Annotated in this window: 102 protein-coding genes, 3 tRNA genes and 1 pseudogene (2 of these 106 cut by a window edge); 48 read left to right on the top strand and 58 right to left on the bottom strand. The window is 71.8% G+C overall.

Annotated elements, in window-relative coordinates:
* From ACZ6TD_RS29940 to ACZ6TD_RS29930, 3 genes are all read right to left on the bottom strand, one after another.
* A protein-coding gene (locus ACZ6TD_RS29940; RefSeq protein WP_471343143.1) for an acyl-CoA thioesterase crosses the window boundary here: on the bottom strand, nucleotides 1-607 show its 5' portion. 287 nt of this gene lie to the left of the window's left edge; the window shows 607 of its 894 coding nt (coding positions 1-607); it begins with the start codon at nucleotides 605-607; its stop codon lies off the left edge, out of view.
* A gap of 59 nt (nucleotides 608-666) precedes the next feature.
* Nucleotides 667-1824 (bottom strand): acyl-CoA dehydrogenase family protein, encoded by a 1158-nt coding sequence (locus ACZ6TD_RS29935; RefSeq protein WP_471343142.1) that lies wholly within the window; start codon nucleotides 1822-1824, stop codon nucleotides 667-669.
* 130 nt (nucleotides 1825-1954) lie between these two features.
* Nucleotides 1955-2635, bottom strand: coding sequence for an SACE_7040 family transcriptional regulator (locus tag ACZ6TD_RS29930; RefSeq protein WP_471343140.1), 681 nt, complete (start codon nucleotides 2633-2635; stop codon nucleotides 1955-1957).
* 103 nt (nucleotides 2636-2738) lie between these two features.
* Here ACZ6TD_RS29930 and ACZ6TD_RS29925 point away from each other — a divergent pair, with 103 nt between their 5' ends.
* From ACZ6TD_RS29925 to ACZ6TD_RS29910, 4 genes are read left to right on the top strand one after another with little or no spacing between them, the layout of a single operon-like run.
* Nucleotides 2739-4391 carry a carboxyl transferase domain-containing protein gene (locus tag ACZ6TD_RS29925; RefSeq protein ID WP_471343139.1) on the top strand — a complete coding sequence of 551 codons (1653 nt, stop codon included), beginning with the start codon at nucleotides 2739-2741 and terminating at the stop codon, nucleotides 4389-4391.
* 50 nt (nucleotides 4392-4441) lie between these two features.
* Entirely contained in the window at nucleotides 4442-6574 is a 2133-nt protein-coding gene (locus ACZ6TD_RS29920) for an acetyl/propionyl/methylcrotonyl-CoA carboxylase subunit alpha (protein ID WP_471358152.1), read from the top strand.
* Nucleotides 6574-7506: a hydroxymethylglutaryl-CoA lyase gene (locus ACZ6TD_RS29915; protein ID WP_471343137.1), complete on the top strand. Its 933-nt coding sequence runs from the start codon at nucleotides 6574-6576 to the stop codon at nucleotides 7504-7506. Before ACZ6TD_RS29920 ends, ACZ6TD_RS29915 begins: the two co-directional genes overlap by 1 nt.
* Nucleotides 7507-7509: 3 nt before the next feature.
* On the top strand, nucleotides 7510-8676 hold the full coding sequence (locus ACZ6TD_RS29910) for an acyl-CoA dehydrogenase family protein (RefSeq protein ID WP_471343135.1): 1167 nt from the start codon (nucleotides 7510-7512) through the stop codon (nucleotides 8674-8676).
* Nucleotides 8677-9318: 642 nt separating this feature from the next.
* Here the strand turns inward: ACZ6TD_RS29910 and ACZ6TD_RS29905 are convergent.
* A complete protein-coding gene (locus tag ACZ6TD_RS29905) occupies nucleotides 9319-10974 on the bottom strand; it encodes a beta-N-acetylhexosaminidase (RefSeq protein ID WP_471343134.1) in 1656 nt (551 codons plus the stop codon).
* 103 nt (nucleotides 10975-11077) lie between these two features.
* Between ACZ6TD_RS29905 and ACZ6TD_RS29900 the strand changes: the two genes are divergently transcribed.
* The 3 genes from ACZ6TD_RS29900 (at nucleotide 11078) to glmS (ending at nucleotide 14348) form a co-directional block, all read left to right on the top strand.
* Nucleotides 11078-11989, top strand: coding sequence for a DUF4429 domain-containing protein (locus ACZ6TD_RS29900; protein WP_471343133.1), 912 nt, complete (start codon nucleotides 11078-11080; stop codon nucleotides 11987-11989).
* 144 nt (nucleotides 11990-12133) lie between these two features.
* Complete coding sequence (locus ACZ6TD_RS29895; RefSeq protein WP_471343132.1) at nucleotides 12134-12409, top strand: hypothetical protein; 276 nt, start codon at nucleotides 12134-12136, stop codon at nucleotides 12407-12409.
* A 106-nt stretch (nucleotides 12410-12515) separates the two neighbouring features.
* A complete protein-coding gene (gene glmS, locus ACZ6TD_RS29890) occupies nucleotides 12516-14348 on the top strand; it encodes a glutamine--fructose-6-phosphate transaminase (isomerizing) (protein WP_471343131.1) in 1833 nt (610 codons plus the stop codon).
* Between the two features lie 515 nt (nucleotides 14349-14863).
* On the opposite strand, the gene ACZ6TD_RS29885 is transcribed toward glmS, so the two are convergent.
* Nucleotides 14864-15385 carry a universal stress protein gene (locus tag ACZ6TD_RS29885; protein ID WP_020871124.1) on the bottom strand — a complete coding sequence of 174 codons (522 nt, stop codon included), beginning with the start codon at nucleotides 15383-15385 and terminating at the stop codon, nucleotides 14864-14866.
* Between the two features lie 498 nt (nucleotides 15386-15883).
* On the opposite strand from ACZ6TD_RS29885, the gene ACZ6TD_RS29880 reads away from it, so the two are divergent.
* From ACZ6TD_RS29880 to ACZ6TD_RS29865, 4 genes are all read left to right on the top strand, one after another.
* Nucleotides 15884-16258 carry a hypothetical protein gene (locus ACZ6TD_RS29880; RefSeq protein WP_471343130.1) on the top strand — a complete coding sequence of 125 codons (375 nt, stop codon included), beginning with the start codon at nucleotides 15884-15886 and terminating at the stop codon, nucleotides 16256-16258.
* Between the two features lie 519 nt (nucleotides 16259-16777).
* On the top strand, nucleotides 16778-18100 hold the full coding sequence (locus tag ACZ6TD_RS29875; protein ID WP_471343129.1) for a helix-turn-helix domain-containing protein: 1323 nt from the start codon (nucleotides 16778-16780) through the stop codon (nucleotides 18098-18100).
* Nucleotides 18101-18105: 5 nt separating this feature from the next.
* Entirely contained in the window at nucleotides 18106-18714 is a 609-nt protein-coding gene (orn, locus tag ACZ6TD_RS29870; protein ID WP_137978077.1) for an oligoribonuclease, read from the top strand.
* Nucleotides 18715-18822: 108 nt separating this feature from the next.
* Nucleotides 18823-18895: transfer RNA gene (locus tag ACZ6TD_RS29865), tRNA-His, on the top strand.
* 898 nt (nucleotides 18896-19793) lie between these two features.
* Here the strand turns inward: ACZ6TD_RS29865 and ACZ6TD_RS29860 are convergent.
* Together ACZ6TD_RS29860 and ACZ6TD_RS29855 are read right to left on the bottom strand one after the other, a co-directional pair.
* Nucleotides 19794-20372 (bottom strand): HD domain-containing protein, encoded by a 579-nt coding sequence (locus ACZ6TD_RS29860; RefSeq protein WP_311035850.1) that lies wholly within the window; start codon nucleotides 20370-20372, stop codon nucleotides 19794-19796.
* Nucleotides 20373-20384: 12 nt separating this feature from the next.
* Complete coding sequence (locus ACZ6TD_RS29855; RefSeq protein WP_471343127.1) at nucleotides 20385-21497, bottom strand: helix-turn-helix domain-containing protein; 1113 nt, start codon at nucleotides 21495-21497, stop codon at nucleotides 20385-20387.
* Nucleotides 21498-21660: 163 nt separating this feature from the next.
* Between ACZ6TD_RS29855 and ACZ6TD_RS29850 the strand changes: the two genes are divergently transcribed.
* From ACZ6TD_RS29850 to ACZ6TD_RS29835, 4 genes are all read left to right on the top strand, one after another.
* Nucleotides 21661-22257 (top strand): hypothetical protein, encoded by a 597-nt coding sequence (locus tag ACZ6TD_RS29850; protein ID WP_471343126.1) that lies wholly within the window; start codon nucleotides 21661-21663, stop codon nucleotides 22255-22257.
* A complete protein-coding gene (locus ACZ6TD_RS29845) occupies nucleotides 22254-22496 on the top strand; it encodes a hypothetical protein (protein ID WP_471343125.1) in 243 nt (80 codons plus the stop codon). The genes ACZ6TD_RS29850 and ACZ6TD_RS29845 overlap by 4 nt, the downstream gene beginning before the upstream one ends.
* Nucleotides 22497-22768: 272 nt before the next feature.
* Entirely contained in the window at nucleotides 22769-23356 is a 588-nt protein-coding gene (locus ACZ6TD_RS29840; protein WP_471343124.1) for a hypothetical protein, read from the top strand.
* Between the two features lie 244 nt (nucleotides 23357-23600).
* Nucleotides 23601-24077 (top strand): glycine-rich domain-containing protein, encoded by a 477-nt coding sequence (locus tag ACZ6TD_RS29835; protein WP_471343123.1) that lies wholly within the window; start codon nucleotides 23601-23603, stop codon nucleotides 24075-24077.
* 396 nt (nucleotides 24078-24473) lie between these two features.
* Here the strand turns inward: ACZ6TD_RS29835 and ACZ6TD_RS29830 are convergent, their stop codons facing one another.
* The 3 genes from ACZ6TD_RS29830 to ACZ6TD_RS29820 all read right to left on the bottom strand — a co-directional run bounded on the left by ACZ6TD_RS29830 (nucleotide 24474) and on the right by ACZ6TD_RS29820 (nucleotide 26965).
* Nucleotides 24474-24707 carry a helix-turn-helix transcriptional regulator gene (locus ACZ6TD_RS29830; protein ID WP_471343122.1) on the bottom strand — a complete coding sequence of 78 codons (234 nt, stop codon included), beginning with the start codon at nucleotides 24705-24707 and terminating at the stop codon, nucleotides 24474-24476.
* Nucleotides 24708-25181: 474 nt separating this feature from the next.
* On the bottom strand, nucleotides 25182-25709 hold the full coding sequence (locus tag ACZ6TD_RS29825; protein ID WP_471343120.1) for a GNAT family N-acetyltransferase: 528 nt from the start codon (nucleotides 25707-25709) through the stop codon (nucleotides 25182-25184).
* Nucleotides 25706-26965, bottom strand: coding sequence for an XRE family transcriptional regulator (locus tag ACZ6TD_RS29820; protein WP_471343119.1), 1260 nt, complete (start codon nucleotides 26963-26965; stop codon nucleotides 25706-25708). The genes ACZ6TD_RS29825 and ACZ6TD_RS29820 overlap by 4 nt, the downstream gene beginning before the upstream one ends.
* A gap of 211 nt (nucleotides 26966-27176) precedes the next feature.
* Between ACZ6TD_RS29820 and ACZ6TD_RS29815 the strand changes: the two genes are divergently transcribed.
* On the top strand, nucleotides 27177-27536 hold the full coding sequence (locus tag ACZ6TD_RS29815; RefSeq protein WP_471343118.1) for an ATP-binding protein: 360 nt from the start codon (nucleotides 27177-27179) through the stop codon (nucleotides 27534-27536).
* A 144-nt stretch (nucleotides 27537-27680) separates the two neighbouring features.
* Here ACZ6TD_RS29815 and ACZ6TD_RS29810 read toward each other — a convergent pair whose 3' ends face one another.
* Both ACZ6TD_RS29810 and ACZ6TD_RS29805 read right to left on the bottom strand, forming a co-directional pair.
* Nucleotides 27681-28058 (bottom strand): MerR family transcriptional regulator, encoded by a 378-nt coding sequence (locus ACZ6TD_RS29810; RefSeq protein ID WP_471343117.1) that lies wholly within the window; start codon nucleotides 28056-28058, stop codon nucleotides 27681-27683.
* A gap of 41 nt (nucleotides 28059-28099) precedes the next feature.
* On the bottom strand, nucleotides 28100-28498 hold the full coding sequence (locus tag ACZ6TD_RS29805; protein ID WP_471343115.1) for a helix-turn-helix transcriptional regulator: 399 nt from the start codon (nucleotides 28496-28498) through the stop codon (nucleotides 28100-28102).
* Between the two features lie 109 nt (nucleotides 28499-28607).
* Between ACZ6TD_RS29805 and ACZ6TD_RS29800 the strand changes: the two genes are divergently transcribed.
* Nucleotides 28608-29048 carry an STAS domain-containing protein gene (locus ACZ6TD_RS29800; RefSeq protein WP_471343114.1) on the top strand — a complete coding sequence of 147 codons (441 nt, stop codon included), beginning with the start codon at nucleotides 28608-28610 and terminating at the stop codon, nucleotides 29046-29048.
* On the opposite strand, the gene ACZ6TD_RS29795 is transcribed toward ACZ6TD_RS29800, so the two are convergent.
* The gene (locus ACZ6TD_RS29795; RefSeq protein ID WP_471343113.1) at nucleotides 29026-29775 is read right to left on the bottom strand and encodes a Clp protease N-terminal domain-containing protein; all 750 of its coding nucleotides are present in this window, start codon (nucleotides 29773-29775) and stop codon (nucleotides 29026-29028) included. The genes ACZ6TD_RS29800 and ACZ6TD_RS29795 overlap by 23 nt on opposite strands.
* Before the next feature lie 55 nt (nucleotides 29776-29830).
* Nucleotides 29831-30289, bottom strand: coding sequence for a hypothetical protein (locus tag ACZ6TD_RS29790; protein WP_471343111.1), 459 nt, complete (start codon nucleotides 30287-30289; stop codon nucleotides 29831-29833).
* Here ACZ6TD_RS29790 and ACZ6TD_RS29785 point away from each other — a divergent pair.
* A complete protein-coding gene (locus ACZ6TD_RS29785) occupies nucleotides 30275-31876 on the top strand; it encodes a N,N-dimethylformamidase beta subunit family domain-containing protein (protein WP_471343110.1) in 1602 nt (533 codons plus the stop codon). The two genes, ACZ6TD_RS29790 and ACZ6TD_RS29785, sit on opposite strands and share 15 nt — an antisense overlap.
* 77 nt (nucleotides 31877-31953) lie before the next feature.
* Here ACZ6TD_RS29785 and ACZ6TD_RS29780 read toward each other — a convergent pair whose 3' ends face one another.
* A complete protein-coding gene (locus ACZ6TD_RS29780; RefSeq protein WP_471343109.1) occupies nucleotides 31954-34845 on the bottom strand; it encodes a glycoside hydrolase family 48 protein in 2892 nt (963 codons plus the stop codon).
* A 329-nt stretch (nucleotides 34846-35174) separates the two neighbouring features.
* Here ACZ6TD_RS29780 and ACZ6TD_RS29775 point away from each other — a divergent pair, with 329 nt between their 5' ends.
* Together ACZ6TD_RS29775 and ACZ6TD_RS29770 are read left to right on the top strand one after the other, a co-directional pair.
* Nucleotides 35175-36341, top strand: coding sequence for a glycoside hydrolase family 5 protein (locus ACZ6TD_RS29775; protein WP_471343108.1), 1167 nt, complete (start codon nucleotides 35175-35177; stop codon nucleotides 36339-36341).
* Nucleotides 36342-36391: 50 nt separating this feature from the next.
* Nucleotides 36392-37705, top strand: a complete 1314-nt coding sequence (locus ACZ6TD_RS29770) for a glycoside hydrolase family 6 protein (RefSeq protein WP_471358150.1) — start codon at nucleotides 36392-36394, stop codon at nucleotides 37703-37705.
* 117 nt (nucleotides 37706-37822) lie between these two features.
* Here the strand turns inward: ACZ6TD_RS29770 and ACZ6TD_RS29765 are convergent, their stop codons facing one another.
* On the bottom strand, nucleotides 37823-38869 hold the full coding sequence (locus tag ACZ6TD_RS29765) for a LacI family DNA-binding transcriptional regulator (RefSeq protein WP_471343107.1): 1047 nt from the start codon (nucleotides 38867-38869) through the stop codon (nucleotides 37823-37825).
* A 280-nt stretch (nucleotides 38870-39149) separates the two neighbouring features.
* On the opposite strand from ACZ6TD_RS29765, the gene ACZ6TD_RS29760 reads away from it, so the two are divergent.
* From ACZ6TD_RS29760 to qcrB, 5 genes are all read left to right on the top strand, one after another.
* Nucleotides 39150-40484 carry an ABC transporter substrate-binding protein gene (locus tag ACZ6TD_RS29760; RefSeq protein WP_471343106.1) on the top strand — a complete coding sequence of 445 codons (1335 nt, stop codon included), beginning with the start codon at nucleotides 39150-39152 and terminating at the stop codon, nucleotides 40482-40484.
* A 7-nt stretch (nucleotides 40485-40491) separates the two neighbouring features.
* On the top strand, nucleotides 40492-41517 hold the full coding sequence (locus tag ACZ6TD_RS29755) for a carbohydrate ABC transporter permease (RefSeq protein WP_471343105.1): 1026 nt from the start codon (nucleotides 40492-40494) through the stop codon (nucleotides 41515-41517).
* 17 nt (nucleotides 41518-41534) lie between these two features.
* Nucleotides 41535-42449, top strand: a complete 915-nt coding sequence (locus ACZ6TD_RS29750; RefSeq protein ID WP_471343104.1) for a carbohydrate ABC transporter permease — start codon at nucleotides 41535-41537, stop codon at nucleotides 42447-42449.
* A gap of 74 nt (nucleotides 42450-42523) precedes the next feature.
* Nucleotides 42524-43930 (top strand): GH1 family beta-glucosidase, encoded by a 1407-nt coding sequence (locus ACZ6TD_RS29745; RefSeq protein WP_471343103.1) that lies wholly within the window; start codon nucleotides 42524-42526, stop codon nucleotides 43928-43930.
* Nucleotides 43931-44111: 181 nt separating this feature from the next.
* The gene (gene qcrB / locus ACZ6TD_RS29740) at nucleotides 44112-45794 is read left to right on the top strand and encodes a cytochrome bc1 complex cytochrome b subunit (protein ID WP_471343102.1); all 1683 of its coding nucleotides are present in this window, start codon (nucleotides 44112-44114) and stop codon (nucleotides 45792-45794) included.
* Between the two features lie 445 nt (nucleotides 45795-46239).
* Here the strand turns inward: qcrB and ACZ6TD_RS29735 are convergent, their stop codons facing one another.
* The 3 genes from ACZ6TD_RS29735 to ACZ6TD_RS29725 all read right to left on the bottom strand — a co-directional run bounded on the left by ACZ6TD_RS29735 (nucleotide 46240) and on the right by ACZ6TD_RS29725 (nucleotide 49535).
* Nucleotides 46240-47292 carry a chitinase gene (locus tag ACZ6TD_RS29735; protein WP_471343101.1) on the bottom strand — a complete coding sequence of 351 codons (1053 nt, stop codon included), beginning with the start codon at nucleotides 47290-47292 and terminating at the stop codon, nucleotides 46240-46242.
* 138 nt (nucleotides 47293-47430) lie between these two features.
* Nucleotides 47431-48825, bottom strand: a complete 1395-nt coding sequence (locus ACZ6TD_RS29730; RefSeq protein ID WP_471343100.1) for a sensor histidine kinase — start codon at nucleotides 48823-48825, stop codon at nucleotides 47431-47433.
* A complete protein-coding gene (locus tag ACZ6TD_RS29725) occupies nucleotides 48822-49535 on the bottom strand; it encodes a response regulator transcription factor (RefSeq protein ID WP_471343098.1) in 714 nt (237 codons plus the stop codon). Before ACZ6TD_RS29725 ends, ACZ6TD_RS29730 begins: the two co-directional genes overlap by 4 nt.
* Nucleotides 49536-49577: 42 nt before the next feature.
* On the opposite strand from ACZ6TD_RS29725, the gene ACZ6TD_RS29720 reads away from it, so the two are divergent.
* Nucleotides 49578-50159: a hypothetical protein gene (locus tag ACZ6TD_RS29720; RefSeq protein WP_471343096.1), complete on the top strand. Its 582-nt coding sequence runs from the start codon at nucleotides 49578-49580 to the stop codon at nucleotides 50157-50159.
* A gap of 460 nt (nucleotides 50160-50619) precedes the next feature.
* Here the strand turns inward: ACZ6TD_RS29720 and ACZ6TD_RS29715 are convergent, their stop codons facing one another.
* Both ACZ6TD_RS29715 and ACZ6TD_RS29710 read right to left on the bottom strand, forming a co-directional pair.
* Nucleotides 50620-51510, bottom strand: coding sequence for a spermidine synthase (locus tag ACZ6TD_RS29715; RefSeq protein WP_471343093.1), 891 nt, complete (start codon nucleotides 51508-51510; stop codon nucleotides 50620-50622).
* 39 nt (nucleotides 51511-51549) lie between these two features.
* Nucleotides 51550-52080, bottom strand: coding sequence for a hypothetical protein (locus tag ACZ6TD_RS29710; RefSeq protein ID WP_471343092.1), 531 nt, complete (start codon nucleotides 52078-52080; stop codon nucleotides 51550-51552).
* 186 nt (nucleotides 52081-52266) lie between these two features.
* Between ACZ6TD_RS29710 and ACZ6TD_RS29705 the strand changes: the two genes are divergently transcribed.
* Nucleotides 52267-53691, top strand: coding sequence for a tetratricopeptide repeat protein (locus ACZ6TD_RS29705; RefSeq protein ID WP_471343089.1), 1425 nt, complete (start codon nucleotides 52267-52269; stop codon nucleotides 53689-53691).
* A gap of 57 nt (nucleotides 53692-53748) precedes the next feature.
* Here ACZ6TD_RS29705 and ACZ6TD_RS29700 read toward each other — a convergent pair whose 3' ends face one another.
* Entirely contained in the window at nucleotides 53749-54342 is a 594-nt protein-coding gene (locus tag ACZ6TD_RS29700) for a histidine phosphatase family protein (protein ID WP_471343087.1), read from the bottom strand.
* Nucleotides 54343-54651: 309 nt separating this feature from the next.
* On the opposite strand from ACZ6TD_RS29700, the gene ACZ6TD_RS29695 reads away from it, so the two are divergent.
* The 7 genes from ACZ6TD_RS29695 to ACZ6TD_RS29665 all read left to right on the top strand — a co-directional run bounded on the left by ACZ6TD_RS29695 (nucleotide 54652) and on the right by ACZ6TD_RS29665 (nucleotide 61406).
* Nucleotides 54652-55677 (top strand): phosphatase PAP2 family protein, encoded by a 1026-nt coding sequence (locus ACZ6TD_RS29695; protein WP_471343085.1) that lies wholly within the window; start codon nucleotides 54652-54654, stop codon nucleotides 55675-55677.
* A 31-nt stretch (nucleotides 55678-55708) separates the two neighbouring features.
* The gene (locus ACZ6TD_RS29690) at nucleotides 55709-56848 is read left to right on the top strand and encodes a hypothetical protein (RefSeq protein WP_471343083.1); all 1140 of its coding nucleotides are present in this window, start codon (nucleotides 55709-55711) and stop codon (nucleotides 56846-56848) included.
* Complete coding sequence (locus ACZ6TD_RS29685; RefSeq protein ID WP_471343081.1) at nucleotides 56839-58473, top strand: hypothetical protein; 1635 nt, start codon at nucleotides 56839-56841, stop codon at nucleotides 58471-58473. The genes ACZ6TD_RS29690 and ACZ6TD_RS29685 overlap by 10 nt, the downstream gene beginning before the upstream one ends.
* Nucleotides 58473-59855, top strand: a complete 1383-nt coding sequence (locus tag ACZ6TD_RS29680) for an AAA family ATPase (protein WP_471358147.1) — start codon at nucleotides 58473-58475, stop codon at nucleotides 59853-59855. The genes ACZ6TD_RS29685 and ACZ6TD_RS29680 overlap by 1 nt, the downstream gene beginning before the upstream one ends.
* Nucleotides 59856-60124: 269 nt before the next feature.
* Nucleotides 60125-60490 (top strand): hypothetical protein, encoded by a 366-nt coding sequence (locus ACZ6TD_RS29675; RefSeq protein ID WP_020871076.1) that lies wholly within the window; start codon nucleotides 60125-60127, stop codon nucleotides 60488-60490.
* A gap of 114 nt (nucleotides 60491-60604) precedes the next feature.
* A complete protein-coding gene (locus ACZ6TD_RS29670) occupies nucleotides 60605-61276 on the top strand; it encodes a bifunctional DNA primase/polymerase (protein WP_471343080.1) in 672 nt (223 codons plus the stop codon).
* Nucleotides 61277-61332: 56 nt separating this feature from the next.
* Nucleotides 61333-61406: transfer RNA gene (locus tag ACZ6TD_RS29665), tRNA-Lys, on the top strand.
* Between the two features lie 78 nt (nucleotides 61407-61484).
* On the opposite strand, the gene ACZ6TD_RS29660 is transcribed toward ACZ6TD_RS29665, so the two are convergent.
* The 5 genes from ACZ6TD_RS29660 to ACZ6TD_RS29640 all read right to left on the bottom strand — a co-directional run bounded on the left by ACZ6TD_RS29660 (nucleotide 61485) and on the right by ACZ6TD_RS29640 (nucleotide 67178).
* The gene (locus tag ACZ6TD_RS29660) at nucleotides 61485-62771 is read right to left on the bottom strand and encodes a nucleotide disphospho-sugar-binding domain-containing protein (protein ID WP_471343079.1); all 1287 of its coding nucleotides are present in this window, start codon (nucleotides 62769-62771) and stop codon (nucleotides 61485-61487) included.
* Nucleotides 62772-62862: 91 nt separating this feature from the next.
* A complete protein-coding gene (locus ACZ6TD_RS29655; RefSeq protein ID WP_471343078.1) occupies nucleotides 62863-63627 on the bottom strand; it encodes an SDR family NAD(P)-dependent oxidoreductase in 765 nt (254 codons plus the stop codon).
* A 103-nt stretch (nucleotides 63628-63730) separates the two neighbouring features.
* A complete protein-coding gene (locus ACZ6TD_RS29650) occupies nucleotides 63731-64681 on the bottom strand; it encodes a GlxA family transcriptional regulator (protein WP_471343077.1) in 951 nt (316 codons plus the stop codon).
* Between the two features lie 92 nt (nucleotides 64682-64773).
* On the bottom strand, nucleotides 64774-66009 hold the full coding sequence (locus ACZ6TD_RS29645; RefSeq protein ID WP_471343076.1) for an FAD-dependent monooxygenase: 1236 nt from the start codon (nucleotides 66007-66009) through the stop codon (nucleotides 64774-64776).
* 344 nt (nucleotides 66010-66353) lie between these two features.
* Nucleotides 66354-67178 carry an AfsR/SARP family transcriptional regulator gene (locus tag ACZ6TD_RS29640; RefSeq protein ID WP_037953152.1) on the bottom strand — a complete coding sequence of 275 codons (825 nt, stop codon included), beginning with the start codon at nucleotides 67176-67178 and terminating at the stop codon, nucleotides 66354-66356.
* Nucleotides 67179-67361: 183 nt separating this feature from the next.
* Here ACZ6TD_RS29640 and ACZ6TD_RS29635 point away from each other — a divergent pair, with 183 nt between their 5' ends.
* The 3 genes from ACZ6TD_RS29635 to ACZ6TD_RS29625 all read left to right on the top strand — a co-directional run bounded on the left by ACZ6TD_RS29635 (nucleotide 67362) and on the right by ACZ6TD_RS29625 (nucleotide 71451).
* The gene (locus ACZ6TD_RS29635; RefSeq protein ID WP_471343074.1) at nucleotides 67362-67697 is read left to right on the top strand and encodes a hypothetical protein; all 336 of its coding nucleotides are present in this window, start codon (nucleotides 67362-67364) and stop codon (nucleotides 67695-67697) included.
* Nucleotides 67698-67704: 7 nt separating this feature from the next.
* Nucleotides 67705-70092 (top strand): TOMM precursor leader peptide-binding protein, encoded by a 2388-nt coding sequence (locus ACZ6TD_RS29630; protein WP_471343073.1) that lies wholly within the window; start codon nucleotides 67705-67707, stop codon nucleotides 70090-70092.
* 138 nt (nucleotides 70093-70230) lie between these two features.
* Nucleotides 70231-71451 (top strand): sensor histidine kinase, encoded by a 1221-nt coding sequence (locus tag ACZ6TD_RS29625; RefSeq protein ID WP_471343072.1) that lies wholly within the window; start codon nucleotides 70231-70233, stop codon nucleotides 71449-71451.
* A 47-nt stretch (nucleotides 71452-71498) separates the two neighbouring features.
* Here the strand turns inward: ACZ6TD_RS29625 and ACZ6TD_RS29620 are convergent, their stop codons facing one another.
* The 4 genes and pseudogenes from ACZ6TD_RS29620 to ACZ6TD_RS29605 all read right to left on the bottom strand — a co-directional run bounded on the left by ACZ6TD_RS29620 (nucleotide 71499) and on the right by ACZ6TD_RS29605 (nucleotide 75345).
* Nucleotides 71499-72104, bottom strand: coding sequence for a response regulator transcription factor (locus ACZ6TD_RS29620; protein WP_471343070.1), 606 nt, complete (start codon nucleotides 72102-72104; stop codon nucleotides 71499-71501).
* Between the two features lie 140 nt (nucleotides 72105-72244).
* Nucleotides 72245-72901 (bottom strand): AMP-binding protein, encoded by a 657-nt coding sequence (locus ACZ6TD_RS29615; protein ID WP_471343069.1) that lies wholly within the window; start codon nucleotides 72899-72901, stop codon nucleotides 72245-72247.
* 136 nt (nucleotides 72902-73037) lie between these two features.
* Nucleotides 73038-73889 (bottom strand): annotated as a pseudogene (locus ACZ6TD_RS29610) (AMP-binding protein); the annotation flags it as partial.
* A 190-nt stretch (nucleotides 73890-74079) separates the two neighbouring features.
* Nucleotides 74080-75345 (bottom strand): M6 family metalloprotease domain-containing protein, encoded by a 1266-nt coding sequence (locus tag ACZ6TD_RS29605; protein ID WP_471343068.1) that lies wholly within the window; start codon nucleotides 75343-75345, stop codon nucleotides 74080-74082.
* Nucleotides 75346-75666: 321 nt separating this feature from the next.
* Between ACZ6TD_RS29605 and ACZ6TD_RS29600 the strand changes: the two genes are divergently transcribed.
* A complete protein-coding gene (locus tag ACZ6TD_RS29600) occupies nucleotides 75667-77712 on the top strand; it encodes a putative bifunctional diguanylate cyclase/phosphodiesterase (RefSeq protein WP_471358145.1) in 2046 nt (681 codons plus the stop codon).
* A gap of 2 nt (nucleotides 77713-77714) precedes the next feature.
* On the opposite strand, the gene ACZ6TD_RS29595 is transcribed toward ACZ6TD_RS29600, so the two are convergent.
* The 6 genes from ACZ6TD_RS29595 to ACZ6TD_RS29570 all read right to left on the bottom strand — a co-directional run bounded on the left by ACZ6TD_RS29595 (nucleotide 77715) and on the right by ACZ6TD_RS29570 (nucleotide 85742).
* The gene (locus ACZ6TD_RS29595; RefSeq protein WP_471343067.1) at nucleotides 77715-78842 is read right to left on the bottom strand and encodes an LLM class flavin-dependent oxidoreductase; all 1128 of its coding nucleotides are present in this window, start codon (nucleotides 78840-78842) and stop codon (nucleotides 77715-77717) included.
* Between the two features lie 230 nt (nucleotides 78843-79072).
* A complete protein-coding gene (locus ACZ6TD_RS29590; protein WP_471343066.1) occupies nucleotides 79073-80947 on the bottom strand; it encodes a phospholipase C in 1875 nt (624 codons plus the stop codon).
* Nucleotides 80948-81117: 170 nt separating this feature from the next.
* Nucleotides 81118-82338 (bottom strand): iron uptake transporter deferrochelatase/peroxidase subunit, encoded by a 1221-nt coding sequence (gene efeB / locus ACZ6TD_RS29585; protein WP_471343065.1) that lies wholly within the window; start codon nucleotides 82336-82338, stop codon nucleotides 81118-81120.
* Nucleotides 82335-83582, bottom strand: a complete 1248-nt coding sequence (locus ACZ6TD_RS29580) for an EfeM/EfeO family lipoprotein (protein ID WP_471343064.1) — start codon at nucleotides 83580-83582, stop codon at nucleotides 82335-82337. The genes efeB and ACZ6TD_RS29580 overlap by 4 nt, the downstream gene beginning before the upstream one ends.
* 149 nt (nucleotides 83583-83731) lie before the next feature.
* Nucleotides 83732-84487, bottom strand: a complete 756-nt coding sequence (locus ACZ6TD_RS29575) for a maleate cis-trans isomerase family protein (protein ID WP_471343062.1) — start codon at nucleotides 84485-84487, stop codon at nucleotides 83732-83734.
* Between the two features lie 271 nt (nucleotides 84488-84758).
* Nucleotides 84759-85742 carry a maleate cis-trans isomerase family protein gene (locus tag ACZ6TD_RS29570; protein ID WP_471343060.1) on the bottom strand — a complete coding sequence of 328 codons (984 nt, stop codon included), beginning with the start codon at nucleotides 85740-85742 and terminating at the stop codon, nucleotides 84759-84761.
* A 207-nt stretch (nucleotides 85743-85949) separates the two neighbouring features.
* Here ACZ6TD_RS29570 and ACZ6TD_RS29565 point away from each other — a divergent pair, with 207 nt between their 5' ends.
* Both ACZ6TD_RS29565 and ACZ6TD_RS29560 read left to right on the top strand, forming a co-directional pair.
* A complete protein-coding gene (locus tag ACZ6TD_RS29565) occupies nucleotides 85950-86897 on the top strand; it encodes a D-2-hydroxyacid dehydrogenase (protein ID WP_471343058.1) in 948 nt (315 codons plus the stop codon).
* 25 nt (nucleotides 86898-86922) lie between these two features.
* Entirely contained in the window at nucleotides 86923-88338 is a 1416-nt protein-coding gene (locus ACZ6TD_RS29560; RefSeq protein WP_471343057.1) for an amidase, read from the top strand.
* A gap of 166 nt (nucleotides 88339-88504) precedes the next feature.
* Here the strand turns inward: ACZ6TD_RS29560 and ACZ6TD_RS29555 are convergent, their stop codons facing one another.
* Nucleotides 88505-89014 carry a DUF3830 family protein gene (locus ACZ6TD_RS29555; RefSeq protein WP_471343055.1) on the bottom strand — a complete coding sequence of 170 codons (510 nt, stop codon included), beginning with the start codon at nucleotides 89012-89014 and terminating at the stop codon, nucleotides 88505-88507.
* A gap of 120 nt (nucleotides 89015-89134) precedes the next feature.
* Between ACZ6TD_RS29555 and ehuB the strand changes: the two genes are divergently transcribed.
* From ehuB to ACZ6TD_RS29520, 7 genes are all read left to right on the top strand, one after another.
* Complete coding sequence (ehuB, locus tag ACZ6TD_RS29550) at nucleotides 89135-90058, top strand: ectoine/hydroxyectoine ABC transporter substrate-binding protein EhuB (protein WP_471343054.1); 924 nt, start codon at nucleotides 89135-89137, stop codon at nucleotides 90056-90058.
* Complete coding sequence (gene ehuC / locus ACZ6TD_RS29545; RefSeq protein ID WP_470009388.1) at nucleotides 90055-90807, top strand: ectoine/hydroxyectoine ABC transporter permease subunit EhuC; 753 nt, start codon at nucleotides 90055-90057, stop codon at nucleotides 90805-90807. Before ehuB ends, ehuC begins: the two co-directional genes overlap by 4 nt.
* Nucleotides 90804-91454, top strand: coding sequence for an ectoine/hydroxyectoine ABC transporter permease subunit EhuD (gene ehuD / locus ACZ6TD_RS29540; RefSeq protein ID WP_020871050.1), 651 nt, complete (start codon nucleotides 90804-90806; stop codon nucleotides 91452-91454). Before ehuC ends, ehuD begins: the two co-directional genes overlap by 4 nt.
* Before the next feature lie 22 nt (nucleotides 91455-91476).
* Entirely contained in the window at nucleotides 91477-92247 is a 771-nt protein-coding gene (gene ehuA / locus ACZ6TD_RS29535; protein WP_256652151.1) for an ectoine/hydroxyectoine ABC transporter ATP-binding protein EhuA, read from the top strand.
* Between the two features lie 281 nt (nucleotides 92248-92528).
* A complete protein-coding gene (locus tag ACZ6TD_RS29530; protein ID WP_471343052.1) occupies nucleotides 92529-93290 on the top strand; it encodes an IclR family transcriptional regulator in 762 nt (253 codons plus the stop codon).
* A gap of 61 nt (nucleotides 93291-93351) precedes the next feature.
* Nucleotides 93352-93425: transfer RNA gene (locus ACZ6TD_RS29525), tRNA-Lys, on the top strand.
* Nucleotides 93426-93581: 156 nt separating this feature from the next.
* Nucleotides 93582-94163 (top strand): Uma2 family endonuclease, encoded by a 582-nt coding sequence (locus ACZ6TD_RS29520; RefSeq protein ID WP_471343051.1) that lies wholly within the window; start codon nucleotides 93582-93584, stop codon nucleotides 94161-94163.
* Nucleotides 94164-94227: 64 nt separating this feature from the next.
* On the opposite strand, the gene ACZ6TD_RS29515 is transcribed toward ACZ6TD_RS29520, so the two are convergent.
* Nucleotides 94228-94455 (bottom strand): DUF2277 domain-containing protein, encoded by a 228-nt coding sequence (locus tag ACZ6TD_RS29515; RefSeq protein ID WP_471343050.1) that lies wholly within the window; start codon nucleotides 94453-94455, stop codon nucleotides 94228-94230.
* A gap of 58 nt (nucleotides 94456-94513) precedes the next feature.
* Nucleotides 94514-95347, bottom strand: a complete 834-nt coding sequence (locus ACZ6TD_RS29510) for a 4'-phosphopantetheinyl transferase family protein (RefSeq protein WP_471343049.1) — start codon at nucleotides 95345-95347, stop codon at nucleotides 94514-94516.
* Between the two features lie 277 nt (nucleotides 95348-95624).
* Between ACZ6TD_RS29510 and ACZ6TD_RS29505 the strand changes: the two genes are divergently transcribed.
* A complete protein-coding gene (locus ACZ6TD_RS29505; RefSeq protein WP_471343047.1) occupies nucleotides 95625-96536 on the top strand; it encodes an alpha/beta hydrolase in 912 nt (303 codons plus the stop codon).
* A gap of 66 nt (nucleotides 96537-96602) precedes the next feature.
* On the opposite strand, the gene ACZ6TD_RS29500 is transcribed toward ACZ6TD_RS29505, so the two are convergent.
* From ACZ6TD_RS29500 to ACZ6TD_RS29415, 18 genes are all read right to left on the bottom strand, one after another.
* The gene (locus tag ACZ6TD_RS29500) at nucleotides 96603-98369 is read right to left on the bottom strand and encodes an acetyl/propionyl/methylcrotonyl-CoA carboxylase subunit alpha (protein WP_471343044.1); all 1767 of its coding nucleotides are present in this window, start codon (nucleotides 98367-98369) and stop codon (nucleotides 96603-96605) included.
* Nucleotides 98370-98423: 54 nt separating this feature from the next.
* A complete protein-coding gene (locus tag ACZ6TD_RS29495) occupies nucleotides 98424-99353 on the bottom strand; it encodes an alpha/beta hydrolase (protein WP_471343043.1) in 930 nt (309 codons plus the stop codon).
* A gap of 147 nt (nucleotides 99354-99500) precedes the next feature.
* Nucleotides 99501-100256 carry a DsbA family protein gene (locus ACZ6TD_RS29490; protein WP_471343042.1) on the bottom strand — a complete coding sequence of 252 codons (756 nt, stop codon included), beginning with the start codon at nucleotides 100254-100256 and terminating at the stop codon, nucleotides 99501-99503.
* A 97-nt stretch (nucleotides 100257-100353) separates the two neighbouring features.
* Nucleotides 100354-101175 (bottom strand): 3-oxoacyl-ACP reductase FabG, encoded by an 822-nt coding sequence (gene fabG / locus ACZ6TD_RS29485; RefSeq protein WP_471343041.1) that lies wholly within the window; start codon nucleotides 101173-101175, stop codon nucleotides 100354-100356.
* A 33-nt stretch (nucleotides 101176-101208) separates the two neighbouring features.
* A complete protein-coding gene (locus tag ACZ6TD_RS29480) occupies nucleotides 101209-101760 on the bottom strand; it encodes a 3-hydroxyacyl-ACP dehydratase FabZ family protein (protein ID WP_471343039.1) in 552 nt (183 codons plus the stop codon).
* Nucleotides 101757-102218, bottom strand: coding sequence for a 3-hydroxyacyl-ACP dehydratase FabZ family protein (locus ACZ6TD_RS29475; protein WP_471343037.1), 462 nt, complete (start codon nucleotides 102216-102218; stop codon nucleotides 101757-101759). Before ACZ6TD_RS29475 ends, ACZ6TD_RS29480 begins: the two co-directional genes overlap by 4 nt.
* A 1-nt stretch (nucleotide 102219) precedes the next feature.
* Nucleotides 102220-102474 (bottom strand): acyl carrier protein, encoded by a 255-nt coding sequence (locus ACZ6TD_RS29470; RefSeq protein ID WP_020871038.1) that lies wholly within the window; start codon nucleotides 102472-102474, stop codon nucleotides 102220-102222.
* 33 nt (nucleotides 102475-102507) lie between these two features.
* The gene (locus ACZ6TD_RS29465; RefSeq protein WP_471343036.1) at nucleotides 102508-103485 is read right to left on the bottom strand and encodes an ACP S-malonyltransferase; all 978 of its coding nucleotides are present in this window, start codon (nucleotides 103483-103485) and stop codon (nucleotides 102508-102510) included.
* 38 nt (nucleotides 103486-103523) lie between these two features.
* Nucleotides 103524-104642: a beta-ketoacyl synthase N-terminal-like domain-containing protein gene (locus ACZ6TD_RS29460; protein WP_471343035.1), complete on the bottom strand. Its 1119-nt coding sequence runs from the start codon at nucleotides 104640-104642 to the stop codon at nucleotides 103524-103526.
* A 50-nt stretch (nucleotides 104643-104692) separates the two neighbouring features.
* The gene (locus tag ACZ6TD_RS29455) at nucleotides 104693-105088 is read right to left on the bottom strand and encodes a hypothetical protein (RefSeq protein WP_471343033.1); all 396 of its coding nucleotides are present in this window, start codon (nucleotides 105086-105088) and stop codon (nucleotides 104693-104695) included.
* 3 nt (nucleotides 105089-105091) lie between these two features.
* Nucleotides 105092-105499 (bottom strand): hypothetical protein, encoded by a 408-nt coding sequence (locus ACZ6TD_RS29450; protein ID WP_470010598.1) that lies wholly within the window; start codon nucleotides 105497-105499, stop codon nucleotides 105092-105094.
* Entirely contained in the window at nucleotides 105499-105825 is a 327-nt protein-coding gene (locus ACZ6TD_RS29445) for a hypothetical protein (protein ID WP_471343032.1), read from the bottom strand. The genes ACZ6TD_RS29450 and ACZ6TD_RS29445 overlap by 1 nt, the downstream gene beginning before the upstream one ends.
* Nucleotides 105822-106613 carry an SDR family oxidoreductase gene (locus ACZ6TD_RS29440; RefSeq protein WP_471343031.1) on the bottom strand — a complete coding sequence of 264 codons (792 nt, stop codon included), beginning with the start codon at nucleotides 106611-106613 and terminating at the stop codon, nucleotides 105822-105824. The genes ACZ6TD_RS29445 and ACZ6TD_RS29440 overlap by 4 nt, the downstream gene beginning before the upstream one ends.
* Nucleotides 106610-107692 carry a beta-ketoacyl synthase N-terminal-like domain-containing protein gene (locus ACZ6TD_RS29435; protein WP_471343029.1) on the bottom strand — a complete coding sequence of 361 codons (1083 nt, stop codon included), beginning with the start codon at nucleotides 107690-107692 and terminating at the stop codon, nucleotides 106610-106612. The genes ACZ6TD_RS29440 and ACZ6TD_RS29435 overlap by 4 nt, the downstream gene beginning before the upstream one ends.
* The gene (locus ACZ6TD_RS29430; RefSeq protein ID WP_471343027.1) at nucleotides 107689-108921 is read right to left on the bottom strand and encodes a beta-ketoacyl synthase N-terminal-like domain-containing protein; all 1233 of its coding nucleotides are present in this window, start codon (nucleotides 108919-108921) and stop codon (nucleotides 107689-107691) included. Before ACZ6TD_RS29430 ends, ACZ6TD_RS29435 begins: the two co-directional genes overlap by 4 nt.
* Nucleotides 108921-109907 (bottom strand): acyl-CoA thioesterase family protein, encoded by a 987-nt coding sequence (locus ACZ6TD_RS29425; protein ID WP_471343026.1) that lies wholly within the window; start codon nucleotides 109905-109907, stop codon nucleotides 108921-108923. The genes ACZ6TD_RS29430 and ACZ6TD_RS29425 overlap by 1 nt, the downstream gene beginning before the upstream one ends.
* On the bottom strand, nucleotides 109904-111094 hold the full coding sequence (locus ACZ6TD_RS29420; protein WP_471343025.1) for a beta-ketoacyl synthase N-terminal-like domain-containing protein: 1191 nt from the start codon (nucleotides 111092-111094) through the stop codon (nucleotides 109904-109906). Before ACZ6TD_RS29420 ends, ACZ6TD_RS29425 begins: the two co-directional genes overlap by 4 nt.
* Nucleotides 111091-111436: the 3' end of a beta-ketoacyl-[acyl-carrier-protein] synthase family protein gene (locus tag ACZ6TD_RS29415; protein WP_471343023.1), read on the bottom strand. It continues 800 nt past the right edge of the window; only the last 346 of its 1146 coding nucleotides appear in the window; the start codon falls outside the window, past its right edge; it ends in the stop codon at nucleotides 111091-111093. Before ACZ6TD_RS29415 ends, ACZ6TD_RS29420 begins: the two co-directional genes overlap by 4 nt.

The raw sequence follows: 111436 nt of genomic DNA, 5'->3' as shown, positions 1-111436 counted from the left end.
CGTGGACCAGGGGGTGGTCGGCGGCGCCGTCCAGTTTGCCGTCGGTCCGGAACCAAACCTGCGACTTGGGCTCGCGCGGCCGTCCGACACTGCCGAAGGGTGGCTCGTCCACGTACCGCACATCGACCGCGGCCCGCGCCTGGAGCATCCGCTCGGTCACCCCGGGGCCGAGGAAGAGGTGCTCATAGCGGGGCAGCAGCTCCTCGGCGGTGGGCAGGGAGAGCGGGTCGGGGACGTCCGGCATCCGCTCCTGGTGCTCGAGGCCGTCCTCGTACAGCTGGAAGGAGGCCGAGAGGTGGAAGATCGGCTGTCCGTGCTGGACGGCGACCACCCGGCGGGTGGTGAAGGAGTGGCCGTCCCGGATCCGGTCGACCGTGTAGACGATGGGCGCCCCGGGGTCACCGGGCCGCAGGAAGTACGCGTGCAGCGAATGCGCCGAGCGGTCCGCGGGCACGGTGCGGCCCGCGGCGACCAGCGCCTGGGCGGCGACCTGACCGCCGAAGACCCGCGGTACGAGGGGTGCGGCGTCGCTGGTGCCGCGGAAGATGTCCTCCTCGATCTGCTCGAGGTCGAGCAGATCGAGCAGGCCCTGAAGTGCGTCATTCATGATTCAAGCAGTCTTGCAGACCCGTATTGCGCTCCTGTTGCCGCTGGTCATGACGGTCGTCACAGACCCATGGACTTGGCGACGATGGACCGCATGACCTCGCTGGTGCCGCCGTAGATCCGGTTGACGCGGGTGTCCGCGTACAGCCGGGCGATGGGGTACTCCATCATGTAGCCGTAGCCGCCGTGGAGCTGCAGGCACCTGTCGATCACGACGGCGGCGCGCTCGGTGGTGAAGAGCTTGGCGGAGGCGGCGTCGGCGGCGGTCAGCTCACCGGCGTCGTGCGCGTCCAGGGCCCGGTCCACGACCGCCTGCATCGCGTCCACCTCGGACTTGCAGTCGGCGAGCACGAACTTGGTGTTCTGGAACGACGCCACCGGCTGGCCGAAGACCGTACGGTCCCGGACGTACTCGGTGGCGAACCGTACGGCGGCCGCGGCCTGTGCGTACGCCCCGACGGCGATCCCCAGGCGCTCCTGCGGCAGATTGTGGGCGAGGTAGCCGAACGCCTTGCCCTCCTCGCCCAGCAGGTCCTCCACCGGCACCTTGACGTCGGTGAAGGAGAGCTCGGCGGTGTCGGAGGTCTTCAGGCCCAGCTTCTCCAGCTTGCGGCCGACCGCGTAGCCCTCGCTCTTGGTGTCCACCACGAGGATGGATATGCCGCCGCGGCGGTCCTCGGGGGTGGGCGGGGCGGTGCGCGCGCAGACCAGCACCCGGTCGGCCAGGACGCCGCCGGTGATGAAGGTCTTGGCGCCGTTGAGGACGTAGTGGGTGCCGTCCTCGGAGAGCTTGGCGGTGGTCTTCATGCCCGCCAGGTCGGAGCCGGTGCCGGGCTCGGTCATGGCGATGGCGGTCATCATGTCGCCGGTGACGAAGGAGGGCAGCCAGCGCCGCTTCTGCTCCTGATTGGCGTACTTGAGCAGGTACGGCAGGCACAGCGCGGTGTGGACACTGCTGCCACCGAAGCTGACCCCGGCGCGGGCGGTCTCCTCGGTGATGACGGCGTTGAACTTGAAGCTGGTCTCGCCGGCCCCGCCGTACTCCTCGGGCACCTCGATGCCGAAGACACCGAGCTCACCGAGCTTCTTGTAGAACTCGCGCGGGGCCTGGCCGGCCTCCCGCCACTCGTCGTAGTACGGCACGACCTCGGCCGCGATGAAGTCGCGGATGGTCTCCCGGAACGCCTCGTGGTCCTCGTTGAACACCGTGCGGCGCATATTGGCGTGGCCCTCCTCGCGGCTAAGCCGCCGCCGCTCTCGCGGATCCGCCCGGCCGCCGTCGTGATTCCTCGATGATGTTCTTGGCAACGCTCACCTAAGCGCTTGCTCAGTGAAAGCTACCCGCGAGTTAGCCGGCCTGTCCAGCCTCTATGGGGCTCGCTTCGCCCCCGGCTACCGCCGGGAGGTGCCCCCGCCGGCCCGCGCCATCCACACCATGGGCGCCCGCGAAGGCGCCCAAGGCCAGGCGGTGCAGCAGGGCGGCGGTCGCCGCGCGCGCCGGGAGGGCTCCGGGGCGGCCGAGGTGGGGCGTGGAGTTGAGCAGTCCGAAGACGGCGTGGACACACGCGCGGGCCTCGGCCTCGGCGAGCCGGGGGTAGACCTTCCGCACCACCTCGACCCACAGCTCCACGTACTGCCGCTGGAGGGAGCGCACCAGCTTGCGGTCGGTGTCCCGGAGCCGGTCGAGCTCGCGGTCGTGGAGGATGATCAGCGGGCGGTCGTCGAGGGCGAAGTCGATATGCCCCTCGATCAGCGAGTCCAGCACCTCCGCGGGGGCGAGCCCGGCGCCCTCCCCCTCCGCGGCCCGCCGCTTGCCGCCCGTCAGCAGCCGGCCGCTGATCCCGACGAGCAGCTCGGCCAGCATCGCCTCCTTGCCGGGGAAGTGGCGGTAGAGACCGGGGCCGCTGATGCCGACCGCGGCGCCTATCTCGTCGACGCCGACGCCGTGGAAGCCGCGCTCGGCGAAGAGGCGGGCGGCCTCCTTGAGGATCTGCTCACGGCGGCTCGGGGCGGGTGCTCGCGTGCTCATGGATCCAATTCTAGACAGCGGGGTTAGTGGTCGTTAACCTGGTGGGGAGTAGTTAACGTTCACTAACGGTACCGAGCGGGACCGAGCGAGGGGGCTCGTAGCCATGGAGCAGGCACCGGCGCTGCGCAGCGGCGCCGACCCGGGGTCCGATGCCTGGAAGGCCAATGAGGCCGGGCACCGCGAGCTGGCCGCACGGCTGCGCGAGAAGCTGGCCGTGGCGCGGCTGGGCGGCGGGGAGAAGGCGCGGGCGCGGCACACCGCGCGCGGCAAGCTGCTGCCGCGCGACCGGGTGGACACGCTGCTGGATCCGGGCTCCCCGTTCCTGGAGCTGGCACCGCTCGCGGCCGAGGGGATGTACGAGGGCCAGGCCCCGGCGGCGGGGGTGATCGCCGGGATCGGGCGGGTGTCGGGCCGCGAGGTGGTCGTGGTCGCCAATGACGCCACCGTCAAGGGCGGCACGTACTACCCGATGACGGTGAAGAAGCATCTGCGCGCCCAGGAGGTCGCGCTGGAGAACCACCTGCCGTGCGTCTATCTGGTCGACTCCGGCGGTGCCTTCCTCCCCATGCAGGACGAGGTCTTCCCGGACCGCGACCACTTCGGGCGGATCTTCTACAACCAGGCGCGGCTGTCCGGCTCCGGGATTCCGCAGGTCGCGGCCGTGATGGGGTCCTGCACCGCGGGCGGGGCGTATGTCCCGGCGATGAGCGACGAGGCCGTGATCGTGCGCGGGCAGGGCACGATCTTCCTGGGCGGGCCGCCGCTGGTGAAGGCGGCCACCGGTGAGGTGGTCTCGGCGGAGGAGCTGGGCGGCGGCGAGGTCCACTCCCGGGTCTCGGGCGTGACCGACCACCTGGCCGAGGACGACCCCCACGCGCTGCGGATCGTCCGCTCCATCGTCGCCACCCTGCCGCCGTCCCCGATGCGGCAGGGGTCGCCGCCGTGGCCGCTGGAGCCCTCCGAGGAGCCCGCGGTGGACCCGGCGGGGCTCTACGGGGCGGTCCCGGTCGACTCGCGCACGCCGTACGACGTGCGGGAGGTCATCGCGCGGGTGGTGGACGGCTCGCGGTTCGCCGAGTTCAAGGCCGAGTTCGGCACCACGCTGGTCACGGGCTTCGCCCGGATCATGGGCCACCCGGTGGGCATCGTCGCCAACAACGGCATCCTGTTCTCCGAATCGGCCCAGAAGGGCGCCCATTTCATCGAGCTGTGCGACCAGCGCGGCATCCCCCTGGTCTTCCTGCAGAACATCTCGGGGTTCATGGTGGGCCGCAGCTATGAGGCGGGCGGAATCGCCAAGCACGGCGCCAAGATGGTCACCGCCGTGGCCTGCACCCGCGTCCCCAAGCTCACGGTCGTCATCGGCGGTTCCTACGGGGCGGGCAACTACTCGATGTGCGGCCGGGCCTATTCGCCGCGCTTCCTGTGGATGTGGCCCAACGCCAAGATCTCGGTGATGGGCGGTGAGCAGGCCGCCTCGGTGCTCGCCACCGTCAAGCGGGACCAGATGGAGGCGCGCGGGGAGGAGTGGAGCGCCGAGGAAGAGGAGGCGTTCCGGGCCCCGGTCCGCGAGCAGTACGAGGCGCAGGGAAACGCCTATTACGCCACCGCCCGGCTGTGGGACGACGGTGTGATCGACCCCCTGGAGACCCGCACGGTGCTCGGCCTCGCCCTTACGGCCTGCGCCAACGCACCGCTGCCCGGCCGTACGGCCACCGAGCCCGCGGCGCCCGGCTACGGCGTCTTCCGGATGTGAGGGGGATGCACCCGATGAGTGCCACGAAGGCGACCGGCCCGTCGCCCGCGATGTTCGACACCGTCCTGGTGGCCAACCGCGGCGAGATCGCCGTGCGCGTCATCCGCACCCTGCGGCGGCTCGGGGTGCGCTCGGTCGCCGTCTACAGCGACGCCGACGCGGACGCCCGCCATGTGCGCGAGGCGGACACGGCGGTGCGGATCGGCCCCGCGCCCGCCGCGGAGAGCTATCTGTCCATCGAGCGGCTGCTGGAGGCCGCGGCGCGCACCGGCGCCCAGGCCGTCCACCCCGGCTACGGCTTCCTCGCGGAGAACGGGGCGTTCGCCCGCGCCTGCGCCGACGCCGGGCTCGCCTTCATCGGGCCGCCCGCCGGGGCCATCGAGCTGATGGGCGACAAGATCCGCGCCAAGGAGACCGTGCGCGCGGCCGGGGTGCCGGTGGTGCCGGGCTCCTCGGGCAGCGGGCTGACGGACGAGCAGCTCACCGCCGCCGCCCGGGAGATCGGGATGCCGGTGCTGCTGAAGCCCTCGGCGGGCGGCGGCGGCAAGGGCATGCGGCTGGTCCGCGACGAGGCGCTGCTCGGCGACGAGATCGCGGCCGCCCGGCGGGAGGCGCGCGGCGCCTTCGGCGATGACACGCTGCTGGTGGAGCGCTGGATCGACCGGCCCCGGCACATCGAGATCCAGGTGCTGGCGGACGGTCAGGGGCATGTGGTCCACCTCGGGGAGCGCGAGTGCTCGCTGCAGCGCCGCCACCAAAAGATCATCGAGGAGGCGCCCAGCCCGCTGCTGGACGAGGCCACCCGGGCGCGGATGGGCGAGGCCGCGGTGGCGGCGGCCCGGTCGTGCGGCTATGTGGGCGCGGGCACGGTCGAGTTCATCGTGCCGGGCGACGATCCGTCGGCGTACTGCTTCATGGAGATGAACACCCGGCTCCAGGTGGAACATCCGGTGACCGAGCTGACGGTGTCGGTCGGCGGGCGGCCCGGTCTGGACCTGGTGGAGTGGCAGCTGCGCGTCGCCGCGGGCGAGCCGCTGCCGTTCGGACAGGACGGGATCGCCTTCGCGGGCCATGCGGTGGAGGCCCGTATCTGCGCCGAGACCGCCCGCGCGGCGGCCGACGGCCGGGTGGACTTCCTGCCCTCGGCCGGCACCGTGCTGGCGCTGGACGAGCCGGAGGGCGAGGGGGTGCGGGTCGACTCCGGGCTGAGCCAGGGCACCGAGGTCGGCACGGTCTACGACCCGATGCTCGCCAAGGTCATCACCCACGGCCCCGACCGCCCCACCGCCCTGCGCCGGCTGCGGGCCGCGCTCGGCTCCCTGACCGTCCTCGGCGTGGACACCAACACGGGCTTTCTGCGCCGTCTGGCCGCCCACCCCGCGGTCGCCTCGGGCGAGCTCGACACGGGCCTGGTCGACCGTGCCGCGGCTCGACTGATCCCGGCGGCCATACCGGAGGAGGTCTACGCGACGGCGGCCCTGCTGCGCCAGGTGGCGCTGGAGCCCGTCGCTCCGCGTGGCGGCTCCGCCGCTCCGGCGAGCGTGGCCACCGGGGGCTGGGTCGACCCGTTCTCCGTCCCCACCGGCTGGCGCCTGGGCGGCGACCCCGCCTGGACGGTCCACCGCCTCCGCGTAGCGGGCCATCCCCCGGTGACGGTCCGCGTGCGCGGCCGCGCCCATGACGCGGAGCTCCGCATCGAGCACCCCGACGACGCCGCCACCCCCGCCACCGGCACCAACCCGGGTGCCGCCATACGGGCACGGCTCGTCGCCCTCGACGAGGGCACCGTGCTGCTGGACCTCGGCGGGGTCACCCACCGCTTCCGGCATGCCGCGCACGGTGCGAGCCACTGGCTGGGGCGGGACGGGGACGCCTGGCGCGTGGTCGGGCACGACCCCGTGGAGGAGGCGCTGCGCGGCGGGGCCGCCGCAGCGCACGCCGGGGAGCTGACCGCGCCCATGCCCGGCACCGTCACCGTCGTGAAGGCGGCCGTCGGCGACGAGGTCACCGCCGGTCAGGGCCTGCTGGTGGTCGAGGCGATGAAGATGGAGCACCTCATCTCCGCCCCGCACGACGGCACCGTCACCGAGCTCGAGGTGACCCCCGGCAGCACGGTCGCCATGGATCAGCTGCTGGCGGTCGTCACCCCGCACGAGCCGCACCAGAGCGAGGAGCGTGAGTGATGACCCTCCCCATGACCGTCCCCGCCCCCGGGCTGCCCACCCGGGTCCGGATCCACGAGGTGGGCCCCCGGGACGGGCTGCAGAACGAGAAGGCGCTGGTCCCGGCGGCCATCAAGGCCGAGTTCATCCACCGGCTCGCCGAGGCCGGCCTCACCACCATCGAGGCCACCAGCTTCGTCCACCCCAAGTGGGTGCCCCAACTGGCCGACGCCGAGGAGCTGATGCCGCTCATCGACGACGTGGACGCCCGGCTCCCCGTGCTCGTGCCCAATGAGCGCGGGCTGGACCGCGCCCTGGCGCTGGGCGCGCGCGAGATCGCCGTCTTCGCCAGCGCCACGGAGTCCTTCGCCAAGGCCAACCTCAATCGCACGGTGGACGGCGCGCTGGAGATGTTCGAGCCGGTCGTCACCAAGGCCAAGGACGCGGGCGCGGCCGTGCGCGGCTATCTGTCCATGTGCTTCGGCGACCCGTGGGAGGGCCCGGTCCCGATCTCCCAGACCGTCTCGGTCAGCCGCCGCCTGATGGACATGGGATGCGACGAGATCAGCCTCGGCGACACCATCGGCGTGGCCACCCCGGGCCATGTTCGGGAGCTGCTGGACACGCTCAACGAGGCGGGCGTCACCGATGACCGGCTGGCCGTGCACTTCCACGACACCTACGGCCAGGCGCTCGCCAACACCCTCGCCGCGCTCGAGCACGGCGTGACCACCGTCGACGCCTCCGCCGGCGGCCTCGGCGGCTGCCCGTACGCCAAGAGCGCCACCGGCAATCTCGCCACCGAAGACCTCGTGTGGATGCTCGACGGCCTCGGCATCGAGACCGGGGTCGACATCGGCCGTCTCACCGCCACCAGCGTGTGGATGGCCCGGCACCTGGGCCGCCCCAGCCCGTCCCGCGCCGTCCGCGCCCTCTCCCAGAAGGAGATCTGAGCCATGCCGATCGACCACCGACTCAGCCCCGAACACGAGGAACTGCGCCGCACCGTCGAGGCGTTCGCGCATGATGTGGTCGCCCCCAAGATCGGGGAGTACTGGGAGCACCATGAGTTCCCGTACGAGATCGTCCGCGAGATGGGCCGGATGGGCCTGTTCGGCCTGCCCTTCCCGGAGGAGTACGGCGGTATGGGCGGGGACTACTTCGCGCTCTGCCTCGCCCTGGAGGAGCTGGCCCGGGTGGACTCCTCGGTGGCGATCACCCTGGAGGCGGGGGTCTCGCTCGGCGCGATGCCGATCTTCCTCTACGGCACGGAGGAGCAGAAGCGCACCTGGCTGCCGGGGCTCTGCTCCGGGGAGACCCTGGGCGCGTTCGGCCTGACCGAGCCCGGCGGCGGCTCGGACGCGGGCGCCACCCGCACCACGGCCCGGCTGGACGAGGCCACGGGCGAGTGGGTGATCAACGGCACCAAGTGCTTCATCACCAACTCCGGTACGGACATCACCGCACTGGTCACCGTCACCGCCGTCACCGGCCGCAAGGAGGACGGCCGTCCCAAGATCTCCTCGATCATCGTGCCGTCCGGCACCCCCGGCTTCAGCGTGGCCGCCCCCTACTCCAAGGTGGGGTGGAACGCCTCGGACACCCGCGAGCTGTCCTTCGCCGACTGCCGGGTCCCGGCCGCCAACCTGCTGGGCGCGGAGGGCCGGGGCTACGCCCAGTTCCTGCGGATACTGGACGAGGGCCGGATCGCGATCTCCGCCCTGGCCACCGGGCTCGCCCAGGGCTGTGTGGACGAGTCGGTGGCGTACGCCAGGACCCGCGAGGCGTTCGGCCGTCCCATCGGCGCCAACCAGGCGATCCAGTTCAAGCTGGCCGACATGGAGATGCGCGCCCATATGGCCCGGGTGGCGTGGCGCGACGCGGCGTCCCGGCTGGTGCTCGGCGAGCCGTTCAAGAAGGAGGCGTCGATCGCGAAGCTCTACTCCTCCGAGGTCGCGGTGGACAACGCCCGCGAGGCCACCCAGATCCACGGTGGCTACGGCTTCATGAACGAGTATCCGGTGGCCCGGATGTGGCGGGACTCCAAGATCCTGGAGATCGGCGAGGGCACCAGCGAGGTCCAGCGCACGCTGATCGCCCGAGAGCTGGGCTTCGCGAGCTGAGCACCAATGGGCCCGCCCCTCCCCGTTACCAGGGGCTTCGCCCCTGGTAACGGGCTCTGGGGCGAAGCCCCTGGAAACGGCGTCCGGGCAGCGCCCCCGGTAACGGGGTCACGGGCGGAGCCCCCGGCCCCCCGCCAACGGGGTCCGGGCAGAGCCCCCGGCAACGAGGCCCGGGGCGAAGCCCCCGGTAACGGGGCCCGGGGCAGAACCCCCGGTAACGGGGTCATGGGCGGAGCCCCCGGAAACGAGGTCCGGAGCAGAGCCCCCGGCCCCCCGGCAACGGGGCCCCGGGGCAGAGCCCCGGTAACGGGGCCCGGAGCAGAGCCCCCCGGTAACGGGGCCCGGGGCGGAGCCCCCCCCCGGCAACGAGGCCCGGGCGAAGCCCCCGGAAACGAGACCCGGGGCAGAACCCCCGGCAACGGGGCCCGGGGCAGAACCCCCGGCAACGGGGCCCGGGCGGAGCCCCCGGAAACGAGATCCGGAGCAGAACCCCCGGCCCCCCGGCAACGGGGCCCGGGGCGGAGCCCCTGGGCCCCGGGGTCTGGGGCGGAGCCCCAGTCTCGGGAAGGGGCGGGGAGGGGAGCAGCCCGCCGCAGGCGTCGGGCCCCGGGGCGGAGCCCCGGGCCTCGGCCGAGCGGGGCCTCAGCTCGTGGGCCAGGGGATCTGCGGAGAGTGGTAGTACGCGATGCGCATCGCGTCCCAGCGGGGCCCCTGTGCCGCCACCCGCATCCGGTAGTCGCTCCAGTCGTGCGTGCTCGCGGGCGACCAGCCGAGCTCGGCGATGCCGGGGAGGCGGGGGAAGGCCATGTACTCGATCTGCGGGCTGGTCTGGAGGGTCTCCGACCACAGCGGCGCCTCGACACCGAGCACCGAGGACTCCGGGGCGTCCTTGATGTACGTGCCCGGGTCCCAGTCGTAGGACTGCTTCGCCTCGACATACCCCGCCCAGTCGAGCCCCAGGGGCGTATCGGCGTCGTACTTCATGTCCAGATAGGCGCGGTTGGCCGGGGAGAGGATCAGCCGGGTGCCCGCCTTGGCCGCGTCCGCGACCTCCTTCTCGCTCCCGTCCGTCCCCCAGTACTGGGCGATCGCGCCCTTCGCGGGGTGCGCACCGGTCAGCTGGTGCCAGCCGACCACCGTCTTGCCGTACTTGGCGACCACCGGCTGCACCCGGTCCATGAACTTCACATAGTCCTCATGGCTGGTGGAGTGGGCCTCGTCGCCGCCGATGTGGAGATAGCGGCCGGGGGTGAGCGCGGCCAGCTCGCGGATGACGTCGTCCACGAAGTCGTACGTCACCTCCTTCGGCACGCACAGCGAGCTGAAACCGACCTCGGTGCCGGTGTAGAGCGGCGGGGCGACACCGTCGCAGTTGAGCTCCGCGTAGGAGGCGAGCGCCGCGTTGGTGTGGCCCGGCATGTCGATCTCGGGGACGACGGTCAGCTCACGGCTGGCCGCGTAGCGCACGATCTCGCGGTAGTCGTCCTTGGTGTAGTAGCCGCCGGGCCCGCCCCCGACCTGGGTGGAGCCGCCGTGCCTGGCCAGCTTCGGCCAGGAGTCGATCGCGATCCGCCACCCCTGGTCGTCCGAGAGATGCAGATGCAGCTTGTTGATCTTGTAGAGGGCCAGTTGGTCGATATAGCGCTTGACCTGGTCCACACCGAAGAAGTGCCGGGAGACATCGAGCATCGCGCCCCGCCAGGCGTAGCGCGGCACATCGGTGATGGTGCCGCCGGAGACCCGCCAGGGGCCCGGCTGCCGGGTGGTGCGCTCGATGGACGCGGGCAGTAGCTGCCGCAGCGTCTGGACGCCGTGGAACAGCCCGGCGGAGCCGCGTGCGGTGAGGGTGATCGCGCGGCCGGTGACCTGGAGCCGGTACCCCTCCTCGCCCAGCGTCCGCACCCCGGCCGCCTTGGGCGTCAGCCGCAGCCGGATGCCGTCGTCGCCCGATCGCGTGGTGACGGGCAGCGAAAAGCCGGTGGAGGGGCGCAGCACCTTCGCCAGGTAGTCGCCCACCCGACGCGCCGGGCGCGCCGAGCCGTCGGAGCCGGACACCCGGATGCGGGCGTCCGGGCGGATCGCGTACGAGCCCGCCGCGGGCCGTACGGACGCGGGCGCGGGCACGACCCGGTCCAGCGGGGTCGGGGCGGCCGCGGCGCCGCCCGAATCGGAAGCGGAGGACGAGCGAGAGGACCAGGGGGAAGCCGGAGAAGCGGAGGCGGAGGAGGCCGCGGTCCCCGCCCCGGCCACCACGGTCAGCAGCAGGGAACACAGAAGTCGAGCACGGCGTCGTCTCACAGGGGATCCCTTCAACGAAACGTGGCATCTTGGGTACCGCGAGGGCCAGTTGCGGTCAAGGTGTAGACCAATGTGTCGCTGTGTGCCTGTCAGAATTCACCGCATGGCGGAAATCACCCAGCGCGATGGCGCCTGGAGCTTTGACGGGGAAGCGATCCGGATCGTCCCGGGGCGGGACCGCGGCGTGCACGCCGTACGGCAGGCGCTCGGCGAACTGACCGTCCCCCTGGTGGCCTTGGCCGGGGTGGCCTACGAACCGGGGCGGAAGTCGGGCCGGCTGCGGCTGCGCCTGCGCGAGGGGGCGGACCCGCTGCTCCAGGCCACCGGCGGCAAGTTGCCGGACGCCGCCGATCCGTATCAGCTCTCGGTGGAGCCGGAGCGCAGGGACCTCGCCGAGTATCTGGTCGACGAGGTCCGCCAGGCCCTGACCCTGGAGCAGGTGCCGCCCGGCCCCTGCGACCGCTATGTGCTGCCCGGCCCCTCGGTGCCGATCTCGGCGGCGGCGGGCGACGCCACGGCCTCCTTCGACGGGGAGCGGGTCCGGCTGGACTGGAACTGGAAGACCGAGGAGTCGAAGAAGTCGGGCGGCCCCCGCACGATCCTCCTGCCCGACCTGGAGATGGTGGAGTGGGTCCCGGCCGCCGGGCTGGAGAACGGCTACCTCCGCTTCATCACGGCGAAGGCCACGGCGACGGCCGCGCCCAAGTACGACCCGCATGCCGTGGTGCTGTACGGGTTCAAGAAGGATCCGCTGATGGCGCTGGTCGCGGCGGCCGTCATGGCGCGGATGCCGCATCCGGGCGCCCCGGCGAAGGCGCTCCCCGCCCAGCCGCCCGCCCCCGAGCCGGTGCCCGCGGACGCCCCGCCCGCCGGGGGCGACGAGGGTGAGGTGGATCACGACGTCCTGCTGCGACGGCTGCGCGAACTCGGCGATCTTCACCAGAGCGGAATCCTCACCGAGGAGGAGTTCACCACCGCCAAACGGGCCGTGCTCCGCCGCTTCTCCGACGCCTGAGGGACGGTTTCCCCCGCTGAGCAGCGAGACCGAGGACCGGTTTCCTCGCGACCGAGGGCCGGATTTTCCGTCACCGAGACTCAACCCTGCCCGATATCGGGCAGGAATGTTGCGAAACACCGCGCCGCATCGCAGTATCTACGGATGCTCGACCGCCGTATGTCCCACGATGACCTTATCGACCACCTGGTCCGCAGTACGCCGCTCAGCCGCGGCGAGGCGGGCCGGGTGGTGCTGGACGTCCTGGCGTACTTCGACGAGACGACGGAGGAGTTCGTCCGGCGCCGCCACCGCGAGCTGCAGTCCGGCGGGCTGACCAACGCGGAAATCTTCGAGCGGATCACGGCCGAGCTGCCGTACCGCGCGGTGGCCCCGCCCGAACTCTCGCTGCGCCAACTGCGCCGCATCGTCTACGGCTGACCACGCCGGTACGGCACCGGTACGACGCCGGTCCACGACGGCGGCCGCCACCGCCGGACACGAGCACGAGCATGCACGAGCGATCCAATGGGAGGGCCTGAACACCATGTGCGGAATCGTCGGATACATCGGGAAACGCGATGTGGCACCGCTGCTGCTGGAGGGGCTGCAGCGGCTGGAGTACCGCGGCTATGACTCCGCGGGGCTGGCGATCCAGGGCAAGCCCGCCAAGGGCACCCAGAGCGCCGGGCTGAAGACCGCCAAGGCCAAGGGCCGGGTCCGGGACCTCGAGGCCAAGCTGCCCAAGCGGTTCGCGGGCACCACCGGCATCGCCCACACCCGCTGGGCCACCCATGGCGCGCCCAACGACATCAACGCGCATCCGCATCTGGACGCGGACGGCAAGGTCGCCGTCGTCCACAACGGCATCATCGACAACGCCGCCGATCTGCGCGCCAAGCTGGCCGCCGACGGTGTGGAGCTGGTCTCCGACACCGACTCCGAGGCGCTCGCCCACCTCATCGGCCGCTCCCAGGCGCCCACCCTGGAGGAGAAGGTCCGCCACGCGCTCGCGATGGTCGAGGGCACCTACGGCATCGCCGTGCTGCACGCGGACTTCCCCGACCGCATCGTCGTCGCCCGCAACGGCTCGCCGGTGGTGCTGGGCATCGGCGAGAAGGAGATGTTCGTCGCCTCGGACGTCGCCGCGCTGGTCAGCCACACCCGTCAGGTGGTCACCCTGGACGACGGCGAGATGGCCACCCTCAAGGCCGATGACTACCGCACCTACACCACCGAGGGCAGCCGCACCTCCACCTCCCCCACCACCGTGGAGTGGGAGGTCGAGTCGTACGACATGGGCGGCCACGACACCTATATGCACAAGGAGATCCACGAGCAGGTCGACGCCGTGGACCGGGTGCTGCGCGGCCGGATCGACGACCGCTTCTCCACCGTCCACCTGGGCGGGCTCAACCTGGACGCCCGCGAGGCGCGCGGGGTGCGCCGGGTCAAGATCCTCGGCTGTGGTTCGGCCTACCACACGGGCCTGATCGGCGCCCAGCTGATCGAGGAGCTGGCCCGGATCCCGGCGGACGCGGAGCCCGCGAGCGAGTTCCGCTACCGCAACCCGGTGGTGGACCCGGACACCCTCTACATCGCGGTCAGCCAGTCCGGCGAGACCTACGACACCCTGGCGGCCGTCCAGGAGCTCAAGCGCAAGGGCGCGCGGGTGCTGGGCGTGGTCAACGTCGTGGGCAGCGCGATCGCCCGGGAGACGGACGGCGGGGTGTACGTCCACGCCGGTCCTGAGGTGTGCGTCGTCTCCACCAAGTGCTTCACCAACACCGCCGTCGCCTTCGCGCTGCTCGCCCTCCACCTGGGCCGGATCCGCGATCTCTCGGTCGCCGACGGCAAGCGGATCATCGCCGGGCTGCGCAAGCTCCCCGAGCAGATCGCCGAGGTGCTGCGCGGCGAGGAGGAGATCAAAAAGCTCGCCGCGGAATATGCGAACGCAAAGAGCATGATGTTCGTCGGACGCGTCCGCGGCTACCCGGTGGCGCGCGAGGCGTCCCTGAAGCTGAAGGAGGTCTCCTACGTCCACGCCGAGGCGTACCCGGCCTCCGAGCTCAAGCACGGGCCGCTCGCGCTGATCGAGCCCGAGGTGCCCACCGTGGCGGTCCTGCCGGACGACGACCTGCTGGAGAAGAACCGCGCGACGCTGGAGGAGATCAAGGCCCGCAGCGGCCGGATCCTGGCCGTGGCCCACCGGGAGCAGGAGAAGGCGGACCACACGATCGTGGTTCCCCGCAACGAGGTGGAGCTGGACCCGATCCTGATGGGCATTCCGCTCCAACTGCTCGCCTACCACACGGCGCTGGCACTCGGCCGGGACATCGACAAGCCCCGCAACCTCGCCAAGTCGGTGACGGTCGAATAGGCCCGCACCGCCCTCGACCTCGGCGGATCCTTCGGCGGTCCCCCGCGTGTGCCACCACGCACGCGGGGGCCGCCTCCCCTTCGCCGGCGTCGCCTCTCGTACACCGGCGGCTGGCCGTCGCGCGGGAACCGTCACTTCCCGCGCGACAGCACGATCGAACGGTTTGTACCCCTCACAAACGCACAATCCACCTCTACGCACGGGTAGGTTTGCCCGTTGTCAAGATGGACTTGACGCCATCTCACCTGCGGTCAAAAGGAGTTGAGGGTGTCCGGTTCCAAGCGCCCGCGCCACGTCGGGCCGGCGGCAGAGGTTTTGGAATGAACAACCTCGCTTGACGAGGAGGCACGCCGGGTGCTGTGCGTCCAGAGTCTCAGGAACTCAAGCGAACTCAGAAGGGCCCAAAGGGCCCGGGAAGCAGCCGGCAGGGCACGGAAGGGCGGGCAGGACGCGGCCCGCGAGAAACGGGACCGAGGGCACTGAGGGAATGCTCGGAGGGTGACGACGGGCGGACGTCAGGGGATGACGACGACGGGCCGCTGCGCCCGCCGCGCGAGCCGCCCCGCGACCGAGCCGAAGATCCGCCCCACCAGCCCGTGCGTGGAGCCCACCACGATGGCGTCGGCCGCGTACTCCCGGCCGACCTCCTCCAGTTCATGGCAGATGTCCCCACCCCGCTCGACGAGGATCCAGGGCACCTCGGAGAGATGATCGGCACAGGCCAGCTCGAGCCCCAGCACCTCGGTGCGGTGATCGGGGACGTCGACGAAGACCGGCGGCTCACAGCCCGCCCAGACCGTCGTCGGCAGCCGGTTGGCCACATGGACGATGATCAGCCCTGAGCCGGAGCGCCGGGCCATGCCGATCGCATAGGCGAGGGCGCGCTCGCTCGACATGGAACCGTCGAATCCCACCACAACACCGTGCTGGAACGCTGGATCGCAGGAATGACGTGTTTCTTCCGCCGCTTCGGGGTGCGCCATGTGATCGGCGACCCGCTTGCGGTCCGCGGGTTCGGGGATTTCGTGACCGGCCATCGGTGTCTCGGCGAAGGATGTCCTCGTGCGGAGGGATCGGCGGGGGCTCAGGTAGGGGGTTGTCGGGGGACTTGAGCTCCGCTGGAGCTCGGAGACGGTCTCGAGGGGTCGAAATCCGTCCGGGATTCATCTTTCCAAGCCCTTACCCCCAAGGGTACGGCGGCATTCACCACCTGCCCAGAGGTTGCCACGGGAGCGGAGCCGCCCGAAGCGTTCCCCGGAGCATGCCGGAGGGCGGCCCGTAACGCAATGCCCCAAGTGGTCCCCCGTCTGCCCGGACCCCGGCCCGCGGCCCGGCTCGGCGGGGCCGCCGCGGTACGCCGTGCGGCCGCCCGGCAGTGACCTGGGGGCGGGCCGGGCGTTGTAGTAGCGGCACCGGGCGCGGCGGCCCCGGCCCGCCCCGCTCACCTGCCCCGATCCCCCGCCCGCCGCCCCCTCGCCACCCCGCGCCGAGCCTCCTGCCGACACCTCGCCGGCCGCTCGAGAGGAGCCCTGCCCGTGCCCGTCGCCCCCGAGAACGACGCCCCCGGCTCCACCCCCGGCGGCGGGGCCGGGACACCCGGACGGCCCCACGTTCCGAGCCCCCCTCGAGCCCAGGTCCAGGCCCCCGCTAGCGACGCGGTGAGCGAGGTGATCCGCTGGGCGGCCTTCAGTTGCGCCGTGGTCCCCGTCGTCCTGCTCATGTGCGGATCGCCCTTCGGCGCCGCGCTGGGGGCCGCCGCGGGCCTCGCCGCCGTGACGGCGGCCAGCCACACCCTGCTGCGCCACTCCGAGCGCACCGCGGCCCGGCTGGGCGCGGACGGCGTCAGCCCGCACCGGGGCCGCCACGGCCGTACGGGGATCGGCGCGCACCGGGGCGGCCGCCGCGTCTGAGGGCGGACCGGAAAGGCCCGGAACAGGGAAACGGTACGTAGCGCTCCGCGCACTCAGCGCCGATGGAGCGCCGCTATAGCGCCGCTCGAGCCCGGACGACGGCCGCGTGGACCCTGAAGAAGTACGAGCGGGACGTACGCCGGTCGTATGACCCATCCGTACGTCTGCGCCCGCTTGTTTTCAGCCAACTTCCGGTCCCACTTCTTTCCTTGGCAAACGCCGTGCTCAACACCCGTCCGGCCAGCGTGGAAAGGGGTCCGGAGCGCACGTACCCCCTACGGGAAGTGGGTGTCCGCACAAGGCGTACTTCACAGCGAGGGCTACGAGTGCAACGCTTCGTGATCGAATGCTTCGCGCCAAGTTGTCATGTCGACATAGTGGCGGGTGGTGAACTGGTCACGGCGACCACACGCGACACAGTAGATTCGATCTTGGCCATGACCGGCGGGGGAACCGTTCAGGACCGAGGGGAAACGTGCAGGACCGAGAGGACGCGACCACCGAGGGGGGCTTAGTGCCATGAGCCAGGACTCCACGACCGTACCGGAGACCTCGCGCAAGCTCTCCGGACGCCGGCGACGAGAAATCGTCGCGGTGCTGCTGTTCAGCGGCGGCCCCATCTTCGAAAGCTCCATCCCGCTCTCCGTCTTCGGTATCGACCGGCAGGACGCCGGAGTCCCTCGGTACCGACTTCTGGTGTGCGCGGGCGAAGATGTGCCACTGCGAACGACTGGCGGACTGGAACTGACCGCACCATACGGCCTGGAGGCACTCTCCCGGGCCGGCACCGTCGTCGTACCGGCCTGGCGGTCGATAACCCAGCCGCCACCGGCCGCCGCGCTCGACGCGCTGCGCCGCGCGCACGAGGAGGGCGCGCGGATCGTGGGCCTGTGCACCGGGGCCTTCGTACTGGCCGCCGCCGGGCTGCTGGACGGCCGCCCGGCGACCACCCACTGGATGTACGCGCCGACGCTCGCCAAGCGCTACCCATCCGTCCACGTGGATCCGCGCGAGCTGTTCGTGGACGACGGCGACGTACTGACCTCGGCGGGCACCGCCGCCGGGATCGACCTGTGCCTGCACATCGTGCGCACCGACCACGGCGCGGACGCCGCCGGCGCCCTCGCCAGGCGCCTGGTCGTCCCGCCGCGCCGCAGCGGAGGGCAGGAGCGCTACCTGGACAGGTCGTTACCAGAGGAGATCGGGGCGGATCCGCTCGCCGAGGTGGTGGCGTGGGCGCTCGAGCACCTGCACGAGCAGTTCGACGTCGAGGCCCTGGCCGCCCGCGCCTACATGAGTCGCAGGACCTTCGACCGCAGGTTCCGCTCGCTCACTGGGAGCGCTCCACTCCAGTGGCTGATCACCCAGCGGGTGCTGCAGGCGCAGCGGCTCCTGGAGACCTCCGACTACTCGGTCGACGAGGTCGCGGGGCGCTGTGGCTTCCGCTCGCCGGTCGCGCTGCGCGGGCACTTCCGGCGGCAGCTGGGGTCCTCCCCGGCCGCCTACCGGGCCGCGTACCGCGCCCGCAGGCCCCAGGGCGGGCCCGCGGAGCGCCCGGACCGCCCCGACCGCCTGGAGCGGCTGGAGCGGGCCGACCGGCCCGACCGCGCCGAGGTGATCGAACCCCGCGCCGGCGACCACTCCCTGCCGCTGCGGCGGCCGGGCGCGCCCGGCGCCCCCACCGGCCACTCGGGGCACCCTCCGCACCACCATCACGCTCCGCATCCGGAACCTGGCAAACCGGAGTCGGACGCGTACGCCCCACGCCTGCCCGAACAGGCCGCGGGCCGGGCCCCGGGCCGTCCGTCCCTGCCCGGCCAGCGGGAACGCCCCGTAGGGTGAGACGTATGAACGATCGCATGGTGTGGATCGACTGCGAGATGACCGGGCTCTCGCTGGCGAACGACGCGCTTATCGAGGTGGCCGCGCTGGTCACGGACTCCGAGCTGAACATCCTGGGCGACGGAGTGGACATCGTTGTCCGGCCTCCCGCGGAAGCGCTGGTCACCATGCCCGAGGTGGTGCGCGAGATGCACACCACCTCCGGCCTGCTCGCCGAGCTCGAGGGCGGGACCACGCTCGAGGACGCCCAGGACCAGGTCCTGGCTTACATCCGCGAGCACGTCCCCGAGGCCGGCAAGGCCCCGCTGTGCGGAAACTCGGTCGGCACCGACCGGGGCTTCCTCCTCCGGGACATGCCGACGCTCGAGAGCTACCTCCACTACCGGATCGTCGACGTCTCCTCGATCAAGGAGCTGGCCCGCCGCTGGTATCCGCGGGCCTACTTCAACAGCCCCAAGAAGAACGGCAACCACCGGGCGCTCGCGGACATCCACGAGTCCATCGCCGAGCTGCGCTACTACCGGGAAGCGATCTTCGTGCCCGCTCCCGGCCCGGACTCGGACACGGCGAAGGCCATCGCGACCAAGCACGTCCTGCCCGCCCGGCACGCCTGACCCTGCCGCCATCCCGGTGCTCGCTCCCGACTCCCCGAAAGCCGGGAGCGAGCACCCCTCAAGACCCTGTACACTTTTTCTCGGCCGGTGCGGAAAGCACCGGTCATGGTGGGTATAGCTCAGCTGGTAGAGCACCTGGTTGTGGTCCAGGATGTCGCGGGTTCGAGTCCCGTTACTCACCCTTAATGATCAAGGCCCTGACCTGCGGAAGTGGGTCAGGGCCTTGGTCTGTCCTGAGAATCTGGGAACACGACGGGAACACAACGCCCCTCACCAGCTCTACATTCGGGACATGGCGAGCATCGTGGAGCGTCCCAAGAAGGACGGCACCGCCACCTTCCAGGTGAAGTGGCGCCAAGACGGCTAGTGGCAGTCCGAGAAGTTCGGCGACCCGGACAGCGCCAAACAGTTCAAGGATCTGGTGGAGGCCCACGGCGGGAAGTGGCCGCACGGCTGGGTCCGCGGCGAAGGATTCGTTGAGCAGCCCAAGGTGCCCGGCGACACGTACCGGCGCAGCGGCACGTTCCCCCAGCCTGTTGAGGGCGAGGGCAGTACGCGGCCGAAGTTCCGTGCGGACGAGGTGGCCGCCTTCTTCGAGGCGAACCCGAAGCAGCCGCCCCGGGGCCCCGGGCAAGGCAGGAAGCGATGGGGCACCCGGGAAGCCCGGAGCTACGGGCCAGCCAGGGAGGGACGGCCAGCCGGGGGCGACCGGCGCCCCGGGCCAGGACGGGGCGCCCGGCCGGGACGGAGCGCCTGGAGCTCCGGGTGAGAAGGGGGAGAAGGGCGAACCGGGCCAGCAAGGCGAGCAGGGGCCGCCTGGCCCGTCATGCCCCAGTGAGTACCACCTGGAGACGCCGAGCTGGGACCCGGATGCCCTGGTCTGCCGCAAGGACGGGGCGCCCGCACCATCCGATCCGAGCGGCAGCCCGACGACGCCGGCCGCGCTCGCTCCCGATCGGCGCCGCCTCTGACCCTTAAATCCGGGCGTGAAATCTTCACGGCGTCCGTTAAGGTCTGCCCCCTCTGGCCTCGGGCCGGAGGGGGCGTTTTCGCTTGCCGCCTGAGAGCTCGAAGAGCTGCTATGGCTTCTCGCCCAGCGCCGCACGGAGCCAGTCGAGAGATCCCTGGTTCAGCAGTTCGTCAGCAAGGCGCTTGCCGGTCTCTGTCACCAACCGGCTACGGCTGTTGTCGACCCAGCGCTGAGCGTTTTCGTATCCCTGAGACAGGTATTCGAGCCCCTGTAGCAGACACTCAAGCTTATCTGCGTCGCGAGCGCATACCGCCTCGGGCGATTCCTTCGCTTCGTACTCGCCGACCCATGCCCGTACAGCGGAAGCGAGGCCCTCGGGCATGTCGACGGTCTGGTCAGCGGTCACCGCCTGCGGGTCGGGGCTGGGCGCGTACTTCTTGCCCAGGTAGTTCACGTCGCCAGTACGTGTCTCCTGCGAATCGTGCCAGACGGCCATGAGGGCGGCTCGCGCAGGGTCGGCGCCTTCCAACTGGGCGATGATCGAGGCAATCAGCGAAGTGCGCCAGGCATGCTCGGCGACTGTTTCAGGGTCTCGGACGCCAGCCATCCACCAGCCTGTCCTGCGGTTCTGCTTCAGCGCGCCAGCTTCGAACAGGAAGCGTGCCACCGCATGCAGGTCGTCAGCCACCGTCAACTCCTCTCACGCCTCAGCGAGGCGGATTGCGTACCGGATGCTCTCGAGCTCGCGGCGTGCGGGTGCGGAAATCTCCCGGCTATCCAACATCACTGGCAGTCGTTCCCGGAGGGCGGTTGCGGCATCTCCTGAGCGGAGCAGCTCGGGCCGTGCGGCGAGCAGGGTCCATAGGGTGTGGATATTCAGATCGACGTATCCATGGTGTGGTGCCAGCCCGCGCGCCAAGTGCTGAAGAAGCCGCGTACCTGGCCACGCGCCAAGGTTCCGCGAGGCGATGAACTGGTCCGAGAGTTCGATCTGCTGAGTTTCCCCGATCCAGTACGCCCAGTAGTTGAGATTCGCCGCTTCACTGGCTTCATCGTCTTTGAGCGTATTCCTGACGAAATGCTGCATACGGTCCCGATCGCCCTGGCGCGCCGCGACGGCTGCCACGGAACGTTCGTTGAGCCAGCTGGTCAGCCAGTCCGAAGAAGGTTCGCTGCGTTGCTGCTGCGCAAGCCAGTCACCGTTTTCCGCGCGGTCATAGCCGGACAGATACATCGCCTGGCGCCGTAGCAGAAAGTTCCCCTGCGTCCGCGCTTGTTCGGTCATGCGCCTGAGGTGAACGAAGAAGCGCTTACGGTCTTCGGCCGTCAATTCCGGGGCCGACGGGACAGGTCCTCTCCGCTGTCGCGGCGGGTCGGGCAGCCCTCGGACCGGCCCTGGCGGTTCCCCTGTGAGTGGCCACGCCAGCACTTCAACGAGGTCGCGCTGCATCACCCAGGCGCCAAGCGGACTGTCCTGAGCAGACACCTCACCGTCCAGGGCGCTAGCAAGCAGAACATCCGCTTCCATGCCGCGTTCAAGAGCGAGCAACAGCGTTGGCGAGGCACCCAGATGCATCAGCCGGTGGCGGAGAACGAGCATCTGCCCGGCGGGTACAGCAGTGAGCGGACGACGCCCGGACTCCCAGCCAGCGACGGTGTCCAACGAGACCCGGAACCGTTCGGCCAGCGCCTCTTGGCTGAGGTCCAGATGCTCTCTTATCAGCCGTAGGACGTACCCAGACACCACGCCTCGACGGCCTCTATCGACCCTACCCTGACTGCGGGTCAGGGTAGTTGGCTGACGCTTCGCCATGAGTTCCCCCTGCTCGGTCGTGGGTCCGTCATCATCCCGTACTCGTAGTCGGTTCATGCGCATTGCGCTGATTCGTAACGTCGTGAGCAGGGACATCCGCCGTAGCTCGGCGGAATAACGACCCACCCATGGACGAGGCAATACCCTGCCACGGAGACGCCCGATGATGACCAGAATCCTGCCGTGGACACCACCACCTGCCGTGGACGTCGAGCCGTTACCCGCGGGCAAATGGTGGGACGCCGTCCGCGCAGCCACGACCATCGGCGAGCGCGCCCTGGAGCTGCTCGGCGACGAGACCGGCGCCGTCGTCCAGGACAAGTACGGCACCCTGTACTGGTTCGTCGAAGTGGGCGCCGCCACGAGCTGGCACCTGCGGCAGGTCCGCGTCCTCACTGAGCTCGCCGACGAGAGCACCTATCTCGGCGTGCCCCCGGCCTCCTGGACCGAGGGCCCCAAGACCCACTGGCGCGTGCCCCTCTCGGCCGACCACTACCTGACCGACGCCTGGAAGCTGTGGGGGGCACTGACCGAGGCCGACCGCGCCGAGTACGGCCGCAGGCCGGAAGGCCGTCAACTCTGCTACCGCTGTCAGCTGCCCACCGACGAGCCCATCCCGGTCGAAGTGGAAGATGGCCGCAGCGACGTCGGCAAGGTCACCTATGCCTGCCCTCCGCACGCGCCGCTCTATTCGAAGCGCCGGCCGCGGACCCTCACCAGCGCGACCGCGGTCGAGCACGAGGGGCGGCGGTCCCGATGACGACCTGCCCACAGCCCTCCCTGCTCCCGGGCATCGAGCTGCCGGACCCCGAAACCCTGACCGGCCCCCAACTACGGGGCTGGAACTGCGCCCTGTGCAAGCGGCGGCTGCTCGCCGACCAGCTGCTCGGCACGGTCGAGTGGACTTGCGGGGGCGTCACCCGAGAGGCCGTCGACCTGTACGTCTGTCGGCCGCTGTGCAAGGAGGTCACCGGGCGGGAGGGAGATGGTGCCGGATGAGGCACCGTCGACATTCCGCCGCTGTGCGGGCCGGGCTACTCTGCTACCGCGCCGCCCGCTTGGGCCTTCTGCTCTGCGTGATCCCCGCGCTGCTGGTGCTCGCCGTCTGGCTCTGCTTCGCGAGCACCCCGGCCCCATAGACCGGGCGGTCGCCGAGGTCCGGCCCCCGTACCGGACGACGGCACCGGCAACCGCCCCGCCCGTCTGCCTTCCCATCGCCCCGGGGATGCAGACGGGCACTCAACCACCAACCCTTTGGGAGACCTGTTCCGGTGACCACTACACCGAGCCGACCCGACACGGTGCCGTACATCGAGACCTGGAGCGGTGAGATAGCGCTCAAGCAGCGCGTGGTGCTCGGATCGCTCTACGGCATCGCATATGAGGACGAGACGCCCGCCGACCGTGACGAGCGAGGCGTGCTGTGGACTCGGCGCACATCCGCACAGGGCTCAGGTCGGCCGGAACACGGCTCCGTTCATGCCCATCGTCAGCGGCGCGCGATGGAAGCCCTGCTGTGCCAGGTATGCGGCGGGCCCGCCGACCGGAACCAGCAGGGCACGCTGTGGCTACTGGAGGACAACCGGGCCGACTGGGCAGGGTGGCCGGAGGACGCTCTCACCGTCCACCCGCCCGTGTGCCTGCCCTGCGCACGCGTGGCGGCGCGCAGGTGTCCCCACCTCGCCGGTAAGCATGTCGCCGTACGGGTCGGGGCCACGGACATCTGCGCCGTGTACGGCGTCCCATACCTGCCGACCAAACAGGGCCTGGTGATGGGCGAGCCTGGGATCGTCTCGCTCACATCCACGAGCGTCCGGTGGACCGTCGCAGGCCAACTGGTCCGCGCTCTCAACCGATGACCGGGTGGGTCGCTGGTGTTCCGGGCCCCCGTACCGGACGACGGCGCCGGCGGCCCACCCCCTGAACACCCTGCGGTCGGTGCAGCCAGGCACGGCCGTCGACCGCAGGGCAGGGACTCCGGCCTCGAAATGGGACCGCGGGGCCGGGTCCCCAACCCAGAGAAGCCCCCGCCCCGGGCGCACGCTTGGACGGCCAGCGACCGGGACGAGGACCGTGCACCACCCAACACAGAGAGGCAGGCACATGCGAGACGTTACTGCGTTACTGGACCAGCCACAGCGGGCCGCGGTCGTCGGGACCGTCCTGCGGGACAACCCGGAGCTGAACGAGGCGATGGCGGGCCGGATCGTCGATGAGGCGGTGAAGTACGTCGCTGCGGTCGCGAGTGCGGACCAGCCGCTCTCGCCGTCACGGGTCGTGGACGAGGGCTGGCACGCGCTCATCCTCCACACGAAGGTCTACCGCCAGCTGTGTGACCGGATTGGCACGTTCGTCCACCACGTCCCGCAGGCGCCTGACCCCGAGCGGCGCGACCCCGAAGCGCTGACGAGGACCCAGCAGGCCATCGTCACGGCGGGGTTCACGGTCGACGACGCGCTGTGGCTCGCGCCCACCGACTCGTCCATCCCGGTCGCGGCTCACTGCCAGCACGGTCCTGGTGGACCGGAGGGGAGCTGCACGGGCAGCGGCGAGGGCGACGGTCCGAGCGGCCCGAACTGACGTCTGGCTGACCGGCAGGGCGTCACGCCCGTACGATCGCCACGGGAGGTGGTCATGGCAATACAGTGGGTAAACCCGAAGCGGGCTGGACTGGTCGCGCTCGTTGAGCAACTCCAGAACCCGCAGGTGCAGTCTGAGAACGCCTGCGGATGCGTCCGCCGACGCCGAGGGCCGCGCATGAGAGCGACCGTTGTTGCGGACGGGGGCGTCGCGTATGCCGTGCCGTGCAACCGGTGCGGCGGTACGGGCGTCGCTCCCGGCCGGTAGTTCGAGAGCCCCCGTCCGTGCGTCGCCCCCGTGGCGCGCGGGCGGGGGTCCGGGTCGACCGCTGACGTTTTGCCTTTCGGGTAACGCCGGTAACACCTACGCGCAGGTAGTCGCAGATGCTGACGGCATCTAACTGAATGGGGCAACGATCTCGACGCGGAGTGCACGAGCGATGAGCGCCAAGTGATCGATGGACGTGCCGTACTGAGCCAGCTCAATGCGGTAGATCGTGTGACGGCTCAGGCCAGTCAGCTCGGCCAACCCCTCCTGCGACAGCTCCCGCTCCTCGCGAAGGTCTCGGATGCGATCGCCCACCCGGCGGCGCTGCTGGAGCACCCAGTCGGGGAGCGGATCGATCGGCACCCGATAACGCTTTTTGGGTGGTGATCATTTGTCTGCCGCAGATTTGCGGCAACCACTACTGCCCGGTAGATATCCAGGCGCCAGCCCCTGCGCGTCCATGCCCGCCCGCACGGGTCACCTGATCGGCCCTCCCTCTCATTGCTCCCCAGGCGCGAGGGGAAGGGCCTCGAGCCCCCGGCATCCAGCCGGGGGCTCTCATGGTTGCGGTTGGGCCTTTTTCCACTCACCTCGCGGGAACCTGGATCAACGCCGCGCGGCCTGTTCCCACGGGAACACGGCACCCCATTCCCCCGCTTCAGTCGTCATTGAGCGTCACCGAGCGGCATCGAATCTCGCCCGTATGTCCCGAATTCGGGAATCACCGCAGGTCACAATAGGTTCAAGGATCTGGTGCGAGTCCCGTTACTCACCCTCTTCGAAGAGGCCGCTGACCTGTTCAAACGGGACAGCGGTCTCTTTCGTCCCTCCCCGCAGTCAGGCCAACGGCAGCTCCGCGAGCATGACGGCATACACCGGGGAGTCCGGGAAGGGTTGGCGTTCCCCCACCTTCCGAAAGCCCCAGGTCTCGTACAGGGCCTGGACCCGGGGGTGCGTGACGTCCACAAGGAGGACTGCGAGGTCCTCCTTCCGGCCCTCCAGGAGTGCCCGGGAGAGCAAGTGCGCCACGCCCTTCTTCCGCCACGTCGGGTGAACGGCCAGCTCGGAGTAGGAGAAGGTCACCGACTTCTCCGGAGCCGGGTCGAGATAGTCACGCCACCATTCGCGGCCGGGGCTCCCTGGGGCACCGTAGGCGAATCCCACTGCCCCGTCGCCGTCGAACGCGATCACGCAGGAGAACTCCGGGTGGCCGCCCCAGTGGTCCACGAACCAGGGGAATTTCTTCTTGAACTCGTCGTCCCGGTCGGGGCCCGCCGCTGCGTCGTGCAGGTCGATGATCGTCTGACGGATGTCCGCCAGGTCGTCGTGCCCGAAGTAGCGGATGTCCAGGCCAGCGGCGCTCACAGTCGGCTCCATTCAGTTCGGTATCGGTCGCCCCACTCGCGGGCGATCGAGGCGTCAGGTGCAAGAGTGATCAAGTCCCGGTAGTAGTCACCGAGCAGAGATCGCATCCGTCCGGGGATCGGGTGGCCGGACATCAACGTGAAGACGGTGGAGGCCGTGGCGCACGCCTGTTCTACGTCGCGCTGGTGGAGCTGGGCCAGGGCGAGCCGGGCGGTTGCCATGGCCCGGTTCCTGCGGAACCCCTTCGGGATGGTGGCCAGGGCCTTGTGGGAGGCGGCCTCGGACTCGGCCGCGTCCCCGATGCGATCCCGGACGATGGCTGTCAGAGCCATCAGTTCAGCCGGCCCGTAGAAGGCGATCCACGACGGCGTGGGCTCGTCCATGTCCGCCTTGCCCAGGGCCTCCTGTGCGTGCCCCAAGGAGCGCAGGGCGGCTTGTCGGTCCCCGAGGTTCGCGTGGCCGATGGCCGTCCTGGCGTGGGCCAGTGAGGCGAAGAACGGCTGTCGCCGGGCGATGGCCGTTCCCTGAGCCGCGTAGGCGGCATCTACGGCTTCGGCGTACTCATCCCGGTGGTGCGAGAGCATCGCGTACGAATTCCAGACCCGCATCTCGGCAACGGGATCCTTGGCCATCCCGGCCAGGTAGAGCGCCCGGTCCAGCAAGCCCCGAGCCCGGTCGGTGTGCTTGGCGTCTACGGCGGACCAAGCGGCCATGGACATGTAGTCGGCGGCCACGCTGAACAGCCTCTGGCGGATGCGCTGGGAGGCGCCCAGCTTCTGCTTCTCCAGCGCCTCGGCCGCCCCGGCAAGGGCCGTGCGCTGTAATTCGTCATGACCTCCCCGTGCGGCATCCAGAGCCACCAGGGCGTCCACGCCGGAACGGAGCCGGATCACGTCCGAGGTCCCTACGGAGTGCTGTGCGACGAGAGGGACGGCGACCGCGGCCGTCGTACCGGTGGTGGCGGTCAGGAAGTTCCTGCGCCTCACGGGATCCTCCGGTTCTGTGGCGGGGCAACGTCGGGCCGGTGGGACGAATCCCAGTTCTTCGGCCGTACATCCGAATACTGCCTCTAAGGCTGCCCTCTGCCGAGACTGCGGCCAACGCGTCTTTCCGGTCAGCCAGTTGCGGACCGTCCGGTCGCTGACCGTGCCTTCGTAGCCGTTGCGGTGCAGATGAGTGTTCACCGCGTCCGCCAAGGCGGCCTGAGTGAGCCCGCTCTCGCGCATGGCGCTGATGAGGCTTTCGTTCCCCTCCACGTACCCACCGTAGCCATGCATGCCCCCTCCGTGAGGGGAGTCCGCCGAGAATTTCCGGCTGGGCGGTTTGCACACCCGATGGGTATTTCCTCCCCTCGCGCGGCGGGCCGTCGTTCACTCGGGCAAGGCCGCTCACTTCGCACCCACTGAGGTCCTGATGTCCGTGACCGCTACACCTCGCCCCACGGGGCACCCCGGATACTCCCAGACCATGCGCCGCGTACCGGAGAGCGCGGAGGCCGCCCGCAAGCTGGTACGGACCGCACTGGCCGCCTGGGGGCAGGAGGGCCTGATAGAGGACGCCGCGCTGGTCATCACCGAACTGGTCTCCAACGCCGTGGACCACGCCCGTCTGGAGTCGATCCGCGTCGTCGTCACCCGACCGTCCGAGAAGTTCGTCCGCCTCGGCGTGGTGGACCGCTCCCGCGATATCCCCTACCTGCGGACGGACTCAGGTGGCGACAACACCCGAGGCCGTGGGCTGCTGTTGGTCGACGCCCTCACGGACCGATGGGGGACGGACCGATACCGCTGGGGCAAGCAGGTCTGGGGTGAGATGAAGTGCGATTGATCACCGCAGCGCCGACCGGACCAGGCCGCAGGAGAGCTCCTGATGGCGGGCGGCGAGCAGACCGGAGGCGCCCTGGACGCCGAGGAGGAGTGGCGAGCCGCCATCGAGCACGCTGCGGGCCGACCCACCAGGGGCTGCGTTGGATCAAGCGCTCTGCGAGACGCAGCACACTTCGCCTCCGGCCGTGCCGCTGGCCGCCGCGATGACGGCGTCGAGGCGGTCGCGGGTGGTGGCCAGGTCGGCCATCTGGGCGTTGATGCGGTCGCGTTCGGCGGTCAGGCGGGCGATGTCGGCGGGGGTGGCGACGCTGGTGTACGTGCAGGGGAGGAATTCGCGGAGGGTCTTGCTCGACAGGCCCGCCGCGTAGAGGCACTGGATCCACAGGACGCGGTCGACCGCAGTCTCCGCGTAGTGGCGCTGGCCGCTGGGGCTGCGTTCCGAGGTGAGCAGGCCCTGCTCCTCGTAGTAGCGCAGCGCGCGCACGCTGACGCCGGTCCTGGCGGCGAGTTCGCCGATGCGCACCGTGACTCCTCCTGCCTCTGACGTCAGGGATCGACCTCGGATCAGGGTAGTCGAGGCGCACCGGAGTCGGAGGACGGTTGGGCAGGCGCCTCATCCGCTGCCGGGCTCCCGTCGTCGGGGCCGTCGGCGTGTTTGCGCCGCGCCTCGTCCTCGACGAGCAGGGAGAGGAGCGAGGCCACGGGGAGCCCGGCCTCGGCGGGGTGGCGCAGGACCTTCCCCGGCTCGATGCGGTACGTGTTCGTACGCCCCTCACGGGTGTGGGACAGATATCCGTCCTGCTCCAGGTCACCGATGATCTTTTGGACGGCGCGCTCCGTCAGCCTGCAGTGCGCGGCGATGTCGCGGATCCGTACGTTCGGATCATCGGCGATCGCGGCCAGCACGCGGGCGTGGTTGGTCAAGAACGTCCATCCAGTGTGCGATTCAGGCACTCCTCCCATGGCCTCATGATATTGCCGAAACAATAGCGCATCTGGAAACATGAATCAGACTTCGCGTATAGCGAGTACGTGTGACGCCGGCGAGGCGACCTCGAGGGGAGACAGTCAGGTGCACGCACGAGACGCCTCCGTGCCCGGGCCTGGACATCGCCCGCCGTACAGGCCCGCGATCGGCACGGCACCGAGGACACCGGTCGACTCGACGCCGCCGAGCCTCTCGTCGATCCTCCTCACCGACAGCTACTCGGAGGGGCCCCGGAAGGTTGTCGTGGTCAACGGAGAGGTGGACTACGAGACCGCCCCCGTCATGTCCGCCGCCCTGCGCAACGCCCTCAGCGATTGCGCCGAGGGCGTTGACGTGGACCTGAGCGCGGTGAGGTTCTGGGACTGCTCGGCGCTCAACGCGCTGCTGAGGTTCCGCCGGGAGGCGCTCGCGCACGGCAAGACGGTCATCGCCCGCTCCCCCAGTGACACCGTCAGACGAGTCCTCGGCCTGACCGGCACCGCACGGCTGTTCCGGCCCTCGGCTATCCCTTCCCCTCGTCCCTGACGGCCTCGGCGACGCGGGTCAGCGCCTGGGCGATGGACTCCGCGGAGGCGGCCTTGTCGATGCCGAGGCCGCTCAACAGGCCCGCGCCGTCCTCGTGTTCGAGGAGGGCGAGGAGGATGTGCTCGGTGCCGACGTAGTTGTGGCCCAGCCGCAGGGCCTCGCGGAAGGTGAGCTCGAGGACCTTGCGCGCGTCGGCGTCGAAGGGGACCAGTGCGGGCATGGAGTCGGATGCGGGCGGGAGGGCGGCGGTGGCGGCCTGGCGGACGGCGTCCAGGGGGACGCCCTGGGCGACGATCGCCTTGGCGGCCAGACCCTCGGGCTCGGCCAGGAGGCCGAGGATGAGGTGCTCCGGGCGGATCTCGGCGTTGGCGGCGGCGCGGGCCTCGTTCTGGGAGGCGACCACGACACTCCGGGCGCGCGGCGTGTACCGGCCGAAGCCCTGGCTGGGGTCGAGGTCCGACGGCTCGCCGGACGCCTTGGGAACAAAGCGCTTCTGGGCCGCCTGCCGCGTCACCCCCATGCTCTTGCCGATGTCGGTCCAGGAGGCGCCGGAGCGGCGGGCCTGGTCCACGAAGTGGCCGATGAGGTGGTCGGCCACCTCGCCGAGGTGCTCGGCGGCGATCACCGCGTCGGTGAGCTGGTCGAGGGCGTCGGGGTGGACCTTCTTGATGGCCTCGATCAGATCGTCGAGGCGCACGGGATGGGTGAGTCCAACTGGTTTCGTCATGCGTCAACCATAGGTTGACAGCGACTAAGGCGTCAACGTTGGGTTGACAGTGAAACTAGCCCCGGTGTTCGCGGTGCGGCCGTCTCGGGGGCCAGAACGACGTCCAGGTGAACTTGTCGCCGCCCACCCACCGGACCACATCCGGATCGTCCAGGTCGACGTCGTCCAGGCCGACCTCCCGGGCGATCTCGATGACGTCCAGGACCGAGTGGGCCTTGCCCGCCAGCTCACCGGCGATCTCGACCAGGCGGAACGGGGGATCGTTTTGCTGGACGCCGAGCACCACGATCGGAGGCCGGTGGATGCGCGGGGCCTGGGATTCGGTCATATGTCCCAGGCTGCGCCCGGCGCCCTCCCGTCGCACCTCGGAGGTGCCGGACCGCGCGGCCGGATACTCCGCCGAGCCGCACGGCCGGATACTCCCCCGGACCTCGCGGCCGGATACTCCTTCGGACCGCACCGGCTCGCCCGCGTCCGCGGCGCGGCCCACGATGGTCCGGTGGACGGAGAACATGGCCGCACAGCCGGCGGGCTGGGCCGCCGGGGCTTCCTCGGGGCCGCCGCGGCGGCCGGTGCCGGGGCCGCCGGGGTGGCCGCGACGGGCTGCGACTCCTCGGCCGAGCGGAACGGCCACCCCGCCCGCCCGTCCCGTCGCGCCGACGCCGCGCGCCGGGCGGAGGAGGCGGAGCGGACCCGGCCGGGCAGTGCCGACTGGCGCATCCGCTCGATGGGGCCGCCCGACGCCATCGAGGGCTATACCGACCGGGTGAGCGTGCTGCCCGACGAGGAGGTCGGGCTCCATGTGTCGACCACCGCCCCCGCCTTCCGCGTATCGGCCTACCGGATCGGCTGGTACGGCGGGGCACAGGCGCGGCTGGTGTGGCGGTCGGGCCGGGTGGACGGCAAGAAGCAAGGCGCGCCCCTGTTCCTCGAAGCCACCCGCACGGTGCGGGCCGACTGGGACCGTTCGCTCCGCATACGCGCCCGGAACTGGCCGGAGGGCGCGTATCTGCTGCGGCTGGACGCCTCGAACGGCCATCAGCGCTACGTGCCGCTGATCGTGCGCTCGCGGCAGGCGCGGGGCCGAACCCTGCTGATGCACGCACCGGCCACCTGGCAGGCGTACAACACCTGGGGCGGCTACAGCCTCTACCAGGGCCGGGACGGTGCGTACGGGTCGCGCTCGCTGGCCGTCAGCTTCGACCGGCCGTACGCGAACAGCGGGGCGGAGAAGTTCCTGGTCTACGAGCGGGCCCTGGTGGTCCTCGCCGAACGGCTGGGCCTTCCGCTCGCGTACACCACGGGCGTGGACGTCCATCTGCGACCGGCCGTGCTGAAGGGCGCCTCGGCCGCCCTGTCGCTCGGTCACGACGAGTACTGGACCCCGCAGCAGCGGCAGTACGTGACCCGGGCCCGGGACGACGGCACCAATCTGGCCTTCCTCGGCGCCAACACCTGCTTCCGCCGGATCCGGCTGGAGACCGGCCCCGGCGGTGCCCCCGCGCGCACCGTGGTCTGCTACAAGACCGCCTACCGGGACGACCCGTACCTGGTGAACCACCGCGACCTGGCGACCACCGACTTCCGCCAGCCCCCCGCGCCCGATCCCGAGTCCTCGCTGACCGGCGTCCTCTACGAGGGCTACCCGACCGACGCCCCGTACGTCGTCCTGGACAGCGGCCACTGGCTGTTCGCCGGGACCGGAGTGGACGACGGGGACTCCTTCGACCATCTGGTGGGGGTGGAGTACGACCGGGTCACCCCGGGCGATCCCACCCCGGCGCCGCTGCGGATCATCGCCCACTCCCCCCTGGTCTGCCGGGGGCGGCACAGCCACGCGGACTCCGCGTACTACACCGTGGCGAGCGGGGCGGGGGTCTTCGCCTCGGGGACGATGCGCTGGGTGGAGGCCCTGATGGCGGGGACCCGTGAGAACGGGCGGAACCACGGGATGGACGCGCGCACCGGGGCCTTCGTCACCCGCGTCACGGAGAATCTGCTGCGCGCCTTCGCGGCGGGGCCCTGTGGCAGGGACAAGCCGCGGCCGAAGGACAACGTGCGCGCGGTGTACGGGTCCGGGGCGCCCGCCGAATCCGCGTGAGCGGCGGGGCTCCCGCGCCCGGGAGCCCCGCCTGTCAGGCGCTGGAACCGGCTACTGGAACCGGCTACTGGAACCGGCTATTCGAAGAGGTCCGCGTACGACCCCATCGCCAGCGCGATGTCCGCCTGGGCCCAGAACCGGTGGTACGTGAAGCTGGGCACCGCGCCGCCCTTCAGATACGCCTCGACCTTGGACCAGGCCGGATCGTTCTTGTAGAAGGAGCGGATCGACAGGAAGGTGGAGCTGGAGTCGATCTTGTCACCGTTCGGCATGGTCCCGGTCCAGCCGCTGGGGACGTAGACCGGGTCGTCGAAGCGGTTGTAGTCGGCGCGGGTCTCGGGGACCGCGATGCCGAGGGCGTCCTGGTAGTTGTTCCACATGCCGTCCAGCAGCGCCTTCGCGGTGTCCCTGGCCTTGGTGTCGCCGGACTTGGCGGCGTAGTAGGACAGGGTCTTGGCGTACGCGGCCGCCACGCCGACGTCGTTGGTGTAGTCGGCGACGGTGACGTGCAGGTTCGCGTTGGCACCGGGGCTGGAGGCGTTCCAGGTGTCGGGCTGGCCGGACCACTGGAGGGTGGACGGGATCTGGTACGTGCCATTGGCGTTGACGGTGGTCTTGGACAGCGCCCACTTCACCCACTTGTCCAGGACCGTCTTCGCGGAGGCGTCACCGGTGCGGTTGTAGTACTCCGCGACGCGCTCCATGGACCACGCCTGGAAGCCGAACCACTGGTTGGACGGCGGGTCGTGGTAGACCGGCTTCTCGTCGTAGTACATGCCGTAGAAGGTGGACGTCCCCGACGGCGGCGTGGCGTAGCGGCCCTGCCAGCTATTGGTGGCACCACCCGCGATGGCGCCCTCGCTGGACTGCAGCCAGCGGTAGAACTCCAGCTGGCGCTTGAGGCTGGTGGACCAGTCGCTCGCGCCCGTCGCGGACTTGGGCTTGAGGTCGGCGTACGAGCTCAGGGCCCAGGCCGCCATGGGGTTCTGGTAGCCGCCGTGGGCGTGGCTGGAGCCGATGCGCCAGGACCAGCCCGCGGAGGTGTCGGTGGCGCCGCCCCAGGCGTAGTACCAGGAGAGCAGATAGCTGGAGCTGTTCTTGCCGCTGCCCGCCGGGCAGGCGGTCTCGCCGACGCAGTTGCCGATCTTCTTGAAGTACTTGTCGTACATCGCGTAGCGCAGATAGTCGCCCATCTTGGCGGCCTTGGCGATGTTGCCGGAGATCTGGCCGCCCTTGCCCTGCGCCTTGGCCCACTCCGAGGCCCAGTAGGCGGCCTGGACGACGCGGGCATCGGCGTCGGGGGCGTTGGTGAACTTCCACTGCTTGGAGTACGAGGAGTCGCCGGTGAACAGGTCCAGATAGCCGTTCTTGCCGCCGTACTTGAAGCCGTCGCAGGTGGGCTGGGTCACGGTCTCCCAGACCGACTCCTGCGGACCGCGCTGGAAGGTGTTGACGTAGCTGGGGCCGGTGTCGCTCGGGCCCGCCTCGCACTTGCCGGGCGCGTTGCCGTAGCCGTAGACGTTGTCGACGTCCTGAATCCAGTGCATGCCGTAGATGTCATCGGTGCCGTACGCGCTCTTCAGCTCGCCGGCGATGGGGTCGTTGCCGACCGGGACATTGCCATTGAGCTGCGAGGGGTACTGGGAGGGCTGGTCCCACTCGGGCGCGTAGGTGGCCGGCTTGGAGGCGTTGTAGAAGCTGTTGGTGGGCTGGTCGGCGTGGGTGGGGATCATGTACTTCTCCATGGTGTCCCACGCGCTGTTGAACTTGGACCAGTCGCCCGTGACCTTGCCGTACATCGCCTGCAGCCAGATCAGGTAGCTGTACGCCTCGGAGGTCGTCTCATGGCCGTGGTCGGGGGCCTCGACGATCAGCGTCTCCACCGAGTGGTACGGAACGCCCTCGGGCGAGAAGTAGCCCGCCGAGGGTGCGGTGATCTTGTTGTAGAGGTCCAGGAAGCGGGCGTCGTAGTCCTTCGCGGCGGCCAGCTGGGTGACGGTGACCTCGGCCTTGGTGTGGCCGGCGGCGGTCGCGGTGAAGGTCGCGGCGCCGGTGCCGGAGTTCGCGGCGGCGACGGTCACCTGCTGGGCGGTGTCCCAGTTGGCGGGGGTGAAGGTGAGGGTGGCGCCCGAGGAGATCGTCAGCCCGGTGTTGCCCGAGGTGCGGGCGACGGAGACCGTGACGTCTCCGGACGGCTTGGTGGACAGCTTGACGCCGAACGTCCCGGTCTTGCCCTGCTGCACCCCGAGCTGCCCGGGGCTGGCCACCAGCGCGGGCCCGGCCGCCACATGGATGCCGACGGGGGTGGACTCGGCGGCGGCGCCCTGGCTGTCGTACGCCTTGGCGTAGAGCGAGTAGTCGCCCGCCGGGACGTCCCTGTAGTCGAAGGTGTACGGGGAGGTGGTGTCGGTGCCGAGGAGCTTGGTGTCGCTGTAGAACTCCACCTTGCTGATCGTCGCCCCGTCGGCCGCCGCGGCCGTGGCCGTCATCGGGACGGTGTCGCCGGAGGTGAAGACGGCGCCGGGGGACGGGCTGCTCAGCACCGTAATGGGCGGCTGGTGGGCGCCCCGGCAGGTCACGCCGTTGACGGCGAAGGAGGTGGGGGCGGCGTTGGTGCCGCTGTAGGTGAACTGGGCGCCGGTGGTGACGTTGCCCCCGGCCGCGATCTTCGCGTTGTGCCCGGCGTTGGTGACGGTGACGGTCTTGCCGGACTGCGACCAGGTGCCGTTCCAGCCGTTGGCCAGCTTCTGGTTGCCGGCGTAGTCGTAGGTGAGGGTCCAGCCGTCGATGGCGTCGGTGCCAGGGTTGATGATGGTGAGATCGGCGGTGAAACCGGAGCCCCAGTCATTGGTCTTGTAGTCGACCCCGCACTGGACCGCCGCGGCGTGCGCGGGGGCGGCGCCGCCCGCCGCGGTCATGGCCACGGGGAGCGAGAGGGCGGCGGCCAGGGTGGTCACCAGCCGTCTCATCCGTCGTCGTGCCCCTGATCGTCGTGCCCCTGATAAGGGCGAGCCACGCTGTACGCGCATCTGGGGGACCTCCTCGCGGTTCGTGCGGGTGGTGGGGAGTGTTGCGAACCAGGTGTGCGAACCAGTGGGAGCGCTCCCAAGGTTCGTGTCAGCCTGAAGGAGTGTCAAGTCTTTGAACAACACCCGGTCATCGAACGCCTTCGATCGATGATTCGTGAACGGAGCTGTTGACATGTGCCCGCCGAGCGCTACCTTCACTTCAACCAGTGGGAGCGATTCCAGCAGTCTGCGCCGCGGCGAACGGCGCTTGGACCTCGAGGAGTCGCTCCATGCGAGCACCCCCGCGCCTTTATGCCTTGGTGGCCGCCGCGGTGTTATCAGTGGCGGGCACCGCCTTGGTGCCTGCCACCGCCTCGGCGGCGAGCGGCCCGGCCGTGACCGCTTCGGCCGCGAGCGGCCCAGCAGTGACCGTGCCCAACGCGGCACCGCCCAAGCTCCGCGCCCTCGGCAACAAGCTCGTCGACGAGAACGGGGCCACCCGGCGGCTGCTGGGCGTCAACCGCTCCGGCGGTGAGTTCATGTGCGTCCAGGGGCGTGGCATCTTCGACGGCCCCGTGGACGAGGCGGCCGTCAAGGCAATCGCCGACTGGAAGGTCAACGCGGTCCGGATCCCGCTCAACGAGGAGTGCTGGCTCGGCCTTTCCCACATCAACGCGGCCTACGGAGGGGCCAACTACGTCGCGGCCGTCAAGGCACTCGTCGCCCGGCTGGAGGCCCGTGGCATCACGCCCATCGTCGAACTCCACTGGAGCCACGGCAGATACACCGGCGGGGACAGCCACTGCGCCGACACCGAGTACGCCACCTGCCAGAAGCCGATGCCGGACGCCCAGTACACCCCGGCCTTCTGGACCTCGGTCGCCCAGACCTTCAAGGGCGACCAGGCCGTGGTCTTCGACCTGTTCAACGAGCCGTTCCCGGACCGCGCCACCTCCGACCCGACGGCGGCGTGGAAGTGCTGGCGCGACGGCGGGAGCTGCCCCGGGATCGACTTCCAGGTCGCCGGGATGCAGACCCTGCTGAACGCCGTACGGGCCACCGGCGCCAGGAACCTGGTGCTGATCCCCGGGGTCGCCTACTCCAATGATCTGCGCCAGTGGCTGACGTACAAGCCCAACGACCCGGCGGGCAACCTCGCCGCCGCCTGGCACACGTACAACTTCAACACCTGCGCCAACGAGAGCTGTTTCAACGAACAACTGGCTCCGGTCATCGCCAAGGTCCCGTTCGTGGCGGGCGAGATCGGCGAGAACACCTGCTCCCACGGCTATGTCGACCGGGTCATGGCCTGGCTGGACGCCAAGGGCGCCTCGTATCTGGGGTGGACCTGGAACACCTGGGACTGTTCCTCGGGCCCGTCCCTTATCAGCGATTACAACGGCACGCCGACCAACTACGGCGTGGGACTCCGCGATCATCTGAAGGGAATGCAATGAGCCGCAGAACCCGAATGGCGGGCACCTTGCTCGCCGCCTCCGCGCTGACCATGGGGGCGCTGACCGGCGTGGCGTCCGCCCAGGTGGACAGCGGCAGGGCGGCCGCCGCGAAGGTCGACAACCCGTACGCGGGCGCCAAGGTGTATGTGAACCCCGACTGGTCGGCGAAGGCCGCCGCCGAGCCCGGCGGCAGTAAGGTCTCCAACCAGCCGACCGGCATCTGGCTGGACCGGATCGCCACGATCAACGGCACGGGCGGCGCGAGGGGGCTGCGCGCCCACTTGGACGAGGCGCTGAAGCAGTCCGGCGGCAGCCCGACCGTCGTCCAGCTGGTGATCTACGACCTGCCCGGTCGTGACTGCTCCGCGCTGGCGTCCAACGGCGAGCTGGGCCCGACCGAGATCGACAAGTACAAGACGCAGTTCATCGACCCGATCGCGGCAATCCTCTCCGAGTCCAAGTACGCCAACTCGAATCTGCGGATCGTCAACACGATCGAGGTCGACTCGCTGCCCAACCTGGTCACCAACACCGGCGGCAAGCCCACCGCGACCCCGCAGTGCGACACGATGAAGGCGAACGGCAACTATGTGAAGGGCGTCGGCTACGCCCTGAACAAGCTGGGCTCGATCGGCAACGTCTACAACTACATCGACGCCGGGCACCACGGCTGGATCGGCTGGGACGACAACTTCAACCCCACCGCCCAGGTGATCAAGCAGGCGGCGACGGCCGAGGGCAGCACGGTCGACAAAGTGGCCGGCATCATCACCAACACGGCCAACTACAGCGCGCTGAAGGAGAACAACTTCACCATCAACGACTCGGTCAACGGCACCACCGTGCGCCAGTCGAAGTGGGTGGACTGGAACCGGTACGTGGACGAGCTCTCCTACGCCCAGGCGTTCCGCCAGGAGCTGGTCAACGTCGGCTTCCCGAGCAACATCGGCGCGCTGATCGACACCTCGCGCAACGGCTGGGGCGGCTCGGCCCGGCCCAGCGGCCCCGGCGCGAAGACGGACGTGGACACGTATGTCAACGGCGGGCGCTACGACCGCCGGATCCACGTCGGCAACTGGTGCAACCAGTCCGGCGCCGAGCTCGGTGAGCGGCCCAAGGCGGCACCCGCGCCCGGGATCGACGCGTACGTGTGGATGAAGCCCCCGGGCGAGTCGGACGGGGCCAGCTCCGAGATCCCGAACGACGAGGGCAAGGGCTTCGACCGGATGTGCGACCCGACGTACACCGGCAACCCGCGCAACAACAACAACATGTCGGGTGCGCTGCCGAACGCTCCGCTGTCGGGCCACTGGTTCTCGGCCCAGTTCCAGGAGCTGCTGAAGAACGCCTACCCGGCGCTGTAACCGCACGGCCCGTCCCCTGAAGTGGGGCCGGTGGACGCGTTCCGCGACCACCGGCCCCGTTCTTTTCAGGGCTCGGTTCGCCGGCAGACCTCAGCACCCGGACGCGCGAGCCGTGCCTCAGGAGGACTCTCTCCGCACCAACTGCGTCGGCAGCACCATCTGCGGCCGCTTGGCCGTGCGGTCCGAGCGCCCTCCGATCTCCTCCAGCAGCACCCGCACCATCGCCCGGCCCATCTCCTCCGTACCCTGCCGGACACTCGTGAGCGGAGGGTCCATATGGCGGGCGACGGCCGAGTCCTCGAAGCCGACCAGCGCCACATCGTCCGGGACGCGGCGCCCGTGCTCGCGCAGCACCTGGCGGGCGCCCGCGGCCATCACATCCGAGGCGGCGAAGACCCCGTCCAGGTCCGGGCGCTGGCTCAGCAGCTGCCGCATCGCCCGGCGGCCGCCCTCCTCGGTGAAGTCCGCGGACGCCACCAGCTCCGCCTCCACCTCCCGGCCGGCCGCCCGGACCGCGGCGCTGTAGCCCTCCAGGCGGCACTGCGCGACATACATGTCCAGCGGGCCGGTGATGGTGGCGACCGTCTCGCGGCCGCGGCCGATGAGGTGCTCCACGGCGGACTGGGCGCCGCCGGTGTTGTCCGAGTCGACGTACGGGACCGTTTCATGTGCCGAACGGCGGCCGCTGAGCACCGCGGGCATCTCGATCCGCTCCAGCAGGTCCGGCAGCGGATCGTCCGCGTGGACGGAGACCAGCAGCACCCCGTCGACCCGGTGCGCGGAGAGGTAGTCCGCGAGCCGCTGCCGTTCCTTGGGGGTGCGGATGAGGGTGAGCAGCAGCTGGAGATCGGTGTCGGCGAGTTCGGCGCCGACACCGCGGATGATGTCGGAGAAGTACGGTTCGGCGAAGAGCCGGGTCTCGGGCTCGGGGATGACCAGGGCGACGGCGTCGGCACGGTTGGCGGCGAGGGCGCGGGCCACCCGGTTCGGCACATAGCCGAGTTCGGCGACGGCCTGCTCCACGGCCGTGCGGGTGCGGTCGCTGACCCGGGGCGAACCGTTGATCACCCGGGACACGGTGCCGCGGCCGACTCCGGCGCGGGCCGCCACCTCCTCGAGGGTCGGCCGTCCCCGCCCCGCACCATGCCGCCGCGTTCCTGCCATATCGCGCCTCCAGCCGTCCATGCCCAGCAGCTCCAACCCCCCAAATGGGTGGCTGCGGGGACATTCAACAGCAGTGTGGTTTCGGGAAGTTGTTTCGCGCACTCCCTTGACACCCCAGCGGGGAGCCGCGACCCTTCAACACATCACAGCTGGGAGCGCTCCCACCGTACCTGAGCCATACACAACCCGCACGATGCCCACCCGACTCGATGCATCTCAAAGCGCCATGTATCACCACTTTTTGGCCGGAAGCCGTTGGGCGGGGCGCTAGGAGGACGGAATGCGCAGGAACACTGGTAGTCACCGCAGCAGAGCCGTGGTCCTCGCGGCCGTCGCCGCTTTAGGAGCCGGGGTGCTCAGCGGGTGCGCCGATGACGGCGACGACGGGTCCGCCGGCTCGTCCGGCGGCGGCGACAGCAAGGGCAAGACGGTCGTGACCGTCGGCACGTACGGCGTCATGGGTTTCAAACAGGCCGGGCTCTATGACGAGTACACGAAGCTGCACCCCGATATCAAGATCGAAGAGAATGTGATCGATCCGGCCTCGAACTACTACCCGCAGTTGCTCACCCATCTCGGCTCGGGCAGCGGACTCGCCGACATCCAGGCGGTCGAGGTGGGCAACATCAATGAGGTCACCACCACCCAGGCCGACAAGTTCGTTGATCTTTCGAAGGCGGACGGCGTCAAAAAGGAGAACTTCCTCGACTGGAAATGGGCGCAGGCCACCGCCGAGGACGGAAAGACGATCGGCCTCGGCACGGACGTGGGCCCGATGGCGATCTGCTACCGCAAGGACCTCTTCCAGCAGGCCGGGCTCCCGGCCGACCGTGACGCGGTCTCCAAGCTCTGGGCGGGCGACTGGCAGAAGTACCTCGACGCCGGCAAGGACTTCGCGAAGAAGGCGCCGGGCGGAGCCGCGTTCCTGGACTCGGCCGGCGGACTGTTCAACGCGGCGGTCTCCAGTGGTTCGGAGGTCTACTACGACAAGAGCGGGAAGCCCATCTACAAGGACAACCCGGCCGTCAAGAAGGCGTGGAAGCTGGCGACCGACGCGTCCGCGTCCAAACTCTCCGCGGGGCTCCAGGAGTTCACCAAGCCCTGGCAGCAGGCGCTCGCCAACGGCAAGTTCGCCACCGCCTCCTGCCCGGCCTGGATGCTCGGCCAGATCAAGGAGTACGCCGGGGACAAGTACAAGGGCAAGTGGGACGTCGCCGCCGCCCCCAAGCCCGCCAACTGGGGCGGCTCCTTCCTCTCCGTGCCGCAGGCGGCGAAGAACAAGGACGAGGCCGTCAAGCTCGCCACCTGGCTGACCGCGCCCGAGCAGCAGGCCAAGCTCTTCGAGAAGCAGGCGAGCTTCCCCAGCGCCCAGGCCGCGTACGACCTGCCCCAGGTGGCCGACGCCAAGCTCCCGTACTTCGACAACGCGCCCATCGGCAAGATCTTCTCCCAGGCCGCGAAGGACAGTCCGACGCAGGTCCTGGGCCCGAAGGACGCCGTCATCAAGCAGAACTTCACCGATGTCGGCCTGCTCCAGGTCGAGCAGCAGGGCAAGTCCGCCGATGAAGGCTGGAAGGCCGCGATCAAGTCGAACGACAACGCGCTGGACCAGTGACCCGGACATGACCGCACCTTCCGGTTTTACCCCTGATACGGCCGCGCCCCCCACAGGGCAGGGGGGCGCGGCCCCGCGCGCCGCGACCGCGCCGGCGCCCGACCCGGCCGAGCAGCGGCGTCGCGACCGGCGCAGCCGCCGCTACCGCTGGGATGTGCGATGGAGCCCGTACGCCTTCGTCGCCCCCTTCTTCGTCTTCTTCGCCGCCTTCGGCCTCTTCCCGCTGCTCTACACGGGATGGGCCTCGCTGCATCAAGTGGAGCTCACCGACCCCACCCATATGGAGTGGGCGGGGTGGCACAACTACTCCAGGCTGTGGGAAGACGAGTTCTTCTGGAAAGCGCTGCGGAACACCTTCACCATCGGGGTGATCTCCACCGTTCCGCAGTTGATGATGGCCCTCGGGATCGCGCATCTGCTCAACTACCGGCTCCGCGCCTCGATGTTCTTCCGGGTGGCGATCCTCACCCCGTACGCCACCTCCGTCGCTGCCGCCACGCTGGTGTTCGCGCTGCTCTTCGGGCATGACTACGGCATGGTCAACTGGGCTCTGGGGCTGGTCGGGCTGGACGGCATCGACTGGCAGAACGGCACCTGGACCTCGCAGATCGCGGTCTCCACGATCGTCATCTGGCGGTGGACCGGCTACAACGCGCTGATCTACCTGGCCGCCATGCAGGCCGTGCCGAACGATCTGTACGAGTCGGCGGCGCTGGATGGGGCCTCGCGCTGGAAGCAGTTCCTGCATGTCACCGTCCCGTCGCTGCGGCCCACCATCCTCTTCACGGTCGTCGTCTCCACGATCGGGGCCACCCAGCTCTTCGGTGAGCCGCTGCTGTTCAACACCGCGGGGACGGCCACCGGCGGCGCCGATCACCAGTACCAGACGCTCGGCCTGTACATGTACGAGCAGGGCTGGGTGAACCTGCACCTCGGCCGGGCCTCCGCCATCGCCTGGACGATGTTCCTGATCCTGCTGCTGATCGCCGCGGCCAACGCGCTGTTCGCGCGACGGCTGCGGAAGAGCCAGTGAGGGAGACGAGGAGAACCATGAGCGTCACTGTCTCTTCCCGGCGGACACTCGATCCGGCGGCTCCCGCGCACACCCCTCCGCGCAAGGGAAAGGGCCGCGGCCGAGCGGGCAGGCAGCTGCACGGGGGCAAGATCACCTACGCCGTGCTGATCCTGTTCACCATCGGCTCGCTCTTCCCGCTGGTGTGGACCGCCATCGCCGCCTCCCGCACCAACACCCGGCTGGCCCAGACACCCCCTCCCCTGTGGTTCGGCGGCAACCTCTTCAACAACCTGGACAAGGCGTGGAACGGCGCCAACATGGGCACCGCGCTGCTCAACACGACGGTGGTGGCGGGCACGGTCGCGGCGTCGACCGTGCTGTTCTCGACCGTCGCGGGCTTCGCCTTCGCCAAGCTGCGCTTCCGCTTCAAGAACGTCCTGCTGATGCTCACCATCGGGACGATGATGGTGCCGCCCCAGCTCAGCGTCGTGCCGCTGTACATGATGGTGGCCAAGCTGGAGTGGACCGACCAGCTTCAGGCGGTCATCGTGCCGACGCTCGTCAGCGCCTTCGGGGTCTTCTTCATGCGGCAGTACCTCTCCCAGGCGCTGCCGACCGAGCTGATCGAGGCGGCGCGGATGGACGGCGCGAGCAGCTTGCGGATCATCTGGCATGTCGTTTTCCCGGCGGCGCGTCCGGCGATGGCGGTGCTGGGGATGCTCACCTTCGTCCAATCATGGAATGACTTCTTCTGGCCGTTCATCGCGCTCACGCAGAACGGCAACCCGACCATGCAGGTGGCATTGACCGGCCTGAGCCGTGGATACACCCCGGATCAATCACTGATCATGGCGGGGGCGCTGCTGGGCACGCTGCCGCTGCTGATCGCCTTCGTCCTCTTCGGCAAGCAGATTGTGGGGGGCATCATGCAGGGCGCGGTCAAGGGCTGAGCGGCCCGCGACCACCGCTCCGTCCTCCCTCCCCGTTTCCTCCCCTCCCCACGACCTCGAATGGGAGCGCTTCCATGACTCTTACCTTCCCGCCCGGATTCCTGTGGGGCGCGGCCTCGGCCGCCTATCAGGTCGAGGGCGCCGCCCAGGAGGACGGCCGCACCCCCTCCATCTGGGACACCTTCAGCCACACCCCCGGCAAGGTGCTCGCCGGTGACACCGGTGATGTGGCCGTGGACCACTACCACCGCTTCCGCGAGGACGTCCGGCTGATGTCGGAGCTGAACCTGGGGGCGTACCGCTTCTCGGTGTCCTGGTCACGGGTGCAGCCGACCGGCCGGGGGCCGGCCGTGCAGCGCGGGCTCGACTTCTACCGCTCGCTGGTGGACGAGCTGCTGGGCGCGGGCATCCAGCCGGTGGTCACCCTCTACCACTGGGACCTGCCCCAGGAGCTGGAGAACGCGGGCGGGTGGCCGGAGCGCGAGACCGCCGAGCGGTTCGCCGAGTACGCGGGCATCGTGGCGGAGGCGCTGGGCGACCGCGTCGAGTTCTGGACCACTCTCAACGAGCCGTGGTGCAGTGCCTTCCTGGGCTATGGCTCGGGGGTGCACGCCCCGGGCCGCACCGAGCGGCTGGCCCCGCTGCGCGCCGCCCACCATCTGAACCTCGCCCACGGCCTCGGCGCCCAGGCGCTGCGCGCCGCGCTCCCCGCCCGCGCCCAGCTCGCCATCAGCCTCAACCCGGCCGTGGTCCGGCCGCTCAGCGACAAGCCCGAGGACGTGGATGCGTCGCGGCGTATCGACGCGCTGGCCAATCGCGTCTTCACCGGGCCGCTGCTGCGCGGTGCGTACCCCAGCGACCTGATCAAGGACACCGCCTCGATCACCGACTGGTCGTTCGTCCGCGATGGCGATCTGGCCGTCATCAAGCACCCCCTGGACGCGCTGGGCATCAATTACTACACACCGTCATTGGTATCAGCCGGCACCGACAACGACGGCTCGCCCGCCCGCCACGACGGCCACGGCGCCAGCGCCCACTCCCCCTGGCCGGGCTCGGAACGGGTGGCGTTCCACCAGACCCCGGGCGAGCGCACCGAGATGGGCTGGACGATCGACCCGTCCGGGCTGCACGACCTGCTGATGCGCTACAGCCGTGAGGCGCCGGGCGTGCCGCTGTACATCACCGAGAACGGCGCCGCGTTCGACGACAAGCCGGACGCGGAGGGCGCGGTCCACGACCCGCAGCGGATCGACTACCTCCAGGCCCATCTGGCCGTGGCCCACCAGGCCATCGCGGACGGCGCCGATCTGCGCGGCTACTTCCTGTGGTCGCTGATGGACAACTTCGAATGGGCGTACGGCTACAGCAAGCGCTTCGGCGCGGTCTACGTCGACTATCCGACGCAAGCCAGGGTGCCGAAGTCCAGCGCCCGCTGGTATGCCCAGGTGGCCCGCACCGGAGAGCTTCCGGTGTCCTGACCGGGGGCCCGCGTCCGCGGCGCCGCCCGCTGGGGGGCGGGCGGCGCCGCGGATCGCGGTGGAGGTGTGCGTACGGGCGCAAGCGGGCCGGGGCGTTCTTCCTTCATTGGGGTTACGCCCTGATCCACCCGGCGGAAGGGCGCCGTCACCGCGTGAGAATGCCTGGTAAACCCATTGAGACATGAGAGCATTTCCGGAGCGCCGGCAGAGGTTCCGCGATGAGCCATCCGGTCGGCGCGCGCCCGCCGGAAAAGGCGAGGCCCTCGCCGACTGGTTCGACGGCCGGGTGGGCCTGTTCAAGATGGCCAAGGCCAATCTGCGCAAGGTCTTCCCCGACCACTGGTCGTTCCTGATCGGTGAGATCGCCCTCTATACGTTCGTCATCATCATTCTGACCGGGGTCTATCTGACCCTGTTCTTCAAACCGGCGATGAACGAGGTGGTATACGGCGGCCGGTGGACGCCGCTGAGCGGCATCCGCATGTCGCAGGCGTACGCGTCCACGCTGGACATCAGCTTCGATGTGCGCGGCGGACTGCTGATGCGGCAGGTGCACCACTGGGCGGCCATCGTCTTCATCGCCAGCATGCTCGTCCATATGATGCGGACGTTCTTCAACGGCGTCTTCCGCAAACCGCGCGAGATCAACTGGCTGTCCGGCGCCGGTCTGCTGATTCTCGGGATGTTCGACGGCTTCATGGGCTATTCGCTGCCCGACGATCTGCTGTCGGGCACCGGTCTGCGCTTCATGGAGGGCGCGATCCTGTCGATCCCGATCGTCGGCACCTATCTGTCGTTCTTCTTCTTCGGCGGCCAATTCCCGGGGGATTCGATCGTGCCACGGCTGTTCACCGTGCACGTCCTGCTGATTCCGGGCATCATGCTCGGGCTGCTGGCGCTCCATATGATCCTGCTCGTCTACCACAAGCACACGCATCACCCGGGGCCCGGCGCGAAAAACATGAATATCGTGGGGCCGCCCCTGTGGCCGGTCTATGTGGCCAAGTCCGGCGGATTCTTCTTCCTGGTCTTCGGCGTCACCACCCTGATGTCGGCCATCGCCCAGATCAATCCGGTCTGGGCCTACGGTCCCTACCGGCCCGATCAGGTGTCCACCGACGCCCAGCCCGACTGGTACATGGGCTATTCCGAAGGGCTGATCCGGCTGATGCCGGGCTGGGAGATCAATCTCTGGGGCCACACCCTGGTGCTCGGGGTGCTGATCCCGTTCCTGGTCTTCCCCACGGTGCTGCTGGTCATCTGGTTCTATCCGTTCCTGGAGGCATGGATCACCGGGGACAGACGCGAGCACCATTTCAACGAGCGCCCGCGCAACGCCCCGACCCGCACCGCCTTCGGCGCCGCCTGGATCGCCCTCTACGCGGTTCTGCTGGCGGGCGGCGGCAATGACCTCATCGCCACCCATTTCCATCTGTCGATCAACGCGATCACCTGGACCTGCCGGATCGCCTTCTTCGTGGCACCGGTCGTGGTCTTCGTCATCACCAAGCGGATCTGTCTCGGCCTCCAGCACAAGGACCGGCAGAAACTGCTGCACGGCCGCGAGACCGGCATCATCCAGCGGCTGCCGCACGGCGAGTACATCGAGGTGCACGAGCCGCTCTCGCCCGGGGAGAAGTACACGCTGACCGCGTATGAGCAGTATCTGCCGCTGGAGCTGCCGCCGTCGGTCGACGAGGCCGGGGTCGCCCGGAAGCTCTCCTTCAAGGAGCGGCTGCGCGTCTCGCTGTCCCGGAGCTACTTCGGTCGCGACGGCCAGGTCGCCAAGCTCACGAAGGAGCAGGTGGCCGAGCACGAGGAGCACGAGGCGGAGGAGCGGGCCGAGGAACCGCAGCGGCCCTAGGTGTGCCCGCCGTGTCCGCCGGATCGTGACGCCTGCGGCGGGCCACGCGGCGGAGCCGCATATCGATGCTTCCCCCTCCCCGTCCCTTCCCGCGGCATCGATATGCGGCTCCGCCGCGTGGGGGCTCCCGCCCAGACCCCGGGGTCCAGGGGGCGAAGCCCCTGGTATCGGGAAGGGAGGGGAGCGTCGATATGCGGCTCCGCCGCGCGGTGGGGCTCCGCCCCCAGACCACGGGGTCCAGGGGCGGAGCCCCTGGTATCGGGAAGGGGCGGGGAGGGGAAAGACCCTCCCGACACCCCGTGGGACGCCAGGACGACAGGGCGCCAGGACGCCAGAACGGCGGAAACGGCGGGGCGCGGTGGGTGGGGGGTTCCGTCCGCGCCCCGCCATGTGGGGGGTTTCCGTGGGGGGTGGTGAATGCGGGGCTTATCCGGCTACGTCGTTGTCAGCCGTTGAAGGCGCCGAACGCCTTGGTGAACGCGAGCTCTTCCTGGTCGATCGAGCTGCAGGTCGGCGACGCGGTGTCCTGCGGGCTGGGGCACTGCTTGTCGCGGGTCGCGGACCACATCGACACCCACGCCAGCCCCTTGGACTTGGCGAACTCCACCACCTGGGAGGCGTCGTCGACCTTGAATATCTCGTTCTTGACGTCGTTGACGCCGATCATCGGGGTGACCGCGACGGCCTTCCACGCCTCGTCGTCGCTCAGCCCGAGGGCGTCCTTGATCTGGCCCTGGGTCGCGGTGGCGGCGTCGATGGCGTACTGGCCCATGTCGCCGTCGAAGGAGGCGCCGTAGTCCATCGCCATGATGTTGACGGCGGAGACCTTCACACCGTTCTTCTTGGCGTCGGCGACGAGGTCGACACCGTCCTGGGTGAGGCCGGTCGGGAGCACCGGCAGGGTGAACGAGACGTCCAGGTCCGAGTGCTGCTGCTGCAGCTTGGCTATCGCCTGGGCGCGGCGGGTGTTGGCCTCCTTGTTCGGGAGCGCGCTGCCCTCGATGTCGAAGTCGACCTTGGTGAGCTTGAGGGCGTCCACGACCTTGCCGTAGGCCGCGGCGAGCTCGTCCGCCGAGGTGCAGGCCAGGCCCAGCTCGGAGCCGGAGGCGCCGCCGAAGGAGACCCGGACGTCGCCGCCCTTCGCGCGCAGCTGCTCGGTCTGCTTGGCCACCTCGTTGTCACCGACCTCGGTGACGCCGCCCCACTTGGGGGTACAGCCGCCACCGGAGGTGATGAAGGCGAGGTTGAACTCCTTGACGCCGGTCTTGTCGGCGGTGCCCACCATGTCGTAGGCGGGGTAGAGCGAGGTGTCGATGTACGGGGCGAAGCCGCCCGCCGCCGCGGCGGGCTTCTCGGAGGCGGAGGTCTTCTCGGAGACCGTTCCCGCGTTCGCCGCCCCGCTGAGCGCGAACGCCGTGCCACCGGCCACGACGGCGGCGGCGGTCGCGCCGATCACCTTGGTGGTCCGGCTCGCCTTGCGACGGTGCGTGCTGCTCATCAGGTGCCTGCCTTCGCTGTACGGATGTGGGGGGTGATGGTGCGGGCGACACGCTAGCGAGGGGAAGTCGGACAAACGGCAGGATCCGTGCACGGGCCACGGATCTTATGGCTGTCTTAAGGAACCCATCGGCGGCGATTAATGCTCCGCGGGCTCCTTGGGCCTGCCGCGGCCCCGGGTCCTCTTCTTACGGCCGCGCCGCCGCTGCCCCGGGTCGGCGGAGCCGGCGCCGTTCAGCGAGAGCCACACCCGTACCTCGGTGCCGCCCAGCACGGACCGCCCGATCCGCAGATCGCCGCCCGTGGACTCCGCGACCCGGCGCACGATGTCCAGGCCGAGGCCGGTCGAGCCGGGGCCGCCGTCGCCGTGGCCCCGGCGGAGCGCCGCGTCGGGGTCGGCGATGCCGGGGCCCGCGTCGGAGACCAGGATGATCACGCTGTCCTCGCCGTTGTGCACGTCCACCGCGAGCGCCGTGCCCTCGGGCGTGTGCCGGAAGACATTGCCGAGCAGGGCGTCCAGCGCGGCGCCCAGTTCGGGACGGGCGACCGGCACCCTTACGGTGCGGTCGACCCCGGCCAGTCGCACCGTACGGTCCTCGTCCTCGGCGAGCGCGGACCAGAACTCCATCCGGTCCCGGATCACCTCGGAGGCGTCACAGCCGGAGGGGGTGTGGGTCTTCTGCTGGCGCGCGGTGCGGATGATCTGGTCGACCTCGCCCTCCAACTGGGCGACGGCGGCGCGGGTCTGGTCGGCCGCCGGTCCCTCACCCAGCGAGGCGGCGTTGAGGCGCAGCACGGTGAGCGGGGTGCGGAGCCGGTGGGAGAGGTCGGCGGCCAGCTCGCGCTCGCCGGCCAGGAGCTGGACGACCTGGTCGGCCATGGAGTTGAACGCGGCGGCGGCCGCCCGGAGTTCGGCCGGGCCGTCCTCCGGGACGCGCACCCCGAGCTCGCCCCGGCCCAGGTCGTGGGCGGCCTCGGCGAGCCGCCCCGCGGGGCGCACCAGCCGGGTGCCGAGCCGGTCGGCGATGGCCACCGCGCCGACGATCAGCGCGAGGCCGACGCCCGCGAGCACCAGCCAGGACGTGGTCACCCCGCTGGTGACCACGCCCCGCGGGACATACACCTCCACGACCGCGACCTGACCGGTGCTCAGCGCGGTCGGCTGGAGCAGCGCGTAGCCCCCGGGTGCGTCGGACACCGAGGCGCGGCCGAGCCGCCGCGCGGTGGCCAGCTCGCCCTTGGGCGCCCGGCTCTTGCCCAGGTCGTAGCCGCTCCCCCGCTCCCCCGGCTCATCGGGGACGTGCACCGCCATCCGGCCGTCCCCGCCCGCCTGGGTGCTGGCGACCGCGCGCTGGAGCCGCGCCCGCTCGGTGGTGATGGCGAGCGCCGGGCCGATGGTGGCGGCCTGCCGCTCGGCGTCGGCGAACGCCCGGTCCCGGGCCAGCTCCTTGACGACGAGTCCGAGCGGTACGGCGAAGGCGACCACGACCATCGCCGTGACCGCCAGACAGACCTTGACCAGGGCCCATCTCACGTGTGCTCCGCCGGGGGCTCCAGTTTGACGCCGACCCCGCGCAGGGTGTGGAGATAGCGCGGCCGGGCTGCCGTCTCGCCCAGCTTGCGGCGCAGCCAGGACAGATGGACGTCGATGGTCTGGTCGTCCCCGTACGCCTGCCGCCAGACCTCGGCGAGGAGCTCCCGGCGCGGCACCACGACGCCTGGCCGCCCGGCGAGATAGGCCAGCAGGTCGAATTCCCGCCGGGTCAGATCGAGCGTCGTCCCGTCCAACTGGGCCTGGCGGCGCAGCGGATCGACGGCCAGCCCGCCGACCCGGAGCACCGTCGGCGCCGCCGCCGTGCCGCCCGGCTCGCCCGCCCCGCCCCCGCGCGCACGGCGCAGCACGGCGGTCATCCGGGCGGAGAGATGGGCCACGGAGAACGGTTTGACCAGGTAGTCGTCGGCGCCGTCGTTGAGCAGCCGGACGATCTCGCCCTCGTCGTCACGGGCGGTGGCCACGATGACCGGCACATCGGTGATGCCGCGCAGCATCTTGAGCGCCTCCGCCCCGTCCAGATCGGGCAGGCCGAGGTCCAGGATGACGACGTCGAATCCGATCTGTGCCACCTCGCGCAACGCCTCCAGGGCGGTGCCGACGCTGCGCACGGTATGGGACGCCTCGGTCAACTGCCGTATGAGGGCTGAGCGCACGAACTGGTCGTCCTCGACCACAAGCACACTTGCCATGAGCGGCACCGTACGCCATTCGGGTGAGGCAAGATGAGGAAGATGCAAAGAGGTCTGGTCCAATGTCTGGCCTGGGTGCTGGCGACCGGCGCCGCGGTCACGCTGTCGTGGTACGGCGTGCGGACGGTGCTGACCGGTACGGCCTATGACCCGCCGCGCGCGCTGCCGATCACGGACGGCTCCGGGGCGGCGAACGGGGCCTGGTCCTCCTCGACGCATCGGCCCAAACCGCCCTCGCCCTCGGCCACTTCACCGTCCGCGCCGTCCTCGCCCTCGCCCTCGCCTCCCGGAAGGGACGCGGGGGACGGCGGGGACGAGGACAAGGAGTCCGGTTCGGCCGGGCGCACCCGGAAGCCGACGCAGACGCCGCCCCGGCGGGAGTCGGCCCGGCCGGAGGAGAGCGGGGAGGTGCGCAGCTATCCGGCCAAGGGCGGCCGGGCGGTCTTCGACATCCGGGCGGCGTCGGCGGATCTGGTCTCGGCGACACCGGACGGCGGATGGCAGATGCAGGTGTGGAAGCAGAGCGAGTGGATCCGGGTGGACTTCGTCTCCGGGGCCGACACCACCACGATCTTCTGCACCTGGCACGACGGCCCGCCCCAGGTCCGCATCGACGAGCACTAGGGGGTGTCCGGCGGAGCTTTCCCCTCCCCGCCCCTTCCCGATACCAGGGACTCCGCCCCTGGCCCCCGGCCCTGCGGCGAAGCCGCGCATACGGATGCCGCGGGAAGGGGCGAAGCCCCGGCCCGGGGTCTGGGGTGGAGCCCCACCCGTGGGTCTGAGGCGGAACCCCCGCCCGGGGACTGGGACGGAGCCCCCGCCCGGGGACTGAGACGGACGCCCCCCCGGGGCTGAGGTTGAACCCCGGCCCGGGGTCCGGGACGGAACCCCTGCCCGGGGTCAGAGGCGAAGCCCCCCGCCCGGGGACTCAGACGGACGCCCCTAGGGGTCTGGGGCGGAGCCCCGGTCCGGGGTCTGGGGCGGAGCCCCAGTTTCGGGGAGGGGCGGGGTGGGGAGCAGGCCAGGGCGTCTTTCGAACCGCGGCCGACGTCCGCCGATCCGCTGCGGCCGTGCCGGTCTCCGGTCAGGCGAAGACGGCGGGCGGCGGGGCCGGGGAAGGGGCGGCGGTCGCGTCGGTGACCGGCGCCGCGCCACCGGTGAAGTCCGCGAGCGCGCGGCCGTGTTCGACCCGGGCGGGGTGCGGATCGCCCGCGGCGCGGCGGGTGAGCTCGGCCAGCGGCAGCTCGCGGTCGGCGGCCAGCAGCACGGCGTTGCCGAAGCGGCGACCGCGCAGCAGGGCGGGGTCGGCGGTCAGACACACCTCGGCGAACGCGGCGCGGGCGGTGGCGATCTGGGCCTTCAGATGGGCCAGCGGCGGACCGTCGGCGAGATTCGCGGCGTAGCACCCGTCCGGGCGCAGGGCGCGGCGCACCTCGGCGAGGAACTCCGCGCTGGTGAGATGGGCGGGCGTGCGGGCCCCGCTGAAGACATCCGCGATGATCAGATCCGCCCAGCCGTCGGGCACCTTGGCGAGCCCCGCCCGGGCGTCGGCGCCGCGCACCCGTATCCGGTCACCGGGGTCCAGCGGCAGCTCACGCCGGACGAACTGGACGAGCGGGGCGTCGATCTCGATGATCTGCTGGGTGGAGCGGGGGCGGGTGGCCGCTATATAGCGGGCGAGGGTGAAGGCGCCGCCGCCCAGATGGACCGCGTGCAGCGGGCGGCCGGGAGGGGCGGCGAGATCGGCGACATGGCCGAATCTGCGCTGGTACTCGAAGTCGAGATACGCGGGGTCGTCGAGGTCCACATGCGACTGCGGCTTGCCGTCGAGCAGCAGCGTCCAGCCGCGCGGCCGGTCCCGGTCCGGCACGAGCTCGGCGAGCCCCCCGTCGACGGATGCGGTGACCGGCTCGGGGCCGCGCCCCCGCGCCGCTCCGCGCCCGCGCGCGGCTCGCTTGTTCGTGCCTTTCGCCATGTGTCCCAGTATGGGGCCGGCCACTGACAGCCCCCGGGCTCACTGGCAGCGGTCGACGGCCTCGATCGTGCGGGCCGCCTCACCGAGCGCCGCCCGGAGCTCGGCGGGGTCGGTGGCGACCGTGTAGGCCGCGTCGGGCGGCACCAGCCAGCCGGTGCCGATGCCCGGCGGGGCCTCGTTCCCGGCGGCTCCGGATTCGCTGTCTCCGGATGCGGAGTCTCCGGATGCGGGATCTCCGGATGCGGAGTCTTCGGTTCGGGTGTCTCCGGCCGCGGCGGGGGCGCCGGTGCCGGAGCCGATATTTATCCGGATCCCACGCCCGGATGTCTGGGTGCACGCCGAGCCCGGCAGGTCCCAGCCGTCCGCCGTGCCGGGCGGGACCAGGAAACCCAGGGTGTCGCAGGCGTTGTCATGCAGGACGGGGCCGAGGCCGTCGCACGCACGACGCAGGATGTCCACCGCCTCCAGCCCCTGGCGGGCGGGCACGGTGACGAGATCGCAGTCCTGGCGCTGGGGGTGCTGGGCAGTCGTCCGTGAGCGGCTGGTATCCACTCCGGCCTCCCTCTTCATCGGGTAGCACCTGGTTCAACGCGCGGCGGTGTCAACGGCTACGGCCGAATGCCGCCGTAAAGGATGGCAGTTCATGGCAGATCGTGGGCGAGATATCACCTTTGCCGGAAATCTCCGAGTGTCGTGGATCTCACGGCCGGTACGGTTCTCCCCCGCCCACCTGGCATCACCAAGGGAGAGGCTCAGATGACGCCGCTTCCAGAGCCCCCGCCGCCCCGGCCGAACACCGCGTTCCGCCGGTTGCGCGGACAGCTCTCGCCCTCCGAGTTCGCGGCGTCCGTGCGCCGCGCCGCCCGTGAGATCGGCGAGCAGGTCTCCTGCGACGCCCGCTATATCGGCCGTGTCGAGTCGGGGGCGATCCGCTGCCCCAACTACGCGTACGAGCGGGTCTTCCGCCATATGTTCCCCGGTCGCACCCTTACGGACCTCGGCTTCGCCTCCCGTGAGTCGGTGCGCGGCCACCAGGCGCGCGGCCCCGCGGGGCCTCCCGTCCCCGTGCCCGGCCCGCGCCCCGGGCCCTGCGAGCTCCAGGGCAAGGGGACCGTCGACGTCTTCGAGGAGAGCGAACTGCTGCGCCGCTCGTTCATGGCCGGTGGGGCGGCGGCCGCCGCCGTGGCCGCCGCGCCCCGGGCCGGGACGCCGCCCCGGCGGGTGGGGCGCCGGGTGGGCGAGGCCGAGGCCGCCGCCGTGGAGGAGGCCGTACGGCGGATCCGGGTGCTGGACGACCGGCACGGCGCCGACCCCCTCTACGCACACACCGCCAAACCGCTGAGCGCCGCCTACGCCCTGCTCGACGCGGGCGGCTACAGCCGCTCGATCGCCGAGCGGCTCTTCGCTGGCGCGGGCGAACTGGCCATCTCGGTGGGCTGGCTGGCCCATGACTCCGGGCGGCTGTCCGACGCGCGGTCCCACTACGCCGAGGCCCTGGCCACCGCGCGGGTCTCCGGCGACGCCGCCCTGGAGGCGCACGCGTTCTGCAACACCGCCTTCCTCGCCCGCGACGCCGGACACCCCCGCGAGGCCGTAAGGGCGGCGCAGGCGGCACAGCGGGTCGCCGAGCGGCTCGCCTCGCCACGGCTGCTGTCGCTGCTCGCGCTGCGCGAGGCCGGGGGGCTCGCCTGGCTGACCGACCGGGGCGGCTGTGAGCGGGCGCTGCTGCGCGCCCGGACGCTGTTCGGGCGCGGGCCCTGCGACGCCGACCCCGAGTGGATGAGCTTCTTCGGAGAGGCCGAACTGGAGGGGCTGGAGGCGCAGTGCTGGTCCGCGCTCGGCGACTGGAAGCGCGCCGTGGAGCACGCGCGGCGCGCGGTGGCCCTCCAGAACCCCCACTTCACCCGCAATATCGCGCTCTTCACCACGGAGCTGGCGAGCGATCTGGTGGCGGGCGGCGCGCCGGACGCGGCCGCCGCCCCGGCCGGCCGGGCGCTCGGCCTGCTGGACCAGGTGAAGTCGTCGCGGATCCGCCGGATGCTCGACGACACGGCCCGGATACTGCGTCCTTACGGTCGCGATGCGGCGGTCGCGGACTTCCTCGCCCGCTATGAGGCGGCCGCCGCCCGCCCCGAGGCGGCCGCGCGCCCCGAGCCGTCCGGCCGCACCAGTCCGGTCTGACGCCGGTTCGGCCCCTCCGTCGGAATGGCCGGGTCAGTGACCGGTTCAGTGACCGGTTCAGTCGAGGTGGCCGGTGTCGTTCCAGCGCTCGATGGCGGGCTCGCCGTACGCCCAGCCGAGCACCGACAGGGACGTGGGATCGAGCCGGATACGGGCGGCGAAGGAGGCGTCATGGCCGAGCCAACGGGCGCCCAGCGTCCGCAGGATGTGGCCGTGCGCGAAGACCAGCACATCGCGGTCGGCCGAGCGCGCCCACTCCACGACCTCGTCGGCCCGCGCCGCGATCGAGGCGATCGACTCGCCCTCGGGCACCCCGTCGCGCCAGATGAGCCAGTCCGGCCGGGTGGCCTTGATCTCGGCGGGGGTCATCCCCTCGTACGCGCCGTAGTCCCACTCCAGGAGCGCGTCCCACTCCCGCGCCCGGTCGCCGAAGCCCGCCAGCGCGCAGGTCTCCTTCGCCCGCGCCAGGGGGCTGGTGCGCACCTCGGCCTCGGGGAGGCCCGCCCAGGGGCCGTGGTGCAGCCGCTCGCCGAGCAGTTCGGCGCCGCGCCGCCCCTCGTCCAGCAGCGGGATGTCCGTACGGCCGGTGTGCTTCCCGGTCAGCGACCACCGCGTCTGTCCGTGCCGGGCCAGGAGGATGCGTGGGGCCATGGGGTAGTGCCTTCTTTCACCGGATCCGCACCGCCGCGCCGCCGTGCGCCGTTACACGTCGCTGCCTGCGGTTTCGTGCACATCACGGGACCGGCACATGGCCGATCGCCATCCCTCCATCATCGCGCACGTGATCGACAGGCAACCTCCGGGTCACTCCTGGCGTCTTCCAGGCTGCGCGCGAGCCCGCCAGGGGGTTCCGACAGTGGGCGCGCACGCGGACGGGGGCGGTGCGTGGGTCGCTTCGCCTACACCGTACGGTTGACCGCGCGCCTTTTTCTGGCCGCCTGAACTTTGGAGAGCGTCCGAATGCCCCACACCGTGCCCCGTGCCGGAGCAGCACAGGGCAGTCGGCCCCGTTGGTGGACCGAACTGCCGCTCATAGCGGTGGTGTACGCCGCGTACTCGGCCGGTCGGCTCCTGGCCCGCGGCGATGTGTCCACCGCCGTCGATCACGGTCTGGCGATCCTCCATTTCGAACAGCGGCTGAACATCGACTTCGAGTCGCCGCTGAACGACCTCTTCACGGCCAACGCGCTCATAGGCATACCGGCGGACTTCGCCTACGCCTCGCTGCACTACGTCCTCACCCCGGCCATCCTGATGTGGCTGTGGAAGCGCCGTAAGGCGTCGGACTACCGCTTTCTCCGCACCTGGCTGCTGGTCTCCACGGTCATCGGGCTCATCGGCTTCACGCTGCTGCCGACGTGCCCGCCGCGGCTCCTGGACGCGAGCCACGGCTTCGTGGACACCATGGCGCAGTACGGCTCGTACGGCTGGTGGGGCGGCGACGCCAGCGCACCGCGCGGGCTCGGCGGGCTGACCAACCAGTACGCGGCGATGCCCAGCCTCCATGTGGGGTGGGCGCTGTGGTGCGGCCTCGCCCTGTGGCGGCACGGACGCTCGGTGTGGACCAAGGTCGTCGCGGTCGCCTATCCGCTGGCGATCACGCTCGTGGTGATGGGCACCGCCAACCACTACTTCCTGGACGCCGCCGCCGGAGCCGCCACCATGGGGCTCGGGGCGCTGCTGGCGAGCCCGGCGCTGCGGCTCACGGACGCCCTGCGCACCCGCCTGCGCCCGGCCCAGGAGGCCCCCGTCGCCCCCCGAAACGCGGGTGTGCCCGCGAATGTCGGTGACAAGTGCGAGACTTCGGCGCGTGAACGGGAACGGATCCCCCGACAGCAGGGCAGGGGCGCGGACAGGCAACGCACCGACGGTGCCGCGGACGACGGCGGCCGGGGAGCCGGTGCCGGTACCGGCGGCCGAGGCGCCACGGCCACGGGCGGCGCGGCCCCCGCGGCAGGCGACGGGGCTCCGGCAGCGGCTCGCTGAGCTGCGCGGCCCGGCCACCGCTCCCCGTCCGATGGACGCCCGAGCGCTGGCGGCGCTGGCCGCCAACCCGGGCTGCCGCCGCCGCGCGCTGCTGGACGGGGCCGGGGTCGACAAGGGCGCGCTGGCGCAGGCCCTGGGGGCTCCCGCGAACTTCGGGCAGTCGCAGTTCGCGCATCAGCGCGGCAACTCCTTCGAGGCCCGGGTCAAGGCCGACGGCGGCGCGGACCTGGTGCGACTGCTGCACGAGCGGCTGCGCGACGGCTCGGAGCCGCCCGGCCCCGGCGCCGTCGCGACCCCCGATCTGACCGCGCCCGGACCGCAGGGCCGCACGGCCCGTACGGCGCTCGCGCTGCGGGAGGCCACGGAGGCGGGGCGCTGGGCGCTGCTGGACCATCCGATGGTGAGCCTGGACGTCGCGGGCTCGCCCGCCTTCCTGGAGCCGGACGCGGTCGTGGTGCACCCCGACGGGTCGTGGACGGTTGTCGAGATCAAGTCCTTCCCGATGGTGGACGGCTCCGCCGACCCGGCCAAGGTGGGCGCGGCCGCCCGGCAGTCGGCGGTCTACACGCTGGCGCTGGAGCGGGTGGCGTCGATGATCGGCGAGCCGGAGGAAGGCGGCGGAGACGCGACGGAGACGGCCTCGGCACCCCCGGCCCGGGTGCGGCATCAGGTGCTGCTCGTCTGCCCCAAGGACTTCTCCAACCTGCCGACCGCCGAACTGGTCGATGTGCGCAAGCAGCTGGCGGTCACCCGGCGGCAGCTGGACCGGCTGACCCGGATCGAGGAGATCGCCGCCGCCCTCCCCGAGGGCACCACCTTCGACCTCCGGCTCACCGACCACGGCCGGGTCCCGACCCGGCCGGTCGAGGAGCTCACGGCCGCCGTGGACGCGGTGGACGCGGCGTACGCCCCGGAGTGCCTGTCCACGTGCGAGCTGGCCGCCCACTGCCGGACGCGGTCCCGCGCGGCGGGACAGGTCGAGGCGCTGGGCCGTGGCGTCCGGGGCGAGCTGGGCGGGCTCACCACCGTGGACGCCGTCCTTACGGCCGCCATGGAAGGCCCCGCCGACGAGGCCCCCACCGGTGACCCCGCCGTGGACGCCCTGCGCCGCGCGGCGGCCCTGCGCGCCGAGGCGCTCGCCTCCCGCCCCGAGGCGGTGGCATGTCGCTGATCACCACCCTGGCCCGGATGGAGGCGGTCCGCGAGGGGCGGGCGCAGCCCCTGACCACCGTGCGCCACCGCCATCTGTCGGAGCGTCCACTGGCGTTCGTCCCGCTCACCACCGCCGGTGAGGCGGGGGCGCCGCTCGGGGCGCTGGTGGGCACCGACCGGGACGCGCCGCGGCTGCTGATCGTGGCCCAGCCGCGCGACCGCGACCTGCGGTTCGCGTTCCTCGCCGAGCTCGCGGAGGAGATCCAGCCGTATCTGGACTCGTACGCGGACGAGGTCGAGCTGGAGGAGCGCAAGGAGACCGATCCGGAGACCGGTAAGAAGGTGCCGGTCCAGGTCGAGCTCTGTCAGGACGCGCCGCAGCTGCTGGTGCCCAGCGCCGCGGGCGTGGCGTTCGTCCGGCTGCTGGGCCGGTCGATGCGGTTCCGGCGGACCGCCGAGCAGGACCCGGAGACCCCCTTCCCGGCGCCCGCCCGGGTACCGCTGCTGGGGCGCTGGCTGACCCACTACGGGGAGCGGGCGCGGGTGCCCGGCTCCTGTCTGCTGCTGTCGCTCACCGAGCTGCTGAGCCGTCACTGGGCGACCGGGCAGAGCAATCTGGAGGATCAGCACCTGGGCTCGCTGCTGGCCTGGATCGACCCCCCGGAGGGCGTGCCGGGTGCGGAGGCGGCGCTGCGGGCGGAGTCGGAGCGGGACGAGGACGGCCTGCTGCGCTGCCCGCCCGCCGGCCCGGCCACCGACCCCGCCTTCGACAACAAGCTGCTGGCCCCGGCGATGTCCCGCTACGACGCGGCGCGTGCCGAGGCGTCACAGGGCGTGGCCGGGGGCGAGGCGCGGCTGCGGCTCGCCGAGGCGCAGCTGCGCGGGCTGATCGCGTCACAGCTCCGGCCCACCTGGGACGCGCTGTGGCGCGGGGTGGATCTGCTGCGCGCCCTCCCGGAGGGCGCGCGGGTGGCCGACCGCTGGAAGCGGGACCGCTGGTCCTACACCGGCCACCGGGACCGGGTCCGGGCCGGGGAGCCACCGCAGCCCAAGCTGGACGACGCGGTGACGGCGGCGCAGAAGCTCGCCGCGCGCGAGACCGCGCAGGCCCAGCTGGACGCCCATGAGGCGCTGGACGATCCGCTGGTCATGGCGGGGCGGCGACTGGCCGGCGAGGCGTTCGCGGGCGAGGTGATCGATGTGGAGATGGCCTGGTCGGACGCGAAGGTGCCGCGTCCGCGCCCGCTGGTCACGATCCGCACCGAGGACCGTCCGCACCTGGCCGAGCGGGTCAAGCTGCACCGGGTCACGGACGACGGCAGGGCGCAGAGCGGGGAGTTCGCCGGCCTCGCGGACATGGACGGTGCCGACGGGTCCGACGAGGCCGATGCCGTGGAGGGCCCGGCCCGTGCGCTGGTGGTGCGGCTGACCGGCGGGATGGGCCGGGGCAAGCAGCCCGAGCCGGGCACGGTGCCCGAGAAGGGCGACCGGGTGTGCTGGACGCTGTTCGAGCACGCCCCGCGCGGCGGCCCCGAGCTGCCCGACCCGGAGAGCACCCCATGGACCCACGGCGGCCCGCCGGACGCCGCCGCCCCGGCCCAGGGACCCCAGCCCGACCCGATGACCGAGGAGGACTATCTGTGATCGGCGCGGACCCGGCCGCCGCCGCGGCCCACCCGGGCCGTGCCCGCGCGGGCGAGCCGTTCGACCCGTCGGCCGCCGCGGCGCGCGCCACCGAGGCGATCCTGCACGACACCCTGCACGGGGCGGACCGCGGCGTCGTCGTCGACTCCCCGCCCGGCGCGGGCAAGTCGACGCTGGTGGTGCGGGCGGCGCGGGAGCTGGCCGCCGCCGGGCGGCCGCTGATGGTGGTCGCGCAGACCAACGCCCAGGTGGACGATCTGGTGGACCGGCTGGCCACGGCGGACCCCGATCTCCCGGTGGGGCGGCTGCACAGCAGCGATCCGCATCCGTACGACCCGGTGCTCGACGGTCATGCGTCGGTCCGCACCTCCGCGAAGATCGCCGACCTCGCCGGGCTCGGCATCGTCGTGTCCACGGCCGCGAAGTGGGCGCACATCAAAAACGTCGAGCCGTGGCGGCACGCGATCGTGGACGAGGCGTACCAGATGCGCTCCGACGCGCTGCTGGCGGTCGCCGGGCTGTTCGAGCGGGCGCTGTTCGTGGGCGACCCGGGGCAGCTGGACCCGTTCAGCGTGGTGGGCGCCGACCAGTGGGCGGGGCTGTCGTACGACCCGTCGGCGAGCGCGGTCACCACCCTGCTCGCCCACAATCCACGGCTTCCGCAGCACCGGCTGCCGGTGTCCTGGCGGCTGCCCGCCTCGGCCGCGCCGCTGGTCTCGCACGCGTTCTACCCGTACACGCCGTTCCGCAGCGGCACCGGCCACGGCGAGCGGCGGCTGAGCTTCGGGGTGGCCTCCGACGGTTCGGGCCCTGACCGGGTGCTGGACGAGGCCGCCGCGTCCGGCTGGGGGCTGCTGGAGCTGCCCGCCCGGCGCACCCCGCGCACCGACCCGGAGGCGGTGGCGGCCGTGGCCCAGGTGGTGCGGCGGCTGCTGGACCGGGGCGCGGTGGCGGTCAGCGAGCGGTCCGACGAGCCGCAGCCGGTCGCGGCGGACCGGATCGCGGTGGGCACGGCGCACCGGGACCAGGCGGCGGCGGTCCGGGCGGCGCTGGCGGGCCTCGGGATCTCCGGCGTCACCGTCGACACCGCCAATCGCCTCCAAGGGCGTGAGTTCGATGTCACGGTCGTGCTGCACCCGCTGTCGGGGCGGCCGGACGCCACGGCCTTCCACCTGGAGACGGGGCGACTGTGCGTGCTGGCGTCGCGGCACCGGCAGGCGTGTGTGGTGGTGTGCCGGGCGGGGGTGGCCGAGCTGCTGGACGAGCACCCCTCCACTGAGCCGGTGCAACTGGGCGTCACGGTGAAGTTCCCTGATGGCTGGGAGGCCAATCACGCGGTGCTGGCGCACCTGTCCGAGCACCGGGTGGCATGGCGACCGTAAGGGCGTGAGGGCGTGTCTCGGGCGGGCGTGAGAGCGTGTCGCCGAGGACCGTAAGGGCGCGTTCCCGGCGCCCGTAAGGGCGGCGCGCTCCGGTGGCCGTACGGTGCGTCACCGGGGTGTGAGGTGCGGCCATGGTTCAGGGGGCGGTGGGGTGGGGAGAGACCCCAGGTCGGCGGCGTACGGCGGGGACGCCCTTGCCCTACGCGCGACAATGGAGACGGCAAGACCCGCGAACCGTACGTGTCTCACGAGCCAGGAGGAGAGATCACATGCCCGAGCCGGATTCGGCTCACGGCCGGCACGGCTCCGCGCCCCGGCGGCTGAAACCCGCGCCCCTGCTCTTCGAACCGGCCGCCGCCGCGTCGGACGAGGCGCACTTCTTCGACCTGGAGTCGATCGAAGACCCGCGTGAGCTGCTGTCCCGCTCGACGGAGCTGGTGCTGGCGTTCCGCGCCGCGACGGACCGGGCCATGGAGTTCCAGGCGATGGCGGCCGCGCAGCTCGCCGACCCGCGGCGGTTCGATCGGCTGACCCCCGCCGTGATCGCCGAGCGTGCCGAGTGGACCGAGGACTACGCCAAGAAGATGGTCGAGTTCGGTCGTGAGCTGATGCGGGGCGGCGAGGTGCTGGACTGACGGCTGGCGTGAGCCCGGGGCATATGCGGGCGGAAGGTACCCGATACCGCCATCCGATGTCCCGGTTTCGTCTCATCTCTCTACACCGTCATCGCTGACGGTAAAGGTGGAAACATGAGCAGATCGCCGCAGGACTCACTTCACACCGCCGCCTTCGTCACCCCGGCGGGCGCGGACTGGCTCGCCTCGGCCAGCGCCTCCCCACGCGGTGTGCAGGCCCTGTGGGCCGCGGCCCCGACGGCCCCGGTGACGCTGCCGTGCGGCACGGCGTTCGACGTGATCAGCATGGACGCGCTCTTCGGCCGCCGGGTGGTGAGCCGGTTATGGACCGACGGCCCCGGCACCGGGCCGGTCGCGGCCCAGGGCGGCCGGGTCATGCTCTTCGCCACCCCGGGGACCGCCCAGCGGCTGCCCGCGCTGCTCGGCTGGGAGGAGTGGGGCGCGGCCGCTCCCCCGCTGCTCTGCTACGGCCGGGGCGACGCGGTGACCGTGCCGCCGCTGTTCCCGCCGGACCCCGGCCCACAGGAGGCGGCGCCCCTGGAGCGCGACGCCCCGGAGTCCGGCGCCGGCGAGCCCGGCGCCCGGGAGTCCCGGGCCCCGGAGTCCGGAACCCGGGAGTCCGCCCCGATGCCGTCGCCGCGCTGGCTGGTCGCGCCCGATGTCCGCAGCCCCTGGCTGCCCGGCCCCGAGGTGCTGCTGTGGGCGTGTGTGAGGGCGGCCCGCGCCGCCGGTGGTGATCTTGTAAGCACGGCTGTGACCAGCGCACCCGCCGCCTTTCCGGGCTGAAACTTATCGATTTTCGCTCCGTGGCGTCCGGGTGCTAAGGTCTCCTACGTCAGCAGGCGCCGCTAGCTCAGTTGGTTAGAGCAGCTGACTCTTAATCAGCGGGTCCGGGGTTCGAGTCCCTGGCGGCGCACAGACAGTGAAAGGCCCCTCACTCCGGTGAGGGGCCTTTCGCGTGGCCCGGTGACACGGGTCGCGCGTGACGGCGAACTCACACCGCCGGGCCCGCGAGCCGGGTGACCGCCTTCACCGCCTTGTCCGGGCCGGGCATCGCGAGCGCCTCCCGGCGCAGGGCGTGCGCCGCCGCCGCGTACGAGGGCTGCTCCAGCAGCGCGAACAGATCCAGGGCCAGCCGGGCGCCCGCCGCCCGCGCCCCGGGCCGGGTGGTGTCGAGGGCGTCGGCGGGCAGATACATCCCGGCGCCCGCCCGGGCCAGCCGCTCCCCGTTGAGCTGGTGCTCCAGGCGGGGCGCGACGACCAGCTGCGGCACCCCGGCCATGGCGGCGGCCAGCACCGCCGTGCCCCCGCCCTGGTGGAGCAGGGCCCGGCAGCCCGGCAGCACCCGGTGCAGCGGCCCGGCGGGCGGCCGCCCCTCGGCGGCGCTTCCGACCCGGACGACCTCCACGCCCCGTGCCTCGGCGGCCCACAGTGCGGCCCGTACGGCGTCCGGCGGGCCGCCGGCGTCGTCCCACGCCGCGCACACCCGCACCGGCCCGGAGCGCCTGGGGCCGCCGCCGGGCCCGCGGCGCCCGCTCGACGCGGCGGCGTGGCGCCCGGGGTGCCCCAGGTGCTCGTGGCGCCCGGGGTGCGCCCCGGCGCGGCGGGCCTCGTACGGCGACGGCGTCTCATCCGGCGACGTCCCGTCGTGCGGCAGGAAGCGCACCGGCAGCCGCCGCGCCCGCGAGGGCAGTGCGAGGCTCGGCGGGCAGGGGTCGAGCCACAGGTCGGGCTCGCGCGCCGGGTCGGCGCCGTAGCGCCGCATCAGCCGGGCGTAGCCGGGCAGCGGCGGGCCTTCCAGCCGCTGCCGGTCCAGCCGCAGGACGGCCGCGCTCCCCCAGAGCTGGCCGACCGCGGGCACCCCAAGCGCCCCCGCGGCCACCGTGCCCGCGTACGCGCCCGCGTCGTGCACCACCAGTTCCGGCTGCCAGCAGCGGGCGAACGCCACCAGGCCCTGGGCCATCGCCTCGGCGATCCGCACCTGCCGGTCGCCGCACGCGCGCAGCACGCCGTGCTGCTCCGGGGTGAGCGCGGCGGGCCGCACCGGCCAGTCCGTGGGCCAGATGCCGCGCGGGCGGCGCGCCGCGTCCGGCGCCCTGACCACCGCCATGGGCAGGGCGCCGATCTGCACCGGCACCAGGCCGGTGCGGGCGACGGCCGCCGCACACTCCGACGGCACCGCGACCCGCACCTGGTGCCCGGCCTCGAGCAGGGCGCGGGCCAGCGGCACCATGGGGACGAGATGGGCACCCGAGGCCCAGGTCGTGAACAGGACGCGCACGGTCACCTCCCGCAGAGGTCGAGCCGGCCGGACCGACCCGTCCGGCCGATGGACATGACACCGAGCCGACCCCTCGCACCCCTCGGCGGGCTCAGCGGCGCCCCGCGAGCGTCAGCGTCTCGCCGGTGATCGCGCCGTTGGCCGCCGAGCACAGGAAGACGAGAGCGCGGGCGATGTCCTCGGGGGTGCTCGTGGGTCCCTCGGGGGTCATGGGGCCCCCGAGGGCGGTGGGGCCCTCGGGGTCAGTCGGCGGCCGATCGGGTGGGGTGGGCCCGGGGCACACGGCGTTGATCAGCACTCCATCCCCGCCCACCTCGCCCACCAGACCGCGGACCAGACCCCGCAGCCCGGCCCGCGCGACCTCGTGGAACTCCCCAGCCGGGCCGCCGTCCGGCGCGTGCGCCGGGCTCACCAGCGCGATCCGGCCCCAGCCGCGCTTCCGCATCCCGGCCACGGCCCACTGGACGGTGCGGATCGCGGGCGCGAAGGCGTCGGCGACCAGCGGCCGCCAGTGCTCCTCCGGGACGTCCTCGAACCGGGCGTGCGGCTCGCGCCGCGCGCCCCTTAGCCGGGCGGCCGCCACCAGCACGTCCAGCCCGCCCCAGTGCTCCTGCACGGCGGCCACGACCCAGCGCGGCGACGCGGCGTCGTCCAGGGCGTACGGCACGGCGAAGGCCCTGCCCCGGTCCGGTCCGGACAGCTCGGCGGCCAGCGCCTCGGCGGCCTCGCGGCGGTGCCGGAAGGCGAGCGCGACCCGGGCGCCCTGCGCCGCGAAGGCGCGTGCGGCGGCGCTGCCGATGGCCCCGGTGGCCCCGGTGACCAGGACCGTGCGCCCCTCCAGGCCGAGGTCCAACATGGGCGCTCCTCGCGGTCGTTCCCACTGAGAAGGCCATGGTCGCCGCCATGACTCGAGCCCGCCTCGACCCGTGCCCGAGCCCGTCCGGGGCCTCGCTCGGCGGCTATCCGGCGTTTCGCTGGAAGGCGGAGCGATAGCTGTGCGGGCTGGTGCCGACGACGCGCTTGAAGCGGTCACGGAAAGAGGTGGGCGAGCCGAACCCGACCTGTGCGGCGATGCGCTCGACGGGGTGGGTGGTGGCCTCCAGCAGATACTGCGCCTGGCGGATCCGGGCGCGGTGCAGCCACTGCAGCGGGGTGGTCCCGGTGTGCTCCCGGAAGCGGCGGTTGAGGGTGCGGGTGCTCATGCCGACGTGGGCGGCGATCTCGTTGAGGGTGAGGTCCCGTCCGGCGTTGTCCTCCATCCACCGCAGCAGGTGTTCGAACAGCGATCCGCGCGGCACGGGCGGCTGGTCGTGGACGATGAACTGGGCCTGTCCGCCCTCCCGTTCCAGGGGCATCACGGACAGCCGGGCGGCGTCGGCGGCCACGGCGGAGCCATGGTCGCGCCGGATGATGTGCAGACACAGGTCGAGCCCGGCCGCGGCCCCCGCCGAGGTGAGGAACTGGCCGTTGTCCACATAGAGCACATCCGGGTCGACCTGGATCTTCGGATGGAGCTCGGCGAGCAGCGCGCCGCCGAGCCAGTGCGTGGTGGCGCGGAGTCCGTCGAGCAGCCCGGTGGCGGCGAGGACGAAGGCCCCGGAGCAGATCGAGGCGATACGGGTGCCCCGCCCGGCCGCGTCCCGCAGCGCCTCGACCACCTCGTCGGGGAGCGGGAGCAGGGGGTCACTGCGGCCGGGCACCACGATGGTGTCGGCCTCGGCGAGCGCCTCGAGCCCGTACGGAGCCTGGAGGGCGAACACCCCGGCGTCGACGGCGGGGGCGGGGGCACAGACCCGGACCCGGTAGGGCTCCCGGCCGTCCGGCAGCCGGGTGCGGGTGAACACCTCGATCGGGGTGGCCAGATCAAAGGCGATGACCTGGTCCAGCGCCAGGATCACGACAGTGTGCATGGCCTCAACCTAGGCCGTACCGGGCATGACGCCAACGGCGGGGTGGCGAGAAGCCGGTGTGGGAATGGTTTCCAGCCATCGCGCTCGGGAGGTCAGGTACGGCCGCACACCCCGGCGTCGGCGATACGGATCGAGGGGTTGCCGTAGGCCATGCGCTGGAGGATCTTGCGATAGAGCGGCGTACGGCGCAGCGCCCGCGCGAGGCGGGGGCGCACCCGGGTGGTGAACGCGCCCTGCGAGAGGATCGCCCGGCTCTGCAGCGTCTGCATCCGCATCACCGCCGCGATATCGGGCCCGCGCCGCCGCTCGAACTCCGCCAGCCGCTCGGCGCTGGTGTCGCCCTCGGCCAGGGCGCGGGCCAGCAGGGGGTGCAGCACCACCGCGTCCTGCACCGCGAGGTTGATGCCCTGGGCGCCGATCGGGCTGTGGGTGTGGGCGGCGTCGCCGATCAGCACCAGCCCGTCGGCCACCCACCGCTCGGCACGTGCGGAGAAGACGTCGAGCACACCGAGGTCGGCCGGGGTGCGGACCTGATCGCGGATCAGCGCGGCGTACCGCGGCACGGCGCGCATCAGCCGCTCCTTGACGTGGTCGAGGCCGAGAGCGGCGATATGGCCGTAGCGCCGGTGCGGCAGGGTCCAGCCGATCTGGATCCGGTTCGGCCAGGAGCCGTAGACCAGCACCGGGCCGCCGCCGGTGCGGTACACCCGCACATCGCGGACCGGCGGCTCTCCCGGGGGCACGACGAGGGTGCACCACAGCACGTCCTGGGCGAACGCGTCGGCGCGGCCCGCTCCGATGCCGGCCAGCCGCCGGATCCGCGAGAACCGGCCGTCCGCGCCGACCACGACCCGGGCCCGTACGGCACAGCGGCCCGGCGGGCCTTCGGCGATGACCCCGCCGATCCGCCCCTCCCGCCGCAGCAGCGCCCCGGCCCGCCGCCCGGGCAGATAGCGGAAGCCGGGCGAGCGGCGGCAGCGGGCGAGGAGCTCGTCCAGCAGATGGGGGCGCGGCACGCTCAACAGGTGGTCGTACGGGGCCGGAAGCAGCCGGTAGTCGGCCTCCAGCAGCACCCGCTCGCCCTCGATCACCAGGAACCGGTGGTGCTCATGGGCGCCGCGGGCGCGTGCGCCGGCGAGCACATCGAGCGCGTCCAACAGCTCCATCGCGCCGGGCTGGAGTATTTCGCCGCGGACCACGCGCTGATGCGCGCGGGCGCACTCCACCACGGTCACCCGAGCCCCCGACCGCAGCATCAGCAGCGCCAGCACCAGACCGGCCGGGCCGCCCCCGACCACGCACACATCGGTGTCGATCTCGCGCATCATCGCGCCTCCTGCTGGTCGGGCTCAGGGGCCAGGGCTTCAGGCCATGGGCATCGGGCATCGGGCGCCTGTGACAGCCCCTGGACGCGCTACGGCTCCGCTTGCCCGCGCGGGGGGATCGGGCAGCGGAGCCGTAGCAGGCCCGGCTGAAGGGCGGCGCCGGGCGCTTTGGGGGGATGGTTCACCGGACGGGGACGGCTGGTACGGGACCTACGGGACTCCGGACGGGGGCGGGGCGGTATCAGGGACGTCGGGGATCTCGGGACTCCGCTCTGCGGGGGGGCTGGCGGCTGCGGGCTGGGGAGTCGAGGGCCAGGGCTGAGGGCTGGGGGGCCGTCGGCCGGGGGCTATGCGGCGAACAGATCGAGCACCGGGCGGCGCCAGTGGCCGTCCAGGTCCAGATCGAGCGCCGGATCGGAGGCGAGCACCGCCTGCTGGAGCTTCTGCAGCCGCGGCGACGGCTCCAGCCCGAGGTCCTCCACCAGTCTGGCGCGCAGCCCCTGGTAGACCTCCAGCGCCTGCCAGGGGCGGCCCGCGCGGTAGAGCGCGGCCATGCACTGGGCGTGCAGCCCCTCGTGCAGCGGATGGCGGGCGGTCAGCTCGGTGAGCTCCGTGAGCAGCTCGGCATGGCGGCCCAGCCGCAGATCGGCCTCGATTCGGCGCTCCAGGACGCCGAGCCGGCTCTCCTCCAGGCGGGCCAACTCGATCTCCAGGACCGGCCCGACCTTCACATCCACCAGCGCGGGACCGCGCCAGACGGCCAGCGCCTCGCGCAGCAGCAGGGAAGCCTGGACATCGTCCCCGGCGTCCAGCGCGTCCCGCCCCGCGGCCACCAGCCGGTCGTACTCATGGATGTCCACCGCGCCCGGCTGGGCCTCCAGCACATATCCGCCGTACCGCGTGGCGAGCACGTCCTTGGAAGCCTGCGGGGCCTGTGGGCCATAGGCCGCGGCCAACCTGCGGCGCAGCTGAAGGATGTAGGTCTGCAAAGTGGTGAGCGCGCTGCGCGGCATCTGCGTGCCCCAGATTTCCTCCATAAGAGTGGGCACCGGGAGCATCTGGTTGGCGTAGACGGAAAGCAGTGCAAGGATCTGGCGCGGCTTGCCCGCGCTGGGCACGATCGACTGACCGCACGCCTCGACGCTCAGCGGCCCCAACACCTTGATGTCCATGGTCGTGTACCTCCGTCAACGGTCCGTCAAGTGCCTCCTGGCCGCGCGGCCCTGCCACCGAGGCATCTAAGAGCCTCGCTTGTGGGCGGCCTGTGCGGCCAGTGTCGGAGTAACGAGCTCGATATGAGTTCCAGAGCCTCGCACCATGACAAATTCACACCCCCGGCGATGAGAGAGTCCGCGATGACCGATACGCCCGTCCCATATGAGCCCGCGAGCCCCGCCGCCCTGGCTCGTCCCGCCGAGAACACCGAGGTCACCGGGGTCACCGACGTCACTGAGGTCACCGAGGCCACAGAGGCCGCCAAGGCCACCGAGGTCACCGAGGTCACCGAGGTCACCGAGGTCACCGGGATCGTCCAGATCACCGAGCGCGCCAACGCCGCCGGGACCGCCAAGACCGCCGCCGCCGTTCGTCCGCCCGTCGAGGACGACGACCTGGTCATCGAGGACCTCTCCGACGCCGCCTGGCCCATGCCCGCACCCGGCATCTGCATCTGCACCGTCGGCGCCGAATGACCGGGCAATGACCGGCGAACTGGGCTTCACACCACATCTGCGGGTCGAGCCGGTGCCGGGCGAGGCCGTCTATCTCGTTTCCGAGCACGGGGTCACGGCGCTGCACGGGCGGGCGATCGCCGCGCTGGCGCCGCTGCTCGACGGGTCGCGGGACCTCGCCCACATCCTCACCGAGGCCGCCGCGCCCGGCCGCGCCGCGGGCCCGCCCGGAGCGGTCCCGGCCGGGCAGGCCGAACGCGTCATCGCCCGTCTCCGCGCGGCCGGGCTGGTCTCCGAGCGGGAGCGCGACTGGACCCCCGAGGAGGCGTACTGGGAGCTGGCCGGGCTGGGCACGGGCGGCTCCGCCCCGGCCCCCACGCCCGCGTCCGCCCGCCCCGCCGTGGCCCCGCTGGTCCTCGGCTCGACCGACCCGGACGAGGTGGTCCGGGCGCTGCGCGTCGCGGGGCTGAGGACCGTGGAGGGCGAGGCGGCGGACCCGAGGTCCGTGAACGCGGAGGCGGCGGACGGCGATCCGACGGCATCGGGGGCCAGTAGCCCTCGCCGAGAGATATGTCAAATCGCCTTCCGTCAACATGACGCCGCAGAACTCACCCTTGTGGTGTGCGATGACTACCTCGATCCCCGGCTCGCCGCCGTGGACGCCGCGCACCGCGCCGCCGGCCGTCGCTGGCTGCCCGTCAAACCGGTGGGCACCCAGGCGTGGCTGGGCCCGTTCCTCGGCGCCCCCGACGATCCGTGCTGGGTCTGTCTGGCCGACCGGCTGTGGCGCGGACGGCAGGCCGAGGCGTATCTCCAGCGCCGGCTCGGCCGCCCCGGACCCGTGCCGCGACCACCCGCCTCCCTGCCCGCGAGCCGCGCCGCCGCGCTCCAGCTCACCGCCCTGGAGGCCGCCAAGTGGCTGGCCGGGCACCGGCACCCGGGCCAGCGGGAGCTGCGCACCCTGGACAGCCTCACCGCCACCGTGGACCGCCATCCGCTCTCCCGCCGCCCGCAGTGCGCCGGCTGCGGCGATCCGGCGCTGGTCTCGGCCCGGATACGGGCGCCCCTGTCGCTGCCCTCGCCACGGGAGCCACGGACCGGAACCGATACCGCTGCCGACACCTCTCCGCGCGGGATCATGGAGCGCTACGGACATCTGGTGGACCCCGTCACCGGGCTGGTCACCGAGATCCGGCGCGATCCGCGCGGCCCCGCCGTCCTCAACTGCTTCCACGCCCGCCACCCTTCGTACGCCGGAGCGGGCCCCCACAGCGGCCTGGACGCCGTAAGGGCCGGGCTGCGGGCCGCCGCCCACGGTAAGGGCCGCACGGCCGAACAGGCGCGGGCGAGCGCGCTGTGCGAGGCCCTGGAGCACTACAGCGGCCATTTCCAGGGCGACGAGCCGCGTCAGCGCGCCCGCTACCGCGATCTGTGCCCGGACGACGCGGTGCACCCGGACACCGTCCAGCTCTTCGACCCGCGCCAGTTCCGGGACCCCGCCCTCCCCGCGCGCCACCGCGTCCCAGATCCGTTCGACGAGGACGCGGAGCTGGACTGGACCCCGGTGTGGTCACTCACCGCCGAGCGCCACCGGCTGCTGCCCACCGCGCTGCTGTACTACGGCGCCCCGCAGCCCCCGGGCCGCCGCTGCTGCCGGGCGGACTCCAACGGCGCGGCGGCGGGCGGCACCCTCGCCGACGCCGTCGTACGGGGCTTCCTGGAGCTGGTGGAGCGGGACGCGGTCGCCCTGTGGTGGTACAACCGCACCCGTCAGCCCGCCGTGGCCCTGGACGCCTTCGACGACCCGTGGCTGGCCGAAGTGCGCGCCGCCCACCGGGGCGTGCGGCGCGAGGTGTGGGCCCTGGACCTCACCACGGACTTCGGCATCCCGGTGGTCGCCGCGCTCTCCCGGCGGCTCGACAAGCCCGCCGAGGACATCACCTTCGGCTTCGGCGCCCACTTCGACCGGCACACCGCGCTGTGCCACGCCTTCGCCGAGCTGAACCAGATGCTTCCGGCGGTGGTCGAGGCCCGTGCCGACGGCGGGGGTTACGGCGCCGCCGAGCCCGAGGCGCTGCGCTGGTTCCGTACCGCGACCCTCGCCGATCACCCGTATCTGGCCCCCGATCCGGCCGCCGTACCGCCCCCGGGGATATCCGGCCCCCCGGAGCTCCCGGAGGGCGGCGCGCCGGCCACCGTAAGGGAGTTGGTGCGCGGGCGCGGGATGGAACTGCTGGTGCTGGACCAGACCCGGCCGGATGTGGGGCTGCCGGTGGCCAAGGTGCTGGTGCCCGGAATGCGCCCGCACTGGGCCCGGTTCGCGCCCGGCCGGCTCTTCGACGCCCCCGTGGCGCTCGGCCGGCTGCCGGGGCCCACGCCCTACGCGGACCTCAACCCGATTCCGTTTTTCCTGTGATCCCCCGTGATATCCAGTAACTCTGCGTACACCATGAGCCTTCCACAGGGCCTCTCCACCCCCGGTGAAGATCGGATACTCTCGGGCAAGCCACCCAATCCGGCCCGACCATCCGGAGGACGAGTGCAGGGGAGTCTCTTGCCCGACGATGCCGGGAATCATCCACCGCGCCACCAGGACGGTCTGGCACCGCGTCTGGCCGTGGTCATCACGGTCCTCGTGCTGGTGGGGTACTTCGCCGTGGCCGTCACCTACGTGGTCGACGGCAATCGTTCGGGCAGGTCGGTCGACGCGGCGATGCTCGGTCTCGCGCTGCTGCCGATGACCATGCTGCTCTGCCTCCAGCTGCTGCACTCCTTCCCCGGCCTCGCGCCCCGGCTCAGCGGTGCGCGGCGCTGGACGCTGGCGCTCCAGGCGGTGCTGACCTTCGCCCCCTTCGCCGTCTTCAAGCACGCCTGGCTGGGCATGCCGGGCTTCCTGGCCGGCTCCTCGCTGCTGGTGCTGGTCCCGGCGCTGGCGTGGCCGGCGTTCGCGGCCATCCTGCTGTGCACGGACGTGCTGCTGTTCCAGGTGGGCTTCGGCTGGGGTCAGGTCGCGTACACCACGGTCTCCACCGCGCTGACCGGGCTGGTGGTCTTCGGGCTCTCGCGGCTGTCCGGGCTGGTCGCCGAGGTGTCCCGGTCCCGGGCGGAGCTGGCCCGGCTGGCGGTCGCCCAGGAGCGGCTGCGGTTCTCCCGGGACGTGCACGATCTGCTGGGCTACAGCCTGTCCACGATCACCCTCAAATGCGAGCTGGTGCACCGGCTGGTGCCCCGGCAGAACTCCCGCGCCCACCAGGAGCTCTCGGAGATCCTGCAGACCTCCCGTCAGGCCCTCGCCGACGTACGGGAGGTGGCCAGCGGCTACCGCAAGATGTCGCTGTCGGCGGAGGCGGCGACGGCCCGTTCGATGCTGGCCGCGGCGGGCATCAGCGCCACGGCCGAGATCGACTGCGGACCGCTGCCGGAGCTGGTGGACACGGTGCTGGCGAGCGTGTTGCGCGAGGGGCTGACCAATGTGCTGCGCCACAGCAAGGCCGACCACTGCGCGGTCGAGGCGCGGCGCAGCGGGCACCGGGTGTCGCTGACCCTCGTCAACGACGGGGTGGGCCGGCCGTCCACCATCCTGCGCGCCGACAGCTCGGACGGCGGCAGCGGCATCGGCAACCTGCGGGTGCGGGTGGAGAACCTCGGCGGGCGGCTGCGCGCGGGCGTACGGTCGGACGGCTGGTTCGAGTTACGGGCCGAGCTGGATGTGTCCGTGGACGCGCCGCCGCGGAGCGGCCGGGAGTACGGCCCGGGGCCGACCGTGACGGCGTAGCGGGGCCTGAACGGCGTGAGGAGCGCGCGGGGACGCCGTGCGCCGTGTTACAGCCAGCCCGCCTCGCGGGCGATCCGGATGGCGTCCACCCGGTTGCGGGCGTCCAGCTTGGTCACGGCGGACGTCAGATAGTTGCGCACCGTGCCCACCGACAGGAACAGCTTGGCCGCGATCTGCGCGGAGTCCTCGCCCTTCGCGGCGAACCGCAGGACCTCCAGCTCCCGTGGGGTCAGCGGCTGTGGGCCGTCGTCCAGGGCGGCCAGCGCGAGCTGCGGATCGATCACCCGCTCGCCCTTGGCGACGGCGCGGATGGCGTCGCTCAGCTTCTCCGGGCTGCTGTCCTTCAGCAGAAAACCGGAGACACGGGCGGCCAGCGCCCGGCGCAGATTTCCGGGGCGGCCGAGGCTGGTGAGCATCATGGTGCGGCATTCGGGAACGGCGGTGCTCAATTCGGCCGCGGCGGTGAGCCCGTCCACACCCGGCAGATCGATGTCGAGCACGGCGACGTCCGGGCGGAGTTCACGGGCGCGCGGCAGGATTTCGGCGCCGTTGGAGAATTCGGCCACCACGTCGATATCCGGTTCGAATTCCAGCAGGGCCACCAGTGCCTTGCGCAACATATGCATGTCTTCCGCGATCAGCACCCTGACCATGCCGCCCCCTGCTTTCCCCGCCCGTCCTCACCCCGCATGGCGATTATTCCCCCGCCCTCTCGGCCATTCCATCGATTCGCGGGCAAATACGCCCGTCGAACGCCCATCCCGTAGCGCGCACGCGACCGCGCGCCCCCCTTTCACGCCGCACCACCCCGGCAGGGCTCACCGATCCCCGGCCCGAACTCGGCGTGCAGGGCGCGCACTTCACCCCGCAGATAGCGCTCGCGCAGCAGGGCGCGCCGTACCTTGGCGGTTCCCGCCCCGCGCACGGTGCCGGGGCGCACCAGCAGCAGCGCGCCGGTCTCGACCCCGAACTCCTCCGCGATCCGGGCGCGGATCCGGGCCGCCAGCCGGGGCAGCCCGGTGCGCGCCCCGCCCGCCGTACGGACCACCTCCTGGACGACCACCAGCGCGCCCGCGCCGGGCCCGGCGCAGAACACCCGGGCCGACCCCAGCGCCTTCGCGCAGCCCAGCAGTTCGCGCTCCACGTCCTGGGGATGCAGCGTGTGGCCGTCCACCAGGAGGGCGTCGCGGACCCGGCCGGCCATCCGGAGCCGGCCGTTGACCGTAAGGCCGAGATCGCCGGTGCGCAGGAAGCCGCCAGGACCCTCGGCGACGCGGGCGGCGAACAGCGGCGCGGTGTCCGACGGACCGCCCCAGTGCCCGGTGGCGACGGCGGGACCGCGCACCCAGATCTCCCCGGGCGCCCCGTCCGGCAGCCATCGCCCGGTCAGCGGGTCCACGACGGCGAAGTCCGCGCCCGGCACCGGTGCGCGCCCCGTGGCCAGCGGCACCGGCGCCCCCTCGGCCGGGACGTACCCGGCCACCAGGGTGCCCGGGCGCAGGCCCAGCGGGGGCGCAGCGGTGGGGGAAGGCGGCCATGGTCCCGGCCGAGACCGGCTCCCCGGCGTTCAGCGCGGTCCGCCAGCGGGAGAGGTCGAGCCCGGCCGGTGGCTCGTCGCCGAGGAGGGCGGCGCAGCGGGCGTGCAGGATGTCGGGCGCGAGGGTTTCGGTGATGCCGTGGCGGCTGATGGCGCGCAGCCAGCCGAGCGGATCGGTGCGGTACGGCTCCGCCGGAAGCGTCACGGCGGTGGCGCCGAGCCATAAGGGGTGCAGCACCTGCCCGATCAGCCCGGGGGTGTGGCGGCGGGGCAGCCAGCCGCCGATCCGGGAGCGGCGGTCGGTGCCGAGCGTCCGCCGCAGCCCGGCCATGGCCGCCGTAAGGTTGCCATGCGTCAGCAGGGCGCCGCGGGGGGCGGTGGCGGGCCCGGAGTCGTAGGCGAGCAGCGCGAGGCTGTCGGCGGTGGTGCGGACGGGGGGCCGGGGCGCGTCGGCGCAGGCGCCGGGGCGGAGTCCGTCGACGGCGAGGCAGGTCAGACCGGCGCGGCCGATTCGGGAGAGCCGGCGGGAGGTCTCGGTGGCGTGGGCGGTCTCGGTGAGGACGAGGGCCACGGCGGCGTCCCGGACGATCGAGGCGGTGCGCTCGGCATCGGTCCGGGAGGCGGACGGCGCGGGCACGGGCACCGCGACGGCCCCCGCGTACAGACAGCCGAGCAGCGCCACCGCGGCGCACGGACCGGGGTCCATGGCGAGCAGCACCCGGCGGCCGGCGGCGTCCCGGGCGCGCAGCCAGGCGGCCACGGCGTCGGCGCGGGCGTCGAGCGCGGCGTAGGACACGCGGTGTTCGGTGCCATCGGCGGCGGGGTGGGCGAGCGCCGTGCCGTCGGGGCGCCGGAGGGCCCGTTCCTTCAGGGCCTCGGCCAGATTCGCGTGTCGCGGCATTCTCAACTCCCGGGCGCCCGACGTCGAAAAGGGGCCCACAGTCTCGAAGCGGCACCTCGAAGCCGACTTGATCAACGGTGAGGAGCGCACCCCGGTCCTCGGCGGGGGTCCGTCAGCGGCCCGGTCTGCTTCACCGGCGCGGGTCCGGCAGCGGCCCGCCGGGCCATCGCGGCCCCGTCATCAGCCGTCATCAGCGCGCCCGGCGGTTGACCCGGACGGTCCAGCCCCCGTCGGCGGCACGGCCCGCCACCGTGATCCGTACGGCGTCCTCCTTGACCGACATGCTGTCCCCGGCGCCGAGCGGGGCGTCGGCGAGTTCGGGGTAGACCGACTCGTTCCAGCAGGCGGAGGTGGCGGGGTGGCCGTCCAGCACCTGGACGGGGCCGTCGCCCGACGCCTTGTCGTTGTGCACGCGGTAGACCAGCACACCCTCGGTGCAGGTGCCCGCGTCGTTGCCGCGGGCACCGCGCGCCTCGATGGCCAGTGCGGTGGTGGGCCCGGTGCGGACCACGACCAGCCGGGTGCGGGTGTCGGCGCCGGACCGGCCGCGCGCCATGGGGGCGGCGAGGGGCTGGAGGGTGTATCGGCGCGGTCCGGTGGCGCGGTCGCAGGCCACCTGGCGCGCGCCGAGCCAGCCGAGCTTCCACTTGTGCCAGCCCAACGGATCGGGTGCCATGCCGAACTGGCTTCCCATCAGGTCCCAGTCGCCGACGTAGGTGTCCCATTCGGCGTTGCCGTCGGTGTCCTTCGGCCGGTGGTAGAGGTCGGGCAGGTCGAAGACATGCCCGGTCTCATGGGCCAGCACATTGCGGTCCGGTGGATGGTGCTCGAAAACGGTGACCAGGCGGCGCAGATCGACACCATCCGCGCGCAGTGGCTTTTCGAAGTTGACCACTTTCGTCGCGTCGGCGTCCACGCCGGGGGCGTCGGGGTCGGCGACCAGATAGACGAGGTCGTAGCGGGCGAAGTCGAGGTGCGGATCGGCGGCCGCGATGGCGTCGCGCAGATAGGCGGCGCGGCGCTGGGCGTTCCAGTCGCGCTGTATGGCGTACGCGGTGGAGCGCTGGGGCATGGTGATCCAGCGCCGCAGCGGATGCACCCGTAAGCGGAACTTCCCGTAGGAGGCCCTTTTGAAAAAATTGGGGGTCGCGGGAATGTGGTCGGCGGCCAGTTGGGCGGGGGTCACCCGGGGCCGCGCGTCCGGGAAGGACAGGAAGACCATCGCCGCGTCCAGGCGGCGGACCGGGCGCGGATAGCGGGAGTTCCAGGTGTCCAGGCCCTCCGAGTGGTGGGCGTCGGTGCGTTCCAGGTCACAGGGGCCGCCGGGGCCGGCGGCGACGGCGGGGCCCGCCACCACGGTGGTCGCGATGAGCGCGCTCAGCGAGGTGAGCAGGGCTCCGGTCCGACGCAGCCGAGGCTGCCGGTGCACCCCCTCGGGTACCTGAGGACGCACCATGTCGACCTCCCGGGCGTAGTCGGAACACCCACTCCACCCTGAGGTGAATGTGCGGGGTACGCCCTGTTGGGTTGGGCTGGTCGAGTGAAGAGGCCGCGATCCGGGTACGTAACAGACGGTCACAATCGGTCAGAGCGGCTGTTGGCCCGCGCAGAGTCGAACAGATACGACCAAACACATTGTCAAGGCGGCGGTGAGCGCGATGACATCGATGGAACGCCCAGATTACGAACCCCTATGATCGGCACATTTCCAGCGGGGAATCCCCCTTCAGGCAGGCACTTACGGTCGGCCCGGCACCCGGTGTGAGACATGCACAAGATGTGTACGAACAACCTGGACACAACAAACGCCACGCGGGAGCGAGCGGTGAGCGGAACCCCCGACGGGCAGGGACGCGCCCCGGGCGCGACACTGCCGACGATCACAGAGCGTGAGGCCATGCCGAGCGTCCTCCCGGTCGCGGAGGACCCCGGCGCACCCCGTCCGGCCCCCGGCGCGCCGTCGGTCCTGGGCACGCCCCCGGCCCCCGGCACGCCCCCGGGCGCGGGGCACCCAACGGGGCACACACCAACGGGGCATACCACCGGGCCTGCGGCGGGCCATACGGCCGGGCCCACCACCGGGCATACCACCGGTCCCACGACCGGTCCCACGACCGGTCCCACGACCGGCCCCGCGCCCGGCGACTACCGCGCCGCCTTCAATGTGGCGCGCCTCGCCATGGCCGTCGTCGACCGCGAGGGCAGGGTGCTCGACGCCAACCCCGCCCTCGGCGCCCTGCTCGGCACCGATCCGGCCCTGCTGATCACCCGCAGCGCGGCGGACCTGGCCGATCTGCGCGAGGATCCGCGCACCTGGCGGGAGTACCAGGACGTCCTCGGCGGCCGTGCGGCGCGGCTGCGCCGTACCCGGCGGCTGCGGCGCGCCGACGGTCATGCCCTGTGGGCCGAGATCACCGTCGAGCCCGCCCCGGACAGTTGCAGCCTGCTGCTGTCGATGGCCGACATCAGCGACCAGCGGGACCTCCAGGGGCGGCTGCGCCATCTGCAGATGCACGACCCGGTGACCCGGCTGCCCAACCGCAGCCTCTTCTTCGAGCGGATGACCAGGGCGCTGGAGGCGGCCACCTACGACCACGAGGGCACCGGCCGGATCGGGCTCTGCTATCTCGACCTGGACGGCTTCAAGGCGGTCAACGACACCCTCGGCCACCGGGTGGGTGACCGGCTGCTCGGTGCGGTCGCCCAGCGGCTCACCGACTGCGCGGCGCCCGGCGGCCATCTGGTGGCGCGGCTCGGCGGGGACGAGTTCGCCCTGCTGGTCCGCAACTCCACCGGCACCGAGCAGCTGTGCGACCTCGCCCGGACGGTGCTGGCCGCCCTGCAGGAACCGTTCGACGTGGGCGGACAGCGGCTGTCGGTGTCGGCGAGCATCGGCGTGGTGGAGCGGCCCGCGGCCGGCACCCACACCACCTGGCTGATGCAGGCCGCGGACACCACGCTGTACTGGGCGAAGGAGGACGGCAAGGCGCGCTGGACCCTCTTCGACCCGGAGCGCAACGCCCATCGGATGACCCGGCAGGCGCTGTCCAGCACCCTGCGCCCGGCGGTCGAACGGGACGAGTTCGTGCTCGACTACCAGCCGCTGGTGGGGCTGGGCGACGGGGTGGTCCGGGGGGTGGAGGCGCTGGTGCGCTGGGACCATCCGCAGTTCGGGCGGCTGTCGCCGAACCGGTTCATCCCGCTGGCCGAGGAGAACGGCGCGATCGTGCCGCTGGGCCGGTGGGTGCTGCGCACCGCCTGCCGCCAGGCCCGGGCCTGGCAGTTGGCCGAACCGCCGCATCCGCTGGTGGTCAGCGTGAATGTGGCGGTCCGCCAGGTGTGGGACTCCGATCTGGTGGCCGATGTCGGCGCGATCCTGGCGGAGACCGGGCTGCCGCCCCATCTGCTCCAGCTGGAGCTGACCGAGTCGGCGGTGATGGGGTCCACGGGGCGTCCGCTTCAGGCGCTCCAGGCGCTCAGCGACATGGGGGTGGCCATCGCGATCGACGACTTCGGGACGGGCTACTCCAACCTCGCCTATCTCAGCCGGCTGCCGGTCTCCACGCTCAAGCTGGACGGCTCGTTCGTCCAGGGGTTCCGGGCGGAGGAGCATCCGAATCCGGCCGACGAGACCATCGTCGAGGCGCTGGTGCAGCTCGCGCACCGGCTGGGCCTCACGGTGACGGCCGAATGCGTGGAGAGCGCCGAGCAGGCGGAGCGGCTGAGGCGGATCGGCTGCGACACGGGACAGGGGTGGTTCTACTCCCGTCCGGTGCCGCCGGACCGTATCCAGGCGATGATCACCTGCCCGGCGCCGGGTTAGAGCTACGCCTCCGTCTGCGCCGTCGGCAGATCGTAGGCGTCGGCGATCAGCTCGTACGAGCGCAGACGGGCGTCACGGCCGTGGGCATTGGCCGTGATCTTGACTTCGTCCGCTCCGGTGCGCTTGATCAGCCCGTCGAGCCCCTCGCGGACCTGGTCCGGGCTGCCGTACTCGACATTGGCGAGCCAACTGTTGATGAAGTCGCGCTCGATCTCGTTGAACTCGTACGCCTCGGCCTCCTCGGGCGTCGGCACCAGGCCGGGGCGTCCGGTGCGCAGCCGGATCATGGCCAGCGCGCCGGTGAGCACCTGGCGGTGGGCCTCCTTCTCGTCCTCGGCGGCGAAGGCCGAGACGCCGATCGAGGCGTACGGCCGGTCGAGCACGGCGGACGGCCGGAAGGTCTCGCGGTAGAGGTCGAGCGCGGGGACGGTGTTGGCCGCGGAGAAGTGGTGGGCGAAGGAGAACGGCAGGCCGAGCATCCCGGCGAGCCGGGCGCTGAACCCGCTGGAGCCCAGCAGCCAGATCGAGGGCCGGTCGGCGGACTGGACCCCGCCGGGCACGGTGCCCTGCACCGGCCCCGGCACCGCGTGGATCCGGGCGTACCGGTGGCCGTCGGGGAAGTCGTCGTCGAGAAAGCGGGTCAGCTCGGCGAGCTGCTGGGGGAAGTCGTCGGCGCCCTCGCGCAGCCGCTCGGTGCGGCGCAGCGCGGCGGCCGTGGCCCCGTCGGTGCCGGGCGCGCGGCCGAGGCCGAGGTCCACCCGGCCGGGGGCGAGCGCCTCCAGGGTGCCGAACTGCTCGGCGATGACCAGCGGGGCGTGGTTGGGGAGCATCACCCCGCCGGAGCCCAGCCGGATCCGCTCGGTGTGCGCGGCGAGATGGGCGAGGATCACCGCCGGGGAGGAACTGGCGACCCCGGGCATGGAGTGGTGCTCGGCGACCCAGAAGCGCTGGAAGCCCCGGCGCTCGGCGAGCCGGGCGAGCTCGGTGGTGGTCCGCAGCGCCTCGGCGGCCGTCACCCCGCTGCCGACGGTCGCGAGGTCCAGCACCGACAGGGGCACCGGTGCGCTGCCGAGGGGCCGGGCCCGGATGGGGTCGCGCTGGTCGTCTCGCCGGTCCTGCTCATCGGCCACGGTGGCCCGCCTCCCTGGTCGCGCTGCGGTGCGCGCATGTCGTGTGCGTCTGCGGCGCTGCGCCGCGACGCCTCTACGTCTACCGCCGACGTTCAACCGGAGAAAGGCTCCGCTTTATTCCCGGCCCTCGTTCCCCGGTCTCCGGTGAACGGCCGGGCCCGCCGCCACCTGGGGAGGAGGTGTGGCGGCGGACCCGACGGCGGTGTGCCGCGCGCTCGCGCGGAACGGGCCTAGCCCGCGGTCCGCGCGGTGCGGCGGCGGTGGAGGGCCAGCGCCGTACCGGCGCCGCCGAGCACCAGCACACCCGCGGTGAGGCCGATGGGCAGGGCGGCGGAGATGCCCTTGTCGTCGGCGAGCCGCCGGGTGGTCAGGGCGTCGGGGGCCGCGGCGTTCACGATCGGGGCGTGGGCGGCCAGGGCGGAGGTCGTGTAGTGACCGGCCTTGTGGACCGACGCGACCGAGCCGTCGGACTTCAGCAGCACCTGGGTGTTGTTGGGGTGACGGAAGTCGAAGAGCCCGGAGAGGGTGTTCGCCCGGCGGTCGAAGGAGGCGTCACCGATCCGGCCGGTGTGCCAGTTGTCCTCGATGAAGCGGGTGATCGAGGTCTGCTCGGTCTGGGTGTGGTCGACCTTGTTGGACTTGCTGAAGGGCGAGATCACCAGCAGCGGCTGCCGGGGGCCGGGGCCACAGCGGTCCTGGTAGCCGCCCGCGGGCTTCGGAGCGGACTGGCAGGCGGGGCTGTCGGTGGCCTTGCCATGGGAACCCGTGGTCGTGTCGGCCGACCCGTTGAGGGGCTTGGCGTAGGCGTGGTCGTACCAGCCGTCGCTGTCGTCGTACGCGACGACGATCGCGGTGTCCTTCCACTGCGGCGACTTCTGGATCGCGTTGATCCGCTCGACCAGGAAGTGCTGCTCGTCGACCGGGTCGGAGTAGGCGGCGTGGCCGTCCTGGTACTCGGCGGCCTTCAGGAAGCTGACGGACGGCAGATGGCCCGTCCTGAGCGCCGCGTCGAAGTCGGTGAGGTCGTAGTTGTGGTTGGCCCGGCCGCTGTGGCCGATCTCCTGGACGTTCTTCGGCGGGAGGTGATGCGGGTTCGCCGTGGACTTGTAGTACTGGAACGGCGCGTGGTGCGGGCTGTAGTCCACCGAGGCGGCGCCGCCGACGTTCTTGTGGGTGGTGCCGGAGCACTTGGCGTAGTGGTCCTGCTCACCGTCCCAGGCGGTGCTGGGGCGGAAGCCGCCCTGGAACCAGCCCCAGCTCACACCCTTGGCGTTGAGCAGATCCCCGACGTTCCGGCCCTGCATCCGGGCCAGGGCGTTGCCGCTGGTGTGGTCCTTGTTGGAGCAGTCGTCGAAGGCCGGGTCCGGGTCATTGATCATCGTGCCGACGCCCTTGGCGTCCGGTGAGGCCACCGTGTACGCGTCCGGCTTGTCGGTTTGCTTCGGGTTCTCGGTGGAGGACGTGGGGTCGGTGGAGATCACGCCATGGGTCTGACCCGAGATCAGCTCCAGCGCTCCGGGGGTGGAGGGGCCGTAGGCCGAGCTGAAGGAGCGGTCGCTCATCGCGTAGTGCTGGGCGTAGTTCCACAGGCCGGTGACGGTGTTCCCGTCGTAGTAGTCCATCACCAGACCGGGCTCGCCGAACAGCCCGGTGCACTTGCTGACCTCGGTGTTCTCCACGAACTTATCGGCCTTGCCGCCATTGGCGGCGTACTGCTCGGGGCCGTAGGAGTGGTTCTGGTCGCAGGTCATGGCCTGGTCGCTGCGCAGCCGCTTGGGCTTGTAGAGATTGGGGTTCTTCTCCAGCAGCCCGGCGTGCGCCAGGGTGTCGATGTCCTTGGGGGTGTCCTTGGCCGGCGTGAACCTGGTGCCGTCCGTGTTCGCCGCCTTGGGGTAGGTGCCGAAGTAATGGTCGAACGAGATGTTCTCGTCGAAGATCACCACCACATGCTTCACCGGGGTCGCGGTGTGGTCGCCCTTGGCGGGCGCGGCCCATACGGGGGCCGCCCCGCCCACGGTCGCCAGGGCCGCGGCGCCGGCCAGGGCACCCCAGTGCGTGACCCGGCCACGCCGTCGGCCGCCTTCGGATCCTGCCGTGCCGCCCATGCCATGCCTCCACATGATTCGCGTTTCACGCCTGCGCCTGATCCTGTGCCGCGGGCAGGACTCTCCGATGGAATCCATGGAGGCGGCCGAGTGAATAGAGGGTCAGAAGAATCCAAGGAACTCTTGAGGTGTTCTTGACCGGATGGTGGGGCGACGTTCAGGACGGACCGTCAGGACAGAAGGGTCCGTCCCAGCCAGTCGGAGCGGTCCCGCACCCCGGGGAGCGCGAAGAAATAGCCGCCGCCGAAGGGGGTGATGTAGTCCACCAGCGGCTCCCCCGCCAGCCGCTTCTGCACGGTCTCGAACTGGCGCTCGAGGTCCTGCTGGTAGCAGCAGAACAGCATCCCCATGTCCAAGTTGCCATTGCCGTCCATGCCCCGGTCGTAGTTGTAGGCACGACGGAGGATGCGCTGGTCCTCGGTCCGGGCGGTGCGCGGATTGGCCATCCGTATATGGCTGTCCAGCGGAATGACGTCGCCCTTGGGGTCCTGTGCGAAGCGCGGGGTGTCGAACTCGTGCTGACCGTCCAGCGGGGCGCCGGAGTCCCGGCTGCGGCCGAACATGCGCTCCTGCTCGCTGATCGACACCCGGTCCCAGAACTCCACCAGCATCCGGATCAGCCGGATCACCTGATAGCTGCCGCCGGTCGCCCAGGCGGGCTCCCCGGAGTGGGCACCCACCCACACCAGACGGTCCATCGCCCGGGCGTCCCGGGTGTCCGGGTTGGCGGTGCCGTCCTTGAACCCCATGTGGTTGCGCGGGGTGCCGGACGGGCGCGGCGGGCTGACGAAGCCGTCGATACGCCAGCGGATCTGCAGCGCGCCCCGGGTGTGCCGGGCGATGTCGCGCAGCGCGTGCAGCACCGTGTCCGTGCTGTCGGCACACAGTTGGAGGCTCAGATCGCCATGGCACCAGTCGGGGTCGAGGTCGTCGTCGGGGAAGGACCGCATCGCGTGCAGCCGCCGGGGCTTGCGGTCCCGCAGTCCGTAGCGCTCGTCGAAGAGCGAGGCACCCACGCCGACGGTCGCGGTCAGCCGGTCGGCGGCCACCTGGGGGCCCAGGGTGCCGGAGTCGGCGGGCGGCGCGGTGATCCCGACCGGGTCGGGGGTGCCTCCGGCGGTGAGGAAGCGGCACCGCTCGGTGAGCGCACGGAAGGCGTCGGCCAGTTCCTCGCGCCCCTCGGCCATGGTGTCGAGCGCGATGAACGCGGTGGCCCGCTGGGGCGGGGTGAGGATGCCGGCCTGATGGGTGCCGTGGAAGGGGACGCGGGTGGGCCTCTTCTCCGGCCCGTCCTCCTTCGCGGCCGCCGTGCCCGCGGCCGCGCCCGCCATCGCGCCGACCGTGCCCGCGGCAGCGCCCAGCAGAAAGCCCCTGCGCAGCACCTCGCTCACCGGGTCCTCCGCACATCCATCAGCGCCGCCACCTGGGCCAGCCGCTCCACCAGCGCGCCCGCGTCCGCGTTGAGCCGCTGGCGCCCGGTGCGGCTCAGCCGGTCCAGCGGGGTCCAGCGGTCGCCGTGGTGTGAGCGCTCCAGGGTCCGCTCGGTGCGGTCCAGGTCGCTCTTCAGCTCGGGCAGCCAGGAGGCGCGGGGCTTCAGCAGCGGCTCCAGCCGGCGCAGCACGGCCCGGGTGCCGTCCAGGTTGGCCCGCGCGGTGGCCAGGTTGGTGCCGCTGCCGTAGTCGGTGCGGCCGGTCAGCTCGAACTGCACGGTGTTCTCCATGATCTCGTGCGCCCGCAGGCCCAGGTCGGCCGGGTCCATCCGTACCTGCGGCCAATCCTTCCGCAGCTCTCGGACGTCCTCGGCGAGCCGGTCGGCGACCGGGCGCAGTGAGCTCGCGGACTCGCCGTGCCACAGGCCGTACTCGAGGCGGTGGAAGCCGGTGAAGTCCGGGTCACGGACTCCGTCGGGCAGCCCCGCCGTGGTGCCGTTGATGGCCCCGTCGGCGTCGCCGAAGGTGCCATAGGCGGCGCCCATCCGCTCGTACATCAGATGGGCGGGCAGCCAGGCCGCACGGGCCGTGGCCAGGTCACCGCAGTGGATGGCCGAGCGCAGCGCGTCCGTGCGCCGCACCAGCTCGTCCATCCGGCCCGCCACCCACTTCTGGTAGGCGATGGTCGGCGGAATCAGATCCTGCTGGCTGACCGGGACCACGGCCGGTCCACCGCCCCGCGCCGGTCCGGGCACGGTGACGGTGGGCCCGGTGACCGCGTCCGCGTCCTCGGGCAGGCAGACGAAGGCGTAGGAGCCCCCGCCGAGCGTGACGCTCAGCGGTCTGCTGGTGCCGGGGCCCAGGCCCTCCACCTCTCCGTAGACGGCGCCGTTCGCCGGATCGGTGAGATAGACCTCGGCCGGTCTGCTGGAGGTGTTCCGCAGCTCGAACACCTGCTTGCCACGGGCGGCATCGGTCCAGCCACGGCCGCAGCCGCCCTCGGACACCTCGACGGAGGTGTGCCGCAGCCCGTCCGATGCCTTCAAGGGCGAGCTTCCGCTCGTGGAGGGGTGCGCACGAGGGCTGTCCGAGGAGCCTCCGCCGACCGCCAGCACGCCGATTCCGACGGCCGTGGCCACCGTCACCGCACCGGCGACCAGCAGATGACGTGCCGGCGGGACCGGGGAGAGATGTTGGCGACGCACGGCTGCATGCTAGGCGCAGTCCGATAAGCGGAATGCACTGATGGCCAAAGAGCTGCATGGAATTCCGCCGGGGTTCAGCTCCCCGTCACCGACTCCTCGGGACCTTCGGCGCGCCCGCCTGCGGCCGCGCCACCCGCCGCTGTCCCCCGCTATCCGCCGCTCCGGGCGAAGAGCGTGCCCAGCCGGTCATGGACCGGATCGCGGCCCAGCAGCCGCAGCCCCTCCCAGACCGTGACCTGGTTGGCCGTGAGCACCGGCTTGCCCAGCTCCGCCTCCAGATCCGGAATCCAGGCGGCGGTGTGCAGGGCGGTGTCCGGCAGGAGCACCGCCTGGGCCTCGGGGTGGTCCCCGGCGCGGCCCAGCTCCAGCACCTCCTCCCGGCCCCAGGTGCCGACCTCCGCTGCCGTGATGATCCCGCTGCCGCGCATCGAGACCACCTCGGCGCCGGCCGCCTTCAAAAATGCCCGGAAGTAGTCGGCGACGTCCTCCGGGTAGGTGGCGGCGATGGCCACCCGGTCGGCGCCGAGCGCCTGCACCGCGTGGGCGAAGGCGAAGGAGGTGCTGGAGGCGGGCATCCCGGCCGTCTCGCTCAGCTCGCGCACCTGCTCCTTGGCGCCCTCCCAGCCGAAGACGAAGCTGGCGCTGGTGCACGCCCACACCACGGCCCGGGCGCCGCGCTCGGCGAGCTCGGCGACACCGGCCGCGAGACGGGCCGCCGACCCCATCTCCAGCAGGGCGTCCACCCGATGGGCGTCCTCACCGATGTCGGTGTGGACCAGCGGAAGCCGGACGTCGCCGCTGTCGCCGCCGAGCATGCCTTCCAGGCGCGGGTATTCGTCCTCGGCGGAGTATCCGGGGTAGAGAAAGCCCACCGTGTCCGGGGCCGGGTGCGTCGAGTCCACCATGACTGCCTCCTTGACTGGCGGCCCCCGCGAGCGCCGCCCCTGCACTGCTGTCACTTCTCCTACACCGCCGACGCCCGGCGGGTTCCCACCCGCCGGACGGCCTCCCTGGCGTAGGTGACGGGCCTGCCCGTCCCACCCGGACAGGTTTCCCGGCCACGCCGGGGCGCCCACCCCGGCCACCGGAGCGGGCCCGGCCGCGCCAGGGCGCCCGCCCCCTCACTCCGGGGCGGGCCGCCCTTCACCTCACGTCACATCACGCCGGGCCGCCGCCTCACCCCGCGGCCGGGCCTCCGGAATCGTCGAGGTAGGGGCCCTCGCCGAGGCCGGTGCCGAAGCCCGGGTCGAGCCCGTCGGCCGGGTCGCCGTCAGACCCCGGCGGGGCCGCCCCGGCCAGCGCCGCCTCCGGCTCGTCCACCACGGACTCGACCGACTCCACGGCCCCGAGCATCGACTCGACGACCGGGTCCGTCACTGGGAGCGGGCCGCTCGGCGACACCGACATCCCCGCCGGACCGGACCGGGCGGCCGGGTCCAGCAGCGCCTGGTACGGACCGACGGCCCGGGCGCCGATCGCCCGCAGCGCCGCCCACATGGTGACCTGGTTCGCGGACAGCACGGGCATCCGCAGCTCCGCCTCCAACTGCGGGATCACGTCGTAGGTCGGCAGATTGGTGCAGCTGATGAAGAGCGCGTCGGTGGCCCCGACCACTGCCTGCCGGGCCATGTCGACCACATCGCGGTACGGCACCTTCCAGATGTGCCGGGTCAGTCCGAGGTACGCCCGTCCGGTGACGGTCATCCCGCCCTCGGCCAGATACTCCTCCAGCGAGTCGGTGACGGACTGGGTGTACGGCGTCACCACGGCGATCCGCCGGGCGCCGATCTCCCGCAGCGCCTCCAGCAGCGCGCCCGAGGTGGTCAGCGACGGGATCTCACCCGCCTGGGACATGGCCGCGCACATCGCGCGCTCCCCGGCCACACCGCCGACGAAACTGCCCGAGGTGCACGCGTACGCCACCACTTCCGGTGCGACGGCCGTCAGCGCCTGCACCGCGTCGTGCAAGGTCTCGTGCTCACTCACGAGCCGCGCCAGGTCGAGGCTCACCTCGACGGGTACGAACGGGGTACGGGTGAGGTGGAGGGATACCTCGTCCGGCACCCAGCGCCACAGCTCACGGTCGAGTGCGAAGTCGAACGGTGCCACCACACCCACGCCGCGCTGCGGCTGTGGGCCACCCAGAAAAGAGACGTCCAAAGCGAGCCCCAATACGGAACGGAGGGACTGGACCATTGGCCAGAGATTTGGATGGAGAGAGCCGGCCTGATGCCGGGGACGCCGGGACAGATGCCGTTGTTGACGACGGTAGTTTCCGCTGCCTAGCGTGGTCAATCCTCAAACTGAGGCGCCTGCCCGCTCCTTCTTCAGGCAAACCCATCCACGTTTCGAAACGGTTTCCCGCCTATGTCCGAAAGCACAGTTGTCGTCTTCGGCGACCAGCCGCCGGTCCACCTGGACCGGGTGGCCGGCCGGGCCAAGGTGCTCGTCTGTGACGAGAATTCGCTGCCCCAGGCGCTCCCCACCGCGGATGTGCTCCTGGTCTGGGACTTCACCTCCGACGCGGTCCGCGACGCCTGGCCCGGCGAGGGCCCGCGACCGGCGTGGGTCCATACCGCGAGCGCGGGGGTGGACCGGCTGCTCTGCCCCGAACTCATCGCGTCCGACACCGTGTTGACCAATGCTCGAGGGGTCTTCGAGCAGCCGATCGCGGAGTATGTGGCCGGTCTGGTGATCGCCATGGCCAAGGACTTCCACGGAAGCTGGGAGCTTCAGCGACAGCGACGCTGGCAGCACCGCGAGACGATGCGGCTGGCCGGAACGCGCGCCGTGGTCGTGGGCGCGGGTCCCATCGGCCGGGCGATCGGCTCCACCCTGACCGCGCTCGGCGTGGTGGTCGACCTGGTGGGCCGCACCGCTCGGCAGGGCGTGCGCGGCGGTGACGAGCTGCCCGAGCTGCTTCCGTCGGCCGACTGGGTGGTGAGCGCGGCGCCGCTCACCGACGCCAACCGCGGCATGTTCGACCGCGCCGTCTTCGACCGGATGAAGCCCTCCGCCCGGTTCATCAACGTCGGCCGCGGCCCCCTGGTCGTCGAGAAGGACCTTACGGCGGCCCTGGTCGCCCGGCGGATCGCCGGCGCGGCCCTGGATGTCTTCGAACACGAGCCGCTGGCCTCGGACGATCCCCTGTGGGACGTGCCCGGGCTGTTCGTCTCGCCCCATATGAGCGGCGACACGGTCGGGTGGCGCGACCACCTGGCCGACCAGTTCCAGGACAACTACGAGCGCTGGTGCGCGGGCGAACCACTGCTCAACATCGTCGACAAACGCCTCGGGTACGTACCGGTGGACTGATCGCAGGACCTGAACGGAGAGCCGGATGACCGACATGCACGACCTGACAGCCGTTCAACTCGTCGAGCGCTACGCCTCCGGCGAGCTCTCCCCCGTCGAGGCGACCCGTGCCGTCCTCCACCGGATCGAGCAGATTCAGCCGGAGGTGAACGCCTTCACCCGGGTGGACGCCGAGGGCGCGCTGCGGCAGGCGGAGGAGTCCGCCGAGCGGTGGCGGCGCGGGGCCCCGGCGGGCCTGGTGGACGGCGTCCCGGTGTCGGTGAAGGACATCCTGCTGCAGCGCGGCGCCCCCACGCTGCGCGGTTCGCGGACCGTACGCCCCGAGGGCAAGGCGTGGGACGAGGACGCGCCCTCGGTGGCACGGCTGCGCGAGCACGGCGCGGTGTTCGTGGGGAAGACCACGACCCCGGAGTTCGGCTGGAAGGGCGTCACCGACAGCCCGGTCCACGGGGTCACCGGCAATCCGTACGACCCCCAGCGGACCGCGGGCGGCTCCAGTGGCGGCAGCGCGGCCGCGGTCGCGCTGGGCGCGGGTCCGCTGAGCCTCGGGACGGACGGCGGGGGCTCGGTCCGTATCCCGGCGGCCTTCTGCGGCATCTTCGCGCTGAAACCCACCTACGGGAGGGTTCCGCTCTATCCGGCGAGCGCGTTCGGCACCCTGGCCCATGTGGGGCCGATGACCCGGGACGCGGCGGACGCGGCGCTGCTGATGGATGTGATCTCCGGTCCGGACTGGCGCGACTGGTCCCAGCTCGGCCCCGCCGAGGGCAGCTTCCGGGAGGCGCTCACCTCCGGCGGGGGCGGGGTGGACGGCCTGCGGGTCGCCTACAGCCCGGCGCTCGGCGGCTCGGCCGTGGTCGACCCGGAGGTGGCCGCGTCGGTGCGCCGGGCGGTTGACCTGCTGGCGGAGCTGGGCGCGGTGGTCGAGGAGATCGACCCGGGGTTCGAGGACCCGGTGGAGGCGTTCCACACGCTGTGGTTCAGCGGCGCGGCCCGGGTGGTGCAGCCGCTGGGGCAGGAGGACTGGGAGCTGCTGGACCCGGGGCTGCGCGAGATCTGCGCCCAGGGGGCGTCGTACAGCGCGCTGGACTATCTGGCGGCCGTGGATGTGCGGATGGCCCTCGGCCATGCGATGGGACGGTTCCACTCCGCGTACGACCTGCTGGTCACCCCGACGCTGCCGATCACCGCGTTCGAGGCGGGGGTCGAGGTGCCCAAGGGGTCGGAGCACACCCGGTGGACCGGCTGGACGCCGTTCACCTACCCGTTCAACCTGACCCAGCAGCCCGCGGCCTCGGTGCCGTGCGGCCTGAGCGGCGCGGGCCTGCCGATCGGGGTGCAGCTCGTGGGCGCGCGCCACGCGGACGCGCTCGTGCTGCGGGCGGCGCACGCGCTGTTCGAGGCGGGGCTGGCGGACGGGGTGCGCCCGCCGGCGGCGTAAGGCCCGTTGCCCGGACCCGGGGCCGGACCCGGGCCCGGGGCCAAGGCCAGGGCCAGGGCCAGGACCGCTCCGCCCCGTAACCCGGGCCCGGGGCCGCTCCGCCCCGGCCCGGCCCATGCCTACGCCGGGCACAAGCCGAGGGCCCGCGCCCGGCGTGAGCCGAGGTCTACTCCCGGCGGAAGTTCAGCGTCTCCCCCAGCGCCCCCGCGCGCCACAGGTCCTGGCAGGCGTCGGCCATGCGGTCGAGGCCGTCCACGATCGTGCCCCAGACGATCCCGGGCACCCAGCCCGCGTCACCGTTGATCAGCAGGTTGTTCCGCTCGTAGAAGAGCGCCAGGTCGATCACCTGCCGCCGCCCCTGGTGCTTGGCCTCGGTCTCGTATCCGTACGACTTGGTCCCGAGCTGGGTGTCCGTGAAGGTGAAATAGCACAGGTCCCCGGGGATCGGGGTGATCGTCGGGTTCTCGAGGGGCGGCTCCTCGGGCGCGAAGGGGGGCAGCAGGGTGTAGATCTCATTGCGTGCGTACTTCGCGTGATACACATCACCCCCGAGCGGCAGCGCGTTCCACACCGCGTCGCAGGTGATCGGCGCGAGATCGTCAAGGAGCTTGGCCGTGCAACTCACCCCGCGCTTGTCGAGCGAGACCTCGATGAACCGGTCGGCTCGGTCAACCATCGACTTTCCTCCAGGTCGCTTCGGAACCAGTCCTGTCCCAGGGGACTACCCAGACATCGGCTGTATCAAGGGCCGGAAACGGCCCGCATACATTTGCCGGAGTCGGGTAGCCGCGCGCCCATGGCTCCACCACGTGGGAAAGACACCGATAGCAGAGAAATAGCAAAAATGGGCCCAAGCCGCCGCGCTCTTCTCGCCGGCGGTGCGGCCCTGGGTCTGCTGGGCGCGGCCGGCTGCAGCCGGGTGTCCGGCTCGGGCGCCAAGGACGGGGGCAACCTGCTGGAGCGACTGCGGTCGCAGGGGACGGTCCGGCTGGGAATTGCGGGGGAGATCCCATTCGGCTACATCGACAAGAACGGCGAGTTCACCGGCGAGGCGCCGGAGATCGCGAAAATCATCTTCAAGCGGCTGGGCGTGCCCAAGGTCCAGCCGGTGCCGACCGAGTTCGGCTCGCTCATCCCGGGCCTTCGCTCGCAGCAGTTCGACGTGGTCTCGGCGGGCATGTACATCAACCCCGAGCGCTGCGCCCAGGTGATCTTCTCCGACCCCGACTACCGCATGCGTGACGCGTTCATCGTGCGCAAGGGGAACCCCAAGAACATCCACAATTACGACGACATCGCCAAGCAGAAGGCCAAAATGGCCACCGGCACCGCATACGCCCAGATCGGCTATGCGGAGGACGCCGGGATCAAGCAGAGCGACATGCTGATCCTCCCCGATCAGCTCGCCGGGCTGCTGGCCGTGGAACAGGGCCGGGCCGATGTCTTCGCGGGCACGACCGTGACCGTCCACAACGTGGTGAAGCAGCGGAACAGCCGGCAGGCCGAGGCCACCGAGCCGTTCCAGGCGTACGTCGGCGGCAAACCGGACATCGGCGCCGGCGGCTTCGCCTTCCGCCCCGAGGAGACCAAGCTCCGGGACGCCTTCAATGTGGAGCTGCACAAGATGAAGAAGAGCGGCGAGCTGCTGCGGATCGTGCGGCCCTTCGGCTTCACCAAGGAAGAGATGACCGATCTGACCGCCAAGGAGCTGTGCTCATGACGGCCGGGCTGTGGGAAAACTGGCTTCTTCCGGGCGTCTGGATCACCATCCAGCTGACCCTGTACAGCGCGGTCTTCGCGGCCGTCGTGGCGTTCGGCATCGGGATCGCGCGCACCTCCCGGCTGTGGATCGTCCGCTTTCTGACCGGCTTCTATGTGGAGGTCTTCCGCGGCACCTCGGCCCTGGTGCTGATGTTCTGGCTGTTCTTCGTGATGCCGCTGGCCTTCCAGTTCCAGCTGGTGCCGATGTGGGCCGCGGTGCTGGCGCTGGGCCTCACCTACGGGGCGTACGGCTCGGAGATCGTGCGCGGCGCCCTCGCCGCGGTGGCCCCGGCGCAGCGTGAGGCGGCCATCGCGCTCAGCTTCACGCCCGCGCAGCGGATGCGCCGGGTGATCCTGCCGCAGGCGATCCCGGAGATGATCCCGCCCTTCAACAATCTGCTGATCGAGCTGCTGAAGGCGACCGCCCTGGTCTCCGCCGTGAGCGTCGCCGACATCACCTTCGCCGCCCAGCTCTCGCGGCTGGCGACCGGTGACAGCCTGGAGATCTACACGATCATCCTGGTCCTTTACTTCGTGCTGGCCTTCGTCCTCACCCGGCTGATGCGGCTGCTGGAGCGGCGCGCCAAGGCGGGCATCGGCCAGGCCCCCGTGAAGTCCGACAAGGGCCCGATGGTCACCCGGAAGCTGTCCTCGCGCCAGGAGGCCGAGCAGTCGTCCAACATCATCACGGCGGGAGGTGCCCAGTGAGCTGGAACTGGGATGTGGCCAAGGACTTCCTCCCCGAGCTGGGCAACGGGCTGCTGATCACCCTGGAGGCGACCGCCCTGGGCTCGGTCCTGGCGTTCGCGCTCGGCCTGGTGTGGGCGATGGCCTTCCGCTCGCCGACCCGCTTCGTCCGCTGGCCGGTGGCGGCGGTCGTGGAGTTCATCCGCAACACTCCGCTGCTGGTGCAGTTGTTCTTCTTCTACTACGTGCTGCCGACCTGGGACATCAAGTTCTCGGCGCTCACCACCGGGGTGATCGCGCTCGGTCTGCACTACTCGACGTACACCGCCGAGGTCTACCGGGCCGGTATCGACGGTGTGCCCAAGGGCCAGTGGGAGGCGGCGACCGCGCTCAGCCTCTCCCGCGGCCGTACCTGGACCGCGGTGATCCTGCCGCAGGCCATTCGCCGGGTGGTGCCCGCACTGGGCAACTACGTCATCGCGATGCTGAAGGACTCCCCGATGCTCGCGCTGATCGGCGTCGTCGACATGCTGCAGAAGGCGCGCGCGGAGGGCGCGTCGTCCTTCCAGTACATCGAGCCCTACACGATGGTCGGCATCGCCTTCATCCTCATCGCCTATCCGGCTTCCCTTCTGATGCGAGCCCTGGAGCGTCGTCTTGGCCACTGAAACCGACCACACGAACCCTGCCGTGGACGGCAGTGAACTGATCCGCTTCGACCAGGTGACCAAGCGCTTCGGCAGCAATACGGTCCTGGACAACCTCGACTTCTCGGTCTCCTCCGGCAAGCACGTCACCCTGATCGGCCCCTCGGGCTCGGGCAAGACCACGATCCTGCGGCTGCTGATGACGCTGATCAAGCCGGACGAGGGCACGATCAAGGTCGACGGCGACTACCTGACCCATGAGGACAGGGCCGGCAAGCTGGTCCCGGCGGGTGAGAAGCACACCAGAGAGGTGCGCAAGAAGATCGGAATGGTCTTCCAGCAGTTCAACCTCTTCCCCAATATGCGGGTGCTGCGGAACATCACCGAGGCCCCGGTGCATGTGCTGGGCCTCAGCAAGGACGAGGCCGAGACCCGCGCCCGGGAGCTGCTCGACCTGGTCGGGCTCGGCGACAAGTGCGACGCGTACCCGACGCAGCTCTCCGGCGGGCAGCAGCAGCGGGTGGCGATCGCCCGGGCGCTGGCGATGCGGCCGCAGGTGATGCTGCTGGACGAGGTGACGTCGGCGCTGGACCCGGAGCTGGTGGCCGGGGTGCTGGATGTGCTGCGTGACATCGCTCATACAACGGACATCACCATGCTCTGCGTCACCCATGAGATGAACTTCGCGCGGGACATCTCCGACGATGTGCTGATGTTCGACTCGGGCCGGGTGATCGAGTCCGGACCGCCGGAGAAGATCTTCACCGAGCCGGAGCACGAGCGGACGAGGGAGTTCCTGAGCGCGGTCCTCTAGCCCTTCGGCCGGATCGCCCGACCCCTGCCGGCTGATCATCCGGCCCCTGACCGGCAGATCATCCGGCGCCTGCCGGGCTGATCATCCGTCCCCTGCGGGGTCCGGTCCGGCGCTGCCCCCGCGGCCCTCCCGCGGGGGCACGCCACTGTCATATGCCGAGGACATACGCCCCTGCTGACCGGGGCCGATGCGCCTCGGCAATATCCTCAACAGCCGATCCGGATAAGCCCCTTGGCGGTTATCGTGATACAAAGCCACGCCAACCTGCGAGGGGGGAAATCGTGGCGCTCAGGCCCGAGCCGACCGCGCCGTTCCACTCGGTGCAGCACGCCCTCCGCATCCTGGAGGTCGTCGCCAAACACTCGTCCGGCGTCAGCGACATCATGCTCGCCAGGGAGACCCGGCTACCGGCCCACCAGCTCGCCGATCTGCTGCGGATGCTGCGCCGCGAGGGCTATGTGGAGCAGATCGCCGATGGCGCCTACGTCGGCGGCAACGCCCTGACCCTGCTGGGCTCCGCCGCCCCCGACCGCGGCCACGCCGTCCGGGACAAGCTCCAGCAGTCGCTCATCGCCCTGCGCGACTCGGTGGGCGCGGCGGTCTATCTCAGCCGCTATGTGGACGGCGAAATCAAGATCACGCAGTATGCGGACGGGCCGCGCACGCCCAAGGTCAACGAGTGGGTGGACTTCCGCTCCGCCGCGCACGCCATGGCGCTCGGCAAATGCCTGCTCACCCAGCTCGACCACGACAGCCGCCGCGATCACCTCGCCCGCCACAAGACGGTGCGGCTCACCTCCCGGACCACCACCAACGAGAAGGTGCTGTTCCGCAAGCTGGACAGCCAGCCCGCCACCGTCCCCGTCCTTGACCTGCAGGAATACGCGGTCGGCACGGTCTGCGCGGCGGTTCCGATCAGCGCCGGGCGCTCGGTCGGCTGTCTGGCCCTCTCCCTCCCCCTGGCCCATGCCCACCGCCTCCGCCAGGCCGCCGACACCCTCAACCGCGAGGCGGCCCCGATGCTGCTCTCCCTCTCCATCTGAGCCCATCTGGGCGTGGTCGGAACCACCCCTCCGGACCAGGTACTATTTATGTCGTCAGCAGGCGCCGCTAGCTCAGTTGGTTAGAGCAGCTGACTCTTAATCAGCGGGTCCGGGGTTCGAGTCCCTGGCGGCGCACCGTGACATTGGTCTGGGGCTTCTCGGTTTTCCGGGAAGCCCCAGACGCGTTTCTCACCGCCCCGCCCCTTCACTCTCGGGAGTGATCCGCTACGGTTTGCGCCCCCGTCGCACCGGCGCCCGGAACACTGGCTTCATCCAGGAAAGGGGTGCAACATGACGGTTATGAGCGAGCGCACGCACATGCTGGTGGAGGAGTTCGAGGAGATCGCCTCCACGGTGCCCGAAACCGTCACGTTGGAGTTCATCAACGGACGGATCGAGGAGAAGCACGTGGCCGACGGGGATCACGAGACGATCATCATGTGGCTGCTCAGGCAATGTATGCAGAGTCGCCCAGAGCTCGACCTCCATACGTCTCAGGGTCTGAAGGTCGGGGAGTACCGCAACGGGCGGGCTCGCCCGGACGGCTCGCTGGCACCCATCGCGCACTTCGCGGGACAGGGAGAATGGGCCGAGCCTGACGGAGTGCTGATGACCGTCGAGGTCACGTCGTACGATCGGGACACCGATAGCCGCGACCGCCAGGAGAAACCAACCGCCTACGCGGCTGCAGGCATCCCCGTGTACCTCCTTGTGGACCGTGATGCCTGCGCGGTCATCGTGCACACCAACCCCGACCCGAAGAGCGCCTGCTACCTCGACATCCACCGGGCGCCCTTCGGCGAGCAGGTCGTGCTCCCGGGGCCCGTGGACATCACGCTCGACACGGAGATCCTGAAGAACTACGTCCGCTGAGTCTCCGCCCGGCGCCGGGGCCCGGTGGGCACAGGGCAGGGGCGGCGAGGCCGGGCGAGGGTCTTCAGTGCCGCTGTCGGCTTGGGGGGCCCTTGATCTCCAGCGTGCTCAGCAGTTCCTCGGTGGCCGCGGCGATCGTTTCGACCGCCTTGTCGAAGGCGGCGGCGTTGTGCGGAGCGGGCTGGCGGAAGCCGCTGATCTTGCGGACGTACTGGAGGGCGGCGGCGCGCATGTCGTCCTGCGTGACGGTCTCGGCGTACGGCGCGCGGAGCGTCTTGATGGATCTGCACATACCCCCGACCGTACGCCGAGGGTCCGACAACGCCCCAGCCGTCACCACAGGCCCGCCGTCACTCCAGCGACAGCCCTGCCAAGGTCACCACCGGCCGCACCGCGCCACCGGGCGCGGCATCGTCCCCTACGCCCTCCTCCCTTACGGCGACCGCCGCGTGGTAGCCGGGCGGGGCGTCGAGGTCGGCGAAGGCCCAGCCGCGCGGGCCGGGCGGGGCGCCGGCCGGGGCCAGTCCCTCGGCGAGCCCGACGTGGTGGGCGCCGATCCCGCCCGGCAGCCCCGTGCCGATGCCCTTGAGGTACGCCTCCTTACGGACCCAGCAGCCCAGGAACGCCTCCTCCCGCAGCTCCTCCGGCAGCGCGTCGATCGCCGCCCGCTCCTCGGGGTGCAGCTGCCCGACCAGCCCCGTCAGCCGGGCCCCGGCGCGCCCGGGGTCCCGCTCCTCGACATCGGCGCCGACGGGCACTCCGGCGACGGCACACAGGGCCGCGTCCCCGGAGTGGGAGAGGGAGAAGTGCAGCGCGTCCTCGCCCGCCAGGGCCGGGCGGCCGTGCGGTTTCTCGCAGTCCGGCATGCCGCAGGTCTCCCGGGTGAACGCGACCTCGGCCGGGGCGATGCCGAGATAGCCGCCGAGCAGCGTCCGCAGCCCCACATGGGAGGTCACATAGCGCTCGCGCGCCACGTCCGACCGCAGCCGCGCCGCGCGCTCGCGCTCCCGCTCGTCCAGCATGCCCTCCGCGACGGCGGCGGCAGCGGCGGCGTACGGCGGGATCCGCAGCAGCCATACGGCCACCTCGCCGGGGCCGGGGCGGTCCCCGGGGCCGGGCAGGGCGCGGACCGGGGCCCATCGCCGGGGCTCGGGTGCGGGCTGAACCGGGCTGGTGAAGGACACTGTTCGGCTTCCCCCGTGATATCGGCCGATGACGCGCTCACTGTGGACGTACTGACGGTACAGCGGCGCGCGCGGCGCGCCGTAGGTGCCCCGCCGTCGGAACGCGCCACCACGACCGCTTCACACGCCCCCAACGCCCTTGCCACACAGCGGCGTTGCCGATCGCGGGCACCCGGTGACTTAGGCCACGTTCACGTTCCGGCCGACGCGGTCACCCGCCCGTCCGCACTACGATCGCGCACGTCCGGGCACGATCGGTGATGGGGGTTTGACGACCATGGCGACGGGATTCCTGGCCAAGGCGGCCTCAGCGGTGACCCTCCCGGTGGCACCGCTGTACGGCGCCTTCCTCTCGTACATGATCTTCCACCCGCCCCGCAGACCGCATCACAAGACCCCCGCCGACCTGGGGCTGACCAGCACCGACGTCAACGTTCCGCTGAACGGGCAGCAGGGCCGCGGGCTGCACGTCTGGCTCATCCCCGGCGACGCCGAGCGGGTCGTGGTGCTCGGACACGGCCTGGGGCTCAGCAAGTCCGCGAGCCTGGCGCACGCGCGGCTGCTCAGCGAGGCGGGCTATACGGTCGCCATGTTCGACCACCGCAACCACGGTAAGAGCGTCGCGGACCGTGCGGGCTGGGGCATGAGCGACCGTCACACCGACGATGTGGTCGCCGTGGTGCGGCACATGCGGTCGATGGACGAGTACGCCGCGGCGCGCATCGCGATCTACGGCTTCTCGATCTCGACCTTCCCCTCCTTCTACATGCTCAAGAGGGAGGACTGCCCGGTCGACGCGGTGGTCTTCGACAGCGGCCCGGCACTGGAGCTGGCCCCGCTGTTCCGGAACTTCGTCGCGGCCGGCGGGGTGCCGATCCCCGGCCCGCTGGGCGCCGGCCCCTCCCGCCCGGTCGTGGAGTCGGTCGCCTCGTCGGCCGCCGTGGCGATGCTGCGGGTGCAGTGGCCGCCGCCGCTCGGGGGCGCGTACGAGCGCACCCCGATGCTCTTCCTGACCGGTGAGCGCGACACCATGATCCCCGCCTCGGGGGTACGGGCGCTGGCCGAGCGCTATCCGCTGGCCGAGGTGCACACCCTGCCCGAGACCGAGCACCTTCAGGGGATCAAGACCCAGCCGGAGACGTACGCGGAGACCCTCCTGGGCTTCCTGGAGCGGACGCTCAAGGACTGACCCTTACGACGCCTTACGGTGGGCCCGACCGGGCCCGGCCCACCGTAAGGACGCCATGGCGGCGGGTCAGTCCTTGAGTTCGCAGATCACCGCGCCCGCGCTGACCGAGGCGCCGACGTTCGCGTTCAGGTTCTTGACGATGCCACTGCGGTGGGCGTTGAGGGGTTGCTCCATCTTCATGGCCTCCAGGACCACGATGAGGTCGCCCTCGGCCACGGTGTCGCCCTCGTTGACAGCGACCTTGACGATGGTGCCCTGCATGGGCGATGCGAGGGCGTCGCCCGAGGCCGCCGAGCCGGACTTCTTGACCGCCTTGCGCTTCGGCTTCTTCGAGCCGCCCGAGCCCCCCGCGGCCTCCCCGGGCGACACCGCCAGGCCCAGGACCGCCGGGAGGGAGATCTCCAGCCGCTTGCCGCCGACCTCGACCACGACCGTCTCGCGGGCGGTGGGCTCCTCGGCCTCGTCCGCGCCGGTCGGGGTGAACGGGGCGATGGTGTTGTTGAACTCGGTCTCGATCCAGCGGGTGTGGATGGTGAACGGCTCGCTGGTGAACGCCGGGTCCTTCACCACCGCCTGGTGGAACGGGATCGCGGTGGCCATGCCCTCGACCTGGAACTCGGCCAGGGCGCGGGCCGCCCGCTCCAGGGCCTGCCGCCGCGTGGCGCCGGTGACGATCAGCTTGGCCAGCAGCGAGTCCCACGCCGGGCCGATGACGCTGCCGGACTCCACGCCCGCGTCCAGCCGCACACCCGGCCCGGCGGGCGGCACGAAGGAGGTCACCGTGCCCGGGGCGGGCAGGAAGTTGCGGCCCGGGTCCTCACCGTTGATCCGGAACTCGAAGGAGTGGCCGCGCATCGGCGGATCGTCGTAGCCGATGGCCTCGCCGTCGGCGATGCGGAACATCTCCCGCACCAGGTCGATGCCGGTGACCTCTTCGGTGACCGGGTGCTCCACCTGGAGACGGGTGTTGACCTCCAGGAACGAGATCGTGCCGTCCATCCCGACGAGGAACTCCACCGTCCCCGCCCCGACATAGCCCGCCTCCTTGAGGATGGCCTTGGAGGCGGTGTAGAGCTGGGCGTTCTGCTCTTCGGTCAGGAAGGGGGCGGGGGCTTCTTCGACGAGTTTTTGGTGGCGGCGCTGGAGGGAGCAGTCGCGGGTGGAGACCACGACGACGTTGCCGTGGGTGTCGGCCAGGCACTGGGTCTCGACGTGGCGGGGCTTGTCGAGGTAGCGCTCGACGAAGCATTCGCCGCGGCCGAAGGCGGCCACGGCCTCGCGGACGGCGGAGTCGTAGAGCTCGGGGACTTCCTCCATGGTGCGGGCGACCTTCAGGCCGCGGCCGCCGCCGCCGAAGGCGGCCTTGATGGCGATGGGCAGGCCGTGCTGCTCGGCGAAGGCCACGACCTCCTCCGCCCCGGAGACGGGGTCGGGGGTGCCGGCGACCAGCGGGGCTCCGGCGCGCTGGGCGATGTGGCGGGCGGCGACCTTGTCGCCCAGGTCGCGGATGGCGTGCGGCGGGGGGCCGATCCAGGTCAGGCCCGCGTCGAGGACGGCCTGGGCGAACTCGGCGTTCTCGGAGAGGAATCCGTACCCGGGGTGGACGGCGTCGGCGCCGGATTCGGCGGCCGCGGCCAGGACCTTGGCCTGGTCGAGATAGCTGGCCGCCGGGGTGTCACCGCCCAGCGCATAGGCTTCATCGGCCGCGCGCACATGACATGCGTCCCGGTCCGGATCGGCGTAGACGGCTACGCTCGCGATACCGGCATCCCGGCAGGCACGGGCAACACGGACAGCGATCTCGCCACGGTTGGCGATGAGCACCTTTTGCATGCTCTCTCTTCCCTCTTCCGAAAAGTTCCGTCCCGTCGAGGACGGTCAAGGTGGCTACCCCAGGGCCCGCTCGAGGAAATCCAGCACCACGCTCGCGTAGCCTTCGGGATCGGTCTCCAGTCCGAGCAGATGCTCGGCTCCCGGCAGGACGTGCGTCTCGGCTTGGGCATAGCGCTCGGCCAGCGCGTCCACCGAGGAGGGCGGCACGATCGCATCGTGCTCGCCCGACATGAACAACAGGGGGATCTTGGCGAACTTGCCCGTCGCGGGCGGCGGCCACTGGGCCCGGAGCATGGCCGGACCCACCGCGCACAGCGTCCGCGCCACCACCGAACGGGCCGGTTCGCCCTTCAGCACGGCGGGCAGCGGCAGCGCCTCCGCCTCCAGGAACTTGCGCAGCAGCGGCGGGACGTCGTGCCCCGGCCCGCTGTCGCACACCAGCGCGTCAAGTTCGAATCCGTCGTGCGTCAACGCCCACATGGACGAGAAGCACGAGAACGAGAAGCCGTAGAAGGCTATCCGCGCCGTGCCATACCCGCGCCGGCCGCGCAGATGGGACACCACGGCCGTGACGTCGCTCGCGAACCGGTCGCCGAGCCCGAACAGCGCCCGGTCGTCGCTGCTGGCCCCGTGGTTGCGGTGGTCGAACAGGCAGACGGTGTACCCGGCGTCGTGCAGGAACTTGGCGTGGCGGAGGCTGTGGTCCTTCGCCGTCGCCATGCTGTGCCCGAGCACCACCACCTTCTCGGGGGACCCGGGGCACAGCCAGGTGTCGAGGTATTTCCGCGCCGCGAAGGGGATCTTCAGCTCGGTGCAGGGCAGCCCGTGGTCCCGGGGGTGCTCCCGCTGTTCCCGGCGCCGCGGATGGAAGGCCAGATACGCCAGCGAGACCCCGAACAGCGGGGCGATCGGCAGGGCCGCGGCCGAGAGGGCGCGGGCTCCCAGGGAAGGAGGCCGCGCCGACGTCTGGCGTGGCTCGGGCATCTGCGTCCTCCAGGAGGGGGAGTGTCCGTCGGCGGTCAGGGCGTTCTCGTCTCGGTCGGGACGGGCGGCTGGACGGGCGGGGGGCTGGGCGGTCGGAACGGGCGGGTGGACGGGCGACAACGTGTGAACGAGCGGGCGGGCGAAGAGTCAGCCACAGCCTCCGGCATGGCCCGGGTCGGCCGACCGGGCGGCGGCGAAGTCCGCGTCCGACGGCCCGGGAAAGGGCGTGTCCCGGGACCGGGAGCCGGACCCCGAGCGGGAGTCGGGCCCGGACCCGGACCCGGAGCGGACCGAGGCGACGAAGGCCGCCAGCCGGTCCACGCCCCAGAACTTGTCATAGCCGTGGGTGAAGAACGGCACGCCGAACGCCCCGGCGTCGCTGAGCGCGAGCAGGGCCCGGAGCCCCCGGCCGCCGCGCAGCTCCTCGTCATCGGCGGCCGCCGCCGCCCGTTCGGCCGGCAGCCCCAGTTCCCCGGCGATGTCCGCGATGGTCGTACGGTCGCAGATGTCGCGGCCCTCCTGCCAGCGCGCTCGGTAGACACGCTCGATCCAGGCGGGGCCGAGCCCCGCGTCCAGCGCGAGGAAGTACGGCAGATGCGGCACCTCCCAGACCGGGTCGTGGTCCACCGGCCAGCTGACCGCGAGCCCGCGGTCGGTCGTCAGCCGACGCACATCCTGGAGGATATAGAGATGCTTCTCCCGGGACATCGCCGAATAGGGGAAGTGATGGCCGTGTTCGGCCATACGGCGCTCCCCGTCCGCGTCCGGCTCCCACCACAGGTGCCATTCCACCGCCTGTGCGACATCCGGATAGCGGTCCATCAGATCACGGTAGGCGATCCAGCTGTACGGGCTGCGGAAATTGAAATAGAACCGCGGTACTTTGCTGCGCTTGGCTGCCACGTCCGTACCCCCTCGCTCGTCCGTCTCCTGCGTGACGCTCGTTCAGCGAGCGGTCACTTCGTGCGCACCGCCCGCACAGCGGTGCCGAGGGTGCCCGTCAGAGGACGATGCCGCCGTCCACCTGGAACACCGCGCCGGTCACATACTCCGCTCCGACCAGGTACGCGACCATGTCGGCAACCTCCTCCGGACGGCCGAAGCGGCGCAGCGGGATGCTCCGCTCCGCCTCCTGGCGCACCCGGTCGGAGAGCGCGGCCGTCATATCGGTCTCGACGAAGCCGGGTGCCACCACATTGGCTCGAATGCCGTACCGGCCGACCTCCTTGGCGAGCGACTTGGTGAAGCCGATGATCCCCGCTTTGGAGGCCGCGTAATTGCTCTGGGTCGCATTGCCGTGGACACCGGCGACGGACGAGATGTTGATGACGCATCCGGACTTGCGTTTCATCATTCCGAACACCACGGAACGGCACAGGTGATAGGTGCCGTCCAGGTTGACCTCCAGGACGCCCCGCCACTCCTCGTCCGTCATCAGCAGCAGCGGATTGTCCCGGGTGATCCCGGCGGAGGTGACCGCGACCTCGACCGGGCCGAGCGACTCCTCGGTGAAGGCGACCAGCTCGCGCACCGCGCCCGCGTCGCGGACGTCCGTCTGCCGGCCGAGCACCCGCCCGCCGCCGAGCCGCGCCGCCGCCTCCTCCAGTTCACGGGCGGCGTCTGGGCTGGAGCGATGGCAGAACGCCACATCGAAGCCGTCCCGGGCCAGCCGCAGCACGGTGGCCCGGCCTATGCCGCGGGAGCCGCCGGAGACCAGCGCGACGCGCGGCGTCGGCTCCTCGTCAGGCGTCGGCTCCTTCGCAGGTGTCGGCTCCTCGTCACCGGATGCGCGGCCCGTGTCGTCGGATATTCGGTCGGACATACGGTGAGGTCCTTCTCCCGGGGTGGTGTGCGGTCAGAGCGGGTCGGGCACGGGCGGGTCGGGCAGGCTCGGGCCGGGCACATGGAGCTCGGTCGCGGGCGGGGCGGTCGCGGGCGGGGCGGTCAGGTCGGAGGCCGGGCGCATGGTCATCGTCAGCCGCCCTATGGTGAGGGCGGTCTCCTTGCCGACCAGGCTCTCCCCCTCGAAGACGTACGTCTCGCCGACCTGGCGGGCCAGCCGCACATGATGCTCCACCACATCGCCTGGCACCACCGGTCGGTGGAACTCGGCGTCGGTGATGCCGCCGAGCAGCATCGCCTTGCCCGAGCGCACATCGGGGTTGGGCCGGTCCCAGGTCACCAGCACCCCGGCCACATGGCACCAGGACTCGATGAGCACCGTCCACGGATAGTGGTAGTCCTCCTCGGACGCGGTGTCCGGCATCCCCTCGTACCAGGGCTCGTTGCAGGTGACCGCCTTCAGCCCGCTCGCCCGCTCGCCCGGCACCAGCTCGGTGACCCGGTCGACCAGCAGCATGGGGTAGCGGTGCGGCAGCATCCGCTTGATCTCATCGACGCTGATCATCCGGCGTCCGCTCCTCGGTCCTGGTCGCTCCGCTGCCCCGCCCCGGCCGCCGCGCCCGGGACGTCCCGGTTCTCGAAGCGCAGCCTTATCTGCGCGGCGGGCCCGCGCCCGGTGGCCGCCGAGGCCCGGCAGCGCCAGCCACCGTCCTTGCGCGACCAGACGTATTCGCTGGTCAGCTCGTCACCGGGGTAGACCGGGCTGAGGAAGCGGGAGGACTCGACGGCCGCCAGGACCCAGCGCCCGCCCGGTTCGCGCTCCGGCAGTGTGGCGAGGGCACCGCGCTGGACGTACTCCACCACACACACCCCGGGGAAGATGGCGAACCCCGGGAAGTGCCCGGCGAACACCTTCTCCGACGCGCCGACCACGGCCACGCACCGGGCGGGCCGCTCACCGGGGAGGCCAGGGTCCACGACCTCCACGGCGCCGTCCACCGGCCCGCACGCCGCCGCCGTCATCTCACTTCCCCATCTTCGAGGCGAGCAGGTCGTGCACCTTCCGGAGCGTGGTGATGTCCTTCATCTCCCGCTCCTCCAGCTTCACCGAGTACTTCTTCTCCAGGACGACCATGACCTCGAGGGCCATGAGGGAGTCCACGCCCAGGGTCTTGACGAAGTCGGCGTCGTCGGTGACGTCCTCCTCGTCCACGTCGAGCACATCCGCGACGAAGGTGCGCAGCTCGTCCATGTCCAGGGCGGCGGTGGCGTCGGCCATGCGGGGGTCTCCTTCCGCTCTCAGAGCGTGGGCTCAGGGTTCGGGGGTGGTGAGCTTGGCGAGGGCGGCGGCCGACTCGACCGGGACGGTGAGCGCGCCGTCCGCGATCCGGCGGATCATGCCGGTCAGCTGGCGCCCGGGGCCCAGCTCCACGAACCGGACACAGCCCAGCTCGCCGGCGAGCGTGCGGACGCTCTCCTCCCAGCGCACCGGGCTGGTGAGCTGGGCCAGTTCGAGGTCCCGCCAGTGCTCGCCGCTCGCGTACGGGCGGGCGTCCACGTTGGCGACGACCGGGGTGTGCTCGGGGGCGAAGTCCACGGCGGCCAGTGCCTCGCGCAGCTCGTCGGCGGCGGCGGCCATCAGCGGGCTGTGGAAGGCGCCGCCGACGGCGAGCCGGATCACCTTGCCCTCGCTCTCCACGGCCAGTTCGGCGAGCCGGTCCACGGCCTCGGCGGTGCCGGAGAGCACGATGGCGCCGGGCGCGTTCACATTGGCGATCCAGACCTGGCCGCCGTCCTCCTGGACCCGGGCGACCAGCGCCTCCACGGTCTCCGGGCCGAGCCGCACCACGGCGGCCATGGTGCCGGGCGACCGCTCGGCGCACGCGCGCATGGCCCGGCCGCGGGCGGCGACGAGGCGGGCGGTGTCGGCGAGCGGCACGGCCCCGGCGGCGTACAGCGCGGTGTACTCGCCCAGGCTGTGCCCGGCGCAGGCCACCGCTCCGCCCAGCAGCCCGGCGGCCTCCGCCTCGCGGTGGGCGATCACCTCGGTGGTGAAGACGGCGATCTGGGCGAGGTCGGTGCGGCGCAGCGTCTCGTCGTCGGCCTTCAGCAGGAGTTCCTCGACGTCGACACCGGTGTGCTCGGAGATCTCCGCCACCAGCGCCCAGGACGCGGTGTCCCGCCACGCCTCGCCCATGCCCGCCTTCTGGGCGCCCTGCCCGGGGAAGACCAGCGCCGTACGGGGCACTGCCTCTTCACGGGCTCCGCCCATCGTCTCTCGGTCCGTCATCTCAACCAGCTCCTTCAGTTCGGGGGGGCGGCGGCCCGTCACCGGATCCGCAGCAGGGCCGCGCCGACCACACCGTCCCGGTCCACGGTGGTGACCAGGGCGGTTGCGCCGGAGGGGATCTCCTTGCGCTCGGCCATCGCGAGCACGGCGGCGATCTGGAAGGCCGCCGCGGCGGCGCAGGTGTCCCCGATGGTGTCGGCGGCCGTGATCCGCGGCGGCTCCTTGCCGCCGAGGGCGTCGGCGAGGGCGGCGAGCTCGGCCTCCCCCTCGGCGCCGGGGGCGCCGGAGTCGGCGACGGCGCTCAGCTCACCGGGGCTCACCCCGGTGCGGTCCAGCAGCCGGCCGATCGCCTCGGCGAGCACCGTACGGGCGGCCTTCGCGTCCGCGGCGCAGCCGAACTCCAGGCCCACCACCTCGGCGAGCCCCTCGCGGCCGTGTTCGCGCGCCGAGGCGTCGGGCTCCAGCAGCCATACGGCCGCGCCCTCGCCGAGCACGGCGGCGCTGTCCTCGTCGGCGCGGGCGTGCCACTCCAGCCAGGCACGGGCGGAGGAGAACTCCTCGACCGCCCCGCACAGCACGGCCTCGGCCCGTCCGGCCCGCTGGAGCCGCACCGCGTACCGCAGGGCGAGCAGCCCGGTGGCGCGGCCGCCCGCGATGGTCGTGTTGGGGCCCCTGAGCCCGTGCCAGATGGCGGACTGGCCGGCCGCGCAGTTCATCACGGTGTTGGGGAACCGGGCCGGGTCCACGTAGAAGGGCTTCTCGCCCACCAGCGAGTCCCGGGTGAAGTCCATGATGCTCTGGGCGGAGCCGGTGCTGGTGCCGAGCGCGAGACCGGTCTCCTCGCCCACCCCCGGCAGCCGCTCGCCCTCGCCGTGCTCCCGCTCCCCGGTGAGCAGATGGCGGATAGCGGTGACGGCGAGGCCGGTGGCCCGGTCCATGGAGCGGGTGCCCTTGCGGCCGAGGATCTGCCGGATGTGGAAGTCGGGCACGAGGCTCGCCTCGCGGAACGGCGCCGACCACTCCTCGGGGTCCAGCGGCCGGGCCGCCGAGCGGCCGGACCGCAGGGCCGCGGTGAAGTCGGCCCCGCGCAGTCCCAGGGGCGATACGGCGGTCCAGGCCGAGATGACCGGGGCTGCCCCGGAGGGGGCGTTGACCATGGGTTCGGGTACTCCTTCGGTAGGGGCCCAGGGGCCGTGGGAGGGGCGGGTCACAGGAACCACACCTGTTCGTAGGAGGGCCAGCGGGCGGCGAGGTCGTCGCCCCCGATGACGCGGACGCCGGGCAGCAGCCGCTCGGCGGCGGTGCGGCCGAGCGCGGCCAGGCCGTCCTCCTCGACCAGCACGGTCACCCCGGCGGCCAGCAGCTTCGCCACGGAGGTGGGCGGATGGGGCAGGGTGTCCAGGGTGCGGCCGCCGAGGCGCAGCGAGGGCCGGGAGCCGGTGTCGAGGGCGTAGCCGGCGGCGGGGCCGCGCAGCGCCAGATCGCAGCCGCCGCTCTGCCGGTGCAGATCGGGCACGCAGTACAGCACGTCGGCGTACTGGGTCTCGATCGAGCCGCGGTACGCCTTCTCCACGATCAGCAGCCAGCGCGCCTGGTCGCCCATGGCTCAGCACACCCCCATGAGCAGGCTCTTGTCCGCCGCGTTCACATGCTCGGCGAAGACGAACGGCGCCCGCGTGCGGACCTGCGGGATCTGCTCGGCGGCGCCCCGCTCCTCGGCGCAGAAGCGGCACACGTACCAGTACAGCCGGTCGGGGTGGTCCTCGATCAGCTCGCGGACCACGCGGGCGGTGGAGGGGTGTTCGCGCCCCAGGTCGGTGTAGTCGCGCGGTTTGGTGTCGCCGAGGGCGGCGCCGGTCAGCCGGGTGGCGTCGCCGCAGGTCCAGATCTGCACCCGGGCGCCCCGGCGCAGCAGCGCGGCCGCCAGCCGCAGCGCCGAGGTGACCAGGTCGGTCTGGTGGGGCGCGCCGAAGAGGTTGAGCAGCACATCGGTACGGGGGACGGGCCGGGGCATCAGTGCCACACCGCCCTGACCCGCGGCTCCAGCAGCTTGGCGGCCACGTCGTCCATCTCCACCAGCCGGGCCCGGGGCGTCAGATCGGCGGCGGGCAGGGCGCGCTGGGCGGCGGAGAAGGTGTCCACCCACAGCTCGCCGCCGTCGCTCAGGAACGTCTCGATGCCCGGGGCGGTGCAGGGGACGGCGGCGGTCACGCCGTTCTCCACGAGGAACAGCACCACCTGGTGGCCGTCCCTGGCCAGCCGCGCGGCATCGCCGAGGAACCGCTCGCAGGCGGGTCCGGTCTGCGGCCCGCCGCTCTCGATCAGCAGATGGGCCGTCATGTCAGCAGCTCACCGCCGTCCACGCCGATCACATTGCCGGTGATCCAGGAGGAGTCGGTGCGCGAGAGCAGCGAGACCGCCTCGGCGACGTCCTCGGGCCGGGTCAGCCGCCGGTGCGGATTGAGGTCCCGGGCGTGGGCGGCGAGCCGGTCGCTGCCGGGGATGCGCTCCATGGACGGGGTCGGGGTGACCCCGGCGCGCAGCGCGTTGACGGCGATGCCGGAGGGAGCGAGCTCCAGGGCGAGCTGGCGCACATGGGACTCCAGGGCGGCCTTGGCGGCGGAGACGGCGCCGTAGTAGGGCATCACCCTGGCGCCCCCGGCGCTGGTCATCGCGTACACCTTGGCGCCCTGGCGCAGCAGCCCCGCGGTGAACAGGTCCTGGGTCCAGTAGACGAGGGAGTGCGCCATCACATCGAGCGTCATGTTCATCTGGCGGGCGGTCAGGCTGTCCTCGCCCTCGGCGCCGACGTACGGCAGCAGGGTGCCGAAGGCCAGGGAGTGCACCACGATCCGGATGCCCGCCCCGCCGGTCAGCTCCTCGAACCGGGGCAGCAGCTCCTCGCGGGTGCGGGCGGAGGCGGCGTTGGCGTTGAAGAAGTGGGCCTCGACGCCGTGGCCGCGCATCTCCTCCCTGGCGACGGCGGCCTTCTCCTGGCCGTCGGTGGTGTCGAAGTGGACGCCGAGGATGTGGACGCCCTCGCGGGCCAGTTCATGGGCGATGGCCAGGCCCATACCGCTGGAGGCGCCCAGGACCAGGCACCAGGAACCTTCGAGTCGGGTGATCATCGGTCGCTCGCCCTCCGTCGTCCGTTCATCGGCTGCTCGCTTCCGGCGCTCGCTTCGGCTCCCGCGGGCGCGTCCGGCACGGCGCTCGCTTCGGCTCCGGCTGGCGCGTCCGGCACGGCGCTCGCGGCGCCCGGGGTGACCAGGCAGACGGCGGCGTTCCCCTCGGCCGCCGCGGTGACCACGGCGTGGGGGCGGCCGTCCGGTGCGCCGAGCGCGGCGGCCACCCGCGCCACCGGCTCCAGGGCGCCCGCGCCCGCCGGGACCCGCTCGGGCTTCCCCGCCAGCGCCCGCCCGCCCAGCGCCTTCTCGTCCAGCGCGGCCGCCACGGCCTCGCCGACCGGGGAGCCGTCGAGGACGGCGGTGACGGCCAGGGGCCGGTCCGGCCGGTGGCCGAGGGCGTCCAGCGCGTCCCGCAGCAGCGCCGCGGCCCGCTCGGTCCCCTCGGCGGACGCGGCCACCTTCGGCGGCAGGAAGAACGAGCGGACGCCCACCCGGCCCAGCGCCGCCACCCCCCGGCTCAGGGCGGCCGGTTCGGGCTCCAGCACCAGCGCGACGGCCCCGGCCTCCGAGGTGCCCGCCCCCGGCTCGCCCTCGGGCAGCGCCTCCTCGGTGGCCCCGGCCAGCAGCCGCCGGGCCCGGCCGGTGGCGAGGGCGCGCTGGCCGGTCTGGAGCGCCTCCAGGCCCGCGACCCGGGGGCTGGTGAAGGTGAGGTTGAAGCCCTTGAGGTCGTGTTCGGTGGCCAGCCGGCTGCCGAAGAGGTTGATGGAGAAGTAGGGCGCGGTGACCGGCGAGAGATCGCCCGCCCCGGTGGCCGTGACCGTACGGTCCATCGTGTGGTGCAGGGCGACGGCCGCGCTGTTGGTGCCCACCGCGGCGCCCCGCTCCTCGGGCCCGACCGCCGCCAGGGCGTCCGGGCCCGCCTGGGCCAGCGCGCGCTTGGCCGCGGCGAGGAAGTACTGGGAGGCGGCGGGCAGGTACTTGTAGCCGTGGCGGCCGAGCGCCGTACGGAAGTCGAAGCCGTCCGCGCCCACGGTGCCGATGCCCGTCACCACCAGGCCGACGGCCGGGTCGTTGCTCACGCGGCGGCCTCCCCGAAGACGAGCGAGATGTTGTTGCCCCCGAAGGCGTAGGCGTTGACCAGCCCGTACGCCCCGGTCATGGGGGCGGAGCCGGAGGGCAGCGGCACCGCGCACTCCGGGTCCCGCTCGCCGACCGGCACGTTCGGCGGCAGCGTCCTGTGGTGCAGCACCAAGCTGGCGGCCAGCGCGGCGAAGGCACCCGCCGCGCCGCCGGTGTGCCCGATGAGCGCCTTGACGCTGTAGAGGGGCGTGCGGGGGGCCAGCGCGTCCAGCACCCGGCTCTCCACCACGTCGCCCTGCTCGGTGCCGGTGCCGTGCGGGATCACGAACCCGAGCCCGCCCGACTCGGCCCCGGGCCCGGCTCCGGCCCCCGCCTCCCGGAGCGCCTCGCGCATCGCGCGCTCGATCTGCTCGCCGGTGGGCTCGGGGGCGGTCGCGTGGTAGGCGTCGCAGCTCCAGCCGGCGCCCGCCAGACGGCCGTAGACGGTGCGCGCGCCGCGCGCGCGGGCGTGCGTGCCGGACTCCAGGACGAGCACGGCGGCACCCTCGCCGAAGACGGTGCCCTGCCGCTCGACGGCGAACGGGCGGCAGCGCTCGGGGTCGATGGCGCCCAGCCGGTTGAAGCAGGCGAGGGCGACCCGGGAGTACGCCTCGGCGCCGCCCGCGATGACCACGTCGGCCTCGCCCGAGCGGATCAGATCGGCGCCCACCGAGAGCGCGTAGCCGCTGGCGGCGCACGCGTTGCTGACGCAGGTGTTGACGCCCTGGGCGCCGAACCACCCGCCGACCACCGAGGCCGGCGGGAAGGGGGGCGCCCAGCGGCCGGACGCGGGGGCCTCGCCGGTCCACCAGCCCTCGTGCAGATCCGTGTCGCCCATACCGGTGCTGAGGGCGACGGCCACCCGGCGCGGATCGAGCCCGCCGCCCGCGGCGTACGACCCCGCTTCCGGTCCCGGCAGCGCGGCCAGCCCCGCGTCGGCGACCGCCTCGCGCGCCGCCGCGAGCGCGAACCGCGAGCCGCGCCCCAGCGGCAGCCCGTCCTGCTCCTCGGGACCGTCCGGAAGATCGGCCTCCGGCACCAGGTACATCAGCGGATGGTCCATGTGGGCGAGCGGATCGGGGACCCGCGACGGCGCGGTGTCCGCCTTGTGCATCCCGCGCCAGAAGGCGCCCGTGCCCGCGCCCAGCGGGGACAGCGCGCCGAGGCCGGTGATCAGTACGTCGTCCATCAGGTGCCGCTCTGCTCTCCGCCGAGCGCGTCCAGCACCCGCCGGTCGAAGGGGACCAGCCGCCAGTCGCTGCGGTTGTCGATCACCGCGTAGCCGTGGGTGATCCGGCCGGTGGCGGTGAGGGTGAGCGCGCCGTCGCGGACCACGAAGCAGTCCATCCGGGCGGTGTAGGTGAGGTCCTTGAAGATCTCCTCGACCGTGTAGACGGTGTAGAGGTCCTCCTCCATCACCGCCTCGTCGATGACGCGCACCGAGGACTGGGGGACGACCGGTATCCATTTGCGGTCGTCCAGCAGGGTCTTGATGGAGATGCCGCGGTCGAGGACGAAGCGGTCCTTGGCCTCCTCCATCAGCCGCAGATAGCCGGACATCTGGAGCCGCTCGGTGAAGTGGCAGTAGGGGTAGGGGATGTTCCACTTCCAGGCGTAGGCGTTGCGGCCCGCGGTCAGGGACGCCAGGACGGCGGCTTCGTCCCCGTCCGGCAGCGGCACCCGGACCGGCGCCAGCGTGCGCGCCTCGGCCCCCAGCCGGTCCACCACGAAGGGCGCGAACTCGGCGGGGGGTTCACCGGCCTCCGGCAGATAGGTGTCGGCGCGCAGCGAGACCCGCACCTTGGCGGCCACGGCCTTGAGGACCGAGCCGTCGCGCTCCACCCGGAGGGTCACCCGGAAGCCGAGGGTGCGGTCCTCGTCCTCGGTGTCCGGCACCACCTCGGCCTCGGCCACGTCGTCCATGTGGAAGGCGTGCAGGATGCGGGTCTCCAGGGCAACGATGTCCAGCCCGAGACCGTGCTCCTCGTACAGCCGCCGCGCGGGCGCGCCGGAGTCCGCGAAGTGCACCAGCACGGCTTCCTCGACGAGGTAGTTGACGTGTTTGAAGCCGATCCAGGTGCAGATGTTCGACCCCTCGTAGCGCGGGCGCAGCCGGACGGTGGTGACGTCCGTCAGCAGGGCTTTGGTCGACATCGGCGGGGCGGCGGCGGTCATCGGGAACACTCCATGGAGATAAGGGCGGCAGGTGCGGGGTGCGGGTCGCACCGGTCGGGCGTGGGGCGCAGCAGCAGTCCGGCCACGGCGTCCGCGGTGTCGTCCCCGCTGGTGATCAGCGCCTGACGGGACGCGGGCACCGGGTCCGGCGCGGCCCCGGGACCGGCGGCCTCGAAGGCGGCGCTCCCGGCTCCCGCTTCCGGATCGGCCCCGGCTCCGGCTCCGGCGGCGGCTCCGGCTCCCGCGACGGCTCCGGCCCCGGCGACCGCTCCGGCCTCGGCGCGGGCGGCCAGCCAGCCGACGGCCGCCGCGCACTGGAGCACCCCGAGGGCCCCGGAGGCCCGGCCCACCGCACGGGTGACGTCGTAGCGCGGCACGGCCCCCGGCACCGGTACGGCCCCGGCGGGCCCTCCGGCGTAACGCTCGGGGGTGAACCAGACGCCGGGGGCGGCGCCGTCGGGCAGCAGGGCCTCGACACAGCCGGTGAGCCCGGCCCTCCGTTCGTACGGCCCGAGGGCGGCGACGGCCCGCGCCCCCCGGGCCTCGGCCCAGCGGCCGCCCTCGACGACGAGGGCGGCCGCGCCGTCCAGCAGCTCACCGGCGGACCGGCCGAGCAGATCCTCCACGACGGCGTTGTGCGTCTCCACGCCGATCACCACCGCGCGCCGGACCCGGCCGGCCGCGACCAGCGCGGCGCCCCAGTGCACGGCGTCCAGGCCGGAGGTCGCCCCGTTGCACAGCATCAGATTGGGGCCGCGCAGCCCGTGGCGGATGGCCACCCAGGAGGCGATCACATTGCTGGAGGCGTTCGGCAGGCTCATGGGGCTGAGGTCCACGGCCGACCGCTCGGCGATGGCGGCGGCGGTGAGGCAGGCGGTGTCGAGGTTGCCCAGGTTGGAGCTGGCGACCACGCCGACGGTGTCGCCGGGCACGGTCACCTCCTCGCCGTCGGAGGGGATCAGCCCGGCGTTCCGCAGCGCCTCCAGCGCGGCGCACAGCGCCAGCCGGGTGGCCCGGTCCTTGTAGCGGTGGCCCCGGCGGCCGATCCGGGCGGCGGTGTCGAACGGTTCGGGGGCGGACCCGGTGACGGGGCCGGCGGAGCGGCGCAGCAGCGCCTCGGGCGTGCCGGCGCCGGGGACGGCCAGGCCGACGCCGGTGACGACGACTTCGCCGGGGCCACGCGTCATCGGCCGGCCCTCTCGACGATGGCGACCGCGTTGACCCCGCCGAAGCCGAACGCGTCGATCTGCGCGACCCGCAGGTCGCCGCCCTCCCGCGCCTCCTCCCGGACGAAGCGGAACGCCTCGGCCTCGGGCAGCGGTTCGGCCAGGCCCAGGGTGGGCGGCACCCGGCCGGAGGCCAGGGACTCCAGCGCGACGATCAGGCTGAGCAGCCCGGAGCCGCCCGAGGTGTGGCCGGTCATGCACTTGATGGCGGTCATCAGGGGCCCGCTCGCCTCGCGGCCGAAGACCTCGGCGATGGCGGCCGCCTCGGCGGCGTCGTTGAGCTGGGTGCCGGTCCCGTGCAGC

This window comes from Streptomyces yongxingensis, from assembly GCF_055597465.1.
Note: the sequence above shows the minus strand (reverse complement) of the source record. Positions and strands in the feature narration are given on the sequence as shown.

Excerpts from the sequence above, each read along its gene's own strand:
- ACZ6TD_RS29935 (WP_471343142.1), bottom strand. The coding sequence starts at position 1,824 with ATGCGCCGCACGGTGTTCAACGAGGACCACGAGGCGTTCCGGGAGACC.
- ACZ6TD_RS29930 (WP_471343140.1), bottom strand. The coding sequence starts at position 2,635 with ATGAGCACGCGAGCACCCGCCCCGAGCCGCCGTGAGCAGATCCTCAAG.
- ACZ6TD_RS29925 (WP_471343139.1), top strand. The coding sequence starts at position 2,739 with ATGGAGCAGGCACCGGCGCTGCGCAGCGGCGCCGACCCGGGGTCCGAT.
- ACZ6TD_RS29920 (WP_471358152.1), top strand. The coding sequence starts at position 4,442 with ATGTTCGACACCGTCCTGGTGGCCAACCGCGGCGAGATCGCCGTGCGC.
- ACZ6TD_RS29915 (WP_471343137.1), top strand. The coding sequence starts at position 6,574 with ATGACCCTCCCCATGACCGTCCCCGCCCCCGGGCTGCCCACCCGGGTC.
- ACZ6TD_RS29910 (WP_471343135.1), top strand. The coding sequence starts at position 7,510 with ATGCCGATCGACCACCGACTCAGCCCCGAACACGAGGAACTGCGCCGC.
- ACZ6TD_RS29900 (WP_471343133.1), top strand. The coding sequence starts at position 11,078 with ATGGCGGAAATCACCCAGCGCGATGGCGCCTGGAGCTTTGACGGGGAA.
- ACZ6TD_RS29895 (WP_471343132.1), top strand. The coding sequence starts at position 12,134 with ATGCTCGACCGCCGTATGTCCCACGATGACCTTATCGACCACCTGGTC.
- glmS (WP_471343131.1), top strand. The coding sequence starts at position 12,516 with ATGTGCGGAATCGTCGGATACATCGGGAAACGCGATGTGGCACCGCTG.
- ACZ6TD_RS29885 (WP_020871124.1), bottom strand. The coding sequence starts at position 15,385 with ATGGCCGGTCACGAAATCCCCGAACCCGCGGACCGCAAGCGGGTCGCC.
- ACZ6TD_RS29875 (WP_471343129.1), top strand. The coding sequence starts at position 16,778 with ATGAGCCAGGACTCCACGACCGTACCGGAGACCTCGCGCAAGCTCTCC.
- orn (WP_137978077.1), top strand. The coding sequence starts at position 18,106 with ATGAACGATCGCATGGTGTGGATCGACTGCGAGATGACCGGGCTCTCG.
- ACZ6TD_RS29855 (WP_471343127.1), bottom strand. The coding sequence starts at position 21,497 with ATGGCGAAGCGTCAGCCAACTACCCTGACCCGCAGTCAGGGTAGGGTC.
- ACZ6TD_RS29850 (WP_471343126.1), top strand. The coding sequence starts at position 21,661 with ATGATGACCAGAATCCTGCCGTGGACACCACCACCTGCCGTGGACGTC.
- ACZ6TD_RS29845 (WP_471343125.1), top strand. The coding sequence starts at position 22,254 with ATGACGACCTGCCCACAGCCCTCCCTGCTCCCGGGCATCGAGCTGCCG.
- ACZ6TD_RS29835 (WP_471343123.1), top strand. The coding sequence starts at position 23,601 with ATGCGAGACGTTACTGCGTTACTGGACCAGCCACAGCGGGCCGCGGTC.
- ACZ6TD_RS29815 (WP_471343118.1), top strand. The coding sequence starts at position 27,177 with ATGCGCCGCGTACCGGAGAGCGCGGAGGCCGCCCGCAAGCTGGTACGG.
- ACZ6TD_RS29805 (WP_471343115.1), bottom strand. The coding sequence starts at position 28,498 with ATGGGAGGAGTGCCTGAATCGCACACTGGATGGACGTTCTTGACCAAC.
- ACZ6TD_RS29795 (WP_471343113.1), bottom strand. The coding sequence starts at position 29,775 with ATGACGAAACCAGTTGGACTCACCCATCCCGTGCGCCTCGACGATCTG.
- ACZ6TD_RS29790 (WP_471343111.1), bottom strand. The coding sequence starts at position 30,289 with ATGTTCTCCGTCCACCGGACCATCGTGGGCCGCGCCGCGGACGCGGGC.
- ACZ6TD_RS29780 (WP_471343109.1), bottom strand. The coding sequence starts at position 34,845 with ATGAGACGGCTGGTGACCACCCTGGCCGCCGCCCTCTCGCTCCCCGTG.
- ACZ6TD_RS29775 (WP_471343108.1), top strand. The coding sequence starts at position 35,175 with ATGCGAGCACCCCCGCGCCTTTATGCCTTGGTGGCCGCCGCGGTGTTA.
- ACZ6TD_RS29770 (WP_471358150.1), top strand. The coding sequence starts at position 36,392 with ATGGGGGCGCTGACCGGCGTGGCGTCCGCCCAGGTGGACAGCGGCAGG.
- ACZ6TD_RS29765 (WP_471343107.1), bottom strand. The coding sequence starts at position 38,869 with ATGGCAGGAACGCGGCGGCATGGTGCGGGGCGGGGACGGCCGACCCTC.
- ACZ6TD_RS29760 (WP_471343106.1), top strand. The coding sequence starts at position 39,150 with ATGCGCAGGAACACTGGTAGTCACCGCAGCAGAGCCGTGGTCCTCGCG.
- ACZ6TD_RS29755 (WP_471343105.1), top strand. The coding sequence starts at position 40,492 with ATGACCGCACCTTCCGGTTTTACCCCTGATACGGCCGCGCCCCCCACA.
- ACZ6TD_RS29750 (WP_471343104.1), top strand. The coding sequence starts at position 41,535 with ATGAGCGTCACTGTCTCTTCCCGGCGGACACTCGATCCGGCGGCTCCC.
- ACZ6TD_RS29745 (WP_471343103.1), top strand. The coding sequence starts at position 42,524 with ATGACTCTTACCTTCCCGCCCGGATTCCTGTGGGGCGCGGCCTCGGCC.
- qcrB (WP_471343102.1), top strand. The coding sequence starts at position 44,112 with ATGAGAGCATTTCCGGAGCGCCGGCAGAGGTTCCGCGATGAGCCATCC.
- ACZ6TD_RS29735 (WP_471343101.1), bottom strand. The coding sequence starts at position 47,292 with ATGAGCAGCACGCACCGTCGCAAGGCGAGCCGGACCACCAAGGTGATC.
- ACZ6TD_RS29725 (WP_471343098.1), bottom strand. The coding sequence starts at position 49,535 with ATGGCAAGTGTGCTTGTGGTCGAGGACGACCAGTTCGTGCGCTCAGCC.
- ACZ6TD_RS29720 (WP_471343096.1), top strand. The coding sequence starts at position 49,578 with ATGCAAAGAGGTCTGGTCCAATGTCTGGCCTGGGTGCTGGCGACCGGC.
- ACZ6TD_RS29715 (WP_471343093.1), bottom strand. The coding sequence starts at position 51,510 with ATGGCGAAAGGCACGAACAAGCGAGCCGCGCGCGGGCGCGGAGCGGCG.
- ACZ6TD_RS29710 (WP_471343092.1), bottom strand. The coding sequence starts at position 52,080 with ATGAAGAGGGAGGCCGGAGTGGATACCAGCCGCTCACGGACGACTGCC.
- ACZ6TD_RS29705 (WP_471343089.1), top strand. The coding sequence starts at position 52,267 with ATGACGCCGCTTCCAGAGCCCCCGCCGCCCCGGCCGAACACCGCGTTC.
- ACZ6TD_RS29700 (WP_471343087.1), bottom strand. The coding sequence starts at position 54,342 with ATGGCCCCACGCATCCTCCTGGCCCGGCACGGACAGACGCGGTGGTCG.
- ACZ6TD_RS29695 (WP_471343085.1), top strand. The coding sequence starts at position 54,652 with ATGCCCCACACCGTGCCCCGTGCCGGAGCAGCACAGGGCAGTCGGCCC.
- ACZ6TD_RS29690 (WP_471343083.1), top strand. The coding sequence starts at position 55,709 with ATGGACGCCCGAGCGCTGGCGGCGCTGGCCGCCAACCCGGGCTGCCGC.
- ACZ6TD_RS29685 (WP_471343081.1), top strand. The coding sequence starts at position 56,839 with ATGTCGCTGATCACCACCCTGGCCCGGATGGAGGCGGTCCGCGAGGGG.
- ACZ6TD_RS29675 (WP_020871076.1), top strand. The coding sequence starts at position 60,125 with ATGCCCGAGCCGGATTCGGCTCACGGCCGGCACGGCTCCGCGCCCCGG.
- ACZ6TD_RS29670 (WP_471343080.1), top strand. The coding sequence starts at position 60,605 with ATGAGCAGATCGCCGCAGGACTCACTTCACACCGCCGCCTTCGTCACC.
- ACZ6TD_RS29655 (WP_471343078.1), bottom strand. The coding sequence starts at position 63,627 with ATGTTGGACCTCGGCCTGGAGGGGCGCACGGTCCTGGTCACCGGGGCC.
- ACZ6TD_RS29650 (WP_471343077.1), bottom strand. The coding sequence starts at position 64,681 with ATGCACACTGTCGTGATCCTGGCGCTGGACCAGGTCATCGCCTTTGAT.
- ACZ6TD_RS29645 (WP_471343076.1), bottom strand. The coding sequence starts at position 66,009 with ATGATGCGCGAGATCGACACCGATGTGTGCGTGGTCGGGGGCGGCCCG.
- ACZ6TD_RS29640 (WP_037953152.1), bottom strand. The coding sequence starts at position 67,178 with ATGGACATCAAGGTGTTGGGGCCGCTGAGCGTCGAGGCGTGCGGTCAG.
- ACZ6TD_RS29635 (WP_471343074.1), top strand. The coding sequence starts at position 67,362 with ATGACCGATACGCCCGTCCCATATGAGCCCGCGAGCCCCGCCGCCCTG.
- ACZ6TD_RS29630 (WP_471343073.1), top strand. The coding sequence starts at position 67,705 with ATGACCGGCGAACTGGGCTTCACACCACATCTGCGGGTCGAGCCGGTG.
- ACZ6TD_RS29620 (WP_471343070.1), bottom strand. The coding sequence starts at position 72,104 with ATGGTCAGGGTGCTGATCGCGGAAGACATGCATATGTTGCGCAAGGCA.
- ACZ6TD_RS29605 (WP_471343068.1), bottom strand. The coding sequence starts at position 75,345 with ATGGTGCGTCCTCAGGTACCCGAGGGGGTGCACCGGCAGCCTCGGCTG.
- ACZ6TD_RS29600 (WP_471358145.1), top strand. The coding sequence starts at position 75,667 with ATGTGTACGAACAACCTGGACACAACAAACGCCACGCGGGAGCGAGCG.
- ACZ6TD_RS29590 (WP_471343066.1), bottom strand. The coding sequence starts at position 80,947 with ATGGGCGGCACGGCAGGATCCGAAGGCGGCCGACGGCGTGGCCGGGTC.
- ACZ6TD_RS29575 (WP_471343062.1), bottom strand. The coding sequence starts at position 84,487 with ATGGTGGACTCGACGCACCCGGCCCCGGACACGGTGGGCTTTCTCTAC.
- ACZ6TD_RS29565 (WP_471343058.1), top strand. The coding sequence starts at position 85,950 with ATGTCCGAAAGCACAGTTGTCGTCTTCGGCGACCAGCCGCCGGTCCAC.
- ACZ6TD_RS29560 (WP_471343057.1), top strand. The coding sequence starts at position 86,923 with ATGACCGACATGCACGACCTGACAGCCGTTCAACTCGTCGAGCGCTAC.
- ACZ6TD_RS29555 (WP_471343055.1), bottom strand. The coding sequence starts at position 89,014 with ATGGTTGACCGAGCCGACCGGTTCATCGAGGTCTCGCTCGACAAGCGC.
- ehuB (WP_471343054.1), top strand. The coding sequence starts at position 89,135 with ATGGCTCCACCACGTGGGAAAGACACCGATAGCAGAGAAATAGCAAAA.
- ehuC (WP_470009388.1), top strand. The coding sequence starts at position 90,055 with ATGACGGCCGGGCTGTGGGAAAACTGGCTTCTTCCGGGCGTCTGGATC.
- ACZ6TD_RS29520 (WP_471343051.1), top strand. The coding sequence starts at position 93,582 with ATGACGGTTATGAGCGAGCGCACGCACATGCTGGTGGAGGAGTTCGAG.
- ACZ6TD_RS29515 (WP_471343050.1), bottom strand. The coding sequence starts at position 94,455 with ATGTGCAGATCCATCAAGACGCTCCGCGCGCCGTACGCCGAGACCGTC.
- ACZ6TD_RS29505 (WP_471343047.1), top strand. The coding sequence starts at position 95,625 with ATGGCGACGGGATTCCTGGCCAAGGCGGCCTCAGCGGTGACCCTCCCG.
- ACZ6TD_RS29500 (WP_471343044.1), bottom strand. The coding sequence starts at position 98,369 with ATGCAAAAGGTGCTCATCGCCAACCGTGGCGAGATCGCTGTCCGTGTT.
- ACZ6TD_RS29495 (WP_471343043.1), bottom strand. The coding sequence starts at position 99,353 with ATGCCCGAGCCACGCCAGACGTCGGCGCGGCCTCCTTCCCTGGGAGCC.
- fabG (WP_471343041.1), bottom strand. The coding sequence starts at position 101,175 with ATGTCCGACCGAATATCCGACGACACGGGCCGCGCATCCGGTGACGAG.
- ACZ6TD_RS29480 (WP_471343039.1), bottom strand. The coding sequence starts at position 101,760 with ATGATCAGCGTCGATGAGATCAAGCGGATGCTGCCGCACCGCTACCCC.
- ACZ6TD_RS29475 (WP_471343037.1), bottom strand. The coding sequence starts at position 102,218 with ATGACGGCGGCGGCGTGCGGGCCGGTGGACGGCGCCGTGGAGGTCGTG.
- ACZ6TD_RS29470 (WP_020871038.1), bottom strand. The coding sequence starts at position 102,474 with ATGGCCGACGCCACCGCCGCCCTGGACATGGACGAGCTGCGCACCTTC.
- ACZ6TD_RS29465 (WP_471343036.1), bottom strand. The coding sequence starts at position 103,485 with ATGACGGACCGAGAGACGATGGGCGGAGCCCGTGAAGAGGCAGTGCCC.
- ACZ6TD_RS29460 (WP_471343035.1), bottom strand. The coding sequence starts at position 104,642 with ATGGTCAACGCCCCCTCCGGGGCAGCCCCGGTCATCTCGGCCTGGACC.
- ACZ6TD_RS29455 (WP_471343033.1), bottom strand. The coding sequence starts at position 105,088 with ATGGGCGACCAGGCGCGCTGGCTGCTGATCGTGGAGAAGGCGTACCGC.
- ACZ6TD_RS29450 (WP_470010598.1), bottom strand. The coding sequence starts at position 105,499 with ATGCCCCGGCCCGTCCCCCGTACCGATGTGCTGCTCAACCTCTTCGGC.
- ACZ6TD_RS29445 (WP_471343032.1), bottom strand. The coding sequence starts at position 105,825 with ATGACGGCCCATCTGCTGATCGAGAGCGGCGGGCCGCAGACCGGACCC.
- ACZ6TD_RS29440 (WP_471343031.1), bottom strand. The coding sequence starts at position 106,613 with ATGATCACCCGACTCGAAGGTTCCTGGTGCCTGGTCCTGGGCGCCTCC.
- ACZ6TD_RS29430 (WP_471343027.1), bottom strand. The coding sequence starts at position 108,921 with ATGGACGACGTACTGATCACCGGCCTCGGCGCGCTGTCCCCGCTGGGC.
- ACZ6TD_RS29425 (WP_471343026.1), bottom strand. The coding sequence starts at position 109,907 with ATGACCGCCGCCGCCCCGCCGATGTCGACCAAAGCCCTGCTGACGGAC.
- ACZ6TD_RS29420 (WP_471343025.1), bottom strand. The coding sequence starts at position 111,094 with ATGACGCGTGGCCCCGGCGAAGTCGTCGTCACCGGCGTCGGCCTGGCC.